We start from the raw sequence: 94,967 nt of genomic DNA on the forward strand, positions 1-94,967 counted from the left end.
AGTAGATGCCTGAAAAATTCCAGAGTGCTGCCAGTACGCCGCCTTCCCCTGCAAACTCCCAGGCTGTAACCGGACTGTTTTTTTCCGCTGTCGCCTGATCCAGCCAGCTTTTTACCGAATATTCCTCTTCTTTCAGTTCTCTTAAAAATGAGGGAGCAAATCGCCTGGAAATTATTTCCTTTTTTGCTTCCAGGATGCGTCTGGCTCCTGCCAGACCGGCAGAACCTGCAAAAATCAGCTCCTGTCCCGGATTTATATGGCCGTCCCGCTTTTCAAAACCGCCCGGCCCCTGCCCTGCTGTTCTCATTGAGCCACCTCCCCTGATGGGGCGGGAACTCCCAGGACGCTTCCCGGAGCTGCTGCGCTGCCTCCGGCCTCTGGCGATGCTCCGGGGCCTCCACCGGAAACTGCTCCGCTGCTTCCTCCTGCACCCTCCAGTGCCCCCGGACCGCCTCCTGCCGGTGCTCCCGGACCGCCTGAGGCCGCCCCGCTGCCGCTTGTGCCGCCTGCTGGTGCTCCCGGGCCGCCTCCCGGGACAGTTCCGCTTTCTCCCGGCATTCCGGGGCCGCCTGCCACATTTTCTGCACCGGGTGATTCAGGAGAAGTATTTTCCCCTGCTCCGGCAGTCTGTCCTCCTGCGGGATCGGTCTGCACAGGCGCATTGACCGGCGCTTCCGGACCCACACGGTAGACTGCCTTTGAAGCATTATAGGTATCTTTATTTAACAGCGTGCGCTCCGTCTCCACACCGTCTACCGTAACCACCTTCCACAACCGGGATCGCAGTCCGGTATGGGAAGACTGCACCCGAACCTTCGCTCCGGGAGCCAGAGTATTGTCAACGATCAGCTGAGGTTCACCGGGACTGGTAGTACCTATGGTTTCTGAGATATACTCCACCTTTCGTCCCTCCGGCCGCGTTTCCTTTCCATAGAGGGTAAAGGTCAGCTTTTTCCCGGAAGTATAGGCTTCTACGTAGATGGGAGTACTGTAGTTATTTTTAATTTTAATATCCTTATAGGTTCCCGCAATGGCTGCATCCATGGAAGGCTCCACATAGGTAACGATCATGGAATGGTTCTGCCTCTGAACAATTTCCACCTCTGCTTCCAGAGACGCGCCGTACAACGTGGTCGCGATCTGGCAGACGCCTCCTCCGATACTGTCTACCACCTTGCCGTTTTCATATGCGGCTGCAGTCTTGTATCCATTGGAAGTTGTAAAGGGCTGCAGGCACTCATAGCCAGAAAGCACTTCTCCGGGCATCATTACCCTGCCGTTGATCTTGGCCGCTCCCACGGAAAGATTGGTGGAACGGGCTGCTCCGCTGCTGGAAAAGTCTGTGGTACAGGTGCCAAGCACATCCTGGATGGACGCCAGTTCCTCCGATGTGATCTCCGGCTCCTGCTCCGTGATCACCGCGTCCGCCCGGACTGTTCCCTCCTGCTGTCTAGCCAGCGCCTCATTCAGCGCCTGAACCGTAGCTTCCGTATCAACCGCGCGGCCGGAAACTGCCTCTGTAATCACAAAAGCGCCGTTTTCCCGGCGTATGGAGGCATTCTGAGGCTGCGTCAGGATATCCTGGCTGTGGGTATCCACAAAAGCTGTTACCTTCTCAGGATCTACTGCTGTTTCAACCACAAGCTCTACCGGAGCCCGAGCAAGATCTTTCTTTACCATATACTGGCGGATCAGGCTGCCTCCGGCGTACTCCTTAAGCGTTTCCTCAATCTGGTTCTCATTGCTCCAGTAAAGTCCCAGCTCCTTTGCCGTGGTCTCCTTCTCCTGTCCGTCCAGGGTCAGGATAACCGGACAGTTTCCCAATTCCTCCTCATAAGTCTCTATTACATCACGGGCCTCCCCACAGGTTTTTCCTGCCAGATCCTGCCCCTGTACACGAATCCCATCGGGAAGTACAGGAGCCGCCATGGCTGTACCAGGGAAGGCCCACACTGCCCCGGCTGCCGCCAGGACAGTCAGGGCTGTTTTCCACATTTTATTTTTCATTCTCACATATCCTTTTCATTCCGGAAGCCATTTTTCCGGCATTTTGGCCCGTATCACAGATCCTTTAATACATCAGTGCACTTAAAGCCATCGGTACGATCATAGCCAGTACCAGGATCACAACAATAATGGTTGAAATGATCTTCTTTGTCTTATGGTCTCTCATGTTCAGCATTTTTTCACCTCTTTTAATCCTGCGGTCCCTTCCTCTTACCGGAACCGCCAGCAAAACCGTTATATCGGGAAGACAGAGAATGCTCCGTAAGTCTTCCCCGCTGCAGGATAATCTGGTCGATCAGCCTGGACGCCTCGCTTCTGCTTAAAGTATCCGTCTGCAGAGTTATGTCTATTCTATGACATTTTATCAAATCCTGCAAGTATTCTTTTTGCCTTTTTGTAGCGGGCTGCTCCCGTTTTGCCTTGTGGATCAGCGGACATGGAACAAAAAGCTCCTCCCGTTCCTTCCCATAAAGGGCCTTAAGCTTTTCATAAAGCAGGTGGGCTGATTCTGCATCCGCTTCTGCCCGATGAGCAGCAGACTGGGGAATCTGAAACCAGGTACAGGAAGCGGATAAATTCTTTTTCTCATCCGGCGGCATCAGATGACGGCACAGCGTCAGGGTATCGACCGCCTCAAACTCACATTCCAACCGGCTGTTTACTGCTGCCTGCTTTAAAAATCGGTAATCAAAGAGGATATTGTGGCCCAAAAGCGGAAGACCTTCACAAAAGGCCAAAAGCTCTCCAATCACATTTTCCATGAGAGGCGCTGTCCGTACCATCTCATCTGTAATTCCCGTAAGCTGCGTAATTTTCTCTGAAATAGGCCTTCCAGGATTGATCAGCGTCACAAACCGCTCCCGCACCGTTCCGTCAATCACCTTTAAGGCCGCTGCCTCTGTAATTTTTTCCGTCTTTGATTCCAGACCGGTCGTCTCCAGATCAAGGGCAATATAAGAAGTCATCATCATGCCTTACCTCCATCAAAAACCACCGGTTCTTCGCAGGACGGGCAGTATTCCTTTAAAAAGCATTCTCCGCATTTTGGCTTTCTGGCCGTACAGACAGTTCTTCCCAGTGTAATAATATGGATATTCCACAGAATCCAGTGATCCTTTGGCAGCACCTTCATCAGATCATACTCCACCTTTTCCGGCTCCTCCTCCAAGGTCAGGCCAAGCTTTCGGGAAATCCGCTTTACATGGGTATCCACCACAATGCTTGGCACATGATAAACATTTCCCCTGATCACATTAGCCGTCTTTCTCCCCACGCCCGCAAGGGAGGTCAGATCCTCCAGCGACTCCGGTACCTCACCTGAAAACCGTTTCAGCAAATCTCTGGCGCAGAGAATGATATTCTTTGCCTTATTATGGTAAAACCCGATGGAATGGATATCCTGCTCCATCTCCTTTACATCCGCCGCGGCAAAGTCCTCCAGAGAAGGGTACTTCTGAAACAGGCCGGCTGTTACGATATTTACCCTGGCATCCGTACACTGGGCGCTTAAAATCACGGCGATCAGCAGCTGCCACGGTGTTTCATGGTTCAGATAACAGATCAGCTCCGTGCCGTATTCCCGGTCTAAGGCTTCCAGTATATGAGCAACCCGCTGGCTGCGGGCCGTTTTTGTCTCCCTTTTTATCTTTGGCATATAAAACGCTCCTCATTCCTTATATTTCAGTCCATTTCAGTATACGGCATATGATGCCGGTTTTTCAAGAGACATTTTCTTTGAGTTTCCGCATGTTGCAGTGCGCTCTGGCATCTGGTGTTCAGGACGACTTTGAAGGCCATTAGAAAACCTTGGAGAATTAAATTTTTCGTTAAAAGTCATATCAAACCTGTCTGAGCGCATCGAGTTTTTGATATGGCTTTTGTTTTTAGAAAAATTTCAGACTCTTAGGTTTTCTTATGGCCGGAAACCGGAGTCCTGAACACCAGACGCCCGGACACAGTGCAACATGCGGAAATTCAAAATATTTTCCATAACAAAAATACGCCCTGAACGAGATAAGCATCTCTCAGGACGTACTCCCAATTTCTTTAAACCGTCTGGGAAAGCAGATATTCTCCCACATGGTACATCAGCCTGAGCGCCTCCGGCAGAAGGCATTCTGGGAAATATCTTCCATAATTATTAACCTCAAAGCTGAAATATCCCTCATATCCAATTTCCCTCAGGGTCTGTACCGCCTCTTTCCAGTCAACCGTTCCCATAAGAGGCAGAACGTGCATCAAATCCGGGTCTGTGGCGCTGTGGGTATCCGATACATGGGTCGCGTACAGATAGCTGCCGATCAGTCTTAATGCATCTCTCTGATTCTGCTGCATGATGTCCCCATGTTCAAAATCCCAGCAGATTCCAAACCGGCTGTCGCCCACGCGCTTTGCCAGATTTACCAGTTCCTCCGGATAAGCGCCGAATTTCCGCTTGGGGGCAATAGTAATGTCGCACATATTTTCAACTGCAAACGCCATGTCAAACCGGGCCGTTTTCTCCAAAAGTTCCCGGAAATATTCTGCATTCTTCTCCTCTGATACTGCCATTGGACGTGGGGAATCGTACACAGTATCCGGATGGGTCACACAGAGTCTGGAACCCAGTATATAACAGCATTCAATGGAGCGCAGGGTCAGCTCTTCATGGTGCTTTCTCTCTTCCGGCGTAAGAGCCGGAGAAAGGAAATTATAAGTATAAGCATGGCTCTGTCCAAACCGCATCCCCAGGCGCTCTTTTTCCTCTGCCACCTGATCAATCCATTTTTTCCATTCGTCGGTAAGAAACGGAGAACCGGGAAGAGCCCAGTCGTAAAAGCTGATATCCAGTGTATCAAAGCCCGCCTCCTTTGCATAGCGCATCATGCGGTCCATATGGAAAAATGGCCCCTCTGGCCGGTCAAATACAATATTGCTGGAGGTTGATAATTTCATGAAAATACCCTTTCTAGGAACAAGTCAATATAGATGTCAAAATCAAAGCAGTACGCTGCCCGTACATCGGAGTTCCATTGATCCGCATATCCTTTTACCCCAAACAGCGTCTGACCGCACATCAGACCGTCCTGATCTGATACAGCAGCCTTTCCATGGATATACTCTGCAATTTCCGGCCGCACAGCCGCTGCTACTGCCATGGCATCAACTAAAAGGCTGTAGGGCTCAAGCCCTCTTTTCAGGTTAAAGGCCACAGCCCGTTCAAGAAACTGAAAGGCCCATCCGTTTTTATTCCCCTCTGCCATCAGGCGCTCTGCCATGGCATTTTCCAGTCTCATCGTTACATCCAGTCCCAGCGCTGTAACTGGGATCCCGGATTCAATCACATATTTTGCCGCCTCCGGGTCTGTGCGCACATTCCAGCTGGGCCTGGGATTCCAGCTGCTCTTGTCCGGCGCTACGCCGTAAGAGCCGTTTATGGTATAGATTCCTGCAATCTGCTCCCTGCTCTCAGGGTATTTCATCAAAAGTTCTGCCAGATTCGTCATGGGAGCAATGGATATTATATAAATCTCTCCCGGATGCTCCTCCAGTTTCCTGTGGATCAGCTCCACGGCAGGCAGTCTTGACAAACAGGAAGAGGCGGGGACAAGCCCCGTCTCCGAAAGTCCGTCACAGCCGCAGTATTTTCCGTCAAATTCCAGCCTGCGCTTTAATGGCTGGCTGGCTCCGGCAGCCACTGATACATCGGACCTGCCGCACAGCTCCAGTATGTTTAAAGCATTCCGGGCGCTCTGGACGACCTCGCAGACGCCGGAAACAGCGGTCACCGCTTCCAGCGAAAGCTCTGCAGATGCTGCCGCAAGCATCAGCGCCAGCGCATCATCCGCACTGGGATCGCAGTCAATGATTACTCGTTTCACTTACAGCTTCCTTTCCTGTCTTCTTACTCATTTCCCTTACTCAATAGGGTTGGCTCTGTAATAATCCTCAAGCGCCTTCGCACAGCCGTCCTTGATGGCGTTGAAGGTTTCCTCTTTCGTTGCTGTTCCATCACCGAAGGAAAGCATTGCATCCTTAATCACCGTATCAATGGTGCTGTTATTGGGGATAAAGGCCGGAATCACAGAGATTCCAGACTGCATCAGCACATCATAGGGAACCTGAAGCCTGGACTCTGCCTCTACTGCTGTCTGATAGGATTCCAGCTCCTGAGACTTTACATTGACAGGCGTATAACCGGTTCCCTCAAGCCACATTGCCTGAGCCTCAGGGGATGCCATATACTGTACAAATTCCCATGCAGCCACTTTCTTTGCCTCGTCATCACGATCCATCATAAACAGGCCGGAGCCACTGGGATATGCACCACCGATATCGTCTTCAGATACGGCAGGAATTGCCGCAACTCCCCAGTTAAAGCTGTCTCCCACCAGCTCGCTGATGGTCGGGATACGGGAGCTGGTCATAATAACCATTGCGTGCATACCCGCTGCAAATTCCTCATTGATGGAATCCTTAGATGGCTTGTAGGCGCCGCTGTTTACAACCTTTTCCCACTCCGTTAAAAACTTGTCCAGCGTACCGTTGGATACGCAGGAAAGCTCTGTCATATAGCCTTCGTGTCCATTTTTGTTATTTCCGAATTCACTGCCGGACGCCCCCTGAGTCTCAATCCAGTTTTCCAGCTCATACTGGTTTACACGCACATTTAAGCCATACTCTGCGCCCGTTTTTTCCACCAGCACCGGAAGGGCATCCGCCATCTCTGCGATCGTTGCGGGCACAGCCACACCGGCCTGATCCAGATAATCCTGATTGTAATATAAAAGCAGGGCTGACACAGTCCACGGCATTCCGATCATCCTGCCTCCGATGGAGTATTCCTCAACCGCTCCCGGCATTAGATCCTCTTTTTTCATTGTTCCCTCTGTTGTAAGCATATCTTCTGTCCATACAGTACGCTTGTAATCCCGAATAAGGTTTACGCTCTCGCTGTAAAGCTGGATCACATCCGGCATATTTTCGATATCGTCCGCAGGCATGGCAGCCATAAGGGCATCTGTGCCGGGCCAGTTCTGGAATACAGGCGTTACATGGATATTTTTTTCTTTTCCGATGGTTTCATTGAACTGATCCACCTGCTTCTGGGTAATCTCTCCGAACACGCTGTCCATGGAGTGCCAGAATGTGATCTCTGTCATGCCGGAACCAGCTTCCTGTTCCTGTGAAGCAGCCCCGCTGTTCCCGCCGGAAGCACCCTGACAGGCAGTAAGCCCCATTGTAATCATTGCTGCTGCCGCAATCGGCATAAATGCTTTCATTTTCATTGTTTTATTCCCTTTCTTTCAATTATTCTTTTACCGCGCCGGACATCATGCCCGCCACGATCTGTTTCTGAAATACGATAAAGAGCAGCACAGTCGGAACCAGAGCCACTACAACTCCGGCCATCACCGGCCCAAATACAGCAGATTCCCTGTCCTTTAACATGGTAATTCCTACCTGTATGGTTCTCAGCTCATTTTTATTCGTTACGAGCATGGGCCACACATACTGGTTCCAGACATTTACAAAAGAGGACAGGAATACGGTAGTTACAACCGGACGGCTGGTAGGCATCAGGATACTGAAGAAAAACCGCAAATTCCCGCAGCCGTCAATAGCAGCTGCTTCCTTTAAGCTTTTGGAAAATCCCAGAAAATGCTGCCGCAGCATAAAGATATTAGCCGCAGACACAAGATAAACCACACAGATTCCCATATATGTGTTCACCAGCCGTAAACGGCTTACTGTGGTGAAATTGGCAACGATCAGTACATCCGGCGGGATCATCATGGTGCTGAGAGTCAAAAAGAACAGCAGCTTCTTTCCCTTAAATTCCATAAAAGAAAAGGCAAAGGCGGACATGCAGGCTACCAGTACGCGGCTCACACTGCAGATCACAGCAACCACAAAGGAATTTACCATATATCTTGGAAGGGTAGTCCTTGTAAATGCAGTCACATAATTGTCAAAAGTTACCTTAGGAGGAAGGAAATGAGGAGGAGAAGCCAGCACTGCCTTTTGCTCCATCAGTGAAACCGAAACTGCATAGAGAATGGGAAACAGCATGAAAAAGGCCAGTCCCAGACACAAAACCTGCATGAAAACACCCCATTTATCACGTTTTGCCATCATGAGTAATGCACTCCTTTCTTTTCCCATAAAAATCCTAAAAGCGTAGCTGCCAGAGTCATTATAAATGCAATGATCGCCGCCGGATTAGCATTGGTATAGTTGCCGGCTGCGCCGATCTGTTTAAAAATATAGTACATAATTGTGATCGTTGCGTTTTTAGGTCCCCCGTCTGTAAGAACGCTTACAAGACTCATCATCATCATACTGTAGGAAATGTCTGTTATAATAAGATAAAACATGGTAGGCGTTGTCAAAGGAAGATAAATCTGAAACAGCTGACGAAACGGGCCCGCACCGTCTATGGATGCGCTTTCAATCATATCCTTCGGCACGCTTCTCACTGCGGCCAGCATAAAGATAAACGCATAACCTGTAGACAGCCAGATCTGGATAACTGCAATGGCAATCATGGCGTACTTTGGATCTGTCAGCCAGTTGATCTTAAGCCCTGTTACGCCGTTGATAAAGCCCAGGGACGGAACATAAAGAAGCTGGAAAATCATGGCTGTCACGGATACCGCCATTGCCATAGGCAGGGCGAATGAGGTCTCATAAAGGAAGGATGTCTTTCTGCGCTTATTCGCCAGAAGTGCCAGAAGCATTCCCAGTATTTTTGAAACAGGCACCGTTAAAATAACATAAACCAGTGTATTGATCACTGCTTTCACAAAGGTTTCATCCTTCAATATATACAGATAATTCTCAAATCCCACAAAACGCTTCAGCGTTCCCATGGAATCTACAATAAAAAAGCTCTTGTAGACTGTCTGAAGAAACGGGAGAAACGTAAAAGGGATAAACAGCGCAAATGCCGGCAAAAGCCAGCAGTACGGTTCCAGTACCTTTTTTAATGATGTTCGCTTTCCTTTCATTGTCCCTTACCTCTTTCTGATCCTTTGCATTCTAAAGCCCCATGGCACCGCTGCGGTAGATTTAAAGCTTCCAGTGCTTCTATAACACCGTAGACCCATTTTTCATGGCTGACATAATCAGCTTCTTCTTTTAATGCAGAAACAGCGTTTCCTACGGCAGCTCCCAGTCCTGCTGCCCTAAACATATCGATGTCATTTTTATTATCTCCCAGCACCATGACCTCATCCATGGGGATCCCAAGACTCTGCGCCAGCCGTTTTACCCCCATTCCTTTTGTGCACTCTCCCGGCATGACCTCTATCCCCCGGTCATCATAGCGCAGGATCGACAGCTCCTCCTGCTTCCGGTTCCTGTTCAGCTCGCAGATTACCTCATCTACTTTACCCGGAGATGCAGGGTCAATGATCAGGAGCTTTTGTATCCTCCAGTTCTGCCAGTCCTCCTCACAGGCAGGACGCCAGGTTTTTGTCCATGAGCCGTTCCTGCTGCGGCTTCTGGTATAATCATTCTGCCGGTAGACCACCTCATCCGATCCATCTGTGGCAATAATCGCCATATTCAGATGATCGGCACATTCAATAGCGGTTCTTACCTGATCTGTATTCAGATGGTCACTCCAAAGAAGCCCTTTCTTCCCTCCTGCCGCAGCCCCGTTGCAGGCCACCATGGGAAGTGTAATCCCGAGGTGCTCTCCCAGAAGCTCCATCATGTCCAACGGACGGCCGCTTGCCAATGTAAACGGAAGCTCCAGCTTTTGGATCATGGTGCCAAGATGCCTAATCCCGTCTGAAACTCCGGGGCCGTCCGGCTCTGTTCCATCCTGTCTGCAGCCTGCCGGCAGGAGCGTTCCGTCAATATCGCTTACGATCAGACTGACTTTCATATCCATCTCCCAACTATACAGCGTTTTGTTTGTTCTACTCGTATTATATATAAGTGTCCCTGTTTCTGGCTTTCATTCTTGCGACACTTTTTATCATTTTTTCGACTTCATGTGTAAATCCATCGTAAAAAAAGTGCTGTTTTTTCCTTATAAGATAAAAAAACAGCACTTTTCCGTATATTAATATCATTTTTCCGAATATTCCATTTCCAGTTTCTGGTTACGTCTTTGTTCGCTTTCTCTGCGGAACTGTTTGGGCGTCACTCCGAAATACTGCCGGAATACACGGATAAAATAGGAAAAATTATCATATCCCGATTCCATTGCCACCTCGCTGACAGAAAGCCCCGTCGTCTGCAGCAGTGTTTTTGCCCGCTCCATTCTCTTTTTAATCAGGTATCCCCGAATCGTCATTCCTGTTATGTTTCGGAAAATTCTGGTGGTATAATCGGGATTTAAGTGAGTTAAATCCGCAATCTGCTCCATGGTAATGTCATTTTTAAGATTAGAACGGATATACTCCTTTACTTTTCTCACCACCTCTGCTCCATGGGTCCCTTCCTTCAGGCTGTTCTGTCCTGTAATATATTCCGTGCATTTGGACACCCACCGGCACATTCCGTCAATGGACAGGATTGCAATCTTATAGAGGCGGTATATCTCATGATTATCGTAAAGCTCATGGGCCCGCATTTCCTTTTTTTCCATATATGTAAAAAACAGCTGGAGCATATCCTGCTGGAAAATACGGAAATTCTGCTCGCTTAAATGCCCCAGTCTTGCCAGAGGTACCAGAAATTTTTCAACCTCTTTTACCAGCCGCTGGGGTTCTTTTGTATAAAGAAGCTCTCCCCAGGTATCCGGAACTGCAATTTCTTTCTTTTCTCCCAGACTCTGCCTGTTTACACAGGTTATGCGGTTCTGCTGAAGCACATCATCCTTGCTGTAGGTAAGAAGGCTGCTGTAGGTATCGGCCAGCTGTTCACAGAACACCGACTCACCAATATAGCACAAAAGCTCTGCCTGATACTCACTGCGGCAGCGGTCTGCCAGAATCCGGCATCGTTCCTGAGCCGTATCAAACTCTGCCTCCTCCAAAAGGATCACTACACGGGTATAAATCACAATCACCTTGCTGCTGTCTCCATCTGTTTTTACAAATGCCCGGGCAAGATTCTGAATCGCTGCCTGGCACAAATCATCCCCCCAGGCCATTTTCATCTCATCTTCATTTGCCAGTGTGATCAGCACCATCCGATAGCGGCTGTCCTTGTCCAGCTTTGCATCTACCTGGGCAGCGGCGGCCTCGATCTCCTCCGGCCCTCCGGGAATCCGGTTTAAACAGAGCTTTTTCCAGAACATCTCCTGAATCATGCGCTGATTATTTTTCCAGTAACGCCCGTACTGCTTTTCTTCGGTTTCCTCCTGTTGTCTGAAGCGCCGCTCTTTAAACCGCTCCACTGCCTTGAAAAATGCTTCCTCTGAAACAGGTTTTTTTAAATAATCGACTGCTTCAACATATAAAAGCCTGCGAAAAATTTCCTCTGAAAAGCGACTTCCAGTCAGGATAATCCCTGCATTCGGGACAGTGGAACGCAGTTCTGTCAGAAGTGCCTCTCCTCCATCCTCAGCGATTTCCGTACAGCAGACGATAAGGTCTGGTTTCTGATTTTTTGCCGTTTCCCTGGCCGTCCTTTCGCTGTAGGCCGTTGCCGCACTCTCCACGCCGCAGGCCTCCCAGTGAATCCTTTTTTTCAGTTCCCTTATATCCTCTATCTCCGAATCGATCAGCAATATCTTCATCCGGTTTCTCCGTTTCCTGTTTATGCGCAGTCTGGCTTTTTCTATTCAATCTCAACCCGAACCATCCTTGCATTATAGGTCAGCGGGTCGCGGTTTTTATAGTCAAACAGCAGAAAACTTCCGTCCCCCGCCGGCTCCAGATGGGCCATCTTTGCCAGCTGGCGGGAATCATATCCCGTATAATCCGGAAGCAGGCAGGGGCAGTCCTCCTCCTGCCTAAAAAAACGCCGGATCTGCTCCTTGAAATGTGAAAGATTCCTGGCAAAGGAAGGACGGCTTTTGATATTTTCCCGGAGGTACAGATCGGTCATCAGAGCATCTCTGTACTGCTCACGCTTTCTCTCTGCATCTGTTCTGCTGCCGTCAGAAAACATTTCCTCTGCCTGCTCCCACAGGATCTCATACCGTGCCAGACGGCTGTGATTTACGCCGCCATATCCCTTCTTCTGGTAAAATCCGGCCAAATCCAGAAACATTTCATAGGGCGTATCAAATTCCTGCCTCAGCTGCTCCAGTGTACAGGTAAACTGGCGGCTGTTATAGTAGACTTCCACCATCTCTTCCACAGCCTTTAACTCCAGGATATCTCCATAAGAAAGCCATCGGGTGGACAAGACCTCATAGGGCGGGGAAGATGAATATAACAGCTCACAGGCAGGAATCATTTCTTCCATATAGGAGCCTTTTAACACCTTCAAAAATCCCAGCTGCAGCTGTTCCGGCTCCATATCATATACCTCATTAAAGGATTTTCTAAAGCTGCTTAAATCCTCATGGGGAAGGCCTGCGATCAGATCCAGATGCTGGTGGATGTTGTGCCGGCTGTTGATATGATGGGTAATCTTTCTTATTTCTGCGATATCTGTTTTTCTCCGGATTGCCGAAAGCGTGTCCGGATTGGTGGACTGGACTCCTATTTCCAGCTGAATCAGTCCCGGACGCATGGAAGAAAGGAGGTTCAGCTCCTCCTGATCCAGAAGATCTGCTGCGATTTCAAAATGGAAGTTCGTAATGCCGTTGTCATTTTCCCGGATAAACTGCCAGATTGCCATGGCGTGGGATTTTTTACAGTTAAAGGTGCGGTCCACAAACTTTACCTGCGGTACTCTGGCATTTAAGAAAAAGGACAGCTCTTCCTTTACCCGTTCCAGACTGCGGAAACGGACGCTCTTATCAATGGACGACAGGCAGTAAGCACAGGAAAAAGGGCAGCCTCTGCTGCTCTCATAGTAAATAATCCTGTGTTCCAGTTGTTCCATCTCCAAAAATCCATAGGGAAAGGGGATCCGGTTCATATCCATGGGCGGACGGATACCGGTGTCATAAACGGGCCATCCTGCCTGTCCATCACTGCCCGTAAAAGTACCCCAGGCTGCGCCGTCTTTATTGCCCTGACTGTCCAAAAATACCAGTCCGGGAATCCACTTTTGTTTTATTTTTTCCAGATATCCACTGAAGGAAGCTCCTGATCCCTCCTTTTCCACCAGAACCTGTAAAAGCTGTGCAAAGGTTTCCTCGCCTTCCCCTTTCATCACCAGATCCGCCGCAGGCTGTTCTCTTAAAATCTCCTCACCGCAGTAGGATACCTCAGGACCTCCAAGCCATATCTTCACTTCCGGGAGCACCTTTTTTATATCTGCCAGAAGACATTTTATATAAGAAATATTCCATATATAGCAGGAAAAACCGATCACATCCGGCTTCCTGCAATACAGATCTTTAAGAATCTGTTCTAACTGGTGGTTGATGGTATACTCCGCCAGCTCGATCTGTATCTGTTCTCTTTTAAAGCCCTGCTCTGCCAGCATCTTCTCACCGTAAGCCTTCAGGCTGTAGATCCCCAGATTGGAATGGATATATTTGGCATTTACCGCTGCCAGAAGAACCTTCATTTTCCCTAAACCTCGATTTCAATTTTACGCCCTGTAGGCTGATACTGATAATACCTTACTCCGGCTGCATTGAGCATCCGCTTGGAAGCCCGCACGGCAGGCGTATCGGCATACTTGTCTTCCCCATAGACAATCGTTGTAATTCCCGCCTGAATAATGGCCTTGGCACATTCATTGCAGGGGAAAAGGGTCACATAAAGCTTGCTGCCCTCCAGGCTTCCGCCTCTGTAATTTAAAATGGCATTCAATTCGCTGTGGGTAGAATAAAAGTATTTTGCATGGTAGGGATCGTCCGCCTCATGCTCCTTCTCCCAGGGAAATTCGTCATCTGAACAGCCCTTGGGGAAACCATTGTAGCCCATAGAAAGGATCTTGTTGTCCTGGCTTACGATACAGGCTCCCACCTGGGTGCTGGGATCCTTAGAGCGTTTCCCCGACAGACAGGCCACTCCCATAAAATATTCATCCCATGTAATATAATCCTCGCGCTTTCCCGACATACGTTTCCTCCTGTTTCGTATATTTTCTCTCTGCATTCCACTATATAATAGATTGGGGGAAAATGCAAGGATGGAGAAGGTTTGTAGATGGGCTCTACACCTGTGAATGAATCAGCCTCACTGCCCACTCTGCATCCTTTTTATCCACATAAAAGGAATATGTAACCAGAAGCCTGTTATTTCCCAGGCTTCCAAGTCCGGCCTGATCAAACGGATTTCGTCTTGAATCATCCCGGGCCCGAATCTTGTATTCTATATGATTTTCATTCAGAATTTCCTGTACCCGTTCCTTCTGGAAGCTGTCTGAGGTGGAATATACCCGTTCTGTCTTTCCAATGAAAAGGCTCATGCATTTCTCCTCCTTCTGTAATCGTTCTTTCATTAAAAAATACCATATTTCATCCAGAATGTTAAGGACATTCATTTAAAAACCCTTCTTAAATACAGACAGCCGGACCCGTTTTCACCACTGGTCCGGCTGTCTGTATACATGATTTTATTTCTGTTTCTCCACCGTCTTCGTCACGATCACATCGGAATCGTATCCTAAAAGTCCTTCTATCACTACAGTCCCTGCTTTCACTGGTGCAGTGACGCGGCATCTGCGGATTTCTTCCATGGCGTCAAAGATCCTTGCCTTTGGTATGGGGGCCGTGAGGCGGACACTTGTAAGGGGCAGCTCTCCTCCCTCTACCGAAATGGAGGTTGCGATATTTCTTCTGGGATCGGTGAGCTCCTGCTCCACATAAGCTTTCCCTCTTGGACAGGCTGCTCCTTCTATGGAACGGATCCGGCAGGCTCCATCCTCCGTTTTCTCAAGTTCTGCTGTGATCTCACAGCCATTTGGACAGATAATACAGGTAAATTCTCTTACCATTCCACACTCACCTCCAGTTCTTTACAGCCTGACAGCTTCTCTGCCTTTAATGGAATCTGAATCATTTCTGCCGGAATGGCTTTTTTCATCTTTTTAAAAGCCACCTCCGTTCCATCCTGACGTACTACGATACGGCAGTCCTTAAATGGCCTGTTTACACGCAGTGACAATCTGCAGTCCTCTTTTCCGGAAATACGCTGCGGCACTGTGTGATTGATAAAACAATCGGTACGAATCACAACGGGACACTCCGGCAGACATCCCTTATCTACATATTCCGCTGCAGCATCCGCCAGCCGTTCCGCCTCCATGGACACAAAGTCTACCAGATCATGGACGTGGAGCACATTTCCTGCTGCAAAGATACCGGGCCTATCCGTCTGGAAATACTCATCTACTTCTGCGCCCTTTGTTCTCCCGTCCAAGGTTACGCCGGCATCCAGGGAAAGCTCATTTTCAGGAATCAGGCCTACCGACAGGATCAGCGTATCGCAATCATACTCTTTTTCCGTTCCCGGAATCGGTTTCATATGCTCATCTACCTGAGAAACCGTCACACCGGTCAGACGTTTATCCCCGTGGATGGCTGTAACCGTATGGCTCAGATAAAGGGGGATTCCATAGTCGTTTAAGCACTGCTCAATATTTCTGGGAAGGCCGCTTGGATATGGCTGGATCTCAAATACAGCCTTTACATGGGCTCCCTCTAACGTAAGGCGTCGTGCCATAATCATACCGATATCACCTGAACCCAGAATCACCACTTCCTTTGCAGGCATCCGGTTATACAGATTGATATATGCCTGAGCCACTCCTGCAGTAAATACGCCTGCGGGCCTTTCTCCCGGAATCCCCAGAGCCCCGCGGGTGCGCTCTCTGCAGCCCATAGTAAGGATCACTGCCTTTGCCTTCCACTGCTTTAAGCCCTGAGGCATAGCTGCAGTAACCACATGTTCCTTTGTCACCTCTAAAACCGTGGCGTCCGTCAGATAGGGGATCTTAAGTTCATGCACCCGGTCGATAAATTTCTGTGCATATTCCGGGCCGCTTAGGGTCAGGCCAAAGCGGGTCAGGCCAAACCCGTCATGGATACACTGGCGCAGGATACCGCCCAGATGTTTCTCCCGCTCCAGAATCAGAATATCCGTAATCCCTTTTTCATACAGCCGCACTGCTGCCGCCAGTCCTGCCGGACCGCCGCCCACTATGACTGCATCCACTGCTTCACAGACGATCTCATGCTCTAAATGTCCCATATCCTACACCTCCCGAACCTTTCCGAACAATACCTGTGAACCTTCCCGCTCATACTGCACCTGGGTTTCTTTTTTCCCCAGCTCCTGTTCGATGAGCTGCTCGATCCGCATCTGGCAGTAACCGCCCTGACAGCGCCCCATCATGGAACGTGTCCTGTATTTGATGCCTGTCATGGTATCCACTCCCAGAGGATTATGGATAGCCTTTAAAATTTCCGCCTTCGTAACCTTCTCACAGCGGCAGATCACCTCTCCATAATCTGGATCTTCTTCAATCAATCGGGCCTGTTCCTCCATGGAACATTCCTCAAAGCGGCGGATTCCCTTTCTTTCCGGATTAAAATCAGGATTCTCTTCCAGTTTTTCCCTTTCCTTCATCATTTCAATGGCATACCGCGCAATGGGTACTGCTGCTGTCAGTCCCGGAGACTCTATTCCTACCAGATTGATGGCCCTGGGCGCAAGATCATCCCGTATCTCAATCTTAAAATCCTGGATCACTCCCTGATCATCCACCCATTTTGGAAGGATACCGGAATAATTGCGGATATAATCCTGCTTACGGATACAGGGCCACAGATCCGAAGCGCTGTTAGCCAGATAATCCATATTTTCCTGCGGCACTCCATAGTAGGTGAAATCCGTCACCAGATCCGCATTTGGCCCGATAATAACATTTCCGTCTGTGGTATTCGTCACATGAATTCCCATATATGTATTGCTTGGAACCGGATAAACGGGCATAGGAAGCAGCGGGCCGGTACGCTTATCCAGAATAATGTAATCGCCCTTGGAGCCGATGATATGATATCCCGTAACTCCTAGGAGATCGGAAATTTTTCCACATCCAAGGCCTGCACTGTTTACCACCCAGCGGCTGTAAAAGGTTCCCCCGGAAGTGGAAATACAGTAATTTCCGTCTCCGTCCCTGGAAATATCCGTTACCTCACAGCCGAAATGATACTCAGCCCCGTTCGCATGGGCATTTTCTGCCAGGGCAATGGTATAGCCAAAGGGATCTACAATCCCGCTGTTCTTTGAATACATGGCAAATTTTCCCACTACCGCAGGTACCAGCTCGTGGAGACGTTTTTCGTCAATGAGCTCTAATCCTGAGGCCCCATTGTCCTCTCCCTGGCGGATCGTGCGCTTTAAGGTCTCCATGTCCTCATCCGTATTGCCGACCAGCACCTTTCCACAGCGGATAAAGCGAAAATCCAGTTCCTTAGCCAGGTCTCCCATCATCTGGTTTCCCTCTACGCAGAGCTTTGCCTTTAAACTTCCTCTGTCATAAGCAAAGCCTCCGTGAACCACGCCGGAATTGCGCCCGCTGGTCTCATTGCAGACATCCAGATTTTTCTCCAGAACGCCGATCCTTAAACGATATCGTGACAGCTCTCTGGCAACGGCGCTCCCCACTACACCTCCGCCGATGACGAGCACATCATATAGTTCTTTCATGTTCCAGCTCCTCCTTTTATTGGGTGAATATTCATCCTATAAATTATAGTTTATTTTTAGCATATTGGCGGGAATAAGTCAATATTTTTTGAGATATTATCAAATATTCATAGGACGAATATTTGTATTTTCTCTATCGACTCTTTCATTAAATTTACTCAAAAATTTTTGTGACTTTTTCATAACTCCCCATTTTTTTCTTTATAATTTTTTCACAAATATTTTATATTTTCTCTGTTACTTTTAACAGTGTACAAATAATTTTTCATTAGTTATACTTTTATCTGTATACAAATATTGGTAACGCGTCCAAAGTAACTCGAAAGGAATTCAGTTATGAAGATCCATTTTCCGTCCAATCTATACCGTTATGCATCCATAACTCTTGCTGGTACGTTAACAACGGGTGCAATTCTTTTTAGCCCCGATTTGCAAACGTTTGCAAGTTCTCAGAACAGCCTTACTGCTTCCCATTCTGATGCCAATCGCGATGATTTCACCCCCCCCCCATATATCAGCCTTTAGCTACTCCATCAGATGCTGAACACAGTTCCTCCGAAGACCGGGATGAGGACAATGAAATAATCGCTACTCCATCAGATGCAACCTCATCAGATGCGCATAAACGTCCCGCTTCCCCCTCTGACGCTGTTTCTACTCCGTCAAATGCGGCCCCAAAAATAGAACGCCGCAAAACGCCTCCCCTGACAGAACCCAAATATGACCGTACGGAAGGCAGCGAGGACGTAACCAATCTGCTGGTTCCCACTCTGGCCTATGACGACACCTCTGTGACGCTGGTATGGAATAAGCCTGAAAAATACGATACTGTCGCAGACTACGCCGTATATCAGGACGGTGAGTTCATCGGAACAGCCCGGGAAAATTTCGCCGAACATGCCGACTGGGCAAGTACATACATGGACGCATTCTACGAATACTATGAAAAAAAGAACATCGAAATGGTAAACGTAGATATTCACTCCTTTACGGCAGATAACCTGACGCCGGATACCTCCTACGAATTTTCCGTCGTGGCTCTGGATGATTCCGGAAATCCGATTGGAGACACGGCTTCTGTTTCCGCCTCCACAGCTCCTGCCCCGGAAATATTTAATATTACAGATTTTGGTGCCCGTACGATTGATACTCCCTATCGTTCCTATGATGACGGGATCAACCGGTTCATTGAAGAAAATACAAAAGCAATCCAGGCTGCCATCGATGCCTGCACGGAAGGCGGAAAGGTTGTCGTTCCTTCCGGTATATTCATGTCAGGCGCTCTGTACCTGAAGAGTAATATGACACTGGAGTTTGAAAAGGGCGCTGTTCTCTTTGGCTCCCCAAATGCAGACCACTATGACAGCAATTATCTCCTGTATCCCTACTCTACAGATACCAGATCCTGGGCTCTGATTAATGCTTACAGCAGCGATGAGGGCGGTATGCTGGAAAATATCCGCATAACAGGAGAGGGAACCATTGATGGAAACGGCTGGAAATATGGCGAAAAGGATGATATCAACGGAGACGGCTACTCTATGTTCTATCAGGATCGCCAGGCAGCTGATCCGGAGGATAAGGCTTACCGCCTCCCACGCTGGGTATCCGGAAACTCCAAAAAGCTATATACCACACCTTTTGAAACCTCCCTTGGTATTCTGGCCTCAGACGCTACCCTGAAGGCAAAAGAAAAAGGATTAAGCGAAAAGGTGGCCTACAATAACCGCCCTAACCTGATTGTAATCCGCGGAACTGAAAATGTTTATATTGGCGATATTACAGTCCGCAATCCTGCCTTCCACACGGTTGCTGTCCTTGACAGTAAAAATGTAACCTCCAATAATGTAAAATATACCACCTATGATTCCAACAATGCAGACGGTATTGAACTTGGAAATACACAGAATGCCATTGTATTTAATAATTTCTTTGATACGGGTGATGATTCTATCAACTTTGCTACCGGTATGGGAAAAGGCGTTCAGGACTGCGAACAGAAGCCTTCCCAGAACATCTGGACCTTTAACAATTTCTTGAGAGAAGGGCATGGCGGCGCTATTGCGGCCGGAAGCCATACAGGAGCCGGTATCTGTAATATGCTGGTAGAAGATAATGTTTTAAACCACAGCGATATGCCATTCCGATTCAAATCTGCTCCTGCCAACGGAGGAGGCGTATGGGATGTGCTGATCCGCGACTGTGCAGTGGGAGAATGCAGCCAGGCGTTTGTAATGAGCACAACCTACAGCGATGTAAATCAGGCTGTATCTGTGGAGCCTGCTGATACACCGGCTGAATTCCGCAATATCAACGCCTATAATCTTACGATTGATGACGTAAAGAAAAATGAGTTCAGCCTGGTAGCTGATGTGGATTACAGCCAGCTTGAAAAGCCCTGGCACACCCACCATGACCTTTATTTCCAGGATATTACATTTACCAACAGTAAAATGGCCCAGGAACTGAAGGGCGTGGAAGATTCCGTCTTTTATAATGTAAGGTTTAATGATAAAGATGAGGATTCCAAGGCTTGGAGCAAGATCTCCGCATCCGGCGGACTGAATTTTGCAGGCGATACCACAACCTCTGATAAAGCGGAGAATGCCATGGATATTCCGGAGTGGACAGAGGATGCCGTACTTACAGCCTCTCCATCTAACGCTTCCCGCGCTTCCGCAGACGAAGCAGCGGAGCTGACCTGGACAGACGCCGCTGACTATGATGAAATCTCCGGCTATATCATCGAAACACGGGCAGACGGACAGCTTGTAGATATTTCCACGCCTGTAACGAAACCTGAATATCAGGCAGAAGGCCTTTGTGCCAATGTCGATTACACCTTTACTGTCTATGCCGTTGATGCAACCGGAAATAAGACCGAAGGTCCCTCTGCAGGCCTGAGAATTGAATCTGCACAGAATGAAACATTAAACGTTCCCTCTGACCGTAAGGTACGCTATTCCGGCGAAGGATATACCTGGGCCTCTGCCACCTTTGCCAATGGCAGCAAAGCAGATCCGCGCATCCGCGGATATCATGCCTATGCAGACGGAGTACTTGTAAAGACAATCTACAATTATGAGCTCGGCAGCAAATCAAGCCAGGATGAACTTACCCTTACCATCGGGCGTCTTATGGAAACAGAAAACGAGGTTATAATTACAGCTTTTGCTGATAATGGCGATACCTTTGATTATGAATCTGAAACGGTAAAGCTCTCACATAAATATGATTTCAAGGCTCCCGAATGGGACAGCAGCCTGGACGTTCGCGAAGAAAATGGAGATCTCATTCTCAGCTGGGAGGAACCGTGGGATGAATCAGGAATCTACGGATACCGTATTTATATGGACGGAAAACCTGTCTACGCAGATGAGGACGACTACTTTAACCATGTAAACAGCAGTTGTACCACCACAAAAACCAGCTATCGAATTTCAGGAGCTGATCTTGAAACCTCTCATACCTTTAAAGTAGAGGCAGCCGATAACTGGTGGAAGGCGCTGAACGGCACAGGTCCCTTCCATTGGACCTACAGCGGACCTCAGGCTGTATGGAACAGGGAAGAAGTTACGGTATCCCTGTCTCCTCAGAATGCACGGATCGCCGTAGGCGGCAGCATCCAGCTACATGCAGAAATCACACCAGCAGGCCTCACTGCCAGCTGGACAAGCTCCGATCCCTCTACAGCCTCTGTAGATGAAAATGGTCTTGTAACCGGTCTGCGTCCCGGTCAGGCTGTAATTACGGTATCTGCCGGCGGCCAGTCTGCCTCTTCTGCAGTTACTGTAAACGATGAAAACGTACCGGAAATTCCTTCTATCCCGGATAATAGCGATTCTGACGGCTCTTCCGGTTCCGGAACCTCTGTAAGCGGCCCCGGCTCCTCTGTATCCAGCCACACAATCCTTGATTCTAAAAAAGGATATGTAAATACGGTATCTGGAATTATAACCGGAAACGGAACAAACAATAGTCATTGGATTCAGGAATCCGGCAATCCATCTCAGTGGAAGCTTCAGTATGCAGATGGAACATTTGCCGCAGGCTCCATAAAAACAGCTGAAAACGGCACTGTATATGAACAGCCCGCATGGGAAATGATCAACGGGGCCTGGTATGCCTTTGGCGCTGACGGATACACAAAATCCGGTTTTTTCTTTGACCATGAGCAGAACAGCTGGTTTTTCATTGATATCAATTCCGGCATGAAAACCGGATGGCAGCAAATCGAAAACAACTGGTATTATTTTAACCCCGTTTCTGACGGTACCATGGGAAAACTGTATACTTCTGCCACAACTCCTGACGGTTATCAGGTAGATGAAAACGGCAGATGGATTCAGTAAGGAAACGCTGGATCTGAAAAAAGCGTGTGCTTCTCCAACAAAAGAAAGCACACGCTTTTTCCTTACGGTTCGGTTTCCGCCCGATACCGATTACTGTTATACATCAAATGGAAATACATCTCCATCTTTGCATCCTCTCCTCTCCGATCCCGGATGGCCTCAAAGATCCTCCTGTGGGAAGAAAGTGTCTGCTCATATTCCGTTTCCTGAACCGAGACGGCAAACATCCGCACGCCCTCTGTGATCACAGGCACCAGATTGGTCATGATCTGGTTGTGGCTGCAGTTAGCGATCTGCTCATGAAACTGTGAATCCTTTAAGGAATAATCCTTTCTCTGACGGATCAGATCTTCCAGCTCCTCTTTGATCTGTTCCAGTTTCTGTAAATCCTCTTCGGCAGCATTCTGGGCTGCCAGTGCTGCCAGCTGAGGTTCCAGCATCAGACGTACCTGGATCAGATCCTCGGTCAGCCTGCGCCGGTCCTCCATCATGGAAAAACCCAGCGGATCATCCACAACGCCTTTTTTTTCAGAAATAAAGGTTCCGGATCCCTGACGGATGGTGACAATATTTCTGGACATCAGTATGCGCAGCGCCTCCCGGACAGTATTGCGTCCCACTCCCAGAGATTCCACCAGCTCTGCTTCCGTCGGAAGCTTATCCCCCGGGCCAAAGCCCTCCTTTTGTATCATTTCCAAAAGCATCTGGGCTGTCTTTTCACCCAGGGTCTGTTTTTCCATGTATTTTCCCCCTCTTATACACGCACAATCTTATATCCTGCCGCCTTGGACAAACGATTCATAATCGCCTGCCCCAGATGGTCTTCCCCAAAGCTTTCCGAAAAAATAACTTCTGCCTTCAGATCATCAAATTCCCGCAGTACTCCGTACAGGTTATGAGCGACCGATTCCTGGCTTTTTCTTGCTCCAATGCTGCGGACAATGCCCTCCGGGTAGGCAGCTCTGGACTCATCCGTACAGATAATTCCCACCCGCACTCCGGCGTCAATCTGCTCCTTTGCCAGTTTCCATACCATGGAAACCATGCGTTCTACCTGTTCCTGAGTCATGGAAGCCTTTTTGTCCTCCATCGCAGGCTCCACTAAAGTAAGCTCTGCCTTGGGAGCATAGTGTTTATACTTCATTCCAGGCGCCTTGGGACGCACGCCTTCTGCCATAGGGCCTAAAATAGCCGGATCAATCGTCACCTCTCCCAGAGTCTCTCTTAACATTTCCATCGTAATGGCTCCCGGCCGAAGCACCACAGGCACCTGTCCCGATACATCCACAATGGTAGACTCCACGCCGATCCCCACAGGGCCTCCGTCAATGATCATATCAATTCTTCCGTTCATATCCTGCCATACATGATCTGCTGTAGTGGGACTGGGACGACCGGAGGTATTGGCGCTGGGAGCGGCAATGGGAACTCCTGCCAGAGCAATCAATCGGTTCGCCACCGGATCGGAAGGCATCCGCACCGCAACTGTCTCCAAACCTCCTGTGGTTCCATAGGGAACCTGGCTGCTTTTGGGGAAAATCATGGTAAGCGGCCCCGGCCAGAAGGCTTCCATCAGCTTCTTACCAGCCTCAGGCATATATTCTACAAGAGGTTCTACTTCTTCCGGACAGGAAACATGGGCAATCAGAGGATTGTCAGAAGGCCGGCCCTTGGCTGCATAAATCTTTTTTGCAGCATCCTCATCCAGAGCATTTCCTCCCAATCCGTATACAGTTTCCGTAGGAAAGGCCACAAGACCGCCCCGGCGGATGATTTCTGCCGCCTCCAAAAGCTCCTCATCCCTTACATGTTCTGTATCCTTTATATAAATTCTCTTTGTCTCCATCACATCTGTACCTCTGTTTTCTTTCCTGTATTTCCCTCATTCTACCACGCAGCAAATGGAAAAACAATTAGTTTAAAGTATCAATCGCCGCCATAACAAAAAACAGCCGCCTTGCGGCGGCCATTTTTAATCAAACTATAATCTATTTTACTTTTCCACAGTTCCGATACGGACCAGAGCCCTGTGAAGCTTTGCCTCGATCATCTGACGCTCCACCTCAGACAGGCCGGACTTGTTCATCTTTTCCTCCGCCCGTGCCTTTGCACGCTTTGCACGCTCCAGATCGATCTCATCGCTCCATTCCCAGGTAGTAGGGATCAGACGGCACTCTCCGTTCATCACGGTCAGCATACCGCCGATACAGGCGGCTGTGCGCTCTGTACCATCCTCCATTATCACATGAGCGGTTCCCATGCCTACTGCCGTACAGTAGTTCATATGACGGGCCATGATCGCCAGATCTCCGTGGATCGTACGGCAGGAAACGCTCTGAACCTGTCCGTCAAAGACATTTCCGTCCATGGTTACGATCTGCAAATGGAAGGCTGCCATAAAGCCTCACCCTCCCTTCTACTGTGCCTTTTTCGCTTTCTCAAAGACATCGTCAATAGTTCCCGCAAACAGGAAGCAGCTCTCGGGAATCTCATCGCACTCGCCGTCCAGAATCTTCTTAAAGCCACGAATGGTTTCCTTTAACGGCACATACTGTCCTGCCATACCTGTAAACTGCTCTGCAACGGAGAAGCTCTGAGACAGGAAGCGCTGTACCTTTCTTGCTCTGGATACAGTCAGCTTATCATCCTCTGACAGCTCATCCATACCCATAATTGCGATAATGTCCTGCAGTTCTTTATATCTCTGAAGCACTCTCTGCACAGATCTTGCCACCTGATAGTGCTCCTCTCCTACTACCTCCGGTGAAAGGATACGGCTGGTAGACTCAAGGGGGTCCACAGCAGGATAGATACCCTGGCTGGCAATATCTCTGGAAAGAACCGTAGTTGCATCCAGATGGGTAAATGTGGTAGCCGGAGCCGGGTCAGTCAGGTCATCCGCAGGCACATATACAGCCTGAACAGAGGTAATAGACCCCTTCTTTGTAGAGGTGATACGCTCCTGCAGGGCGCCCATCTCCGTAGCCAGAGTAGGCTGATATCCTACCGCGGAAGGCATACGTCCCAGCAGAGCGGATACCTCGGAGCCTGCCTGGGTAAAACGGAAAATATTATCAATAAACAGAAGCACATCCTGATTCTTCACATCACGGAAATATTCTGCCATGGTCAGGCCGGAAAGGGCAACTCTCATACGGGCTCCCGGCGGCTCGTTCATCTGACCATATACCAAAGCGGTCTTGTCGATAACGCCGCTCTCCTTCATCTCGCCGTAAAGATCATTTCCCTCACGGGTACGCTCGCCAACGCCTGTAAATACAGACAGGCCGCCGTGAGCCGTAGCAACGTTGTGGATCAGCTCCATAATAAGAACCGTCTTTCCTACGCCGGCACCGCCGAACAGACCGATCTTACCGCCCTTTGCGTACGGACAGATCAGGTCTACTACCTTGATACCTGTCTCCAGGATTTCTGTAGCCGGCATCTGCTCTTCATAGGAAGGAGCCGGACGATGGATAGCCCAGCGCTCCACATCCTCAGGAGCAGGCTTCTCATCTACCGGATCACCTAACAGGTTAAATACACGTCCCAGACACTCATCGCCTACGGGAACGGTAATCGCACTTCCCGTATCTACTGCATCTGCACCGCGCACCAGTCCGTCCGTAGAACTCATGGCAATACAGCGCACTACATCGTCACCAACCTGCTGGGCAACCTCTGCCACCAGGCGATGACCATTTACATCAATCTCAATCGCATTCAGCAGCGCAGGCAGCTCTCCTTCCCTGAAACGGATATCCAGAACAGGACCCGTTACCTGCACTACCTTGCCTATATGTTTCTCAGTCATATACAAATCTCCTTGTTATCCACCCTTTGGCATGTTCTGCCAAAAAATGATGCATATCATCCCCGCACAGATACTCGCGGGGCCGTCTATCCCGCAGATCAGGGTTCCTCCGCTCCTGCCACAATCTCTGTGATCTCCTGAGTGATGCTTGCCTGACGGGCGCGGTTATAGTAGAGACTCAGCTGTTCGATCATCTCGCCGGCATTCTTGGTAGCGGCGTCCATGGCGGTTCTTCTGGCAGCCAGCTCACTGGCTACAGACTCGCACATAGCTCCGTAAAGAAGTCCTGCCAGATACTCCGGCACAATGGAGTCAAATACAGTTTCCGCATCCGGCTCGTACAGAATCAGAGAACGGATCTTTTTTACATCCTTCTCTTCCCCGGAGAAATCCTCCAGAGGCAGCATGCCGGATACGCCGGGACGCTGTGAGAGCATGGAAATAAAATTGGTATAGCCCAGTGCCGCATGGCCAAAGTCGCCTGATTTAAAGCCTTTGCAAAGAAGCTTTGCAATAGTAAAGCAGTCGGAAACAGACAGATCTCCCACCTCAGCAAACTCTTCTGTGAGAATCTCTACCTTACGGCGCTTATAATACTCTACCGCCTTTTTTCCGATGGGAAGCACAATACAGTCCTTTCCTGCCATCTGCGCTTCCATCTCTTTAAACAGGTTGGCATTGTAGCCGCCTGCCAGACCTCTGTCTCCGGCAACTACTACATAACACCAGCGGCCGCTTTTTCCGGACCTGGTATAAACCGATGAAAAGTCCGTATTGCCTGCCGCAATGTCAGCCAGCGTATCCCTTAAAGTATGAAAATAGGGACGGCTGGCATCTGCCCGTTCCTTGGCCCTGCGAAGCTTGGAGGATGCCACCAGTTCCATTGCTTTGGTGATCTGCATGGTGCTCTGTATGCTCTTCATACGGAGCTTCACGGCTTTCATATTTGCAGCCATGGTCTTCCTCCTTTTATCTGATTATCTGGCCTTTAAAAAACGGTCTGTGTAATCCTTAAGAGCCGTCTTTAACTTCTCTTCTGTCTCGCCCTCCAGCTTACCTGTAGAGCGGATTCCTTCCATAGCGGACACACCTGCAGCATCACTGTCTAAGAAGGTGTAAAGTCCCTCTTCATAGGACTGGATATCCTCTACCTCAACCTGAGTTAAGATACCGTTTACAACGGCATACAGGATTGCTACCTGCTTCTCAACCGGAACCGGCGTACTTCTGCCCTGCTTTAATACCTCTACGATACGGGCGCCCTGAGCCAGACGGGCTTTGGTATCCGCATCCAGGTCAGAACCGAACTGAGCAAAGCTCTGAAGCTCTCTGTACTGAGAGTAAACCAGCTTTAAGGTACCGGCTACTTTCTTCATAGCCTTGATCTGTGCATTTCCTCCTACTCGTGAAACAGAAATACCCGGGTTTACAGCAGGCATAATGCCGGAATGGAACAGCTCTGTCTCAAGGAAGATCTGTCCGTCTGTAATGGAAATAACATTGGTAGGAATATAGGCTGATACGTCACCTGCCTGGGTCTCAATAATAGGAAGGGCTGTCAGAGAACCGCCTCCCTTTTCATCAGAAAGCTTTGCTGCGCGCTCAAGCAGTCTGGAGTGCAGGTAGAATACGTCGCCCGGATAAGCTTCACGCCCCGGCGGACGGCGGATCAGAAGGGAAAGTGCTCTGTATGCAACTGCATGCTTACTCAAATCATCATAGATGATCAGAACATGTTTTCCCTTGTTCATAAAATATTCGCCCATCGCACAGCCGGAATAAGGCGCAATGTACTGTAAGGGGCTTGTTTCAGAAGCAGTAGCCGTAACTACGATGGTGTAATCCATCGCGCCGCCTGCCTGGAGCTCAGATACCAGGTTTGCAACGGTAGAACGCTTCTGTCCAATGGCTACATAGATACAGATAACGTCCTTGCCCTTCTGATTTAAAATCGTATCCGTAGCAATGGTTGTCTTACCGGTCTGACGGTCTCCGATGATCAGCTCACGCTGTCCTCTTCCAATCGGGATCATGGAGTCAATTGCCTTGATTCCTGTCTGGAGAGGCTCCTTTACGGGCTGTCTGTCGCAGATACCGGGAGCCGGAGACTCTACGGGTCTGTATTCACTTGTTTCAATAGGGCCTGCTCCGTCAATGGGCTGGCCGATGGCATTTACAACGCGGCCGATCATAGCCTCGCCTACAGGAACAGAGACGACCTTTCCGGTGCGCTTTACTGTCTGTCCCTCGCTGATCCCCTGGTCAGATCCGAATAATACAACAGAAACATTTGTTTCTTCCAGGTTCTGGGCCATTCCGAAGGTGCCGTCTTCAAATTCCAGAAGCTCGCCGGACATACAGTTTGTAAGCCCGCTGACTCTGGCAATACCATCGCCGACCATAAGGACGGTTCCCGTCTCGCTCTGCTCAATGGCATTCTGGTAATATTTGATCTGGCTGCGGATGACCTTGGATATCTCTTCAGGTTTTAATTGCATTCCATTCACATCCTTTATACGATGATTTCCGTAACTTTCTTTCGCAGTCCTGACAGACGTTCCTGCAGTGTGCCGTCAAGCTGCCTTCCCTCCAGCTCTGCCCTGATGCCGCCCACTACCTGCGGGTCAACCTTAAGGGTAAGCTGAATGGTTTTATTGCTAATCTTTTCCAGTCTGGCTTTGAGTGCCTCTTTCTGTTCCTCTGTCAGAGGCACCGCACTGGTGACCACTGCCTCAGCAATTCCCTGGTCTTCATTGTACCTGGTTCTGAATTCCCGGCAGCAGTCTGAAAACTCCCGGAGCATGCCGTTTTCACATAAAAGCTTCAGGAAATTCAGCAGATATACATGAATCTTACCTTCAAAAGCCGTATGGATCAGACCCACACGCTCTGTCTTTGGAATAGAAGGTTCTGCAAGGAGCCGCAGATAAGAGGGTTCTTCCTTAAAAAGCGCCCGAACCATGTCAAGCTGCTCTAACATTTCCTCTGTCAGCTTTTCTTCTGAAGCAAGGTCATAGAGGCTGCCTCCGTAGAGTCTGGCAGTTTTTGTCATGACGCCTCACCTACATTCTCAATAAACTCGTCTATCAGCTTCCTGTGATCGTCCTCGCTGATCTCGCGCTCGATCACCTTTCCTGCGATATCCATGGCAATGCCGCCGATCTCATTTTTGATCTCATTAACGGCTTTCTTCTTCTCCTGAAGGATATCGGCTTCTGCTTTTGCCTTAATACCGGCTGCCTGAGCCTTTGCCTCCTGCAGCATAGCCTCACTGCGGGCAGCTGCATCCTTCTGGGCATCCTGAAGGATTACACTGGCAGTTTCTTTTGCCTTTGCCATCTCTGCCTCGTATCCGGCCTTCATGGTCTCTGCCTCTTCTTTTGCCTTCTTTGCGTCCTGAATCTGAGAATCTGCCAGAGCCCTGCGCTTTTCAATCACTTCGCGGATAGGCTTGAACAGAAACTTTTTAATCAGCCAGCACTGAATGAACAGGTTGCAGATCGTAGCAATGAAGGTCCAGGGTACGATGGTTACAAGTTCCTGTGTCTCTCTCATCTTCCTACCTCCTGTCTGCGGAATACGGTGTTCCCTTTTCCATTAAGACAGGAAATTCATGAATGTGCCAGGAGCAACGAAGATCAAAAGCAGACCTGTAACGAAACCGTAAATACCAGTAGTCTCTGCAATCGCACATCCAAGAAGCATTGTGCTGGTTACGTCAGACTTGCACTCCGGCTGACGGCCGATCGCCTCCAGCGCCTTTGCAACCGCATTACCTTCACCGATACCAGGACCGATACCTGCGATCAGAGCGCAGCCGGCGCCGATGGCACATCCTGCTAAAGCGATACCTTTTGCTAATACCTGAAAATCTGTCATGATAATTTTCCTCCTCGAAAATAAATGTTCTGAGTAAAATAAGTCTGCTTAACCTTCTGCCGCATTGGCAATGTACATGATGGTCAGCATACTGAAAATAAACGCCTGCATGAGACCGGAGAACCAGTCAAAGTATACAGACAGAATGGCGGGAATACCCACATCCAGGATGGGAATGCTTCCCAGGATTTCTCCCAGCGCGCCCGGAAGCCAGCCAAGCAGTGCAGAGCTTGCCACGGCCAGAGCCGCATAAAGAAGGCCGTTGATAACAACGCCGGAAAGAATGTTTCCAAAGTGACGGCAGGCCATACTGATGGGCGTTGCGATTTCAGAAAGGATATTGAACGGCGTCATCACCGGAATCGGTGTGGTAAAGCCCTTCATGTATCCCAGAAGACCGCTTGCCTTAATCTTGTTGGCTGTGATCATAACAAAGACCACTACCGCCCAGGCTGCTTCGACGGAAAGATCGGCTGTCGGGCTTCTAAGACCCGTCAGGCTGATCAGGTTTGACACCGCACTTGTGGTAAAGAGGGCTGCCACAAAGGGGATCAGATAGTCGAACTTTGTACCGCCGGTATTGTTGCGGACCAGATTAGTGGCCTGCTCTACCAGCATCTCTGCTACCGCCTGACGTTTGGAAATATTTTCCACCCTCAGATCCCTGGTAAGCCAGATACAAAAGCCTGTGATCAGGATCATGACAAGCCAGCTGACAACCATGGTCTCAGTGATCACAAAATCACCCAGAACGGGAATTCCCGTGGGAATCCTTAAGTATATGGCCGCACCTGAAATATCAAAGTTCATACTTGCAGTTTCATCTCCTTTCTATGGATTTGGTTTTGCATTTATCATTCCAAACATACTCAGCACCTTGATGCCTGCGCTTGGAAAAAACAGGGGGATAAGCCCTGCTGCACCATTCAGAAACGGAAGGGCTACTGCAAGCACCACCCACAGAAGCTGGGTAACGGTGCGGAACCGGTAGCTGGCCTTCATATCTTTTCTGGCCTGTTCCTCATCCTCGCCGGAAACGATCTTCTGAATCGTAAGTCCCATAAAGAAAAAGTTGGCCACAGCCACTCCGCTGCCTAAAAGGCCGCTTATAATGACCTTCATATCAAAGGGAACTGATGCAGGTGAAATCTTATGAAGAACAAAAAAAGCTGCAAACATAATGACGCACCCTGTCAAAGTAATCCCCGTCACACGGGCTGTCTCCTTTTTGACAGCCGGCTGAATCTGTGCCATCCTCATTCCTCCTTAAAAATGTTCGTTAAATGCCCTCTCATTGGTTCTTTTTTTCTTTTTCTGATGCTTCATAATGTTCTGGTAGACCTTCCAGGCCGTAGCTCCAGAGCCTCCCAGCCCAAAGAAAAAACCGGGAATATAGATCCACGTCCCGATACCAAAACGTCCGGTCAGCCAGCTGCATATAAGAACACAGAGAAGAAGAGGGGCTGCCAGGGACAATCCCAGCTGGGAAAACATAGAAAGAGAACTCATGGTATGGGCCCATCCCTTCATATGTGTGATCCTCCTGTCATATCCTGCGTACCTAAATTTTTTTGGTTGCCTATAGGATTATTTTTGTGCACTCCCTGTCATATTGCACAAATTCCTTTGGCATATTTTTCCATATCAGACACAGTTTTTTTGGTCATGTCCTTACTTTCTTTGTACAATATGAGTGAATTATACTCCATACCCATGGATTTATCAATGGCATTTAGGGAGTTTCTAAATTTTTTATAATATTATCATGCAATTTTTTGTTTGTTTTGCCTTTACGTCTTTTCAACTTGACATTTTTTTAACACATTCTGTTTCAATTTTTATACAATTTTTTTTAGATTTTTTGCTCTTCCCGCGTATCTTCTGTTACATTTTTATTATGGACAGGGGATCAAAGGCATCTCTGAGGGCGTCTCCCACAAAATTTACCGCTGTAACCACGATAATTATCACAAGTCCCGGAGGAATCCAGAGCCAGGGCTGTTTTGTAAGAACGGTAACCGACTGCGCGCTGTTTAACATATTTCCCAGACTGGCGGCCGGAGGCTGCACCCCCATGCCAAGAAAGCTTAAAGCAGCCTCATCCAGCATGGTGAGGGCCATAACAGAGGTGGCATAAACCAGCACAGGAGCCATGGTATTGGGAAGGATTTCTGAAAACAGGATGTGGAAAGCAGGCATGCCTGCCGCCTCACTGCTCTTTACAAAATTCGTCTCTCTTAAGCTGAGCACGTTTCCCCGCACCAGTCTGGCAATTCCCGGCCAGTCTACAAACCCCAGTATCAGGATAATGCTCCACAAACCGGGCTTGAAAATAGCGGCTGCCACTAAAACCAGAAGAATATAGGGAAATGACATAACCATATCCGTAAAACGCATGATCAGGATATCCGCCAAGCCCCCGAAATATCCAGCCAGAAGGCCCAGAAACACGCCCAGAGCAGTAGCGATCAGAGTAGCCAGTACGCCTGCAAAAAGGGAGGTTCGGGCTGCATATAGAAGGCGGCTCAGCATATCGCGGCCAATCTGATCCGTCCCCAGCAGAAATTCATCTCCGGGAGGTGCTCCGAAGGGTCCCACGATTGCCTCCGGATCATAGGGAGCGATCACAGGCGCAAGGACGGCGCTGCCGCAGATCAGAACCAGCACAGCCAGACTTGCCAAAGCCAGACGGTGGCGGCAGAATCTGCGCCATACCGCCCCCGCATAGGTCTCATGATTTTTCATTTGCTTTTTCATTTCATTTTCCTTTGCTAATCGTACTGAATGGAAGGGTCAACCACAGCATAGAGGATATCTGTAACCAGATTCGCTGCCAAAACCACCACAGCGGCTAAGAGGCAGACGCCCATAATCACAGGATAATCTCTGGATAAAATAGCGCTCATGGTCATAAGTCCAAGTCCGGGCCAGGAAAACAGCTGCTCCACGATCACAGCGCCTCCAAACAGAAGGGGAATCTGCATCCCGATCACTGTCACCACCGGCACAAGGCCGTTCCGCAGGGCGTGGCGGCCTATTACCAGCCGTTCCCCTATGCCCTTTGCCCTGGCTGTCCTCAGATAATCCTTTTGAAGGATCTCCAGCATGGAGCTGCGGATATAGCGGATATTTGTTCCCGCCATGGAAAGGGCTAAAACGGTCACAGGCATCACCATGTGGGCTGCCAGATCTCCAATCCCTCCGGAGCCTCCCAGAGTAATCATCCCGCTGGACGGAAGGAGTTTAAGCTTAATATTAAAAATGTAAACCAGAAGAAGGGAGAGAAAAAATCCCGGGATGCTGCTGCTTAAAAAGGACGCTGTTACCACCGCATAATCTCCTTTGGAATACTGGCGCACTGCGCTGTATATTCCCGCAGGGATACTGATAAGAAGGCTCACTGCCAGTGAAACTCCCATCAGTAACAGGGTGGGCCCCAGACGTTCCATGATCATCTGGCTTACGGGCTGGTAGGTCTTGATGGAAACACCCAGATTTCCCTTAAGAACCTGTCCCAGCCATATAAAATACTGAACATAGAAGGGCTTATCAAGCCCCAGAGCCGCTTCCTTTGCAGCTACTGCCTCCTGAGAAATACGAGCGCCCTGAAGCATTTCCAGAGGACTTCCTGCAAAGCACATGATCGCATAATCAATCAGCGTGATCCCGATGAGGGTAGGAATAGCAATGAGAAGCCGTTTTATAATATATTTTTTCATTCGTTTCTTTTTACCTCCAAAACAGCAGGACTACAAGCCGCCAGATGGGTGCTGCCCGGACGGACGGGACGAAGCGGTACCTCTGCGCTGCTGCATTCCGGCCTTTTCCTGAAGCAGCGGTCTTTAAAGGGACAGCCCTTATCCTCTGCCCCTGTGATGGACGGCTCATACGCTGTTCCTTCACTGGTTTCGCCCCAGTTTTCCTCCCTTTTTCTGGGATCCGGGATGGGCACTGCCCCAAGAAGGGTTCTGGTATAGGGATGGACCGGATGCTCAAACAGCTCACTGCTCTCCCCCGTCTCTACCAGTTTCCCCAGATACATCACCGCAATACGCCGGCTTACATAATTTACAGCCCCTAATCCATGTCCGATAAAAATACAGGTCAGGTCTAACTCCTTTTGAAGGCTTTTAAGCAGATTCAGGATCTGGGCCTGAATGGATACGTCCAGAGCGCTTACCGGCTCATCGCAGATCAAAAGCTTCGGCTCCAGTGACAGCGCCTTTGCAATGCCGATTCTCTGCCGCTGCCCGCCTGAAAACTCATAAGGGTAACGGTCCAGAGCGCTGAGAGGAAGCCCAACCAGCTCCATCAGATGCTCTGCCTTCTTATGAACCGTATGCTTATCCGCCAGGCTGTGGTAAAGCATGGGTTCTGAAAGGATCTGAAAGATCTGTTTTCTGGGATTTAAAGAGGAATAGGAATCCTGAAATACCATCTGGATCTCTGTGCGCACTGCGCTATAGCCTCTGCCTCCCTTTGCAGTCAGTTCCTGTCCTTTATACCAGATGCACCCGGAGTCCGGGGCTTCCAGCCCGGCGATCATACGGCCCAGAGTAGATTTTCCGCAGCCGGATTCTCCCACCAGCCCCAGTGTTTCCCCCGGATAAAGCTCCAGAGAAACATCATCTGCCGCCCGGATCCATGAGGTGGGACGGCCGAAAATGGGCCGGTTCTGGGGATAATATTTTTTCAGATGCTCCACCTTAAGCAGGGGCTCTGTATTCTTATAAGGTTCTGCCACTTTGCTCTGCCTCCTTTGCCCGCCAGCACCGCACCCGGTGAAGCTCCTGTGCCTTCTGTGTTTCCTCTGCCTTTATTTCTTCCAGCTCCTGGGGCGCTTCGCAGCCCTGCTTCCGGTAAGGACACCGGTCTCTGAAACGGCAGCCGGTCATCTGCCCGTAATTTTCAGGAACCGTCCCCTCTATGGCCTGAAGCATTTTCTCCGGATTCTGCTCCATGGACGGAACTGCAGCCAGCAGCGCCTTTGTATAGGGATGGGACGGATGGTCAAAAATCTCAAATACCGTCCCTTCTTCTATGATCTGCCCCGCATACATCACCATAACCCGGTCTGCCATCTGAGCCACCAGTCCCATATCGTGGGTAATCAAAAGCAACGACATACGAAGCTCCCTTTTCAGGGAACGCAGCAGATTCATGATCTGGGCCTGGATGGTCACGTCCAGAGCCGTTGTGGGTTCGTCTGCAATAAGCAGAGAAGGCTGGCAGGATAAAGCCATAGCGATCATCACACGCTGACGCATTCCTCCGGAAAGCTGGTGGGGATATTTCTTCATCACAGCCTCTGCTTCCCGGATTCCTGCTCTGCCCAACAGATCAAGGGCCCGTTTCCTGCGCTCCTCTTTTCCCAGCTCTGTGTGGGCCTTTAAGCCCTCTTCCAGCTGTTTTCCAATGGTCAGAACCGGGTTTAAGGAACTTAATGGATCCTGAAAGATCATGGACAGCTCTTTTCCCCTGACCTGATCCAGCTCCTTCCGATCCATTTTCAAAAGATTTCTTCCATTAAAAAGGATTTCTCCCTGTGACACACGGCCGCCCCGGCCCAAAAGCCCCATAACAGCCAGAGATGTAATACTTTTTCCGCAGCCGGACTCCCCTACCAAACAGACCGTCTCTCCCTGATCCACAAAAAAATCAATCCGGTCTGTGCCAATGGTATTTCCGCGTTCCCCTGCAAATGCAACCTGCAGGCCGCGGACTTCCAAAATATGTGACATTCCTAACTCCTTTTTCAGATTTTGTAATGAACCGACATTCCCCGGCAAAAAGCTTTGCCGGGGAACGAGTAACAATGTATGGTCACGTACGGCAGACGGGATCACACTCAGCCTGTGATATCCCATTCTTCCACATGATTAAAGAAGCCGTATACCGAGGGGTTTACTCCGGTCAGGCGTTTATTTTTCGCTGCCATGGTGCGGATCACATACGCGGAAAACATGGGCACATCCTCCTGCATCCGGCGGTCAATGATACCGTACTGCTCTTTTAATTCTTCCTTATCGCTTAATACAGCGATTTTTGAAAGAGCCTCCTCTGCCTCAGCATGGCTGTAACCGGTCCAGCTTCCCTCGCCGCCTAAAAGCCATGCAATATCTACATAAGGATCTACAGGCGGATAGGTGTACTGCACCGCCATAATGTCAAAGTCTCCGCTTCCTGCAGTACTCATAAGCGTATTGATATCCATGGTACGGATCTCCGTCTGGATTCCCACAGCCGCCCACTGGGCTGCGATTACAGAGGCAGCATTTACAAAGGTACTGTCTCCGGAATCAATATAGAAACGCAGGGGAGAAGAAGGCATCCAGTTACTTTCTGCCAGAAGTTCCTTTGCCTTTGCAGGATCGTAAGAAACAGGCTCAATGGACGGATCGTAGTAAGGGCCTGCGGTGGAAAGGAAGCCGTCTACCACTTCTCCATTGCCCTTTAACAGCTGCTCTAAAATCTGATTTCTGTCAATGGCATATAAAAGAGCCTGGCGGAACTTCTGATCCGGCACATTTTTTGTATTGATAAATACAGACTGGTTGGTAATAGCGTCACCGAAGCTTGTCTCCACTGTTTCCAGCGCCTGAAGGCTCTCATAATCCTCCAGCGGAATGGCGCTCATGGTGTTCTGTGTGATATCGATTTCCCCGGACTGAAGTCCCGCATAAAGCTGGCTTCCCTCTACAATACGGATATTCAGCTTCGGAATTTTAGGCGCTCCCTTCCAGTATTTCTCATTCGCCTCATAGGATACATAGTGATCCTTGTCAAAGGCGGTGACACGGTAAGGGCCACTTACTACATCCGGCTTTGCAAACCACTCGTGGGAGGCCAGCTCTGCCTCAGGGATCTCTCCGATCACATGCTTTGGAAGAGGCATCAGATACCGGGCATAGGAATTCTGAAAGGTAACTAAGGACATGGGCTCCTTTGTGGCGAAGCGCACCGTCTTATCATCCACCTTTGTGATTCCCTCAATATGGTCTGCTCCCATTTCCACAAAACCGTCATCACCAACACCTTCAAAGACATAATACATCATGGCTGTGTTGGCAATGGCCGGACTGCACAGGCGCAGAGCTGTGTATACTACGTCATCAGCTGTTACCGGCTGGCCGTCAGACCAGACCGCCTCATCGTCAATGTGTACCAGAAAATGTTTCTCGTCCTCTGCGGTAATGGAGTCTGCCAGCATGGGCTCAAACTCCATATTAGTGTCCAGCTCCATCAGCGGAAGAAACATCAGTCCGGTGGCATATTTATTGATCTCCACGCCGTCCATCAGGAGGGGATTCAGGGTATTTACTGTTCCTGTTACTCCCACATTTACAATCTTTTCCCCTGTGGCCTGAGCAGGCTTTTCTGCAGCTGCCTCCTGTTTGGCAGATTGGCTCTGGCTTTCACTGCTTCCGGTACCTCCTGCACATGCTGCCAAGGACAGCGCCATGGCAGCAGAGAGAACTGCTGCAAGACATTTTCCTGCAATTTTCCTATATTTTTCCATAATGTCCTCCTGGGTGTTACGTTTGCACACTATTCATAGTAACTTAGTATGGTTTTATTTATAGCATCCAGAGGGAAAAATGTCAATACCAGCCCTCTCTGGGTTTCTATATAAAATCAAACAGGTTCATCTGCCGGATCACCGATCACAAACAGTTCCTTTCCATCACGGTTCCATTCACGGATCAGACGGTACTGAATGGGGCTGATATCCTGAAACTCATCTATCCGTCCGGATTTGCAATTTCATCCGGTTCAAAAAGCCGGATGATACCATATTCTCCGTCAAAGCCCGGAAGACGTTTTACCCGGCCTTCCCGCAGACGGCGGATCCCCTCAGAAATCAGATGACCAGAATGGCTTCTGATTTCTTCAATCGGAATCGTTCTTAAAATATCAAATTCCGTTCCCAGCTCATCCACCATTTTACAGTATTCTTCCTGAACCTTCTTTGACGCTGCAGACCGTCCGGTAGACGCAGCAATGACCTCCAAAAGAGGAACCAAGCTTTCAAACGTTTTTCTTCCCTCTGGTATAAAGCCTTCGGGCCGGTCTGCCAGCTGATCGATCCGATGAGAAACGCCCATAGTAAGCTTCTTTTTACATACCGGGCAGATCCCGCCATACCGTTTCGCCTCCGCCGGACTCAGACAGATGTGGCATTTCCGGTGTCCGTCGAAATGGTATTTCCCCTCCTCCGGGAAAAACTCAATCGTGCCTTCCAATCCCTCTCCTGTTTCAATGGCATTTTTCAGCCCCGCATAGGACATTTCACAGTTCAAAAGATTTGCCTCTCTTCCCAGCTTGGCAGGGGAATGGGCATCTGAATTGGAAATGAGCTGGAACCGGTCCAGGGCAGAAAGCCGCCAGTTCATCGGCGGATCGGAGGAAAGCCCTGTTTCCACTGCATGGATATAGGGCGTCAGCTCCCCAAAACAGTCCTCCACCCGGTCAAAACCAGAGCATGCACCAAACATGGAAAAATGAGGCGTCCAGATATGGGCTGGTATCAGCATTCCCCCTGGACAGATCTCCAGCATGACTTCCAGAAGATCATGGCAGGAAAGTCCAAGAATGGGACGGCCGTCTGAATGTATATTTCCAATCATTTCCAGTTTCGCCGACAGCCTCTGGGCATCCTCCAAATCAGGCAGAAGAATCAGACTGTGAACCTTTCGCACCTTTCCGTCCTGTTTGTAAATGGAGCTGATCTCTCCGGAAACAACAAAACGTGGCGTAGCTGTCTCTGACCGCCGTCCATTCTCTGACCTGTATTCGTCCTTCAAGCGGTACAGTCCGTCCTCTGCCCTGACCAGCTTCTCATACAGCTCTTCACGCCAGGCCGGATGGGTAAAATCCCCAGTTCCTAAAAGATGTATTCCCTTTTTTCCCGCCTCCAGATCCAACTGCTCCGGTGTCAGCTCACGGCTGGTGGCTCTGGAATATCTGGAATGAATGTGAAGGTCTGCAATGTACATATCTCTTTCTCCCTGTCACTGTTTAATCATCTAACAACGCCATTAAGGTATTGTACAGTATTTTCATATCTACGGGTTTAGCCACATGGCCATTCATTCCGGCACTTATGGATTTCTGCACATCTTCTGCAAATGCATTTGCAGTCATAGCCAATATCACCATTGTCTTCGCCTCCGGATGGGACGAACTGCGGATTTTGCGCGTTGCCTCATAGCCATTCATAACAGGCATCTGTATATCCATTAAAATCGCATCGTATGTTCCCGGAACACTGCTTTCAAACTCCTCTACTGCCTGCAGCCCATTCTCCCTCAAAACACAGGTTGCTCCCCACATCTGAAGAAGTTCTGCCAGAATTTCTGAATTGATCGCATTGTCTTCTACCAGAAGAAAATGTCTTCCTTCCAGCGATTCCTCCGGTATGCATTCATCCGCATTTGGGGAACGCTTCTGCTTTCCGTCTGCCACAGCAAATTCCAGTTCAATCTCAAACATCGTTCCCTGATGAAGCTGGCTTTCTACCCGGATTTTACCCCCCATAAGATCTACAAGCCCCTTTGTAATACTCAGTCCCAGACCGGTTCCCTCTACCCTGTTCACCCGTTCACTGCGGCAGAAGGGCTCAAATAAATGGCTGATAAACTCCTGTGTCATACCGATTCCCGTGTCGCTGATGATAAAACGATACCTTACTCTTCCGCTTTCAGATGACGGTATTTCCTCCGTCCTGAACCGAACGTTTCCGCCTTCCATGGTGAATTTAAATGCATTGCTGAGTATGTTGATTAAAATCTGTTTTATCCGTAAGGCATCCCCCTGAAAATACAGATGCTGTATCTCTCCCCGCTCAACCATAAATTTCAGTCCCGCGTCCTTTGATGGGGAAGCCATAATAGAGGAAATCTGATTCAGAAGTTCATCAATATGAATAACCTGCACATTCATATGTAATTTGGACTGCTCAATCTGGCTCATATCCAGAATATCGTTAATCAAACTCAGCAGATGCTGAGAAGATACAGAAATCTTTTTCAGGTAATCCTCCACCTTCCGTGAATTCGAAAGATTGGCCTGCGCAAGGGTTGTCATTCCCACAATAGCATTCATAGGGGTACGGATATCATGGCTCATGTAAGACAGAAAATCACTCTTAACCCTGCTTGCCTTTTCTGCCTCTGATAATGCCTTTTCCAGATCATACTTCACTTTTCTTTCCGCGGCAAGCATATCGGTTACGTCTGTCCGCACCAGGCAGATTCTGCCAAGACTCAAATCAATGGCGGAAATAATCATATTTTTAGTCTGGATTTCATTGCTTCCATTATTTACAGAATACCGGAACGAATAGAATTCTCCGTCCTTCAGCCGGCTGACCATCTTCCCCGGATCCAGCATATCCCTTACATATGCTTTCTCCGAGTCCACCACAAGCTCCTCAACCACACGTCTCACCCGTTCCATCAGGCTTCCCTGAGCTTCTGTTATATTATGGTCCCCACCGCTTACGACTTTATACTGATCATTTATCAAATCCACGTCTGCAACCAGGTCATAATTTAAAGATGACAGCATTCGGATGATCCTGTCCTGTATTGTCTTTTCCGTAATATCTGTAACCGTTAAAATACCCGTTATATCTCCCGTATCCGGGGTTTCCACAAGATTCACCTTAAACTGTACATATCTTCCCTGCGGATAATTCGGAAGCTTCACAAAACATGGCATCAGAACTTCCTTTATCCCATTTTCAAAAGCCCTGATAGACGGTTCATTTAAATATTTTTCATAAAACAGGCTCCGCTCCGCTTCTGACGCTACCAGAATTCCAATTCCTGTAAAAAAATCCTCCCGTTTATCACCAAACCGTTCAAGAAGTCCGGAATTGGTACGGTCTTCAATCTCAATAATCTTATTTTTTGTGATATTACAATGCCCTAAAATCAGTGTGTTGGGATCTGTTATCAAATAATGCTGGAAAATCTGCTCCCTGTACTGAAGCCTTAATCTCTCCTGCATTTTTCTCTCTTCTGTAATGTCATGATAATCCGCATAAACCATGGCGTCCCCAGCTTCACACTGAATAACGGAAAATTTTGTATTGACCCAGATATAACCGCCGCTCCCCTTCTTCAGCCGGTATTGAAGGGCTTCTCTGTCGCAGTTTTCACGAATACAGCGGTCTAATGTCTGTTTTACATATTCCTGATCATCCGGATGGACACCTGAAAGCGCGTTTGTCTTATACATATCCCAGGCTTCTTCCATAGACATATCAACCATCTCGGCAAATCCATCGGACAAATACTCCGGAGTCAATCTCCCATTCAGTCCATGGTGAACAACAGCAACTCCGCCCGGAAGGTACTTCAAAACTGTCTCGAAATATTTTTCCAGACGCTCCTTTTCTCTTTTCACCGTTGCTTCTTCGGTAATATCCCTCACATATTTTATATATGCAGGCGTCCCGTTCCACTCTGTTTCTTTAAAATGTGTAGCATAGCAGCGCCCTCCCTCTTCATAGCTCGTCTCACAGGGCATTTCCTCTGACCCGCCCATCTTCATCATACAATGGAAACAGGGCTCTTTTTTATTATAAATATGCTCATAACATTTAGGTGTATTCTGCCCTTCCTCATTCCAGAATGCACGTTTAAAACCATTTACATAAAGAAGATCATAATTTTCTTTATCAATCACATAAATATTGTCTGCATTTTCACTGGCTATGCTCTGGAACAGCTGGGTTTCCTGGGACATTCCCCCAAAAAGGAGACAGTATGTTGTTCCATCCTCCCATCCCTCTATTTTATACCACTTTAAACAGCTTGTTTTCTCTTTGACCGGAGAGTAAACTTTGATTCCTATATGCCTGGACTTTGCGGACATAATTGCATGCTCCACTTCCATTCTGTCCTCGTCACACAAAAGCCCCAGGGCATCTTTACTGAAATGCAGATCAAAATACGGCATATCATACCCTAAGAGCTGCACTACTTTTTCCGGACAATATTGAAAACAAAACGTTTTACATTCTTCATCATAAACGGCGACTGCGCCGCAAAATGCATTCAAAATTCTTTCTCCTATGCAATCCATTCTGTTGTTCCCTTCCTTGAAATCAACTTTTGTACTGTGTTTCTCTCTGTTTTAATAATACCATATTTTTTTATTATGTGTGTAGTCTGATCCGCTGAAGAATACAGAATATTTTCCTGTTGTTCCTCTCCGACAATTTTATCGACACATCCGGATGTCAAAAATAAAAAGCGCTTTTACAGCGCATTTATTAAGGAGGGAGATTTGTATGGAAATTGTGAAACTGATCGGCGTCCTCATCGTAATTGCAGGATTTATACTTAAGCTGGACACTCTAGCCATGGTGGTAACAGCAGGTCTTGCTACCGGTCTGGTGGCAGGCATGAGTCCGCTGGAGATTCTGGATACTCTTGGAACCGCCTTTATCACTAACCGGACAGCTACTCTTTTTATCCTGACCCTGCCCGTTATCGGACTGTGCGAGTGCAATGGCTTAAAGGATAAGGCTGTCGATTTTATCAAATCGTTGAAAAATGTTACAACCGGCCGTCTGATTGCGATCTGGCAGGCTATTCGTACGGTTGCATCGGCATTTTCTCTTCGCATCGGAGGCCATGTCCAGTTTATCCGTCCTCTGATCAATCCTATGGCTCAGGCAGCCGCTGTTGTCCAGTATGACAAACTGGACGAAAAGACTGAAGATCAAATTAAGGGTATGTGCTCAGGAAGCGAAAATTACGGTAACTTTTTTGCTCAGAACTGCTTTATGGGTTCTTCCGGCACACTTCTGATTGTGTCCACCCTAAGTGAACAGGGCTATCCCGTAGACGCCCTTCAGATTGCCGGACAGTCAATCCCCATCGCCGTACTTTCTCTGGTGGCAGGCGTGGTCTATGCCCTGCTTTTGACCGGATTTTGAAACGCAGATTCGGAGATAAACGCAGAAAAAAGGAGGCAAACTAATATGACCTGGACTCTCAGTACTGCAGTTGCTGAATTCTTTTACTGTATTATAGGCCTTATTTTTATTGGCACAGGCTTTAAGGCTTTAAAGGATCCGACCTGTGAAAAACGGATTACAACCGCGGCCTTCTGGTTTATTCTGGCCGCTACATTTATTGCGGGTCCCTATTTCCCCAGATGGATCACCGGACTATGTGTCGTCCTTATGGCGATCCTCACTGCATTTAAAAGGGTTGCCCCCAGCAGCAGCGACGTTCCCGCGGCAGCCAAAACACGTGCAGCGGCAGACCGGTTAGGATATTCTGTATTTATTCCGCCTCTTCTTCTGGCCTTCAGCGCCGTACTGGTCGCTACCTTTTTTAAATCTTTGGGAGCCAATAACGCCATCGGCGTATCAGGAGTAATTGCACTTATTGCGGCTTTCCTGCTCTTTCGCCCAAAACCTGTATATGCGGCAAAGGACTGTACTCGTCTTACAGACAATGTCGGCGTCACCGGTATTCTCCCGCAGGTTCTGGCCGCTCTTGGAGCCGTGTTTACCGCTGCGGGAGTCGGCGATGTAATTGCCGCAGGCGTAAGCGCTGTGATTCCTTCCGGAAATCTGTTTGCAGCTACCGCAGTCTATTGTATTGCCATGGCGGTTTTTACCATGATCATGGGAAATGGTTTTGCTGCCTTTTCAGTAATTACCGTCGGGATCGGTATACCTTTCCTGATCGCACAGGGAGCCGATCCGGCGGTTGTAGGCGCCCTTGGACTGACAGCTGGCTACTGCGGTACTCTGATGACGCCCATGGCTGCTAATTTTAACATTCTCCCAGCGGCAGTACTGGAAACGAAAAACAAATACACCGTAATCTTATCCCAGCTCCCCATGGCTCTTTTCATGCTGGCCATCCATATTGTACTGATGTATTTTCTGGCATTCTGATACATTTGAAGCTGTTTTCACACCATCTGCGGAAAGGATATTTTATTATGAAGCTTTTACTTACAGCATTTGATCCCTTTGGAGGCGAACCGGTTAACCCGGCTCTGGAAGCCGTAAAAAAAGTACAGAACCAGATCGGCTCTGTTTCTATCGTTAAGCTGGAGGTTCCCACTGTATTCGGAACATCCATTCAAACAGTGGCAAAGGCCATAGAACAGGAAATGCCAGACGCCGTCCTGTGTATCGGACAGGCCGGCGGACGCTATGGACTGACGCCCGAACGGGTGGCGATCAATCTGGATGACGCCCGTATTAAAGATAATGAAGGTAATCAGCCCATCGATCTCCCCATCTTTAAGGACGGAGCTCCGGCTTACTTCTCTACCCTGCCCATCAAAGCTATGGTGCAGTCTATCCGTCAGGCAGGACTTCCCGCCAGCGTATCGAATACTGCCGGAACCTTTGTATGCAATCATCTGATGTATGGCGTCCTTTATACTCTGGAACGGAAATACCCCGGAGTAAGAGGCGGTTTTATGCACGTTCCCTTTATCCACAGCCAGACCGTCAACCGTCCGGCTCCCGCCCCTTCCATGAGCATCGAAGATATTGCTGCCGGGATCGAAGCCGCAATCAGAGCTATCGGCGAACATGAATCTGATATAAAGGCTGCCGAGGGCGCTACACACTGATCTTATTTTATAAAAATCAAACTGGCTGCTTACGAAAGATTTCACGGATCGTTGATGACATCAAAAAGGGAATTTCCTGTTTTAATAAGGAAATTCCCTGGGTAATTGAGCCAGCTGCCTTCATTCCTTTATATCGCGGCAAATCCCTTTTCAAGATCAGCGATAATATCGTCAATATGTTCTGTTCCAATCGAGAGTCTGATCGTACTCTGTTTGATGCCCTGATCTGCAAGTTCTTCATCTGTAAGCTGACTATGGGTTGTGCTGGCCGGATGAATGACAAGGCTTTTCACATCCGCTACATTTGCAAGGAGTGAGAAAATCTCAAGGTTATCAATAAACTTCCATGCCTCTTCTTTTCCACCCCTGATCTCAAACGTAAAGATGCTCGCTCCGCCATTGGGGAAATACTTTTCATAGAGCTCATGATCCGGATGTTCCTCCAGAGACGGATGATTCACCCGGGCAACCTTTGGATGGTTCCTTAGGAACTCTACAACCTTTCTGGTGTTCTCTGCATGTCTGTCCAGACGAAGGGATAAAGTCTCTGTCCCCTGAAGCAAAAGAAATGCGTTAAAGGGTGAAATGGCTGCCCCCGTATCACGGAGAAGAATGGCCCGGATGTAAGTTACAAATGCTGCGGGGCCTGCCGCATCATAGAAGCTTACTCCATGGTAGCTTGGATTTGGATCAGCGATATTGCCGTACTTTCCGCTTGTCTTCCAGTCGAATCTTCCGGACTCAACAATAATTCCACCAAGTGTAGTTCCGTGTCCGCCAATAAACTTAGTTGCCGAATGAACGACGATATCGGCGCCATGCTCAAAGGGCCTGAAGAGATAAGGTGTGCCAAATGTATTATCTATTACGACAGGAATTCCTGCTGCATGTGCAAGTTCTGCAATGGCGTCAATATCCGGAATATCTGCATTCGGATTTCCTAAAGTTTCAAGATAGACAGCCCTGGTATCATCCTGGATCGCTGCCTTTACTTCCTCAAGATTATGGGCATCCACAAAAGTTGTGGTAATTCCATACTGGGTAAGGGTATGGGCAAGCAGATTATAGCTCCCCCCATAAATCGTCTTCTGTGCGACAATATGCCCACCGTTTGCCGCCAGAGCCTCAATGGTATAAGTAATAGCCGCCGCTCCACTTGCTAATGCCAGGGCAGCGGAGCCGCCCTCAAGCGCCGCTATTCTCTTCTCAAACACATCCTGTGTGGAATTCGTAAGTCTTCCATAGATGTTACCGGCATCTGCAAGGCCAAATCGGTCTGCCGCATGCTGAGAGTTTCGGAAAACATAAGATGTTGTCTGATAAATCGGTACCGCTCTTGAATCAGTTGCCGGATCTGGATGTTCCTGTCCTACGTGTAACTGCAGCGTCTCAAATCTGTATTTGCTCATATCATTCTCCTCCGATTCGCCTCTGTTTCCTATATGTTAACTAGGTTTTATGGGCCTATTATAACCGGCTTCTCATTTCCTGTAAAATACATAGAAGTTAGAACTGGCTATAAGTTTCCATTATAACAATGAATAACCCGCTGAAATACCGAACTCATTTATAGGATTTAAGAATATCAATATACTTTCTGCCCAGAAGGCTGAGGGGTATATTTTTCCGCTTGATATAACCGATTGTCATGGTATCTGTTGTATCAAGAGGAACCGACACGTAGAAATCCCCATTCAGATCCTGACATATGATCCCGCTGCACAGAGTATAACCATTTAATCCTGTCATAAGATTCAGCATCGTCGCTCTGTCATCTGCTTTGATGATCTGTTTGTATGCATGGGTACTGAATACCTCTTCTGCAAAGTAAAAGGAATTCCTTTCCCCCTGCTCAAAAGACAGGCATGGATACTCGGACAGCTCGTCCATTGTAATCTTCGTCTTCTCTGCGAGGGGGTGGTTCTTACTAAGGTAAACAGATATGCCACAGTCATATAAAGGCATGAATTCCAGATCATTATCCTCCAGTATTCTGGTCATTGCTTTTTCATTAAAGGAATTTAAGTAGAGCACACCAAGTTCACTTCTATAATCCTTTACATTATCAATCACTTCGTGGGTCTTTGTTTCATGAACCGCCAGTTCATACTCCCCAATAGAGAATTTTTTTGCCAGTTTAATAAATGCCTCCACTGCAAAAGAATAATGCTGCATGGACACACTAAACTTCTTTTTTGCTATTGTTTTATTCACAAACCGCTCTTCCACCAGATTTCCAAGCTCAACCATCTGCCTTGCGTAGCTTAAAAATTCCTGGCCTTCTGTTGTGATCACGATTCCCTTATTGGTTCTGATAAACAGTTCCGTTTGAAGCTCCTCTTCTAAATCCTTAATTGCACCTGACAATGCAGGCTGTGATACAAATAAAGCGGCCGCCGCTTTATTCATGGACTTTGTTTCCGCAATTGCCACTACATATTGTAACTGTGTTAATGTCATTGTATCACCTGCAGTTTTAATTTGTGCTGAACAAGGCTGTTGACAAATACCGGTCTCCAGAGTCGGGAAGCAATGCAACAATCACTTTACCTACATTCTCTGGTCTGCCCGCAAGGATAACTGCAGCCTTTAATGCTGCTCCGGAAGAAATGCCGACCAGGATGCCTTCTGATGTTGCAAAAGCTCTCCCTTCTTTAAATGCGTCTTCATTCTCAATCGTAATGACCTCATCATAAATCTCTGTATTAAGTGTCTGGGGCACAAATCCGGCTCCGATTCCCTGAATCTTATGGGCTCCCGGGGTTCCCTTGGAAAGAACCGGACTTCCTGCCGGTTCCACTGCTACAATCTGGATATCCGAATTCTGTTCCTTTAAGTATTCTCCCACACCAGTAATGGTTCCTCCTGTTCCGACGCCGGCAACGAAGATATCCACCTTTCCATCTGTCTGTTTCCAGATCTCCGGCCCTGTCGTCTCTTTATGTATCTTTGGATTTGCGGGATTAATGAACTGCCCCAGAATAACCGAGCCCTCAATTTCCCTGTTTAATTCCTCTGCTTTCGCAATGGCTCCCTTCATCCCCTTGGAACCTTCCGTCAGTACCAGCTCGGCTCCATAAGCCTTCAGGAGATTCCGGCGCTCAATGCTCATGGTATCTGGCAGTGTAAGAATAGCCCTATATCCTTTTGCCGCAGCCACAGCCGCAAGCCCGATTCCAGTATTCCCGCTGGTCGGTTCAATAATCGTCGCTCCAGGCTTTAAAATGCCGCGTTTCTCTGCATCTTCGATCATAGCAAGCGCAATTCTGTCTTTGACAGATCCTGCCGGGTTCAAATACTCCAGCTTTGCCAAAATAACCGCCTTATTTACCCCTGCTTTTTTACTGTATCTTCCCGCCTCCAGAAGCGGTGTTCCTCCAATTAATTCTAATGAGCTTTTCCTGATATCTGCCATGATTTTTTCCTCCATTCTTTTATTACCTATTATTTATATAGGTTATATATGTTTATGTAAGTATAGTGCCACAAATTCCATTTGTCAATCTATTTTTAAGCGTTGAAAGCCTATCTTTTCTGTAGTATAATAGGCAGCGAGGAGGTGATCCTATGAAAATATCAACCAGAGGACGCTATGCCCTGCGCATGATGATAGATCTGGCGCAGCATTATGATCAGGGATTTATCGCATTAAAAGACATTTCAAAAAGACAGGATATTTCAAAGAAATATCTGGAGCAGATTATCCCGTTCCTGAACAGAGGTAATTTACTTAGCGCAACAAAGGGACATATGGGCGGTTACAGGCTGGCAAAAGCGCCTTCCGAAATCACAGTCCGTGAAATCTTAGAAAGCGCTGAGGGAAGTCTTGTTCCTGTAAGCTGTATGGACAACACCCCAAACCTGTGTAAAAAATGTGAAGACTGTATTACTTTACCAATTTATGAAGGCCTGTACGATGTTGTCACAAAATATTTCGACAGTATTACCTTAGAAGATATTATCAACCGTCAGGTTTCTGAATTCATCTATACCATTTAAAAATATCCATGCACTCCTTATTGAATGTTTAACAGTTCTTTCTGACTGATGGTGTATAAATCACTTTTTTTGTCAGAGCAAGAATGTAAGTTTTTTTGTTAGTTGTGAAGAAAGTGTTTAACGGAAGAGAGATGACAGCATCAATTTCACACTGCTCCAATATAAAGTCACGGAGCTTTTTGTTGGTTAGTCAGAGCAATCACTTTGCAATTTGACATAGATGCGTCCTCCTTTCGCATAGATTTAGCCACTTTGTCAAGGTGGCTATGTAAACAGTACCAGAGAACGCAAAAAAGCCGCTTACTCTTAAAATCAATAAGAATAAGCGGCTTTGTAAAATGCCTTAGACATATTCAATTTTCATTCTCTTGGTCGGTGCATTTATGACCTTAAAAATAAGCTCGTCAATACAATCCGTATATCTGCCTTGCTGTATGAGTTGGTTCTTTAACTCCACAAGGCTATGTAATAGGAGTATTCTTTCGTGGCTATCCAAATACAGATGATTAAGTTTCTCTCTCATAAGCACACCTCCACTTCTTTAGCTTCATTATATTTGAAAGCAGGGGAAAAGACAAATCTGCAAAAAGGGACAAAAAAATAAGCGTACCACTATTTCTAATAATACGCTTATCGTATTTAATTGCTAATCAAGGTCTATGAATATACCCTTACAGTGGTATCTCTCCACTGATTTTTCCTTACATACTGTCCGTTAGCCTTTCGATAGGCTACTGCCTGCTCGAAACTAAGCGGCAATTCAAAGGAAAGAGAACTCCTACCTATTTGCGATAGCTGCCTGTGCTGCTGTTAAGTTAATAGCACTTTTCCAAATTTATATTCCATTAACATCAAACCCTATTGCTGTCATTCTTTTTATAAATTCTTTTCTAAACGGAGCTATTTTGTTCTCATCTATTACAATAACTAAATTTTCTTTTGCACGAGAGCATCCTACATAAAATAATTTATATGCCCATAAAATGCCTTGAATTTTTGTTGATTTAAAGCAGTCTTTTGCATTAGTTGAATTAGGATTGCCCAAATACTTATCATAATATTTTTGTTGACAAAACAAAAAATATTTATTGTCCTTATACTTGTTTTTTATATACTGAGCATATTGTAAATATTCTCCCTCATGAGCTTTATACGTTTTAGCTGGTTTTAAATATGTTAAATTAATTGATTTTATTTCGGATACATAATCATAATAAAAATTCTGAAAATCCGTTAAATTAATATCCTCAGCACATAACAACTGAAAAAATTCATACATATAAACTATTGGATTTCGGGTTGAATCTTCGGCAATAAAGCAAACATTATTATGTCCTTCACCTTTTACTCCATGCTGTGTAGAAACGCTAGGAGCACCTAAATATGCATATAATGCATGCAGTTGTGACAACGACACTTTCAACACTTTTTCATATTCCGTATCTTCTATAAACGGAAGAAAAATATCCTTATTACAATATTCATTGTCAGTCAGAAATTCACAAAACCCTTGTATGGTCATCGTCGACAAATCATATGCTTCCTCTAATTTTTGAACTTTATCATAGAAAATGATTTTATCATTATGAAACTCAATATTAGTAAATCCACTGTTAAATATTTGCTTTTTTTCTCTAGCAAATTGAATGCTTTTGCCGTAGGCAGCCATACTTACCATTTTAATAAAATCACAAACACAAAATAATATCCGAAATAATTTATCAGGATTATCATTTGTCGTATCTGTCAACACATCGACAGGCGTATATTGAGAAGGAAATTTATACGCTTTCATATCTGATAATGCACTATATAAATCACTTGCTCCAATCTTTTCAAAACGTTCACGATTAAACAGATATAACTGCATATAATCTTTAAATTGCTCCATAAAAGACTCCGAAAAATCATTTGTTATCACAATAGTAGGATTGACTTTTCCACTAGATTTATTTGGTTGCTGAAAAAATTTCTCATCATTATACAAGTTGTTGAGAATTCCAACAATATTTGAAGAACAACGATAATTAATACGCAAGTCATCATCTTGATTAAACTTATTAAGTATAGTATTAAAAGAACCGTCGTAATTATTGTATATCTCTTGCATTTTGTCTCCAAGCAAGTATAAGGTACTGCTCGTATTCAGCACAGATTGATAAAAAATATATAACACATCCGCAGATGTATCTTGGTACTCATCGATAAAAATATACCTATATTTATTAGATAAACGTTTTTTTAACATCTCAAACTTTTCAAACATCTTGCGACAAAATAATAACATATCATCATGAGAAAGCCCTCCATAATAATAGCTACTATAGGATTGCTCATTGTAAAAAACTTTATGTAGATTATTTTTAATAGTTTCAAAATCCAGTTTTCCAAACTTATCAATATATCTTGCATTTTTGGAATCATCTTCTCCATTGTCAATCAGTGCCTTTATCTTCTTTTCAAACACTTGAAGGTATAAATCAATCACCTCTGGTTTTGAAAAGTAAAGACCAACAAAGTCAGAAAGAAATGAATGAATTGTATCTACTGTAACATTTTTACTATTAATTCTAGAATTTAATTCTTCCTTTGCTCTATTTGTATAAGTAATGCTTAGTATTCTACGATTAGGATATTGGGCAAGTAGATTAATAATCGTATTTTCAATGTATGTCGTTTTTCCGCTACCTGCCGGTGCGTTAACTAAAAACATATTATTCAATTTCTTTACATCAGCCAAATTAATCCCTCCCGTATATAATTCGGTAAAGCTTTTAAATGTAATTCCGATAAAATTATTGAATACATGAAATCTGTTTTGTTATTTTTATTCTCATTTAAAATATCTCTTACCGTTATATTCTTTTTTCTAGTTGGAATATCCAATTTAATTTTATTAATCGATATCTGTTTTTCCCACCAATCCGAACTTTTTTTGCTCTCTACTGTAATTCCTAAGAGTTTGCATAGCATCGCCTCTTCCAATGTACGAGTATACGCATCAGCTTCTCCTTGTGATACAACTTTAATCAATTCACAATCAGGATTTTTTATCCACGAATCAATATCTACTACAGTAGGTTTTTTCTTCATAATAGAATAATCTGGTTTTTTTATTTTAGGGCATGGCTTTTTCCGAAAATCTGACTGTATTAAAGATATCCTTTCCATTTCCGTTTTTTCATAAAGGCAATCTTTTAATTGTTTCCTACACTTATGTTCACAATATGGCAAAATATCTCTCTTTATTATGTTAACAGTAACGTAGTCCTTATAATACTGAATTAAGCCTGCATTTGTAATTCCATCATCATCTTTGATTTCATCGATTGATGTTAATTTTTTGCAATAGTCAATATCTGTAATTATCAGCGTCTTTATTTTCAGGAAATACACCAACTTTCTGTACCAATGAGTATACGCACCACCCACCTGTACAAAAGAAACATATTGATTTGACAATCCTTCAAATTCTTTTTCTGCTAAGAGTTTTTCAATATATAATTTTTCAGTATCTCCTTCATACATAATGACTTTATTCGCAAATATCAAATCTGAATAGTTTATAGAGAATAAAAATGAGAAAAATTGTCTTTCTTCTTCTGTTTCCAAATTCTGTTTAAATAAATTCATATCATAAACAGCACTTTTTAATAGTTTATCAATTCTTAATACTCTAATATTTTTTAAATCGGAACACTTAATTATCTCACTAGAATGTGTCGTAATAATTCCCTGCACACGGTTATTATCCTCGTTTAGCAATATTTCATTTAAAAATTTGATTAACATTCTTTCCATTTGTGGGTGCATATGGGCTTCTGGTTCTTCAATGACAAAGATATCCACTACATCAGATTGATATTGTTGGACAAATGCTTCTACCTTTAGGCACATAAATATTAGATTACTTATTCCTAATCCCTGAGAAAACTCTTTAAGTTTGGTTCCATTTTCGAATTCAAAAAATGTCTGTAATGAAGACGATAAAAAGCCTAAGAGTAATTCATCAGAGATATCTGTTTGTAATGAAAATTCTCCTTTATTATACTCAAAACATTTTTCAATACTATCCAAGGCGTTTTGTGCTTTTATTAAAGAATGTTCTTTAACTTTCTCGTTGAGCTTTTGTTCTTTTAGACCTTCTTTAATATCTTTTATTATTTGCTTTTTAAATTCTTCCCAATCATTACTTTTTTTAAAATGACTAAGTAGTTCTTTACTTATCGAAAAATAATTATCTGTTTTTTCATCATTTAATAAACGCGTAGCATTTAAATAATTATAATTGAAAAGTGATTGAAATTCTCTTACACTAATCTGCCCTGCATTCTCATAATTTTGGTCAGCAAAATATACTCTATTTTCTAATGCTCCATCAAATATTTCTTTTAAAAATTCTTCATATTCTGCTTGTAATTCAGTTAACTTTATTCTAGTTTTATTGGTCTTTCTTCCTGCTTCCAGTTTTTGTATTTCGTGTTTTTTATCCAATAAATTTGTAGCATTCAAACTAAGGAGTTTATTTAATTCAGTTATATTAACTTCATAATTAAATAAAAAGAAGAAGCTTGTACATGTGTCACTTAATTCCATCAAGTAGTCTGAAAACAAAGAAATACTCTCATTCTTGTCATATTGAACTTCTATCTTGATTTTTATAGCTGTCCATTTGTTATTATTTTCTGTAGAAAACTCTTTCTTAACATTTTCTCTAAACTCTGTCTCTTTATCGGTAATATTATATATTTTATTTATACAAGATATAAAGTCATACTGTAACTTTGAGTAGTACTCTGCTGAAATATCCTCTTTTGAAAAATTCTTATCTTTAAAAATTCTTTTGAACAATTCAATAATAGACGTTTTTCCACTATTGTTAGCACCAGCTAAAATCGTCAATTCATCATCAAAATTAATAACTGCATTTTGAAACTGTCTATAATTTGTAATTGCTATCTTCTTTAGTTTCACCTCAACCCCTCCTTATCTAAATCTATTTAAATCAAATCAAAATGCTTCAATGCATCCTTTATCGCTTCCACTTTCTCCGCTGTCGGATGCTTCCTCGGCTGTTTCAATTCTTCTACCGCATTAGGAGCATCATACATTGGCAAGCCTAAATCTCTCTTTACCTCTGCGATATATGCGGTATGTACCTTGAAGCCGTATTTCGCTTCTATGTACTCCTTAATCATTTTGTAGGTCACTTTTTCTTTGGGCTTGTACGCTTCGGCTCTTTTAGCGATATTATCAAGCGGAACTTTTCCCTCACCCTCGCCAAACTCAACTTTTACGTTGATATGTCCGTCTGGCTTTTTGTGGGAAAGCAGTACTACCGTCTCCACGTGATAAGTCTCCGCAAACATATCCACCCCAACCGCATTTCCATCCACGCGATACCCAAGCTTCTTCATATACCTCAAATCCCTTGCCAATGTCTCAGGATTACATGAAATATACACCACCTTATCTGCCCCCATTTTCTTAATGGAGTCCATAAATTCCTCTGTGCTTCCGCTTCTGGGCGGATCCATGATGACTACATCGGCCCGGTCTCCCCGCTCCGCCATATTTACCATAAACTGGCCGGCATCATTGCAGTAAAAACGGATATTGGAAATCTGGTTAAGCTTTGCGTTATTTACAGCATCCCGGACTGCATCCTGATTTAACTCCACTCCGATCACCTGACCGGCTTTGCGGCTGGCTATGATGCCAATGGTACCGATCCCGCAGTAGGCATCCAGCACTGTTTCCTTTCCCGTAAGCCCAGCCAACTCAATGGCCAGATTATAGAGCTTCTCTGTCTGTACCGGATTCACCTGATAAAAGGATTTTGAAGAAATACGGAAGGTACAGCCACAGAGCTGGTCCGTGATATATCCCTTTCCATAAAGAACCTGCTCCCGGTCTCCCAATACCATACTGGTTCCCCGGCCATTGATATTCTGTACAATGGTTGTGATCTCCGGATGCTTTTCCCGAAGTGCCTTTATAAAATTGTTCTTTGAAGGAAATACCGGTGATGCAGTAACCAGTACCACCATGATCTCCCCTGACTGAAATCCTTTCCGGATCAGCACATGGCGCAGAAGGCCGTATCCCGTATCCTCATCATAGGTCCGGATCTTAAAGGATTTAAGCATTCCCCGGATAGTCCCGATAATTTCATCCGCCTTTTCATCCTCGATCAGGCATTTTTCCACAGGCACTACGATATGGGTATTTTCCTGATAAATCCCGGAAATAATATTTCCTCTGCGGTCGCGGTCAAACACCGCATGAACCTTATTTCTGTAATGAAATGGCTGTTCCATTCCAATCACAGTCTGAACCTTGCAGATTCCCTTTAATGTCTCTTCCAGCTGCTTTTTCTTTAATGTCAGCTGCTGGCTGTAGGGCATATCAAGCAGCTGACAGCCACCACATTTTTTGCTTACAGGACAGAGACTTTTCTGTTTTCTTTCCGGTACGCCGGCTCTTCCTGCATCCTTCTTTTTTCCATCTGGCCTTACATCTTTTTTATTCTTTCCTGCATCTGTTCTCTTAATTCGTCCATTCGCCTCTCTCTTTTCCATATATTTACAAACTCTCCTTTTTCATAAATCTATTATATTCTTTCTTATCTGCTATCGACATTTTATCACAGATTCCTTATAATGTGTAACAAAACCGCTGTATATCCGACAGCTGCCCCAACCGCACGGTTATTCCTTCACTGCATTTAATTCTGCCGCACAGACACTGCAAAAATACGAGGTATTCCTATGACAAACCAATTACAACCACCGTTATCTTACCATATTGATCCCACCATCTATGCCGGACGCCCCGCCGATTCCTCCGGACGCCTTCCCAAGGAACTGAGAACCTATGACCTTCTGGATTCCCTGCATATTTCCTACGAGCGTGTAGATCACGACGCCCTTCCCACCATTGAAGCCTGCAGACAGGTGGATGAAATTCTGGGAACCCCCATGTGCAAAAACCTGTTTCTGCGCAATGCCCAGAAAACTGCCTTTTATCTTCTTCTCCTTCCCGGTGAGAAAAAGTTTAAGACAGCCGCCCTGTCCAAGCAGATTGGAAGCGCCCGCCTGTCCTTTGGAGAACCGGAATTTATGGAACAGCTGATGGATCTGACTCCCGGTTCGGTTACGGTTCTGGGGCTTATGAATGATGCCGAAAATAAGATCCGCCTTCTCATTGACCGGGACGTAATAGAAAATCATGCTTTTATCGGCTGTCACCCCTGTATTAACACCTCCAGCCTTAAACTAAAAACACAAGATCTGATTACAAAAATTCTGCCTGCCATCCATCACGACTATACTCTGGTAGACCTTCCGGATGTAAAATAAGTCTGTTATCCATAAAAAAGAGACGCATTCCTCGCCTAAACAGCGTGAAACGACGTCTCTTTCTATTTACACAGTTACATTACAAAATGCTCCGAAAATATGGAAGATGCTTCCAAATCTCTATTCCTCCTGTATTAAATCGCAGCCGTTACCTTCTTAAGCCACTCCTTCTCGTCCCCTTCCAGATACGGACTGATCTTCTCATAAACCTCTTTATGATATGCATTAAACAGCTCCACATCCCGCTCTGTCATCAGGTTCTTGTCCACTGCGTCCACATCAATAGGGACAAAGGTCAGGAATTCAAATTTCATAAACTGACCGTATTCATTCTTCTCATCCTTTTTGCAGAGAATCAGATTTTCCGTACGGATTCCATGCTTTCCTTCGATATACAGTCCCGGCTCGTCCGAGGTAATCATTCCCTCCTCCAATATTCCGTTGTCACAGCGCTCCGGAACCATTTTGAAACGGATTCCGTTGGGGCGCTCATGGACACTTGAAAGATATCCCACACCATGTCCGGTTCCGTGGTCAAAATTCAGTCCCCTGCTCCAGAATGGCTCTCTTGCCACATAATCCAGGCTTAAGCCTCTGCAGCCGTATAAAAACCGTACTGCCTGAAGGCGGAGCATACTGATGAGAACCAGGGTAAAATGCTCCTTTTCTTCTGCTGTCAGTTCTCCCAGTGCAATGGTTCTTGTGATGTCTGTGGTTCCCTCATAGTACTGGCCGCCGGAATCCACCAGATAAAAGCTTTTTGCATCTAAAACTGCATTGCTTTCCTCTGTAGCGGAATAATGGCACATGGCCGCATTGGGGCCGTAGGCAGAAATGGTATTGAAGCTGGGCTCAATATATCCCTCCTGCTCCTTTCTGAAGCCCTCCAGCTTTTCAGACGCACTCATCTCTGTAATGGTTTCTTTTCCAATCTGATGCTTTAGCCAGTACATAAACCTGGTTACTGCAATGCCGTCCTTAATATGGGCCTTCTTCTCATTCTCCACTTCCACCGGATTCTTTTTGGCCTTTGCCTCTGACGTAGGGTTCATCCGGTCAATGATCTCATTCTGCGCTGCCATAGCCTGATACAGGGCATAATTTCCCTTCTCCCGCTCAAACAGCACCTTTTCTCCCTGAAGCGCTCCTGCTTCCTTATAGATATCATTATATGGAAGAATCACAACACCCATAGACTCCAAGTATCCACAAATCTCATCATTAAGAACAGCTTCATTGATGAAAAGACGCACCTCATCCATAGTAATCATCACATAGGAAAGAACCACCGGATTGTAGGAAATATCATTTCCCCTGATATTTAACAGCCAGGCAATATCATCCAGAGCCGTAAGTACATGAACTGTGGCATGAACCTTTTTCATAGCGGCTCTTACATCTGCAATCTTATCTGCCGCAGGCTTTCCAGCATACTTTTCCTCCAGAATCCAGGCCGGTTCACTTGAAAGCTCCGGGCGCTCCTGCCAGATCATTCCCACCAAATCCTCTGTGCAGGCAATACGGGCACTCTTTTCCCTTAAATTTTTCTCCAGGCTTAAACCGGTAAGTGAATTTACTACCCTTCCGTCAAAGCCCAGACAGCCGCCCTCCGGTACATTTTCCTCCAGATATTCCTGTACAGACGGAACGCCCTCCTGCCCCATTTTCATCATTTTTACACAGCTGCCTTTTAATTCTGCGGCAGCCTGAACAAAGTATCTTCCGTCCACCCACAGACATGCCTCGTTCATGGTAATTACCGCTGTACCTGCTGATCCGGTAAATCCGGTAAGATATTTTCTGCATTTGAAATATTCTCCCACATACTCGGATTCATGGAAATCAGCCGTAGGCACCAGATAGGCATCCATCCGGTATTCCTTCATTTTCTCTCTTAAGCTCTGGATTCTTTCATCTGTTATATGCATCCTTTTTCCTCCTGTCTCTTTCCTTAAGCCTTTCTCAGCGCATCCTCAATGGCTGCACCTATGCCTTCATTATACGTCGGTTGGGCCCGCATTGCAAATGACATCTGCTCTGCTGTCAGTCCATTTGCGATTGCAGTGGCAATTTCCCCGATCATATCCGTCGCCCTGGGGCACATCATCTGTGCTCCTACAATGGTATTGCTGTAGGCTTCAAACACCAGCCGGATAAAGCCGTCCTGTTCCCCTGAGATAATGGAACGTCCATTTTCCTCCATGGAAAAATGACCACATCGCACCTTAAGCCCCCGCAGGCCCGCTTCCTCCTCCGTAAGGCCAACGGTAGCAATCTCCGGATCCGTATAAATACAGTTAGGCACAATGGGAAGGGAAACATACATACCGCTGGGTACTGACTGAAGCCGTATAGTATGAGGACGGCCGGCAATTTTTTCCACCACATATGTACCCTGGGCTGCCGCTACATGGGCCAGCTGAATATCTGCACACACATCTCCGATGGCATAAACACCGGGTTCACTTGTCTCAAACCCCGGTGAAACCGCAATTTTCCCATTTTTCATCTCAAGGCTCACATCCGGTCCGCAAAGCCCCTGTACATTCGGTTTACGGCCAATGGCCATCAAAACCTGACCTGCTCTGGTCCGGATGGGTTCACCTCCTTTGTTGGGGGTAATGACGCAGTTTAAGCCATTTTCCCCCTGTGACAGCTCCGTAACAGTAGAATCGCAGTAAACCTGGATTCCCTTTCTGCGAAGCACACGCTCAAGAGCCGTTGACATCACATCATCCATAGGGGCCATGAGATGCTTTTTCTTCTCCACAATGGTTACATTGGAACAGAGATTGTTAAACAGGGTGGCAAATTCCACAGCGATCACTCCGCCTCCCATGATGGTCAGCCGATCGAAATTCCAGCTTTTAGCCGCCAGAAGCCGGTCGCTGTTCCACACTCCAGGAAGATCTGCTCCGGGAATCTCATTCATCATCGGAACTGCTCCCGCTGCCAGGATCACCGTCTTACCCTCAAAAAATTCCCGGCCTCCCTCTGCCAGCTCTACCTCCACCGTACGTCCCCGGCGCAGTGTGCCTTTTCCGTATATTACCTCCACATGATTCTTCTCAAACAGTCCCTCTACACTTCCTCTGTACCGGTCCACTGCCTTCTTTTTGTAAGACTGCATTTTTTGAAAATCAAAGGAAATAAAATCGGTAGACACGCCAAATTCATCACAGTTCTGCATCATCCGGAACATACCGGAAGCATACAAAAGCGCTTTGGTTGGAATACATCCCCTGTTTACACAGGTACCGCCTATTTTCTTCGTCTCAATCACAGCCACCTTAAGTCCAAACTCCGTTGCCTTAAGGGCGGCTGTATAGCCTCCCGGCCCGGCGCCGATTACTATTACGTCAAACTGTTTTGCCATCTCATTCCTCCTCATATCCATCCAAAATGCCGGCAGGCATTCCATACCCCGTCCCGGTCAATGGGATCTGTCACATAATCGGCAGCCGCCTTCAGTTCCTCCACGGAATTACCCATGGCAATCCCGATTCCCGCCCTGGAAACAATCTCAAAATCATTCATACTATCCCCAAAAGCCACTGTTTGTGACAGATCCATTCCGTAATACTCACAGAGGCGCTTTAACCCCTCTGCCTTGGACGCCTCATTTTCCACTACATCTGCCCCGGTTTTTCCTGCAAACATGAAAAACTTACATTCCGGAAAATGCTCCTCAAGCTCTCTCACGCGATCCGGGCCTCCTATATAGGCCAATGTCCGCACCGGAAGCTCCAAAAGCTTCATAGGATCCTCAAAATGGCGGCTGGTCTCTCCCCAGCGCAGCACATCGATCCGCTCTACCTCCTCGGGCGCAGTATAATAATCCCCATTCTCCATCGTTACGCCAAGAGCAATCCCTCGCTCCTTCCCAAATGCCAGCAGACGTTTCAAAAGCTTCTTGTCCATAGTATGCTCATACAATGTCTTCCCTTCCGCAACTACACGGGTGCCGTTCATATGGATTACCGCATCCGGCTGGAGCTGATCCCTGTACCCAACACTCAGGGGCAGATCCATATTTCGTCCGCTGGCAATCACGATCACATTATCTTTTCTCAAAATTTCCAGCGCCTTAAGAGCGCTTTCTGTAATTTTCCATGTCTTATGATCCAAAAGGGTCATATCCAGATCAAAACTGACGATCCGTTTTCTCATTCTGTCCATTTTCTCTGTCCTTTCCTGTCCTTTCCTGTCCTAAGCCAGTTTTATCCAGCAATGTATTTCATAAAAAACATATTTTTTCGTAAAAATACTTTTCAAAATGAAAAATATATGCTATACTACAATAGTTCGTTCGACACGGAGTATGGCGTAGCTTGGTAGCGCGCTCGGCTGGGGGCCGAGAGGTCGCAGGTTCAAATCCTGTTACTCCGATTTTTCCTTTAAAATCAAGGGTTTTCGATGATTTTTGTCATCGAAAGCTCTTATTTTTTTGATTACCCTTTCGCTAATTTTCATTTGCCTGCATCTATTTTAAATATATCTTACCATTCCCTATAAAAGATTGCAATATTTCAATATTCTGGTTTTTCATATTGGTTTAAATCCCTGTTTTCATAAATACAACGCTTACCATTTCTCAGCCAGACTCTGCATCAAAGAAAATGCTGCAAAAAAACATGAGTACTACAAAATACTAAAAAACTGCAGCTTCGGTTATAACGTTGTTCCTGATAAGGTAACATTATAACCGAAGCTGCTCAAATAAAACCAATCAATGAAAACCGCCGCAAAACACAGCAAACTTTCAGTTTCCAGTTTTTGAAATTCATATATCAGACAATCGTCACATACTCATAATCACAATATCCCTCTGAGTTCTTATTTTCTTTGGAACAGGACCACAGGCAAAGCTTTGCCCCCGTCCAGGTAGCCCGGCTCAGCGGAAATTTCTCTTGAATCTGTGTAAAATGCACACCATCCGTGGAATACGAAAATTTGTAGGTTTTATCGTCTGATAAACTCATGGAAAGCCATAATACATTTCCTTCCAGTTTACTGGAGAACACAAGCCTCTCTTCTGCCTCTCCATGGAACATTTTTTCTGTAACAATTCCCCTATAACAGCGAATCTCCATCTTCTCTCCTGTGCTGTAGAGTCCGGCATATCCATAGATATGTCCTTCCACTCCTATCCCACCGAAGTCTCCCGCTTCTTTCCCTGTAAGCTCCATCTTAACTGTCATGGTCAGCTCTTTTTTCTGTGGGATCTGAGTCAACACATTGGGCGCGTACCACAAATAATTCTCCCGCTCCGGATTTTTCCAGCAAAAAAGCCTTAAATAACCTGGTCGGTCCGTCAGTGAATAGTAAGCACTGTTTGGATTAGCCTGCCACTGCCATTGAAGTCCCAGATGTTTTTCCTCAAAATCATCCGACTGGGCAATGGCATATGACGGCATATCCTCTTCTGGCATATACCAGCTTTCCACTGGTTCCCCAATTCCATCCCCATTTTGATCCTGACCAATGAACGGCCATCCATCTGCAAAACACATAGGCTGAAGATGAACGATGCGTCCCAGTTCGATCACATCCTGAAAATGAATAAACCAGTCTCGTCCATCTGAGGAAGTAACCCATCCGCCCTGATGAGGGCCATTAACTGCTGAATTTCCCTGATGCATTACAATTTTGTACTCATACGGTCCATAAACGGAACGAGAACGAAGGCAAGACTGCCATCCATCTTCCACTCCGCCGGAAGGCATAAGAATATAATAATATCCATTTTTTTTATACATCTTCGGCCCCTCTGTGGTAGGAGCTATCTGTTCTCCGTCGAAAATCAGTTTTGGTTCAGAAAGCAAACCACGGCAGTTGGGATCTATTTCCACCATAGAGAGGCGGTGTTTCATTCCACAACGGCTTTTAGCATAGGCAAAAACCATATATGCCTTCCCATCTTCATCCCAGAACGGACATGGATCGATCCATCCCTTAGACTTACACAGAAGATTCAGTTCAAATTCCCCATAGGGATCTCTGGAACGGGCTACCAGAATGCCCTCATCTACTAAAGGAATGAATACGAAGAAAGTTCCCTCATGGTACCGGATCGAAGATGCCCATGTACCTGATCCATGAGAAGGAAAATCATATTTTTCAAAAGGAAGTGAGGAAACACAATGGTTAATCAGCTCCCAATGTACCAGATCCTTTGAATGCAGCAAAGGAACTCCTGGAAGGTAGGTAAATGAAGATGACACCATATAATAGTCTTCTCCGACCCGAATTACATCCGGATCAGAATAATCAGCATATAAAATTGGATTCTGATATTGCTGCATATTCAATTTCCTCCTTTACCCTTTCAGACCAGAAGTAGCAATTCCCTCTACAAAATACTTCTGGGCTGCAAAAAACAGAATGATCAACGGAATTACAGATACCAGCGCCATGGCCATAACCTGGTTCCACTGAATATTGGATGTTACGTCAATGCTGACTCTAAGAGCCAGAGACAGTGGAAACTTGGATACAGTATTAATATAAATATTGGTATTGAAGAAATCATTCCATGTCCAAAGGAACTGGAACAGTCCTGCTGAAAACAGGGCCGGCTTTAACAATGGAAGAAGAATCTTCATAAAACACTGGAAAGGACCACAGCCGTCAATATAAGCAGATTCATCCAGATCTCTGGGAAGTCCTCTTAAAAACTGCACCATCATAAACACAAAAAACGGATAGCATGCTACTGCTGCGGGAGCATAAAAGGTCATATAGGAATCCAGCCAGCCCAGCTTGTTAAACAAGGCATAGCGCGGAATGATAATAACAGCATTTGGCAGCATCAGAGTTGCTATCAGCACCATAAACAGCGCCTTGTTTCCTGGAAAATCGAAACGTGCAAAACCATAAGCCACAATAGAACAGGATACCAAAGTCAAAAAGGTTGTAGGAACCACCAAAGCAAACGTATTGATAAAATACTGAGCATAGGTATAAGTTCCCGTTGTCTTCCATCCTTTCACAAATGCTTCAATCACCCAGCTCTCTGGCAGAAGGCGCAGACTTCCAAAAATTTCATTGTTTGTCTTAAAACAGGCAAAAAACATCCATATAACCGGAAAGAGCATAGCTACACCGCCGATAGCCAGAAAGGTGTAGGTAAACCCATTTTTTATTCTTTTCTCTCTCATGGCTTCCTCCTAATTATCATAATAAACCCACTTCTTTGAAGTAGCAAACAGCACTGCAGTCATGATCAGGATCACAATGAACAGAATCCAGGAAGTGGCACATGCATACCCCATCTTGAAATATTTAAAAGCATCTGTATACAACTTCATACCCAGAACGTATGTACCTTTGTTTGGTCCTCCGTTCGTAACTACAAAAGCAGAGGTGAAATTCTGCAGGGCAGTAATCAGCTGCATAATAATATTGAAAAATGCGATGGAGGTAATCATAGGGAGGGTGATCTTGAAAAACATTCTCGGTTTGGATGCCCCATCAATTCTGGCAGCCTCGTAAAGTGACTGCGGAACCTGTTTTAAGGCTGAAAGAAACAATACCATGGAGGAACCGAACTGCCAGATCTCCAGCATACATATGGTAACTAACGCCATATCTGGTGTCCCCAGCCATTTCACTGGTTCAATATTAAAACAGCCCAGAAGACTATTTACAAAACCATCGTTCATAAACAGCACCTTCCACAAAATTGCCACAGCTACGGAACCGCTGAGCAGAGACGGAATATAATATACTGTACGAATAAAATTAATCCCCTTTAAATTTTTATTTAAGATTACTGCAATGATCAGAGCAAGTACAACCTTTCCAGGTACTGTAATGAACGTATATTTCAAAGTAACAATTAGTGAATTCCAAAATTCCTTATCTTTCGTAAAAAGCTTTATATAATTAGCAAATCCCACAAATTCCGGCTTGCTGAAAATATCATAATCTGTAAATGAATACACCAGGGAGCAAATAAATGGATACAGCTGGAATAACAGAAATCCGAATATCCAGATACTCACATACATGAATCCAATCTTATTCCGTTTGGTCCAGCCTCCGTGCATGGATCCTGACTTTGCGCCTTTTTTTGCCATCTTGTCCTCCTTATCCCTGAAACGGCCCGGGAATGATACCCGAGCCGCCTGCAGATCCTTTTTATCTCATATTTCCGTTGCTGCTTTTTACTGTTAATCCAAAGCACTCAGATAATCATTTAAGAGTTCAATGGCATTATCAGCTGCCTCTTCAGGAGTGCTCTGTCCGTAAGCAATGCTTTCTACTATTTCCTCCTGAATCGCGTAAACCTCGGCACTTGTGGTATACCCCTTGTCACTCTTTCCATTTAATCCTGCAGACAAATCAACAGCCTTTACCACAGTCTCATCTAACAGCCCCTTATCTGCACATAAGCTTCTGCCAGTTGTAGTTGGCGGAATACTTCTTACATCCTTTAATGTCTCCTGGGCAGTTTCATTATTATAGAAGTAGTTTAAGAATTCCACGGCCTCTTTTGCATGGGGCGAATTCTTATTTACGGTCATATACTGTGGCGTATCTGCAAAGAAACCATCATTAATGCGGTCATCTGCCATTGGCATCTGCACAACCGTACACTCCGCTTCAGAAATAGCATCCATCAGCAAATTAATGTTAGAGGATGCACCATAACCGAATACAAACTTTCCATTCATCCATTTTGGATTCGTATGAATCTGTCCTTTAAATGTAGCACTGTCCTCAGCAGGCTCAAATACACCCCAATCATAGCAATCCTTAATGTATGTAAGAGCCTCTACGAGTTCATCCCTTGTAAATCCAAGCTTCTTTTCACTGTCGATAATAAAGGAATTTCCTGTTTTCTGACGAAGATAAGGCCGCAGTACATACTCACATAAAATATGGGTATCTACGTTCATATAGTAGTACTCTGGATTTTCTGCATGAAGCTTCTTGCCGTCCTCTAACATACTCTCCCATGTGATCTGTTTTGACAGATCCACACCACAAACATCCGCAGCCTCTGTGTTAGCCACAGTTGCCAGACAGGACATACCGGTTGGAAGTGCTAACAGCTTTCCATCAAATGTACCAAACTGATCAATAAAGTTTTTATCAAAACCGGATGTATCAAAAATATCCTTGTACTCATAAAAATCCACAAAGAAATCACCTCTTGACACAAAATCCGGCAAAGAATCCACATTCTGCTGCATAATATCCGGTGCAGTACCGTTTGCCAGCATGGTAGAAACCTTATCAATGTAACCCTGATCTGAGTTCATCTCAGCCTCAATTCTGATCTCGGGATGAAGCTTCTGGTACTGGTCAATTACTGCCAGCGTTGCCTCATTTCTCTCATCGCCGCCCCACCACATAAAACGCAGTGTAATCTGCTCTTGAGAAGCAGTCTCACTCTTCGCACTCTGATCTTCCGTTTTGGTATCAGAAGCAGTGTTTGCCGACGGTTCATTGGTACAACCTGTAAGAACACCAGCCGTCATTATCCCCGCCATCACAAGACCTGTAAGCTTTTTTCCATGTTTCATGTTGCCATACCTCCCATATTTGCTTTCACGCTTTGTTTACATTTTGTCTCTTCCTCATTTGACTGCCTTTATTGTACATAAAAAAAACACTTCTGTTAAGAAACTAAGCTTAACAAAAGGTATCTCTGTTTAACCAAACATCCTAATCGGTATCATTTTCTATGATTTTTCTTCCTGAACCACGATCTATGGTTCAAAAAATGTTTTACAGATGATTTTTCTGTGAAGATTTTATATAATATAATTACACAATACCTCGGCTATACAGCTCCTTCAAAAGCTTGTTTTCAAAACACACATTTTGTTTAAGAAAGGACACGATCTATGTACCAAGTAATCATTGCAGACGACGAAGCGAAAATACGAAGCGGACTGGCCAATCTCTTCCCATGGAATCAGCTGGGATTTGAAATCGCTGCAGTTTGTTCTAATGGAAAAGAGGCCTTGGATTTCGCCATGGAAAATCCAGTAGATCTGGTTCTCTCCGATATACGGATGCCCATTATGGATGGTCTGGAGCTGTCCCGGTTGCTTCTGCCAAAAAAGCCCGTAAAAATGGTATTTTTCAGCGGTTATCAGGATTTTAACTATGCCCGTCAAGCCATGAAAAACGGGGTTTCCGATTATCTTTTAAAGCCTGTGAAATATGAGGATCTCTCTGACTGCCTCACCAGAATCCGGGAAACTCTGGACATGGAAAAAGGACTGGCACAACCTGAAGAGGAAAATTTAAGTTACTACGAAAAAATTATCAACACTGTTACCAGCTATCTGGATCAGGAATACCAAACTGCCAGCTTAGAGCAGGCGGCCCGTCTGGTATCTCTAAGCCCCAATTATCTTTCTCGGTTGATGAAAGATCACTCGGCTCTTAGCTTCTCCGATTATCTTCTCAAAAGCCGTATGGAACATGCTGCCAATATGTTAAAGGACATCCATTTCAAGCAGTATGAAATTGCTTACAGAGTAGGATATGATAATCCAAAGAATTTCTCCAGAGCCTTCCACCAGTATTTCAAAATGACTCCTACACAATATCGTAACTGCAGCGGAGTTACAGAAAAACGCAACGAAAAATAAAGGACATTGATTCCCATGAGAAAACGCAATTTTATTAACTGTTTTTTTTACTATTTTGCCATTATTACGCTCCCTCTTTTAATGGTTTTTCTTTTCTTTTTATTTTTTGTCATTCAGGAAAAGAAACAGGAGATTCAATCCAATGCAAAGCGCTCCGCTCAGGCGGCCAAGGACAATTATTCTCTGGTTATGGATACTGCCGCTACCCAGTATGATATTCTGGCGCGCAATCCAAGGCTCTCTATTTCCCTGAGAAATTTCCTTTCTCATGAGAAAGCGAATTATCTGGATGTAGTTCTTACCAACAGCATCCTTTCCAATTTTACCTCGCTCACCAACAATGCCCCTTATATTGCCTCCGTATATTATTATCTGGACGATTATGATTCTATTCTTACCTCAGACACAGGAGGAATTGTAAAATTATCCCGGTTTTCCGACTTAAGCTGGAAGGATTCCTATGACTCTTCGGATAAAGACCAATGGCTGGAACGCAGACAGATGCACCAATACTCCTATGCAGAACCGATTCCTGTACTTACCTACTTCAAGAAATTAAATATGTTTCGCGGCGTAGTAATGGTCAATATTTATGAGGAACAGCTCAAACAACTGATAACCACCAGTTCCCAGTTAGATTCTTTCTTTATCCTGGATCAGAATGGAAATTTTCTCCTAGAAGCAGGGAAAACAAAACAGTTTACCCATGAAGATCGCGGCCTTCTTGCAAATAAGCTCTCCTCTGTTTCTCTGTCCCCCTTTGAAGGCTGGTTTCCTTTCAGCAATGGTTCCTGCTATACTCGAATGATACCAGCAGACTGTGATACCTATATTGCCGCCTGTATCAGCTACTCCAATTATTATCGCGATTTTTATCCGCTCTTGCTGCAGTTGCTCATGGTGCTGGCTGCAATGGTTTTTGTATCCCTATGGATTGCCTTTACCATCACACGAAAAAATTTTCAGCAAATCGACTACTTTGTAAATCTATTCTCTGATGCAGAGCGCGGTGTATTCCGCCAGGAAAAACCTGACTTTCTCAGAGATGAGTATGATCTGGTACTCAACAACATTGTCCAGCTGTTCTTAAACCAGACCTTCCTAAAAAATCAGCTGGCCCTAAAGGATCAGAAACAGAAATTGGCGGAGATGAAGGCACTTCAGCTGCAGATCAATCCCCATTTTCTCTTTAACACCCTGCAAACTCTGGATTTCAAGGCGTTAGAATATACCGGGCAACCCACAGCCATGAATCAGATGATCCAAGCCCTGTCAGATATTCTCAAATATTCCCTCCAGAATCCACATTCTATGGTGACTTTAAAAGATGAGATTGACTATCTGAAAAAATATGACAGTATTCAACGCTGCCGCTATGAAGACAAATATATTTTGTACTATGAATACGAAGAAACCCTTGAAAATCTTCCCATAATGCGGCTGATTTTACAGCCCCTGATTGAAAACAGCCTGTACCACGGCATCAAGCCCTTAGATGATTCAGGTTTTATCAAGCTTCGTATTGTAAGACGAAAAAATCATCTGATCGTTTCCGTCATTGACACAGGTGTGGGAATGGACCGCCAGGCAATCACAGCACTCTATAAAAGAATAGACAATCCCGACAGCGACAACATTGGTCTTACTAATGTAAACAGCCGTCTGGTTATGAAATACGGCCCGGAAGCACATTTAAAAATCAACAGTAAAAAAGGAATGGGGACTTGCATATCTTTCCGAATACCAATTTAAAACTGCAGTTTTTCTAACCTGAATTCATATAGCTTCTTAGTATAAAAAGGAGTGAGCATCCCCCTTCCTATGCTCACTCCCTGATATTCCACGCCCTCTTTACGGAACGCGGGCCTTTTTACATCCCCAACTGAAACAATCCCTTCATTGCAGGATAAATCTGCTTAAATACCTGATACCGCTTTTCGTATTTTTCCACCAACCCAGTCTCCGGCTCAACGGTATCAACAATCTTCACCAGCTTCTCTGCCGCTTCTTCCACCGTTTCAAATTCCCCGCAGCCGACTGCTGCCAGCATAGCGCCCCCATATCCGGGGCCTTCTTCGCTTTCAATCACATCGACCTTCAGATTCATTACATTCGCGATAATTTTCTTCCACAGCAGACTCTTTGCCCCGCCGCCGCAGATTTTGGTACGCTCAATCTGAATCCCCAGACTTCTGGCCACTTCCAGAGAATCTCTGAGTCCAAATGCCACACCTTCCAAAACAGCCTGCGTCATGTCCTCTCTTGCTGTATCCATGGTCATTCCGATAAAAGCGGCTCTTGCTTTGGGATCATTGTGAGGCGAACGTTCTCCCATCAAATAGGGCAGATAGTAAACATGATTTTCACCCAGTTTTGTAATACTGTCCTGCTCTCTTTCATACTCTGTTGTCTTTAAAATTTCATCCATCCACCACTTATTGCAGGAAGCAGCGCTGAGCATACATCCCATCAGATGGAAGCTTCCATCTGCATGAGCAAAGGAATGCAGTGCATTGTGTTCATCCACTCCGAATTTTTTACTGGAAATAAAAATAGTTCCGGACGTTCCAAGTGAAATATTGCATTTTCCCTCTCCGACGGTTCCAGTCCCCACAGCAGCCGCTGCATTGTCTCCGGCTCCTGCTACGACCCTCACCGCTTCCGTAAGCCCCAGCCTGTCTGCAATTTCTTTCTTCAATAAACCAACCACTTCATAGCTTTCAAACAATTGCGGAAGCTGTTCTTCTTTCACTCCGCAAATATCCATCATTTCTCTGGACCAGCATTTATGCTCCACATCCAAAAGCAGCATCCCTGAAGCGTCAGAATAATCCGTACAATGGATTCCCGTAAGCATATATGCCAGATAATCCTTGGGCAGCATAATTTTGCTGATACGGGAAAAATTTTCCGGCTCATTTGCTTTCATCCAGAGAAGCTTCGGTGCGGTAAAGCCTGCAAATGCGATATTTGCTGTATATTTAGATAATGCTTCTTTTCCGATTACTTCATTGAGATGCTCTGTTTCCTTCGCTGTTCTTCCGTCATTCCAGAGAATCGCAGGGCGGATCACCTGATCCATCTCGTCCAGAACCACCAGTCCGTGCATCTGGCCGCCAAATCCGATTCCTGCAATCTGTGTTCTGTCACACTCTGCTGTCAGCTCTTTCATTCCCTCCATAGTTTTTTCAAACCAGTCCTGAGGATTCTGCTCGGACCAGCCGGGATGAGGAAAATACAGGGGATATTCCTTTGATACAATTTTATGAATGGTTCCGCCCTGATCCATCAGCAGCAGTTTCACTGCTGATGTACCAAGGTCAATGCCTATATATAACATGTTTCTCTCCCTTTATTTCCACGGATTCTCTGTAGGATATCTTACTCCCGCAGGCTGGTTATAACCGATTTCCTCAACAGGAACCCCAATATACTTAAATACCTCAAACAAAGCCTTTCCATGGTTTCCAAATGCAACTGCACCATGATGTGGGAAATTCTTTTCAATCAGCACATGGCGGTAAAATCTTCCCATTTCAGGAATTGCAAATACACCAATGGAGCCGAAGGAACGTGTTGCAACAGGAAGAACCTCTCCCTGTGCAATGTAGGCTCTGAGCTTACAGTCAGCCGTGCTCTGCAGACGGAAGAACGTAATATTTCCCGGTGCGATATCTCCCTCTAAGGTTCCCTGTGTCACCTCTTCCGGAAGAGAACGTGCCATGATCAGCTGATATTTCATTTCACAGAAGGACAGTTTTTCAGACGGCGTATTTCCACAGTGGAATCCCATAAAGGTGTCTTTATGAGTATATGGGAATTTGCCTTCTATTTCTTCTTTATACATATCTGCCGGCACATTATTATTGATATCAAGGAGGGTTACCGCATCTTCGCTGACAACGGTTCCGATCAATTCACTCAAAGCACCGTAGATATCTACCTCACATGATACCGGAATCCCCTGAGCGGTCAGACGGCTGTTTACATAGCAGGGCACAAATCCAAACTGTGTCTGGAACGCCGGCCAGCACTTTCCTGCAATTGCCACATATTTGCGGTACCCTCTGTGCTCCTCAATCCAGTCCTTTAAGGTAAGCTCATACTGTGCCAGCTTTTCAAGGATCTCCGGCTTCTTATTTCCGGCGCCAAGCTCCTCTTCCATTTCCTTCACAACCGCCGGGATCCGCTCATCTCCAGCATGCTTGTTAAATGCCTCAAACAGATCCAGCTCTGAATTTTCTTCAATTTCAACTCCTAAATTGTAAAGCTGCTGAATGGGCGCATTGCATGCAAGGAAATTTAATGGACGCGGCCCGAAGCTGATAATTTTCAAATCATTCAATGCGATCACTGCTTTTGCAACCGGACGGAACTCTGCAATCATATCTGCACATTCTTCAGCTGTTCCAATGGGATACTCCGGAATATAGGCTTTGATATTTCTCAGCTTCAGGTTATAGCTTGCATTGAGCATTCCGCAGTAAGCATCGCCGCGGCCCTGAATCAGGTTGTCCCCACGCTCCTCTGCCGCAGCCACAAACATCTTCGGTCCGTCGAAATGCTTTGCAAGCAGTGTTTCAGAAATTTCAGGTCCAAAATTTCCAAGATATACAACCAGCGCATTGCAGCCGGCAGCCTTGATATCTTCCAGCGCCTGCTCCATATGAATCTCACTTTCCACAATACAAATGGGACATTCATAAATATCCCTATCCCCATATTTTTCCCTGTATGCTTTTATCAAAGCCTCTCTTCTGCTGACAGATAGACTCTCCGGAAAACAATCTCTGCTTACTGCTACTACTCCGATTTTCAATTCTGGCATATTTTTCATTGTATGTACCCACCTTCTTATTATTTTAAACTGTTACATTTTCACCCTTTAAGCCGCAGAATGCACCTACAATCCCAGCTTCCTCATGTGCGATCAGCCATTTGTTTTTGGCAGCAAGCAGTCTGTCCTCTCCCTCTGCCCCTGCTGCAAAATCCAGCTCCGTATTCGTTCCTTTCGGCAGCACAACCACACATCGGAAACCATTTTCACCCTCTGCCGTACATGGCGCATAGTGAAGTGTTGTTGCATAAACCTCAATCACCGTACCTGCAGGTACAAAAAAAGCCTCCACGCGAGAAGTGTCATATGTACCGTCTGCTTCAATATCCTGCTCCCGTCCAAGGAGCAGAACAAGGTTGTTTACTGCAATATTAATTTCAGAAGAACGATGATATTCCAGCCCGTTCAGCTTTCTGTTATCACCATTGCAATATCCGATTTGAATTGGAAGGCCGCCAAATCCGCGGTTTTTCATCTCCTCTGCATCAGGCAGAGCCTCCATTTCTTCCACAGACGGAACATATATGACTTCTCTTGTCAGAGGCGTATGCTCCATTTCTGCCAGGATTCCGTCCACATGATATCCCGTCAGAATTTTACCGTACTTTTTAAATGATTTCTCATTTATATTCTGAATCTGCATCATTGTCTCCTTTCTTATTAGAATGTTTTCTGTTAAGACCATGATAACAGCTTCCTTTTATCTTATCGACCTTTTATTTATCCATACAACTGCACTTTTTTGTCTTTTTTATATCTGTTCCGATGAATGGGACGATTCTGTTTTTCTCCGCAGATACTCGCTTGGAAGCATCCCGTATTTCTTTTGAAATGCCTTTGCAAAAGCCCTGCTGCTTGGAAATCCATGGTGAAAGGCCACTTCACTGACCGTATGCTCCGTCCGGCTCAGTTCCGTAAACGCATATTCTACACGTACTCCCTGCAGATAATCCTTATAATTGATGCCTGCATATTTTTGAAACATTCTTGAAATATATGCAGGAGTATATCCAAACACCTCAGCCAGCGCTTCCAATGACAGCTCCTCCTGATAATGTTCTTTCATATAATTCGTAATGGGAGTAAGTTTATTTAATTTTCTGTTTTGTTTCAGCAATTCATCTTTTACGTCCAATTCACGGTAAACAGAAACAAGCATATATAACAGCATATAATATCCGCTTTTTACCCGCATATCATATCCCGTCTCTTTTTTCCCGTATGCAGCAAACATTTCCCGGATCAGATCCACGACCTGGACATCCTGCTTTTTTGCTTCATGTGTAAATCGAATGTACTGCTCCCCGGTAAAGTAATCAGAAAATGTTTTTAATGGAATCTGTATCACTACTGTTTTGTTTGGCTCCGGTGAATCAATGGCATGTATCTCATTTGAATTCACCAGAACAAACTCACCTGGATTCAGCTCCTGTTCCAAATCATTCAAATAGAATTTTAAATGACCCTCAAACACCATAAAAATTTCAATGGAGCGATGCCAGTGTTTATCCCGGAAATAATTTCCCTTCTCCCCTTCAAATAAAAACATCTTAAAGGGTAAATCTTCATTTGGCACTACAATTTCGTGGTTTGACTGCATCTTTCAAAACTCCTGATCGTTTCATTCTTTTTACTGTCTTTGTCTTAAATGTATTGTATCAGTACACTGATGTGACGGCTAGTCCCAAATGTATGAAAAATCATAACAAAAAGGAGTGAGCATATCCATTTATATACTCACTCCTAAACCTTTCAAAATAGATCTATTGAATCTGATCCAGCATTGATTCTCCAATGGTTCCATCCGGCATCCTTACATTGAAATTTTCTGCAATCGTAGCCCCTATTGCCGCAAAAGAATCTGCCTCATTTAATGTTCCTGCACCCTTCAGACCTTTTGCATAAAGAAGCAGCGGTACCTGTTCTCTGGTATGATCAGTTCCCTGATAAGTCGGGTCATTTCCATGATCTGCCGTAATCATCAGCAGATCCTCATCTCCCATCAGTTCCAGCAATTCTCCCAGCTTTTCATCAAACTGCTCCACTTCTTTTGCATATCCTTCCGGGTTTCTGCGATGCCCCCATACTGCATCAAAATCTACCAGATTCACAAAACATAATCCTTCAAATTCACTATGTTCCATAATATCCGCTGTCTGCTGCATTCCATGAACAGAGCTGTCTGAATGATACGTTTGTGTGATTCCTTCTCCATCAAAAATATCATGGATCTTTCCCACAGCAATCACTGACAGACCATTCTCCTTCAATGCGTCCAAAGCTGTTTTTCCGGAAGGCTTTAAAGCATAATCCTTTCGATTACTGGTACGCTTAAATTCTCCGCGTTTCTTTCCCACATAAGGCCTGGCTATCACACGGCCCACCTTCCACTCATCTTTAAGTGTAATTTCTCTGGCAATTTCACAGCAGCGGTAAAGTTCTTCCAGATCAAATGTTTCTTCATTTCCGCAAATCTGAAGCACAGAATCAGCTGAAGTATATACGATCATATGACCGGTAGCAATCTCTTCTTCTGCCAGTTCATCCAGAATCTCTGTTCCACTGGAATTCTTATTTCCAATCACTTTATGACCGGTACGCTGTTCTAATTCTTTAACCAGTTCCTCTGGAAACCCTGTCTCTGAAAATGTGACAAACGGTTTTGCAGTCTGAATTCCCATCATCTCCCAATGTCCGGTCATGGTGTCCTTTCCACGGCTTTTTTCATTCAGCAAGGCGTAGTAGCCTAACGGTTTTACAGCCGGCTCTACTCCTTTCAGCGGATGGAGATTAGCAAGTCCCAGCTTCTGAAGGTTTGGAATGTTCCACTGGCCCACATATTCTGCAATATGTCCCATTGTATCGGCGCCTTCATCTCCATATGCTTTTGCGTCATGAGCATTTCCCGCACCAAAAGAATCCATAACGATCAAGAATATTCGCTTGAATTTCCTCATTCCATTTTTCTCCTTTTTCCTTCACTTATCGCTCTGTGGGTACCATCTGAATCGCACCTGTAGGACACACGATTTGGCAAAGTCCGCATCCCGTACATTTCTCCGTGCAGACCAAAGCTTTTCTTAGACTGGTCTCCAGCTGAATTGCCTGCTTTCCGCCGTCACTGCAGGAGACAGCACATTTCCCGCACCCAATACATTTATCTGGATCCACTAAAGCTGCCAGCTGCTGCTTTAAAGACAGATTTCTTGCCGCAGAAGCCATGTGATTCAAAGAATATCCACGGAACTCATCCAGAGACTGATATCCTTTTTCCATCATAAATTTTTCCAGATAAGAAATCATCTGCCTGATTATGCCATAGCCTTTATACATAACTGCTGTTGCGCTCTGCAGTGTGTCAGCGCCCAGACACAGATACTCTAATGCATCCTTTCCATCTGTGATTCCTCCAACTGCTGAAATACCAAACGGCTTTTCTTTTGCAGCAAGAGCCATTTTATAAATACAATGCTGAGCCATAGGTTTAATGAACGCTCCAGACAATCCCATGGGCGCACTTTGTCCCATTATATCTGGAATATGTACCATACGTTCCGGATTCAGAGGACCGATTCCATGAATAGAATTGATTCCGGTCACTGCATCTGCTCCGGCTTCAGCCGCATACAGAGCCATTTTTCCAATATCATTGACATGAATTGACAGTTTGGCTATCACCGGGATCTGAACTTCTTCTTTTACCCAGCGAATTACCTGCTGCATCAGCTCTTTCTCCTGGCAGATCATCACGCCTGCTTCGCTGTCAATACAGGACAGACAAAGCTCCAACGCATCTGCTCCGGCATTCTGGGCCTTTCTGGCCAGCGTTTTCCAATCCGCTTCTACATATTGAGCCTTTACACTGATAATCAGCATCTTTTCCGGATACCGTTCCTTCACTTTCGCAAAGTCTGCAAATGCTGCGTCTACACACTTGTCCATAACAAAGTCGATATTCCCCATGCCGGTAACGCCTTTTGCTCCGGAAGCAGAAATAGGAAGCATTCTGGGAGACAAGCTTAAATTCAGCTCATCCTGAAGAAAAGAGATGCTTTTTGTAACTGCTCCAGCCCATCCTTCTTCAAATGCTCTGCAGATCATCTCTCCTGTCGCACTAACGGGAGAAGAAGCCAGAATGAATGGATTTTCACAGCGGAATCCACAATAATTTGTTTCCATATTTAATGCCATAGTTGTTTCCTCCATCTTAGCTTATACGTCCAGCAGCTTTCCCCATCCCTGGAAGGACAATTTTTCTAACCCACACAACTTCAATGCCTCCCGAACAGCTGCGGTTACGGAATCAAACACAACCGCTCCTGACCGTTTTTCGATCAAGTCCGCTCTCCAGGCAGCAGCCAGGTTCGTACAGACAACTGCAATCCCCTCGCCATGGCCTGCGCCTGTGCTGCAGCACAGGGTCTCCAGCTGTTCCTTCGTGACACTGCCTATCTCTGTATTTTCCGTGATTCCAAGGCCGGTCACTCCTGCTGCTGTAAGCCCCAGCTTCTCATACTCCCGAATAATTGCGTCATTCATTTCTTTAATATAAGGTGTCACAAGATGCAGACGCTTTATATCAAAATCCTGATAACTTCCTACCAGCCCCAAAGACGCTGTGCTCATGGGAATCTTGGTTTTTTCTTCAATCTTCTGGCACATCTCTCTGTCACGCTCAATTCCCAGCCAGCTTCCTGCCGTTCCGTTCCAGATAATCGCATCTACCTTGGCCTGAGCAAGCTGATCGGCTGCCCGAAGCATCGTATCCACAGCAAATTGTCTGGTAGAGTTATCATCCAGAGAAACATTTACGACCTCCAGTCTGGAATAATGAACGGTAACTACATCCTCCATACCGAAAAAAATACGGCTGCATATTGGTTCTACTACAGTATTAGAGGAAGGAACGATCATACCAATCCGCTTAGGAAACCGCACTGTCTCTGTTCTGTTTCTGCCTGTCTCCATGATGCCTACGCCTCCATACGATAGTCAATGCCTGTCTTATCCTTCACAAGCTTTAATATCCTTGCTGTTGAACGATTGGCATCCTCTACAATCTGATTTAAATCTCCTGCCAGGAATATGCCATTCTCGATTAACACATTTCCATTCACGATGGTTGTGTCTGCCAGATGATTATTTCCACAGTACAGCAGTGCTCCCCTTGGATCTGTCAATGCTCCGGCATACCCCGGCTGTATCATGGAAAACAGTACAAGATCGGCTGCCATTCCCTCTTTCAGCATACCAATGTCATCCCTGTTCAGACATTTTGCACCGTTTACCGTTGCCATCTCAAATACTTCTTTTGCATTGATCCACCGCTCCGGTCCATAGCCTGGATGTCCGCCGTCAATCCGGTGAACATAAAGCATGGTTCTCAGCTCTCCCAGCATATCTCCGCTGTCGTTGCTGGCTCCGCCGTCTACACCGATACTTACGGGAATCCCCCGGTCTCTCGCTTCCAGTGCCGGAGCAATCGGGTATCCCAGTCTCATATGACAGGACGGCGACTGGGTCACAGACGCGCCGTTTCTCGCTACAATATCCAGTTCTTCTGCATTATGACGGCTGATATGGGCAAAAGATACATTTTTATCGATCCAGCCGATTTCCTCCAACCACTGATGAGGTCTGCAATTATACAGCTCTCCACACTTTTTGATCTCATCTGGTCTTGGATGAAGATGAGTATGACACAAACCGCCGCGATTATCTGCCATCTTCTTCAATTCTTTCATAAATTCCGGATTCTCAAATACCACAGTAGTAGGGCCTACGCCTACGCGGCTCATGGAAAAACGGCTGTCATCATGGTATTTTTGAAATGTTCTGTCACATGAATCCAGAATATCATCATAGGACTCCACCAGACTCCCGGCATCAATCCCCAGCCGTTCCTTCATTTCTGCAGGCAGGTTTCCCTCCATTACAGGCATACAGCCACGGAATCCGTGAAACCGCAGTCCCAGCTCTTTTACGGCCTCAAATTCTGCATCCATTAAATCATGTTTTCCATGGGGGAAGAAATACATAAAGTCCATAGATGTGGTACATCCTGTCATCAGGAGCTCTGCTGTAGCCAGACGTGCTGCCGCCTTTACGTCCTCTTCTTCCATATTTTCCCATGCGCCGTATGAGTAAAGAAGCCAGCCCAAAAGATTTCCCTTCTGCATGATCGGAATATTTCTGGTAATATTCTGATAAAAATGATGATGGGTATTGATAAATCCAGGAAGTGCCAGCTTCCCAGTTCCGTCTATCACTTTTACCCCATCAGCAGGCACATCCAGCTTCGTCCCGATTTTTTTGATCACATTTCCTTCTATATAAATGTCTGCATTCTCCAGAAATGTATCCTCTTCATCCATACAATAAAGGTACCGAATATTTTTAATCAGCAACCGTTCCATCGTTACCTCCCCAGCTTCTTGTCTTCTTCAATTAAAATCCGCAGACCCTCAATTGCTGTTTCCATCGCAGCCTGGAGGTTTACTTTCTTGTACGCCATAACGGCAGATGCACGGCAGTTTCTGATGGAAGAAACGATGAAAATCGCAGCAGCCTCCATCTCAGAACACATTACATTCGAGCGTTCCCACGCCTGCCAGCGGGATTTTACATAGTCGCTGTTGGGCATATTATCCGGCTCAATCTCCGCATAAAATGCATCTTTCGAATGGGTAATACCCTCTGCAAAATTATAACCCAGCTTTTTAGCTGCTCTGGCCAGTGCATCTACTACATGACGGTCAGCCACTGCCGGATAAGCCAGAGGAACGTAAGAAATCGTTGTCCCTTCATCCCGTACTGCTGCAGTGTTGATCACACCATTTAAAGACATATCCTGGGAGGCCGGACACACACGCCCGGAAGTTCCCACACGAATAAACGTATCTGCACCGCAACGAATCAGTTCTTCTACTACGATTGCTGTAGACGGGCTGCCCATACCAGTAGAAGTAACAGATACCTTTTCTCCGTTCAATGTTCCAGTCCAGGTTTTACACTCCCTGTTGTGAGCCACCAGTTTTGCATCATCAAACATAGATGCGATCACATCTGTACGGAATGGATCTCCAGGAAGCAGCACATAACGACCCACATCCCCTTCCTTACAATTTATATGATACTGTTTTCCTTCCTCATTTAAAAACGGCATATTATTATCCTCCTGTTCATATAAATACAGTCTGTGTTATCTCGCACCTTTATCATAAGGAACACCGGATGCCTTTGGCGCCTGGGATCCCTTCGTATTGAGTGCCAGAACAATCAGGGTTGCCAAATATGGAATCATTTTATAAATACTGCTTGGAATGCCAAAATCTGCAAGAATCGGAATTCCTGAGTATGCAGAAGATATGGTCTTCATGATACCAAAAAACAGAGCTGCTAAAAGGATCTTTCCAGGTTTCCACTGACCGAAGATCAAAACAGCCAGGGCCAGGAATCCATATCCTGATACAGATGCATTGAAACTGGTAGAAGTAGGAATGATGTATACCAGTCCGCCAATACCAGCTAACGCGCCTGAAATCAGTACACCCATATAACGCATTTTATAAACGCTGATTCCCACAGATGCTGCTGCCTGCGGATGTTCACCACAGGAACGCAGACGAAGTCCAAATCTTGTTTTATACAGAACTACACAGGAAACCACCAGAATCAGAATTCCCAGATAAGTAGTAATATAGGCATTCTGGAAAAACATTCCTCCTATCACCGGAATATCTCCCAAAACCGGTATTTTTTCAATTCGGAACTGATTCTCAAACGGAATCTGCTGCACATTGCGGATTACTCTGGCAACAAAAATAGCAAATGCCGGAGCGAACATATTGATTGCTGTACCGCTGATACTCTGATTTGCCTTCATATTTACAGAGGCATATGCATGAACCAGAGATACCACCATTCCGGTCACCATAGAAATCAGCAGTGCAATCAGCAAAATCGGCTGTCCGGGAAGTACACCTTGAAACAGATTGATAAACAGAATCCCGGCAAATCCGCCCAGCACCATGATGCCCTCCAGAGCAATGTTGATAACACCGCTTCGCTCACAGAACATTCCTCCCAGTGCAACGATCAGCAGCGGGATGGAAAAAAGCATCATTTGTTGAACCAAAAAATATAATAAACTCATGTCACTTCTCCTTTCACGCCGTCTTATCTGCCGTATCCGTCTTTTTCCCCGAGAATACCTTGCTGACTACACCCCTGAATACCAACGCAAATGCACTGAAATAGATAATTACAGAAATAATAATATCGATAACCTCAGGAACGAAATTATACAGCTGCATCTGATCTCCGCCCACCTTTAAGTATGCGATAAAAATACCGGAGAAGATAATACCGATTGGATTATTCATAGCAAGCAGCGCTACCGGAATACCGTTAAAGCCTTCTGCTGCCAGCGTATCTACTACCTGAATTCCGTTTCCGGAACCTGCAAGGTAAAGCAAACCGCCGCCCAGACCAGCCAGAGCACCTGCAATTGCCATAGAAGAAATCACATTTTTCTTTTCATTCATACCTGCATAACGGCCTGCTTCACTGTTATAGCCGCAGGCTTTCAATTCATAACCAAACACAGTCTTTTGGAGGATGACCCAAATTGCAACACCTGACAGAATTGCAATCAGAATTCCCGCATTAGCACTGGATGGACGGTTATTATAGCGGAAGATCATATCCATTCCCATCTTTGGAAGAATTGCATCTGCGTCTACCGGAAGAGACTGACTCTGCAGCGGATCATAAATGAACGCACTCACCAGAGCATTCACAGAATACATTCCAATATAATTCATCATGATACATCCAATTACCACATTTACGTTTCTTGTTGCTTTTAAAATACCAGGAACCATTCCCCATAAAGCACCAGCCAGAATCGCTGCTAAAAGAGCTACGATCCAGTGAAGAGCACCCGGTAAAAATGTAAAACGTACACCTACAAACACTGCTGCGAATGCCCCGACGATAAACTGACCGGATGCTCCGATATTGAAAAGTCCGGTCTTACTGGCAAATCCCACAGATAAACCTGTCATGATCAAAGGTGTTGCATAGTACAGTACCTGCCCCATGTTCTTTAAGTTTGACAGACCGCCCAGAAGAATTGCTGTAAAGCCCTGACCTGCCTGTGCCGGATTACTTGCTACTAAAATAATCAATCCGACAAGCATTCCCAGAAGAATTGCCATAACAGACGCCAGAAAACTGGAAACGCCGGATGGAAGAGATTTTCTTTTCACGTTCTATGCCCTCCTTTTGGACCCTGCCATATAGAGTCCCAGTTCCTGTACCGTTACATCCTCCGGTTTTAAATCGGCAACGATCTCACCTTCATACATTACCAGAATACGGTCACTGATACTCATAACCTCATCCAGTTCCAGGGATACCAGAAGAACCCCTTTTCCCGCCTTCTTCTGCGCGACTAACTGCTTATGGATGTATTCGATCGCACCTACATCCAGACCTCTTGTAGGCTGCACAGCGATTAAAAGATCCGGATTACGGTCAATCTCTCTTGCAATAATGATCTTCTGCTGATTGCCTCCGGACATACTTCTGGAGATGGTCTTACCTCCCTGTCCGCAGCGGATATCAAACGACTGAATCAGTCCGTCTGCATAGCTGTAAATCTCCCGCTCTTTTAAGAAACCATGATTTTGGAACTTTTTTTCAAAATAACTCTGGAGTACTGTATTATATGCCAGATCATAGTCCAGAACCAATCCGTGTTTATGACGGTCTTCCGGGATATGTCCAAGTCCATGAGTATTGCGCTCTCTGATACTCATGTGAGTAAAATCCTGACCTTTCAAGTGAATCGATCCGCTCTCAGTCGGTGTCAGTCCTGTAAGAGCATATACAAGTTCACTTTGTCCGTTTCCGTCAATTCCTGCAATACAGACAATTTCTCCTGCCTTTACATCAAACGATACATGATTGACAGACAGCTTTCCTGTAAAATGATTCTTTACGCTTAAGTCTTCTACAGCCAGCACACATTCACCCGGATTATAGTCTCCCTTATCAATCTGTAAATTTACTTTTCTTCCCACCATCATTTCAGACATTTCTTCTTTGGTGGTGGAAGCAACGTCAATCGTACCTACATATCTTCCTTTTCGCAGTACTGTACAGCGGTTAGCGGCCTCTTTTATCTCATTGAGTTTATGGGTAATAAACAGGATCGACTTGCCTTCTGCTGCCAGATTCTTCATAACCTTGATCAGTTCATCAATCTCCTGAGGAGTCAGAACAGCGGTTGGTTCATCAAAAATCAATATTTCATTATCACGATACAGCATCTTTAAAATCTCTACTCTCTGCTGCATACCTACTGTAATATCAGAAATCAATGCGTCTGGATCAATCTTCAGCCCATATTTTTCCGACAGGCTTACTACCTTTTTGCGGGCCTCATCCATTTTCAGAAGCCCCTTCTGGGTGGTTTCCACACCCAGAATTACATTCTCCAGAACCGTAAAGTTATGAACCAGCTTAAAATGCTGATGAACCATACCAATTCCCAGCTTATTTGCGTCGTTGGGATTCTTTATATGTACAACCTGTCCATTCTTGCGTATCTCACCGGCTTCTGGCTGATACATACCAAACAGTACGCTCATCAATGTTGATTTTCCTGCACCGTTCTCTCCCAGTAATGCATGAATTTCACCACGTTTTAGCTGAAGTGTTACATTATCATTTGCAACAATTCCTGGGAATTCCTTTCGGATTCCCAACATTTCAATTACATATTCCATATTCATTCTCCCGGCATCCCACTAGCTGAATACTCTTTATTTTACTTCGGTTACCTCGATTGTTCCGTCAGAAATCTGATCCAGTGTATAGGAAGTTCCCTCTTCATTTACATCGCGGAGCGGCTTAAATGTGCCGTCTGCCAGTTTTCCATAAACCTCATCATACTTAGCCTGATCAAACGTTTCAAATCTGGAGGTTTCCATCGGAAGTTCCACACCCTTGTTGGATGCGTCCATCATAATGTTCTCTCCGCCCGGGAAACTGTCGCTGTAGAACTTCTCCAGCATCTGATATACTGTACCGCTTAAAGATTTCATAGCAGAAGTAACAACTGTCTCAGATTCTCCTGCCCAGTCAATATCTACGCCAATGGACTTGCCTGATGCAGAAGCATCAGCTGCTGCCATAACAGACTGACCAACACCGGATCCGCATGCAAAAATAATCTCTGTTCCATTCTGATACCAGGTTGCTGCCAGTGTCTGAGTTTCTGGAGTAGCATCAAATGTACCTGTATAATAGTAATTCATCTGTACATCACTCACACCCATTTCCTTTGCAGCAGCCTCAGCTCCCTGGATAAAACCGTATCCGTAACGTACAACTGCCGGAGTTGCAACGCCTCCCATAAAGCCAAGTTTTTTGTACCCTTCTACAACCGCTGCATAGCCGGCCAGAAAACCGGCCTGTTCCTCTGCATACTGAATACCTACTGTATTTTCACCAATCTTTGTATCTCCATTGCTGGAAGGAACTCCATCCAGAAGAACAAATTTAAGATCCGGCCATGTATCCTGCGCTACATACATTGCCTCCGTAAACCGAAAGCCGGGTGCTACAATAATTTTTGCTCCGCCTTCGATTGCCAATTCCATGGCTGACAAATATGCATCTGTTGTCTTTTCTACCGGTTTATAATATTTGTAGGAAATTCCTTTTTCCTCACCATACTGTTTTACGCCTTCATATGTTCCCTGGTTAAATCCCTGGTCATCAATGCTTCCGCCATCTGCAATCATCGCAATCTCAGCACCCGCACCGGAAGCACCTTCTCCTGCAGCTGAAGTACCTGCTGTATTACCGCCCTGAGAACATCCTGTTACTGACATAACCATCATCGCTGCTAATAATGCTGCACCTATTTTTTTCATCGTTTTTTTCATGATCCTTCTCCTTTCTCAATCTGAACTCTAATTAGTAAGCCCCGTTATTATTTTCGCCGTCTTCCAGTATCTTAATTGCAGAACTGGTTCCAATCCGCTCGCATCCCTCTTCTAAAAACAGTTCCAGATCTTCTCTGGTTCTCACGCCTCCGGCTGCCTTCATCTTTACATCCTCATCTTTTGGAAGATTCTCTTTAAAAAGACGGATATCTTCAATCTTTGCTCCTGCAGTACCAAATCCGGTAGATGTCTTGATATAATCTGCTCCTCCGTCTGCCACACACCTGCAAAGACGAATCTTTTCTTCTTCTGTCAGATAACAGGTTTCAATAATTACCTTTAAGATCTTGTCTCCTGCTGCACGTTTCAGAGTAGCAATTTCTTCTGTTACACGGTCAAAATCTCCATTTTTTACATCTCCCAGATTTACAACCATGTCTACTTCTTTGGCTCCCTCTGCAATTGCCTGCTCCACTTCTGACCGTTTCACTTCTGTGGTATTGTATCCCAGGGGGAAACCAATTACTGTACAGATATTCAGCTTATCACCATATACCTCATGTACTCTCTTGATATAGGATGGCGGAATACAGACAGATGCCATTCCATGCGCAACTGCCTCTTCACATAATTTATGAATATCTTCCCATGAAGAAACCGCCTTCAATAATGTGTGATCAATATGCTGGTAAATAAGCTCTTTTTTCATAAGTTCATTTCCTCTTTCCTCTGCATCTGCAGAATCTACATTTTTCTGGTTGCGCTTTGTTTTCGAAAACATTTTATTCAAAAAAGTGATTTGCCGGCAGACACTTTTCTGAATCTGATAAATTCTACACTCAACGCTTTGTGCACAAAAAACAAAAAAGCCAACCGAAACGGCTGGCTTTTTGAGCTCATCAACGTTAAATGTTTTATTTATTAAGTTGCTACGATTGTAACACCCATTATCATTCATGTCAATATCCATTCATTATTTCATTATTTTTTGTATATTATCACAATTTTTTTAATGTTCTAAAATTTCCAATCGAGCATATAATTTATATTTTATATGGTTTTTTCCATCTTCCCCCCTCACATTACATTTTCACTTTTTTGTTTAAAATGCACAATAAAAAAATAACTTTCTCTCTGCAACTTTCTCACCCCGCCTCCCGTCTAAGCATATGTACTGAAAAATATATTGCATATACTTATGGAGGTTTATTATGAAAAAAAGAAATTTATTCGCAGCAGCAGCCGTTTCCCTTATTTTGGCAACCGGATGCGGGGCCCAGCCCTCTTCTCAGCCGGTTTCTTCCGCAGAAGAAACCGTTTCCACACAAGTTTCCGAGTCCGCAGACACTCCTTCTGCTGAAGCCTCCTCCGCTGATACGGATGTCAAGACCTCATCCATTACAGGCACCATTGATGAAATCAAGGATTTTATGTTTAACATAACCGACAGCGAGGGCACATCCTTTGTCCTGTCCTTTGACGCAACGCCTGAAGGGCTCTCTGATGTAAAAAACGGTGACACGGTTACTGTTACCTACACCGGAGAATTAAGTGAGGTTGATGCGTTTACTGGAACTGTTATCTCTGTTAAAAAGGCCGAAAAATAAATCTATAAACTGAAAACTGCCGCAGCCAGAACGCGCATCCAGGACATATGCCTGAAGAATCGCCTTCTGACTGCGGCAGTTTATTATCTTATGTTTCTATTTGTATAAAGCCAGCCCATTAAACAGAATCACAGGATCATCATACCCGTTATCTTTTGACAGGGAAACCTCTACTCTGATCTGGTTCTGTCCGGAGACATCTACTCCAAAGTAGGTTACCTTCTCATTGTGATGAATATCCGAAGAGGTATAAAGTACCTGATCGTTATCCCCATAAACAGTCACTCTGGCCATAAGGCCGCTGTCAAACTGAGAAGACGATGGGCCGAAGGAACCGTATAAAAGCCGATATTCGCCGTTGGTATTGCAGATTACATGGCTTCCTTTTCCCTTCAGCCGGACCGCATTATCCCAGCGCTCCCCGCCTCCGGTTCTGGCCGATGTGAGGATCGAATATCCCTTTGTGGAAATTCCTTCCATATTTTGAACCAACTGCTGGGTAGACAGATCAACGCTGTCCGACGGCTCTACCGCCCCTTCCTCCGGTACCCACACTCCGTCTGTTCCAATGGTTCTTCCATCAATTACTGTATTAACCGCCATTACACCGCTTGGATACAGATAGTACCATTTTCCGCTGTCACTGTCTTTAAACCAGCCGGTTTCCATGGCTCCTGTGCTGTCCATATGATACCACTGGCCCTCTATCTGCTGCCAGCCCGTTGTCACATAACCGTCATTGTCCAGATAATAATACTTTCCCTTATCCTGAATCCATTCATTGTAGGCAAACTTATTCGCACTCCGCTGATACTTCCACTGGTCATTTACATATTTCCATGTACCCGCATAAGCCGGAACTGCCAAAGCTGCGCTCAATACAGCGGCCATTGCCATTACTCCAAAACGTCTCTTCATACTGCTTCTCCTTTCCAGAAAGACAGCACCGATTACAATACAGGGGCGCCGCCAGGTTGATTTTCATTATAATTCAATTTGATGAATTATGCAAGAAAGCCTTGGCTGCCCCCCTGTTATTTCATAAAAATTTCATACTTACGGCCAGTTTCCGCAGGCAATTCCGTCTTTCAGCTTCAGAAGCCTCTGATTGCTGCTCCCCCGAAATACCAGGGTCAGATCCTTCTCTGCTTCCACAAATTCACCGTCCACCAGCACATCCAGACATTTTAAAATCTCCTGCGTATGTTCTGTGTATACCCTGCCTCCCGGCTGCATATCTGAATCATAAAGATAACCGCTGTAGCACCAGATATCCTTCTGCGGATATACCATTCGGATCTGCTTTAAAAGCTCTGCCACAGCCGGCTGGTTCTCCGGCTCAAAAGGTTCTCCGCCCAAAACGGTGAAACCCTGGATATAGGACGGTTCCAGCAGCCTGAGAATCTCTCTGCCGGTTTCCTCTGTAAACGGTTTTCCGTATCCAAAATCCCAGGTTTCTGCATTAAAGCAGCCTTTACAGTGATGCCTGCAGCCGGATACAAAGAGGCTGACCCGGACCCCTGGACCGTTTGCAATATCACATTCCTTAATATTTCCGTAATTCATCCTGCTCTCCTTTCGGACCGGCCCAAAAACGCTTACAGATGAAGCACCCTGTCTCTGATCTCCTGAGTCCGTCCCTGGTTCCAGAACTGGGTTCCAATATAACCACAGGTTCTGCGGGCTACAAACATATGGTTCTGATCCTGATTTCCGCAGTTGGGGCACTCCCAGATAAGCTTTCCGGATTCATCCTCCTTGATTGCCATTTCTCCGTCATAGCCGCAGCATTCGCAGTAATCGCTCTTCGTATTCAGCTCCGCATACATGATGTTATTATAAATAAACTTCATCACAGATAAAACAGCCGGAATGTTGTTCTGCATATTTGGGACTTCCACATAGCTTACCGCACCGCCCGGCGACAGCTTTTGGAACTCTGCCTCAAATTTCAGCTTGCTGAAGGCATCAATCTGCTCCGACACATGGACATGATAGCTGTTTGTAATATAATTTTTATCCGTTACGCCCGGAATGATTCCGAAACGCTTCTGGAGGCACTTAGAAAACTTATAGGTCGTGGATTCCATAGGCGTACCGTATACGGAATAGCTGATATGCTCTGCCTCCTTCCACTCCCTGCACTTGTCATTGAGACGCTTCATTACCTTCAGTGCAAAGGGTCTGGCCTCCGGATCGGTATGGGACTTGCCCAGCATCCTCATACACATTTCATACAGGCCCGCATAGCCCAGAGAAATGGTAGAATAGCCGTCAAAGAGCAGACGGTCAATCTTTTCTCCCTTTTTCAGGCGGGCCAGAGCGCCGTTCTGCCAGAGAATCGGCGCCACATCGGAAATCGTGCCCAGCAGGCGCTCATGACGGCATCTGAGGGCTCTGTGGCACAGCTCCAGACGTTCATCCAGAATCTTCCAGAATTCATCCATATCGCCCTCGCTGGAACAGGCCACATCTACCAGATTGATCGTCACTACGCCCTGATTAAAACGGCCGTAGTATTTGTGGCTTCCGTCTGCATTTCTCTGGGAATCCTCAACGGTCAAAAAGGAACGGCAGCCCATGCAGGGGTATACATCCCCCTGTTTTAATTCCTTCATGATTTTTGCAGAAATATAGTCCGGAACCATCCGCTTGGCCGTACATTTTGCAGCCAGCTCTGTGAGTCCCCAGTATTTGGATTCCTCTGAAATGTTATCCTCATCCAGCACATAGATCAGCTTAGGGAATGCAGGCGTAATCCAGACGCCCTTTTCATTTTTCACACCCTGCATCCTCTGTACCAGAACCTCTTCGATGATCATGGCGAGGTCATCCCTTGTCTGTCCCTCAGGCACCTCATCCAGATACATAAATACGGTTACAAAGGGAGCCTGTCCATTACAGGTCATCAGGGTAATGAGCTGGTACTGAATGGTCTGGATTCCGCTGCGTACCTCATCTCTCAGCCTGCGCTCCGTTACCTTTGAGATAATTGCCTCATCTAAGGATTCTCCGCACTCTTTGCGCTCCTCAATCACATTTTTACGGATCTTCTGACGGCTGATATCCACAAAGGGAGCCAGATGGGCCAGCGTAAAGGACTGGCCGCCGTACTGGTTGCTGGCAACCTGGGCAACGATCTGTGTGGTTACATTGCAGGCCGTAAAAAAGCTGTGAGGCTTTTCGATCAGCGTTTCACTGATAACCGTGCCGTTCTGAAGCATATCCTCCAGATTGATAAGGTCACAGTTGTGCTCCCTCTGTGCAAAATAATCCGTATCATGGAAATGGATAATGCCCTCCTCATGGGCTCTCACGATCTCCTCCGGCAGCAGCACACGGCGGGATAAATCCTTGCTCACCTCTCCTGCCATATAATCTCTCTGAGTGGAATTGATAACCGGATTCTTATTGGAGTTCTCCTGATTGACCTCTTCATTGATATTGTCTAACAGGGACAGGATCCCGTTATCTGTAGTGTTGGACTTACGGGTCAGCTCTCTCTTATAGCGGTAGCGTACATACTTCTGTGCCACCTCATAGCCTCTCATGGCCATGATCCCGGTTTCCACCATATCCTGAATATCCTCTACATTCACTGCATGAGTGGATTCATTCACCTTATTTGCAATATTATCTGCAATGGCGATAATCTGATAGTCATTCATCTGATGAAGCCGGTCTACCTCTTCGTTTGCTTTGTGAACCGCATTTATGATCTTCTGGGAATTAAAGTCTACCTCTTCCCCATTTCTCTTAATCACATTTGTCTTAACGTCAACACTCATCCCGATCCCTCGCTTATATCTGTCATTTTATCTCATAATAATAAGCACCCCCGGTTTATTCCTTTCTCATCTGGAAAAACCACTAGATATAGTGCCGTGTACTATACTACTACAAAATCATGTGAAATGAAAGAGGAATATTGGAAAATATTAAATTCAGACAACAGCCGTTTTTCTCCCTAATAAATTGCCAAAAGCGCTACCAGACCATCCTTTCATGGCGGCAGCGCCCGATTTTTCCTTATTCACACAGCGAAAGCGGTTTTCTGAAAATAAAATGGCCGTCTCCCTGTTTTCCCAAAAAATGGTTATCTTTTACAATTATATTTCCCCTCTGCATTACCAATTCAATGGAACCTCTTATCTTCATTCCTTCATAGGCAGTATAGTCCACTGCACTGTGCATATGGCTGTGAGTCAGCACCCATTCCTTTGAAGGGTCTAAAATCAGCAGGTCACCATCCGCTCCGGGCTGCAGGCAGCCTTTTTTCGGATACAGGCCGTAGATTCTTGAAGGCTGTGTACAGGCAATTTCCACCAGCTTTTCCAGACTGATCTTTCCCGTCATAACACCCTCGGAAAACAGAAGGATCATGCGTTCTTCCACTCCCGGCGCTCCATTGGGGCATTTGGTAAAGTCATCCTTTCCAAGCTGCTTTTCCTTTCTGTAATTAAACGGACAGTGATCCGTAGCCACTGCTTGGATCTCACCCTCTGCAATGCCCTTCCACAGTGCTTCACAGTCCTCCTTTGTGCGCAGAGGCGGTGACATTATATATTTTAATCCATCCTCATCCAGATACCGCTCCTCTGTCAGAACCAGGTACTGTGTACAGGTCTCCACAAAAATGTTTTTCTGTCCCTCTGCTCTGGCCTCTTTTACTGCCTCCAGACTTTCCTTACAGGATAAGTGGACAATATACACCGGCGCATCTCCAGCCAGCTTTGCCAGGTAAAGCACCCGGCGCACTGCCTCTGCCTCTGCCAGATTGGGGCGGCTCTTGGCGTGGTAAATGGGTGCCGTATTGCCCTCTGATACCAGCTTTCCTCTTAAGAACTGCACAACCGCATGGTTTTCACAGTGAAATGCAGTCACGCCCCCCAGCTGCTTCATTTTCTTTAATACCTGAAGCACTCCGTCGTCATCAATCTTAAAATCATAGGTCAGATATACCTTTACGCTGGGAACACCGTCCTTCATCATGTCCTCTAACTCGTTCAGGATCTCTTCGTTCACATGCTGGCAGGTACCGTGAAACCCATAGTCGATCACTGCCTTATGATCTGCCAGCCCGTGATATTCATTCAGCTGATGATGAAGAGGGCAGCCGGCCGGCCCAAAGGCCATATGATCCACAATAGAGGTGGTGCCTCCGCAGGCTGCAGCTACGGTGCCATCGTAAAAATCATCCACAGCCCGGCTGGATCCGGCTAAAAGGTCCATATGGGTATGAACATCTACGCCTCCGGGAAGCACATATTTTCCCGCCGCGTCAATCACCTGGGCTTCTTCTTCCGACGCCGGCTCTAAATGGGTGCCAATCTGTGAAATAACTCCGTTTTCTATGCAGAGATCGCCCTGATACTGCCCCGTTTCTGATACAATCGTTCCATTTTTAACAAAAACCTTCATCTGTAACTCCTCCGTGTTTTCATTCATAGGAATATTATACCAAACCACAGGCCCGTGGGCTAGTCCCAAGTACTTTGAGTTTTTACATTTCACACTAAGCTTCTTCTGATGTTCTTCAGAAATCCACCGGTTCATAATCCTGAAGCTTTGCCAGAAACCCCCGTTTTTCCAGCTCCTCCTGTATCATATCCAGAATCTCCTCACGCTCGGCAGAAATGGTGTGATAATGGTAATTCGATGTGAGCTTCATCAGCTGAGTGGATTTTCCCTCAGAAATATCCTGCAGATACCGCTTTACATCCATTCTGGATTTGATATTCATATCTGCCCGGATGACACCGTAAACCTTGTGGTATACGAATACATCCTCCACCTTCCCGCCAAAGTCCACATACAGATTCAGTTCCTCTTCAACCTGCTTCTCCGTATGGATCACCTTAAATACGCGGCTGCAGCTGTGCTCCTCTGCCATCACATATCCGCGGTTCGTAGAGAGGATTTCCACTCCATTGGCACGCAGAAGCGCCATATCCTGCACAATTACCTGACGGCTCACATGAAGGATTCTGGCCAGCTCCACCCCCGGAACCGGTTTTTCGCTGTTTTTCAGTATACTCAGAATCTGTTCCCGTCTTTCTGTACCGTTCATTCCTGTCCCTCTCTTCTTTAGACTGCGTGAAGATTTTTCAGTGAAATATCCAGAATCGGTGCAGAATGCGTCAATGCTCCGCTGGAAATATAATCCACACCAAGATCGGTCAGGCGTGAAATGTTCTCTTTTGTCACATTTCCGGACACCTCCACCTCAGCTCGCCCGTCAATATATTCTATGGCCTCTTTCATCTGTTCATGGCTCATATTATCCAGCATAATAATATCTGCGCCTGCCTCAACGGCCTCCTTTACCATGTCCAGAGTCTCTACCTCTACCTCAATTTTCCGCACAAAAGGAGCGTACTCCTTTGCCATTTTCACAGCCTCTGCCACGCCTCCGGCGGCTCCAATATGGTTGTCCTTCAGCAGTACGCCGTCGGAGAGATTATATCTGTGGTTATTTCCGCCGCCTACACGAACCGAATATTTCTCAAAAATACGGTTATTCGGTGTTGTCTTTCTTGTATCAAGAAGCTTTGTCTTAGTCCCCTTTAATAATGCTGCTACTGAATGGGTATATGTGGCAATGCCGCTCATTCTCTGAAGATAATTGAGAGCCGTGCGCTCTCCGCACAGAAGCACGCGGATATCGCCGTAAACCTTTGCAAGCAGCTGTCCGCTCTTTACTTCCTCTCCATCCTCTGCAAAAAACTCAACTCTTGTGCTTTCATCTAAAAGGGCAAATACACGTTCAAAGACCTGCAGGCCGCAGATAATGCCATCCTGCTTGCAGATCAGATCCACCTCTCCGGCCTGAGCCTTTTTCATAATGCTGTTTGCCGACACATCCTCGCTTGTAATATCCTCGCGCAGTGCGCTTAAAATCAGTGGATCCACATTTAATTTTAAAGTTACCTGATCGTACATCTTTCTTCTCCTTTAATCTCATTTTTCACCAATTCGTGATACGTTTTATATAATCCGGATAAATCCTTATACTGGCTCATATCCAATGTTTCAAACAGATGGCTGTTTCTTTTTACCTCTCCCAAATGCTCCGCCATATCAAGAGCCGCCCGCTTTGCAAATACAAGGCTTTCCAAAAGAGAATTGCTGGCCAGACGATTTTTTCCATGGACACCGTTGCAGGCAGTCTCGCCTACCGCATAAAGCTGTTCCATGGACGTTCGGCTTTCATGGCTGACTTTAATTCCTCCCATAAAATAGTGCTGAGCCGGAACTACTGGTATACATTCCTTTGTTACATCATAGCCTATTTTCCTGCAATGTTCAACAATATTGGGGAAATGGCGGTTCAGCTCATTTTCGGGTATGGTGCGCAGATCCTCCCAGACAAACTCTGTTCCATCTTTTTCCATCTGTTCTAAAATGGCTTTTGTCAGCAGATCCCTTGGAAGAAGTTCATTGACAAAGCGCTCTCCGTTTTTATCCCGCAGCACCGCCCCCTCTCCCCGCACAGACTCAGAGATCAGGAAACTCCTCTCCTCATCCGCGTACAGTGTGGTCGGGTGAATCTGTACATAGGAAATATCCTTCAGTGCAATCTTATGGCGGACTGCGACTGCAAGTGCGTCTCCTGTCAGATGGCGGAAATTGGTAGAATGACGGTACAATCCGCCGATCCCTCCTGTTGCCATAACCGTGTAATCCGCCTCGATGGCTTCCAGACTTCCATCCTGTCTCTGAACCACAGCCCCATAGCATACATTATTTTCCTCAATAATATCGATCATAGACGTATGCTCCAGCAGCATAATGTTGGATCGTCTCTTTGCCTGGGCTAAAAGTGTGCTGGTAATCTCTTTTCCTGTCACATCCTTGTGAAATATGATCCGTTTCTCTGAATGGGCTCCCTCTCTAGTAAACACCAGCTCCCCATTCTCATCCTTTTGGAAATCTGCCCCAAACTGCAGCAGATCCTCCACTACAGACCTGGAGGAACGAATCATAATCTCTACGGAGGCTTCATCATTCTCATAATGTCCTGCCTTCATTGTATCATCAAAAAATCCCTGATAATCGGATTCATCCTTCAGCATACACATTCCACCCTGAGCCAGATAGGAATCATTTTCCTCTGCTCCTGCCTTTGTGATCACCGTAATCTGTCTGCTTTCCGGAAAGTTCAGTGCACAGTAAAGACCTGAACAGCCGCTTCCTACGATTAAAATATCTGTCTTCATTTCACATTATCGGGCCAGCATCAGCATTTTTTTCAGCGGTGCTCCTGCCTGAATCCTCACTTTCTCCGGAACCTTAACCTCATTGATTTCTTCCTTTAAAACCTGTAGAACCTTTTCAGGCGTAATCAGCTTCATATCTGTGCAGATCTGATTTTCTGTAAGCGTATAAAACGTTTTATCCGGATTCTGTTTTTTCAGTTCATACAATACCCCTGATTCTGTACCGATAATGTATTCCTTTCCATCATCCTCTGCTGCAAAATCAATGATCCCCGATGTGCTTCCTATGTAATCTGCCAGCTTCAGCAAATCCCCGGTACACTCAGGATGAACCAGAAATTTGGCTTCCGGATGTTTTTCCTTTTCCCTTTTTACGGCCTCAGCAGACATAGCCGCATGGATGGGACAATAACCGTCATTGAAAATGATATGCTTCTCCGGAACCTGTTCTGCCACATACCTTCCCAGATTTCCATCCGGAATAAAGAAAATATTCTGATTCGGCAGATTCCTTACAATTTTCACCGCATTGGCCGAGGTTACACACACATCCGAATATGTCTTAATTTCTGCCGTGGAATTGATATAACAGACCACCGCCAGATCCTCATATGTTTCTCTCATCTCGTGGATTTTTTCCAGCTGTACCATATGGGCCATGGCACAGTCTGCCGTCAGATCCGGCATCAGAACCTTCTTTTCCGGGTTCAAAATCGCAGCGCTTTCTCCCATAAATTTCACTCCGCAAAATACAATGATATCTGCAGCAGTCTTCTGAGCTGCCTTGCTCAAATAGTAAGAATCTCCAATATAATCCGCAATCTCCTGCACCTCATCTGCAACATAATAATGGGCCAGGATTACTGCATTCTTTTCCTTTTTTACATGATTGATTTCTTCTGTTATTGACATGAGTTCCTCCATAATGCTCATTCCTCTGAAATATTCCACACAACATCAGGCATTATAGCACTCTTTTTGTCATATGACAAGACAGTAGTCATTTCAGCTGTGCCGTATAAACCTATATTCACAAAACTGATGGTAAATTCGGTCAAAACAATCGGAAATCCAGCGCATGAAAAAAACGCTGCATCGCCATGAATCATGACAATACAACGTTTCTTAATGCGGGCAACAGGACTTGAACCTGCACGTCTTGGACACCAGAACCTAAATCTGGCGCGTCTGCCAATTCCGCCATGCCCGCGGATATAAAAACAGCCGCACAAGATACCTTCTCCTGTGTGACCGAATAAAAATGCGGGTGGCCGGACTTGAACCGGCACGGATGTTAAGTCCGAGGGATTTTAAGTCCCTTGTGTCTGCCTATTCCACCACACCCGCAAAACACAAATGGGGCCTATAGGGCTCGAACCTATGACCCTCTGCTTGTAAGGCAGATGCTCTCCCAGCTGAGCTAAGACCCCAAATTGCATTAAATTGTAATGCATCTTATCAGATGCAAACGACCCGGAACGGGTTCGAACCGTCGACCTCCGCCGTGACAGGGCGGCGCTCTAACCAGCTGAGCCACCGGGCCATATGTTTTAATATAGTTCTTACAACTTTAGCTAGGAAGAATGGACCTTCGGGGACTTGAACCCAGGACCGACCGGTTATGAGCCGGTTGCTCTAACCAACTGAGCTAAAGGTCCGGAACTATACCTTTTAAATTATCTACTGCTTGAGCAGTAAAGCCGATGATCGGACTCGAACCGATAACCTGCTGATTACAAATCAGCTGCTCTGCCAATTGAGCCACATCGGCATATCTTGAACATGATGTTCAAATGACCCCAACGAGATTCGAACTCGTGTTACCGCCGTGAAAGGGCGATGTCTTAACCGCTTGACCATGGGGCCATATTCAGTAGTAGTCGCCATGACTTCCACTAAGCTCCCCGAGTAGGACTCGAACCTACGACCCAACGGTTAACAGCCGTTTGCTCTACCGACTGAGCTATCGAGGAATACAAATTACGCTGACTGGATTATTATACTACATCTTTCCAGTTTTTGCAAGCATAATTTTTAA

General features: G+C 45.8%; 81 protein-coding genes, 9 tRNA genes and 2 pseudogenes (1 of these 92 cut by a window edge). 10 read left to right on the plus strand and 82 right to left on the minus strand.

The window, feature by feature from the left end:
• The 17 genes from WKT10_RS07935 to WKT10_RS08015 form a co-directional block, all read right to left on the minus strand.
• Positions 1–307 carry the 5' portion of an AIR synthase-related protein gene (locus tag WKT10_RS07935; protein WP_066545762.1) on the minus strand. The gene continues 287 nt to the left of window position 1, outside the view, so 307 of the gene's 594 nt are visible here — the first part of the coding sequence; it begins with the start codon at positions 305–307; its stop codon lies beyond the left edge, outside the window.
• A complete protein-coding gene (locus tag WKT10_RS07940; protein ID WP_340276549.1) occupies positions 304–2,007 on the minus strand; it encodes a VanW family protein in 1,704 nt (567 codons plus the stop codon). The genes WKT10_RS07935 and WKT10_RS07940 overlap by 4 nt, the downstream gene beginning before the upstream one ends.
• Positions 2,008–2,195: 188 nt before the next feature.
• Positions 2,196–2,975 (minus strand): 3'-5' exonuclease, encoded by a 780-nt coding sequence (locus tag WKT10_RS07945; protein ID WP_340276645.1) that lies wholly within the window; start codon positions 2,973–2,975, stop codon positions 2,196–2,198.
• The gene (gene nth / locus WKT10_RS07950; protein WP_340276552.1) at positions 2,975–3,661 is read right to left on the minus strand and encodes an endonuclease III; all 687 of its coding nucleotides are present in this window, start codon (positions 3,659–3,661) and stop codon (positions 2,975–2,977) included. Before nth ends, WKT10_RS07945 begins: the two co-directional genes overlap by 1 nt.
• Positions 3,662–4,053: 392 nt before the next feature.
• Positions 4,054–4,941: a sugar phosphate isomerase/epimerase family protein gene (locus WKT10_RS07955; RefSeq protein ID WP_337433371.1), complete on the minus strand. Its 888-nt coding sequence runs from the start codon at positions 4,939–4,941 to the stop codon at positions 4,054–4,056.
• Positions 4,938–5,867, minus strand: coding sequence for a nucleoside hydrolase (locus WKT10_RS07960; protein ID WP_340276555.1), 930 nt, complete (start codon positions 5,865–5,867; stop codon positions 4,938–4,940). Before WKT10_RS07960 ends, WKT10_RS07955 begins: the two co-directional genes overlap by 4 nt.
• Before the next feature lie 36 nt (positions 5,868–5,903).
• Positions 5,904–7,274: an extracellular solute-binding protein gene (locus tag WKT10_RS07965; RefSeq protein WP_340276557.1), complete on the minus strand. Its 1,371-nt coding sequence runs from the start codon at positions 7,272–7,274 to the stop codon at positions 5,904–5,906.
• A 22-nt stretch (positions 7,275–7,296) separates the two neighbouring features.
• A complete protein-coding gene (locus WKT10_RS07970) occupies positions 7,297–8,124 on the minus strand; it encodes a carbohydrate ABC transporter permease (protein WP_317439474.1) in 828 nt (275 codons plus the stop codon).
• Positions 8,121–8,996 carry a carbohydrate ABC transporter permease gene (locus WKT10_RS07975; RefSeq protein WP_337433368.1) on the minus strand — a complete coding sequence of 292 codons (876 nt, stop codon included), beginning with the start codon at positions 8,994–8,996 and terminating at the stop codon, positions 8,121–8,123. The genes WKT10_RS07970 and WKT10_RS07975 overlap by 4 nt, the downstream gene beginning before the upstream one ends.
• Positions 8,993–9,880, minus strand: coding sequence for an HAD-IIB family hydrolase (locus tag WKT10_RS07980; RefSeq protein WP_066545743.1), 888 nt, complete (start codon positions 9,878–9,880; stop codon positions 8,993–8,995). The genes WKT10_RS07975 and WKT10_RS07980 overlap by 4 nt, the downstream gene beginning before the upstream one ends.
• 186 nt (positions 9,881–10,066) lie before the next feature.
• Positions 10,067–11,683: a helix-turn-helix domain-containing protein gene (locus tag WKT10_RS07985; protein WP_296035559.1), complete on the minus strand. Its 1,617-nt coding sequence runs from the start codon at positions 11,681–11,683 to the stop codon at positions 10,067–10,069.
• A 41-nt stretch (positions 11,684–11,724) separates the two neighbouring features.
• Positions 11,725–13,575: a B12-binding domain-containing radical SAM protein gene (locus tag WKT10_RS07990; RefSeq protein ID WP_340276561.1), complete on the minus strand. Its 1,851-nt coding sequence runs from the start codon at positions 13,573–13,575 to the stop codon at positions 11,725–11,727.
• Positions 13,576–13,580: 5 nt separating this feature from the next.
• On the minus strand, positions 13,581–14,075 hold the full coding sequence (locus tag WKT10_RS07995) for a deoxycytidylate deaminase (protein ID WP_066545737.1): 495 nt from the start codon (positions 14,073–14,075) through the stop codon (positions 13,581–13,583).
• A gap of 94 nt (positions 14,076–14,169) precedes the next feature.
• On the minus strand, positions 14,170–14,424 hold the full coding sequence (locus WKT10_RS08000; RefSeq protein ID WP_143331336.1) for a DUF2007 domain-containing protein: 255 nt from the start codon (positions 14,422–14,424) through the stop codon (positions 14,170–14,172).
• 147 nt (positions 14,425–14,571) lie between these two features.
• Complete coding sequence (locus tag WKT10_RS08005) at positions 14,572–14,952, minus strand: DUF1667 domain-containing protein (protein ID WP_296035547.1); 381 nt, start codon at positions 14,950–14,952, stop codon at positions 14,572–14,574.
• A complete protein-coding gene (locus WKT10_RS08010) occupies positions 14,946–16,208 on the minus strand; it encodes an NAD(P)/FAD-dependent oxidoreductase (RefSeq protein ID WP_340276564.1) in 1,263 nt (420 codons plus the stop codon). Before WKT10_RS08010 ends, WKT10_RS08005 begins: the two co-directional genes overlap by 7 nt.
• 3 nt (positions 16,209–16,211) lie before the next feature.
• Positions 16,212–17,669, minus strand: coding sequence for an NAD(P)/FAD-dependent oxidoreductase (locus WKT10_RS08015; RefSeq protein ID WP_340276566.1), 1,458 nt, complete (start codon positions 17,667–17,669; stop codon positions 16,212–16,214).
• 791 nt (positions 17,670–18,460) lie between these two features.
• On the opposite strand from WKT10_RS08015, the gene WKT10_RS08020 reads away from it, so the two are divergent.
• Positions 18,461–22,021: a glycosyl hydrolase family 28 protein gene (locus WKT10_RS08020; protein ID WP_340276568.1), complete on the plus strand. Its 3,561-nt coding sequence runs from the start codon at positions 18,461–18,463 to the stop codon at positions 22,019–22,021.
• Between the two features lie 62 nt (positions 22,022–22,083).
• Here WKT10_RS08020 and WKT10_RS08025 read toward each other — a convergent pair whose 3' ends face one another.
• From WKT10_RS08025 to WKT10_RS08115, 20 genes and pseudogenes are all read right to left on the minus strand, one after another.
• Entirely contained in the window at positions 22,084–22,761 is a 678-nt protein-coding gene (locus WKT10_RS08025) for a FadR/GntR family transcriptional regulator (RefSeq protein WP_296035535.1), read from the minus strand.
• A gap of 14 nt (positions 22,762–22,775) precedes the next feature.
• Complete coding sequence (locus tag WKT10_RS08030; RefSeq protein WP_337433361.1) at positions 22,776–23,867, minus strand: L-threonylcarbamoyladenylate synthase; 1,092 nt, start codon at positions 23,865–23,867, stop codon at positions 22,776–22,778.
• Between the two features lie 147 nt (positions 23,868–24,014).
• Complete coding sequence (atpC, locus tag WKT10_RS08035; RefSeq protein ID WP_066545684.1) at positions 24,015–24,419, minus strand: ATP synthase F1 subunit epsilon; 405 nt, start codon at positions 24,417–24,419, stop codon at positions 24,015–24,017.
• Between the two features lie 18 nt (positions 24,420–24,437).
• On the minus strand, positions 24,438–25,835 hold the full coding sequence (gene atpD / locus WKT10_RS08040) for a F0F1 ATP synthase subunit beta (RefSeq protein WP_066545682.1): 1,398 nt from the start codon (positions 25,833–25,835) through the stop codon (positions 24,438–24,440).
• Between the two features lie 98 nt (positions 25,836–25,933).
• Complete coding sequence (gene atpG / locus WKT10_RS08045; RefSeq protein WP_066545680.1) at positions 25,934–26,791, minus strand: ATP synthase F1 subunit gamma; 858 nt, start codon at positions 26,789–26,791, stop codon at positions 25,934–25,936.
• Positions 26,792–26,812: 21 nt separating this feature from the next.
• Positions 26,813–28,333 carry a F0F1 ATP synthase subunit alpha gene (gene atpA, locus WKT10_RS08050; protein WP_066545675.1) on the minus strand — a complete coding sequence of 507 codons (1,521 nt, stop codon included), beginning with the start codon at positions 28,331–28,333 and terminating at the stop codon, positions 26,813–26,815.
• A 14-nt stretch (positions 28,334–28,347) separates the two neighbouring features.
• A complete protein-coding gene (atpH, locus tag WKT10_RS08055) occupies positions 28,348–28,887 on the minus strand; it encodes an ATP synthase F1 subunit delta (protein ID WP_066545672.1) in 540 nt (179 codons plus the stop codon).
• The gene (gene atpF, locus WKT10_RS08060; protein ID WP_066545671.1) at positions 28,884–29,390 is read right to left on the minus strand and encodes a F0F1 ATP synthase subunit B; all 507 of its coding nucleotides are present in this window, start codon (positions 29,388–29,390) and stop codon (positions 28,884–28,886) included. The genes atpH and atpF overlap by 4 nt, the downstream gene beginning before the upstream one ends.
• A 42-nt stretch (positions 29,391–29,432) precedes the next feature.
• Complete coding sequence (gene atpE, locus WKT10_RS08065; protein WP_066545669.1) at positions 29,433–29,714, minus strand: ATP synthase F0 subunit C; 282 nt, start codon at positions 29,712–29,714, stop codon at positions 29,433–29,435.
• Positions 29,715–29,762: 48 nt separating this feature from the next.
• Positions 29,763–30,524, minus strand: a complete 762-nt coding sequence (locus tag WKT10_RS08070) for a F0F1 ATP synthase subunit A (protein ID WP_066545666.1) — start codon at positions 30,522–30,524, stop codon at positions 29,763–29,765.
• Positions 30,525–30,545: 21 nt separating this feature from the next.
• On the minus strand, positions 30,546–30,968 hold the full coding sequence (locus WKT10_RS08075) for a hypothetical protein (protein ID WP_066545663.1): 423 nt from the start codon (positions 30,966–30,968) through the stop codon (positions 30,546–30,548).
• A 12-nt stretch (positions 30,969–30,980) separates the two neighbouring features.
• Complete coding sequence (locus tag WKT10_RS08080) at positions 30,981–31,244, minus strand: AtpZ/AtpI family protein (protein WP_066545660.1); 264 nt, start codon at positions 31,242–31,244, stop codon at positions 30,981–30,983.
• Positions 31,245–31,598: 354 nt separating this feature from the next.
• Positions 31,599–32,471 (minus strand): ABC transporter permease, encoded by an 873-nt coding sequence (locus WKT10_RS08085; protein ID WP_066545657.1) that lies wholly within the window; start codon positions 32,469–32,471, stop codon positions 31,599–31,601.
• A 14-nt stretch (positions 32,472–32,485) separates the two neighbouring features.
• Positions 32,486–33,433: an ABC transporter permease gene (locus tag WKT10_RS08090; protein ID WP_066545646.1), complete on the minus strand. Its 948-nt coding sequence runs from the start codon at positions 33,431–33,433 to the stop codon at positions 32,486–32,488.
• On the minus strand, positions 33,430–34,458 hold the full coding sequence (locus WKT10_RS08095; protein WP_340276576.1) for an ABC transporter ATP-binding protein: 1,029 nt from the start codon (positions 34,456–34,458) through the stop codon (positions 33,430–33,432). The genes WKT10_RS08090 and WKT10_RS08095 overlap by 4 nt, the downstream gene beginning before the upstream one ends.
• Complete coding sequence (locus WKT10_RS08100) at positions 34,442–35,455, minus strand: ABC transporter ATP-binding protein (protein ID WP_337433358.1); 1,014 nt, start codon at positions 35,453–35,455, stop codon at positions 34,442–34,444. The genes WKT10_RS08095 and WKT10_RS08100 overlap by 17 nt, the downstream gene beginning before the upstream one ends.
• A gap of 107 nt (positions 35,456–35,562) precedes the next feature.
• Complete coding sequence (locus WKT10_RS08105) at positions 35,563–37,233, minus strand: ABC transporter substrate-binding protein (protein ID WP_296035494.1); 1,671 nt, start codon at positions 37,231–37,233, stop codon at positions 35,563–35,565.
• 116 nt (positions 37,234–37,349) lie between these two features.
• Complete coding sequence (locus WKT10_RS16025; RefSeq protein ID WP_418493860.1) at positions 37,350–37,460, minus strand: UvrD-helicase domain-containing protein; 111 nt, start codon at positions 37,458–37,460, stop codon at positions 37,350–37,352.
• Positions 37,460–38,710 (minus strand): annotated as a pseudogene (locus WKT10_RS08110) (endonuclease Q family protein); the annotation flags it as partial. The gene WKT10_RS16025 and the pseudogene WKT10_RS08110, both read right to left, overlap by 1 nt.
• A gap of 22 nt (positions 38,711–38,732) precedes the next feature.
• Positions 38,733–41,783 (minus strand): PAS domain-containing hybrid sensor histidine kinase/response regulator, encoded by a 3,051-nt coding sequence (locus tag WKT10_RS08115; protein ID WP_340276579.1) that lies wholly within the window; start codon positions 41,781–41,783, stop codon positions 38,733–38,735.
• A 232-nt stretch (positions 41,784–42,015) separates the two neighbouring features.
• Here WKT10_RS08115 and WKT10_RS08120 point away from each other — a divergent pair, with 232 nt between their 5' ends.
• The 3 genes from WKT10_RS08120 to pcp are packed head-to-tail and all read left to right on the plus strand — an operon-like array spanning position 42,016 to position 44,333.
• Positions 42,016–42,666, plus strand: a complete 651-nt coding sequence (locus tag WKT10_RS08120; protein WP_340276581.1) for a DUF969 domain-containing protein — start codon at positions 42,016–42,018, stop codon at positions 42,664–42,666.
• 45 nt (positions 42,667–42,711) lie between these two features.
• Entirely contained in the window at positions 42,712–43,641 is a 930-nt protein-coding gene (locus tag WKT10_RS08125; RefSeq protein WP_340276583.1) for a DUF979 domain-containing protein, read from the plus strand.
• A 47-nt stretch (positions 43,642–43,688) separates the two neighbouring features.
• Positions 43,689–44,333 (plus strand): pyroglutamyl-peptidase I, encoded by a 645-nt coding sequence (gene pcp, locus WKT10_RS08130; RefSeq protein ID WP_066545634.1) that lies wholly within the window; start codon positions 43,689–43,691, stop codon positions 44,331–44,333.
• Between the two features lie 128 nt (positions 44,334–44,461).
• Here the strand turns inward: pcp and WKT10_RS08135 are convergent, their stop codons facing one another.
• The 3 genes from WKT10_RS08135 to cysK all read right to left on the minus strand — a co-directional run bounded on the left by WKT10_RS08135 (position 44,462) and on the right by cysK (position 47,748).
• Positions 44,462–45,742: an O-acetylhomoserine aminocarboxypropyltransferase/cysteine synthase family protein gene (locus WKT10_RS08135; RefSeq protein WP_340276585.1), complete on the minus strand. Its 1,281-nt coding sequence runs from the start codon at positions 45,740–45,742 to the stop codon at positions 44,462–44,464.
• Between the two features lie 154 nt (positions 45,743–45,896).
• On the minus strand, positions 45,897–46,793 hold the full coding sequence (locus tag WKT10_RS08140) for a LysR family transcriptional regulator (RefSeq protein WP_317439104.1): 897 nt from the start codon (positions 46,791–46,793) through the stop codon (positions 45,897–45,899).
• 16 nt (positions 46,794–46,809) lie between these two features.
• Positions 46,810–47,748, minus strand: a complete 939-nt coding sequence (gene cysK / locus WKT10_RS08145) for a cysteine synthase A (RefSeq protein ID WP_340276587.1) — start codon at positions 47,746–47,748, stop codon at positions 46,810–46,812.
• A 152-nt stretch (positions 47,749–47,900) separates the two neighbouring features.
• Between cysK and WKT10_RS08150 the strand changes: the two genes are divergently transcribed.
• On the plus strand, positions 47,901–48,332 hold the full coding sequence (locus tag WKT10_RS08150; RefSeq protein WP_296035477.1) for an RrF2 family transcriptional regulator: 432 nt from the start codon (positions 47,901–47,903) through the stop codon (positions 48,330–48,332).
• Between the two features lie 28 nt (positions 48,333–48,360).
• Here WKT10_RS08150 and WKT10_RS16030 read toward each other — a convergent pair.
• From WKT10_RS16030 to rlmD, 5 genes and pseudogenes are all read right to left on the minus strand, one after another.
• Positions 48,361–48,504 (minus strand): annotated as a pseudogene (locus tag WKT10_RS16030) (N-6 DNA methylase); the annotation flags it as partial.
• A 171-nt stretch (positions 48,505–48,675) separates the two neighbouring features.
• Positions 48,676–48,855, minus strand: coding sequence for a hypothetical protein (locus WKT10_RS08155; RefSeq protein WP_340276589.1), 180 nt, complete (start codon positions 48,853–48,855; stop codon positions 48,676–48,678).
• Between the two features lie 312 nt (positions 48,856–49,167).
• On the minus strand, positions 49,168–51,072 hold the full coding sequence (locus WKT10_RS08160) for a UvrD-helicase domain-containing protein (RefSeq protein ID WP_177505438.1): 1,905 nt from the start codon (positions 51,070–51,072) through the stop codon (positions 49,168–49,170).
• Positions 51,060–53,306, minus strand: a complete 2,247-nt coding sequence (locus WKT10_RS08165; protein WP_178839056.1) for an AAA family ATPase — start codon at positions 53,304–53,306, stop codon at positions 51,060–51,062. The genes WKT10_RS08160 and WKT10_RS08165 overlap by 13 nt, the downstream gene beginning before the upstream one ends.
• A 26-nt stretch (positions 53,307–53,332) precedes the next feature.
• Positions 53,333–54,913: a 23S rRNA (uracil(1939)-C(5))-methyltransferase RlmD gene (gene rlmD, locus WKT10_RS08170; RefSeq protein WP_445293001.1), complete on the minus strand. Its 1,581-nt coding sequence runs from the start codon at positions 54,911–54,913 to the stop codon at positions 53,333–53,335.
• A 189-nt stretch (positions 54,914–55,102) separates the two neighbouring features.
• On the opposite strand from rlmD, the gene WKT10_RS08175 reads away from it, so the two are divergent.
• Positions 55,103–55,693 carry a prolyl-tRNA synthetase associated domain-containing protein gene (locus WKT10_RS08175; protein ID WP_066545383.1) on the plus strand — a complete coding sequence of 197 codons (591 nt, stop codon included), beginning with the start codon at positions 55,103–55,105 and terminating at the stop codon, positions 55,691–55,693.
• Positions 55,694–55,827: 134 nt separating this feature from the next.
• Here the strand turns inward: WKT10_RS08175 and WKT10_RS08180 are convergent, their stop codons facing one another.
• From WKT10_RS08180 to WKT10_RS08190, 3 genes are read right to left on the minus strand one after another with little or no spacing between them, the layout of a single operon-like run.
• Positions 55,828–57,621 (minus strand): aminopeptidase P family protein, encoded by a 1,794-nt coding sequence (locus tag WKT10_RS08180; RefSeq protein WP_340276594.1) that lies wholly within the window; start codon positions 57,619–57,621, stop codon positions 55,828–55,830.
• Positions 57,622–57,644: 23 nt separating this feature from the next.
• A complete protein-coding gene (gene lpdA / locus WKT10_RS08185) occupies positions 57,645–59,069 on the minus strand; it encodes a dihydrolipoyl dehydrogenase (RefSeq protein ID WP_178274448.1) in 1,425 nt (474 codons plus the stop codon).
• A gap of 11 nt (positions 59,070–59,080) precedes the next feature.
• Positions 59,081–59,872 carry a Cof-type HAD-IIB family hydrolase gene (locus WKT10_RS08190; protein ID WP_320966726.1) on the minus strand — a complete coding sequence of 264 codons (792 nt, stop codon included), beginning with the start codon at positions 59,870–59,872 and terminating at the stop codon, positions 59,081–59,083.
• A 136-nt stretch (positions 59,873–60,008) separates the two neighbouring features.
• On the opposite strand from WKT10_RS08190, the gene WKT10_RS08195 reads away from it, so the two are divergent.
• Positions 60,009–60,082: transfer RNA gene (locus WKT10_RS08195), tRNA-Pro, on the plus strand.
• Between the two features lie 401 nt (positions 60,083–60,483).
• On the opposite strand, the gene WKT10_RS08200 is transcribed toward WKT10_RS08195, so the two are convergent.
• From WKT10_RS08200 to WKT10_RS08215, 4 genes are all read right to left on the minus strand, one after another.
• The gene (locus WKT10_RS08200) at positions 60,484–61,998 is read right to left on the minus strand and encodes a glycoside hydrolase family 43 protein (protein WP_066545377.1); all 1,515 of its coding nucleotides are present in this window, start codon (positions 61,996–61,998) and stop codon (positions 60,484–60,486) included.
• 15 nt (positions 61,999–62,013) lie between these two features.
• Positions 62,014–62,853, minus strand: coding sequence for a carbohydrate ABC transporter permease (locus WKT10_RS08205; protein ID WP_337434137.1), 840 nt, complete (start codon positions 62,851–62,853; stop codon positions 62,014–62,016).
• A 9-nt stretch (positions 62,854–62,862) separates the two neighbouring features.
• Positions 62,863–63,774 carry a carbohydrate ABC transporter permease gene (locus WKT10_RS08210; RefSeq protein WP_066545375.1) on the minus strand — a complete coding sequence of 304 codons (912 nt, stop codon included), beginning with the start codon at positions 63,772–63,774 and terminating at the stop codon, positions 62,863–62,865.
• Between the two features lie 93 nt (positions 63,775–63,867).
• Positions 63,868–65,226 carry an ABC transporter substrate-binding protein gene (locus WKT10_RS08215; protein ID WP_066545373.1) on the minus strand — a complete coding sequence of 453 codons (1,359 nt, stop codon included), beginning with the start codon at positions 65,224–65,226 and terminating at the stop codon, positions 63,868–63,870.
• Positions 65,227–65,550: 324 nt separating this feature from the next.
• On the opposite strand from WKT10_RS08215, the gene WKT10_RS08220 reads away from it, so the two are divergent.
• Positions 65,551–66,306 (plus strand): response regulator, encoded by a 756-nt coding sequence (locus WKT10_RS08220; protein WP_178274525.1) that lies wholly within the window; start codon positions 65,551–65,553, stop codon positions 66,304–66,306.
• Between the two features lie 15 nt (positions 66,307–66,321).
• A complete protein-coding gene (locus WKT10_RS08225; RefSeq protein WP_066545369.1) occupies positions 66,322–68,058 on the plus strand; it encodes a sensor histidine kinase in 1,737 nt (578 codons plus the stop codon).
• A 118-nt stretch (positions 68,059–68,176) separates the two neighbouring features.
• Here the strand turns inward: WKT10_RS08225 and xylB are convergent, their stop codons facing one another.
• The 14 genes from xylB to deoC form a co-directional block, all read right to left on the minus strand.
• Positions 68,177–69,646, minus strand: a complete 1,470-nt coding sequence (gene xylB, locus WKT10_RS08230) for a xylulokinase (protein WP_178274527.1) — start codon at positions 69,644–69,646, stop codon at positions 68,177–68,179.
• 12 nt (positions 69,647–69,658) lie between these two features.
• Complete coding sequence (locus tag WKT10_RS08235; RefSeq protein WP_340276604.1) at positions 69,659–71,143, minus strand: L-fucose/L-arabinose isomerase family protein; 1,485 nt, start codon at positions 71,141–71,143, stop codon at positions 69,659–69,661.
• A 25-nt stretch (positions 71,144–71,168) separates the two neighbouring features.
• The gene (locus WKT10_RS08240) at positions 71,169–71,786 is read right to left on the minus strand and encodes a DUF4867 family protein (protein ID WP_340276607.1); all 618 of its coding nucleotides are present in this window, start codon (positions 71,784–71,786) and stop codon (positions 71,169–71,171) included.
• 108 nt (positions 71,787–71,894) lie between these two features.
• A complete protein-coding gene (locus WKT10_RS08245) occupies positions 71,895–72,743 on the minus strand; it encodes an AraC family transcriptional regulator (protein ID WP_337434140.1) in 849 nt (282 codons plus the stop codon).
• Positions 72,744–72,906: 163 nt separating this feature from the next.
• Complete coding sequence (locus WKT10_RS08250; protein WP_340276609.1) at positions 72,907–74,100, minus strand: phosphopentomutase; 1,194 nt, start codon at positions 74,098–74,100, stop codon at positions 72,907–72,909.
• 25 nt (positions 74,101–74,125) lie between these two features.
• On the minus strand, positions 74,126–75,334 hold the full coding sequence (gene preA, locus WKT10_RS08255; protein WP_340276611.1) for an NAD-dependent dihydropyrimidine dehydrogenase subunit PreA: 1,209 nt from the start codon (positions 75,332–75,334) through the stop codon (positions 74,126–74,128).
• A 21-nt stretch (positions 75,335–75,355) separates the two neighbouring features.
• The gene (locus WKT10_RS08260) at positions 75,356–76,111 is read right to left on the minus strand and encodes a maleate cis-trans isomerase family protein (RefSeq protein WP_066545359.1); all 756 of its coding nucleotides are present in this window, start codon (positions 76,109–76,111) and stop codon (positions 75,356–75,358) included.
• A 5-nt stretch (positions 76,112–76,116) separates the two neighbouring features.
• On the minus strand, positions 76,117–77,559 hold the full coding sequence (locus tag WKT10_RS08265; RefSeq protein WP_340276614.1) for an amidohydrolase family protein: 1,443 nt from the start codon (positions 77,557–77,559) through the stop codon (positions 76,117–76,119).
• Positions 77,560–77,561: 2 nt separating this feature from the next.
• Complete coding sequence (locus WKT10_RS08270) at positions 77,562–78,308, minus strand: nucleoside phosphorylase (RefSeq protein WP_066545351.1); 747 nt, start codon at positions 78,306–78,308, stop codon at positions 77,562–77,564.
• Positions 78,309–78,344: 36 nt separating this feature from the next.
• Entirely contained in the window at positions 78,345–79,298 is a 954-nt protein-coding gene (locus tag WKT10_RS08275) for an ABC transporter permease (protein WP_337434143.1), read from the minus strand.
• Between the two features lie 13 nt (positions 79,299–79,311).
• Positions 79,312–80,364 (minus strand): ABC transporter permease, encoded by a 1,053-nt coding sequence (locus WKT10_RS08280; RefSeq protein ID WP_081422894.1) that lies wholly within the window; start codon positions 80,362–80,364, stop codon positions 79,312–79,314.
• A gap of 54 nt (positions 80,365–80,418) precedes the next feature.
• Positions 80,419–81,939, minus strand: coding sequence for an ABC transporter ATP-binding protein (locus WKT10_RS08285; RefSeq protein ID WP_066545346.1), 1,521 nt, complete (start codon positions 81,937–81,939; stop codon positions 80,419–80,421).
• Positions 81,940–81,975: 36 nt separating this feature from the next.
• A complete protein-coding gene (locus WKT10_RS08290; RefSeq protein WP_242962954.1) occupies positions 81,976–83,103 on the minus strand; it encodes a BMP family lipoprotein in 1,128 nt (375 codons plus the stop codon).
• A gap of 31 nt (positions 83,104–83,134) precedes the next feature.
• Positions 83,135–83,812 carry a deoxyribose-phosphate aldolase gene (gene deoC, locus WKT10_RS08295; RefSeq protein ID WP_066546128.1) on the minus strand — a complete coding sequence of 226 codons (678 nt, stop codon included), beginning with the start codon at positions 83,810–83,812 and terminating at the stop codon, positions 83,135–83,137.
• 502 nt (positions 83,813–84,314) lie between these two features.
• On the opposite strand from deoC, the gene WKT10_RS08300 reads away from it, so the two are divergent.
• Positions 84,315–84,710 (plus strand): hypothetical protein, encoded by a 396-nt coding sequence (locus WKT10_RS08300; protein WP_066545344.1) that lies wholly within the window; start codon positions 84,315–84,317, stop codon positions 84,708–84,710.
• A 96-nt stretch (positions 84,711–84,806) separates the two neighbouring features.
• Here WKT10_RS08300 and WKT10_RS08305 read toward each other — a convergent pair whose 3' ends face one another.
• The 16 genes from WKT10_RS08305 to WKT10_RS08380 form a co-directional block, all read right to left on the minus strand.
• The gene (locus tag WKT10_RS08305) at positions 84,807–85,628 is read right to left on the minus strand and encodes an NPCBM/NEW2 domain-containing protein (RefSeq protein WP_066545342.1); all 822 of its coding nucleotides are present in this window, start codon (positions 85,626–85,628) and stop codon (positions 84,807–84,809) included.
• 138 nt (positions 85,629–85,766) lie between these two features.
• The gene (gene nrdG, locus WKT10_RS08310; protein ID WP_066545339.1) at positions 85,767–86,276 is read right to left on the minus strand and encodes an anaerobic ribonucleoside-triphosphate reductase activating protein; all 510 of its coding nucleotides are present in this window, start codon (positions 86,274–86,276) and stop codon (positions 85,767–85,769) included.
• A gap of 32 nt (positions 86,277–86,308) precedes the next feature.
• Positions 86,309–88,498, minus strand: coding sequence for an anaerobic ribonucleoside-triphosphate reductase (gene nrdD / locus WKT10_RS08315; RefSeq protein WP_066545337.1), 2,190 nt, complete (start codon positions 88,496–88,498; stop codon positions 86,309–86,311).
• Between the two features lie 241 nt (positions 88,499–88,739).
• Positions 88,740–90,131, minus strand: coding sequence for a dihydropyrimidinase (hydA, locus tag WKT10_RS08320; RefSeq protein ID WP_066545335.1), 1,392 nt, complete (start codon positions 90,129–90,131; stop codon positions 88,740–88,742).
• A 115-nt stretch (positions 90,132–90,246) separates the two neighbouring features.
• The gene (locus WKT10_RS08325) at positions 90,247–90,780 is read right to left on the minus strand and encodes a transcription repressor NadR (RefSeq protein ID WP_066545333.1); all 534 of its coding nucleotides are present in this window, start codon (positions 90,778–90,780) and stop codon (positions 90,247–90,249) included.
• Positions 90,781–90,797: 17 nt separating this feature from the next.
• Entirely contained in the window at positions 90,798–91,652 is an 855-nt protein-coding gene (gene nadC, locus WKT10_RS08330; protein ID WP_066545331.1) for a carboxylating nicotinate-nucleotide diphosphorylase, read from the minus strand.
• Positions 91,637–92,929 (minus strand): L-aspartate oxidase, encoded by a 1,293-nt coding sequence (locus WKT10_RS08335; protein WP_340276626.1) that lies wholly within the window; start codon positions 92,927–92,929, stop codon positions 91,637–91,639. The genes nadC and WKT10_RS08335 overlap by 16 nt, the downstream gene beginning before the upstream one ends.
• A 6-nt stretch (positions 92,930–92,935) precedes the next feature.
• On the minus strand, positions 92,936–93,841 hold the full coding sequence (gene nadA / locus WKT10_RS08340; RefSeq protein WP_066546122.1) for a quinolinate synthase NadA: 906 nt from the start codon (positions 93,839–93,841) through the stop codon (positions 92,936–92,938).
• A gap of 217 nt (positions 93,842–94,058) precedes the next feature.
• Positions 94,059–94,139 (minus strand) — tRNA-Leu (locus WKT10_RS08345).
• A gap of 52 nt (positions 94,140–94,191) precedes the next feature.
• Positions 94,192–94,276, minus strand: a tRNA-Leu gene (locus tag WKT10_RS08350).
• Positions 94,277–94,286: 10 nt separating this feature from the next.
• Positions 94,287–94,359 (minus strand) — tRNA-Val (locus WKT10_RS08355).
• A gap of 39 nt (positions 94,360–94,398) precedes the next feature.
• Positions 94,399–94,472: transfer RNA gene (locus tag WKT10_RS08360), tRNA-Asp, on the minus strand.
• A 41-nt stretch (positions 94,473–94,513) separates the two neighbouring features.
• A tRNA-Ile gene (locus WKT10_RS08365) sits at positions 94,514–94,587 on the minus strand.
• A gap of 40 nt (positions 94,588–94,627) precedes the next feature.
• Positions 94,628–94,700, minus strand: a tRNA-Thr gene (locus tag WKT10_RS08370).
• Between the two features lie 23 nt (positions 94,701–94,723).
• Positions 94,724–94,795 (minus strand) — tRNA-Glu (locus WKT10_RS08375).
• A 34-nt stretch (positions 94,796–94,829) separates the two neighbouring features.
• A tRNA-Asn gene (locus WKT10_RS08380) sits at positions 94,830–94,902 on the minus strand.
• Positions 94,903–94,967 lie beyond the last annotated feature (65 nt).

This window comes from Enterocloster sp. HCN-30185, from assembly GCF_037890305.1.
Classification (GTDB): domain Bacteria; phylum Bacillota; class Clostridia; order Lachnospirales; family Lachnospiraceae; genus Enterocloster.

What these genes read in the sequence shown, in the direction of transcription:
- WKT10_RS07970 (WP_317439474.1), bottom strand. Translation starts at nt 8,124, where the DNA reads ATGATGGCAAAACGTGATAAATGGGGTGTTTTCATGCAGGTTTTGTGT.
- WKT10_RS08325 (WP_066545333.1), bottom strand. Translation starts at nt 90,780, where the DNA reads ATGAACGGTACAGAAAGACGGGAACAGATTCTGAGTATACTGAAAAAC.
- cysK (WP_340276587.1), bottom strand. Translation starts at nt 47,748, where the DNA reads ATGGCAGATATCAGGAAAAGCTCATTAGAATTAATTGGAGGAACACCG.
- WKT10_RS08215 (WP_066545373.1), bottom strand. Translation starts at nt 65,226, where the DNA reads ATGAAACATGGAAAAAAGCTTACAGGTCTTGTGATGGCGGGGATAATG.
- lpdA (WP_178274448.1), bottom strand. Translation starts at nt 59,069, where the DNA reads ATGGCAAAACAGTTTGACGTAATAGTAATCGGCGCCGGGCCGGGAGGC.
- WKT10_RS08120 (WP_340276581.1), top strand. Translation starts at nt 42,016, where the DNA reads ATGGAAATTGTGAAACTGATCGGCGTCCTCATCGTAATTGCAGGATTT.
- WKT10_RS07990 (WP_340276561.1), bottom strand. Translation starts at nt 13,575, where the DNA reads ATGAAGGTTCTTCTGGCAGCGGTAAATGCCAAATATATCCATTCCAAT.
- WKT10_RS08030 (WP_337433361.1), bottom strand. Translation starts at nt 23,867, where the DNA reads ATGGAGACAAAGAGAATTTATATAAAGGATACAGAACATGTAAGGGAT.
- WKT10_RS07955 (WP_337433371.1), bottom strand. Translation starts at nt 4,941, where the DNA reads ATGAAATTATCAACCTCCAGCAATATTGTATTTGACCGGCCAGAGGGG.
- xylB (WP_178274527.1), bottom strand. Translation starts at nt 69,646, where the DNA reads ATGTTATATATAGGCATTGACCTTGGTACATCAGCAGTGAAACTGCTG.
- atpF (WP_066545671.1), bottom strand. Translation starts at nt 29,390, where the DNA reads ATGAGAGAGACACAGGAACTTGTAACCATCGTACCCTGGACCTTCATT.
- WKT10_RS08285 (WP_066545346.1), bottom strand. Translation starts at nt 81,939, where the DNA reads ATGGAATATGTAATTGAAATGTTGGGAATCCGAAAGGAATTCCCAGGA.
- WKT10_RS07985 (WP_296035559.1), bottom strand. Translation starts at nt 11,683, where the DNA reads ATGAAGATATTGCTGATCGATTCGGAGATAGAGGATATAAGGGAACTG.
- WKT10_RS07965 (WP_340276557.1), bottom strand. Translation starts at nt 7,274, where the DNA reads ATGAAAATGAAAGCATTTATGCCGATTGCGGCAGCAGCAATGATTACA.
- WKT10_RS08135 (WP_340276585.1), bottom strand. Translation starts at nt 45,742, where the DNA reads ATGAGCAAATACAGATTTGAGACGCTGCAGTTACACGTAGGACAGGAA.
- WKT10_RS08080 (WP_066545660.1), bottom strand. Translation starts at nt 31,244, where the DNA reads ATGAAGGGATGGGCCCATACCATGAGTTCTCTTTCTATGTTTTCCCAG.
- atpG (WP_066545680.1), bottom strand. Translation starts at nt 26,791, where the DNA reads ATGGCTGCAAATATGAAAGCCGTGAAGCTCCGTATGAAGAGCATACAG.
- WKT10_RS08245 (WP_337434140.1), bottom strand. Translation starts at nt 72,743, where the DNA reads ATGCAGTCAAACCACGAAATTGTAGTGCCAAATGAAGATTTACCCTTT.
- WKT10_RS08290 (WP_242962954.1), bottom strand. Translation starts at nt 83,103, where the DNA reads ATGAAAAAAACGATGAAAAAAATAGGTGCAGCATTATTAGCAGCGATG.
- WKT10_RS08250 (WP_340276609.1), bottom strand. Translation starts at nt 74,100, where the DNA reads ATGAGGAAATTCAAGCGAATATTCTTGATCGTTATGGATTCTTTTGGT.
- WKT10_RS07995 (WP_066545737.1), bottom strand. Translation starts at nt 14,075, where the DNA reads ATGTCGGGAAAGCGCGAGGATTATATTACATGGGATGAATATTTTATG.
- WKT10_RS08175 (WP_066545383.1), top strand. Translation starts at nt 55,103, where the DNA reads ATGACAAACCAATTACAACCACCGTTATCTTACCATATTGATCCCACC.
- nth (WP_340276552.1), bottom strand. Translation starts at nt 3,661, where the DNA reads ATGCCAAAGATAAAAAGGGAGACAAAAACGGCCCGCAGCCAGCGGGTT.
- WKT10_RS08005 (WP_296035547.1), bottom strand. Translation starts at nt 14,952, where the DNA reads ATGGTAAGAGAATTTACCTGTATTATCTGTCCAAATGGCTGTGAGATC.
- WKT10_RS08190 (WP_320966726.1), bottom strand. Translation starts at nt 59,872, where the DNA reads ATGGACAGAATGAGAAAACGGATCGTCAGTTTTGATCTGGATATGACC.
- rlmD (WP_445293001.1), bottom strand. Translation starts at nt 54,913, where the DNA reads ATGGAAAAGAGAGAGGCGAATGGACGAATTAAGAGAACAGATGCAGGA.
- WKT10_RS07975 (WP_337433368.1), bottom strand. Translation starts at nt 8,996, where the DNA reads ATGAAAGGAAAGCGAACATCATTAAAAAAGGTACTGGAACCGTACTGC.
- WKT10_RS08270 (WP_066545351.1), bottom strand. Translation starts at nt 78,308, where the DNA reads ATGCCGTTTTTAAATGAGGAAGGAAAACAGTATCATATAAATTGTAAG.
- nrdD (WP_066545337.1), bottom strand. Translation starts at nt 88,498, where the DNA reads ATGAGTGTTGACGTTAAGACAAATGTGATTAAGAGAAATGGGGAAGAG.
- WKT10_RS08075 (WP_066545663.1), bottom strand. Translation starts at nt 30,968, where the DNA reads ATGGCACAGATTCAGCCGGCTGTCAAAAAGGAGACAGCCCGTGTGACG.
- nadC (WP_066545331.1), bottom strand. Translation starts at nt 91,652, where the DNA reads ATGTACGATCAGGTAACTTTAAAATTAAATGTGGATCCACTGATTTTA.
- WKT10_RS08220 (WP_178274525.1), top strand. Translation starts at nt 65,551, where the DNA reads ATGTACCAAGTAATCATTGCAGACGACGAAGCGAAAATACGAAGCGGA.
- WKT10_RS08275 (WP_337434143.1), bottom strand. Translation starts at nt 79,298, where the DNA reads ATGAGTTTATTATATTTTTTGGTTCAACAAATGATGCTTTTTTCCATC.
- WKT10_RS08150 (WP_296035477.1), top strand. Translation starts at nt 47,901, where the DNA reads ATGAAAATATCAACCAGAGGACGCTATGCCCTGCGCATGATGATAGAT.
- WKT10_RS08140 (WP_317439104.1), bottom strand. Translation starts at nt 46,793, where the DNA reads ATGACATTAACACAGTTACAATATGTAGTGGCAATTGCGGAAACAAAG.
- WKT10_RS08085 (WP_066545657.1), bottom strand. Translation starts at nt 32,471, where the DNA reads ATGAAAAAGCAAATGAAAAATCATGAGACCTATGCGGGGGCGGTATGG.
- nrdG (WP_066545339.1), bottom strand. Translation starts at nt 86,276, where the DNA reads ATGAATTACGGAAATATTAAGGAATGTGATATTGCAAACGGTCCAGGG.
- preA (WP_340276611.1), bottom strand. Translation starts at nt 75,334, where the DNA reads ATGGCATTAAATATGGAAACAAATTATTGTGGATTCCGCTGTGAAAAT.
- WKT10_RS07945 (WP_340276645.1), bottom strand. Translation starts at nt 2,975, where the DNA reads ATGATGACTTCTTATATTGCCCTTGATCTGGAGACGACCGGTCTGGAA.
- atpE (WP_066545669.1), bottom strand. Translation starts at nt 29,714, where the DNA reads ATGACAGATTTTCAGGTATTAGCAAAAGGTATCGCTTTAGCAGGATGT.
- deoC (WP_066546128.1), bottom strand. Translation starts at nt 83,812, where the DNA reads ATGAAAAAAGAGCTTATTTACCAGCATATTGATCACACATTATTGAAG.
- WKT10_RS08100 (WP_337433358.1), bottom strand. Translation starts at nt 35,455, where the DNA reads ATGTCACATATTTTGGAAGTCCGCGGCCTGCAGGTTGCATTTGCAGGG.
- atpD (WP_066545682.1), bottom strand. Translation starts at nt 25,835, where the DNA reads ATGACTGAGAAACATATAGGCAAGGTAGTGCAGGTAACGGGTCCTGTT.
- WKT10_RS08070 (WP_066545666.1), bottom strand. Translation starts at nt 30,524, where the DNA reads ATGAACTTTGATATTTCAGGTGCGGCCATATACTTAAGGATTCCCACG.
- pcp (WP_066545634.1), top strand. Translation starts at nt 43,689, where the DNA reads ATGAAGCTTTTACTTACAGCATTTGATCCCTTTGGAGGCGAACCGGTT.
- WKT10_RS08125 (WP_340276583.1), top strand. Translation starts at nt 42,712, where the DNA reads ATGACCTGGACTCTCAGTACTGCAGTTGCTGAATTCTTTTACTGTATT.
- WKT10_RS07980 (WP_066545743.1), bottom strand. Translation starts at nt 9,880, where the DNA reads ATGAAAGTCAGTCTGATCGTAAGCGATATTGACGGAACGCTCCTGCCG.
- WKT10_RS08000 (WP_143331336.1), bottom strand. Translation starts at nt 14,424, where the DNA reads ATGAGCCTTTTCATTGGAAAGACAGAACGGGTATATTCCACCTCAGAC.
- WKT10_RS08300 (WP_066545344.1), top strand. Translation starts at nt 84,315, where the DNA reads ATGAAAAAAAGAAATTTATTCGCAGCAGCAGCCGTTTCCCTTATTTTG.
- WKT10_RS08335 (WP_340276626.1), bottom strand. Translation starts at nt 92,929, where the DNA reads ATGAAGACAGATATTTTAATCGTAGGAAGCGGCTGTTCAGGTCTTTAC.
- WKT10_RS08280 (WP_081422894.1), bottom strand. Translation starts at nt 80,364, where the DNA reads ATGGCAATTCTTCTGGGAATGCTTGTCGGATTGATTATTTTAGTAGCA.
- WKT10_RS08235 (WP_340276604.1), bottom strand. Translation starts at nt 71,143, where the DNA reads ATGAAAAATATGCCAGAATTGAAAATCGGAGTAGTAGCAGTAAGCAGA.
- atpH (WP_066545672.1), bottom strand. Translation starts at nt 28,887, where the DNA reads ATGACAAAAACTGCCAGACTCTACGGAGGCAGCCTCTATGACCTTGCT.
- WKT10_RS08015 (WP_340276566.1), bottom strand. Translation starts at nt 17,669, where the DNA reads ATGAAAGAACTATATGATGTGCTCGTCATCGGCGGAGGTGTAGTGGGG.
- WKT10_RS08305 (WP_066545342.1), bottom strand. Translation starts at nt 85,628, where the DNA reads ATGAAGAGACGTTTTGGAGTAATGGCAATGGCCGCTGTATTGAGCGCA.
- WKT10_RS08105 (WP_296035494.1), bottom strand. Translation starts at nt 37,233, where the DNA reads ATGGAAAAATATAGGAAAATTGCAGGAAAATGTCTTGCAGCAGTTCTC.
- WKT10_RS08010 (WP_340276564.1), bottom strand. Translation starts at nt 16,208, where the DNA reads ATGGGACATTTAGAGCATGAGATCGTCTGTGAAGCAGTGGATGCAGTC.
- atpC (WP_066545684.1), bottom strand. Translation starts at nt 24,419, where the DNA reads ATGGCAGCCTTCCATTTGCAGATCGTAACCATGGACGGAAATGTCTTT.
- WKT10_RS08265 (WP_340276614.1), bottom strand. Translation starts at nt 77,559, where the DNA reads ATGGAACGGTTGCTGATTAAAAATATTCGGTACCTTTATTGTATGGAT.
- WKT10_RS08090 (WP_066545646.1), bottom strand. Translation starts at nt 33,433, where the DNA reads ATGAAAAAATATATTATAAAACGGCTTCTCATTGCTATTCCTACCCTC.
- WKT10_RS08025 (WP_296035535.1), bottom strand. Translation starts at nt 22,761, where the DNA reads ATGGAAAAACAGACCCTGGGTGAAAAGACAGCCCAGATGCTTTTGGAA.
- nadA (WP_066546122.1), bottom strand. Translation starts at nt 93,841, where the DNA reads ATGTCAATAACAGAAGAAATCAATCATGTAAAAAAGGAAAAGAATGCA.
- WKT10_RS07940 (WP_340276549.1), bottom strand. Translation starts at nt 2,007, where the DNA reads ATGAAAAATAAAATGTGGAAAACAGCCCTGACTGTCCTGGCGGCAGCC.
- WKT10_RS08260 (WP_066545359.1), bottom strand. Translation starts at nt 76,111, where the DNA reads ATGGAGACAGGCAGAAACAGAACAGAGACAGTGCGGTTTCCTAAGCGG.
- WKT10_RS08210 (WP_066545375.1), bottom strand. Translation starts at nt 63,774, where the DNA reads ATGGCAAAAAAAGGCGCAAAGTCAGGATCCATGCACGGAGGCTGGACC.
- WKT10_RS08205 (WP_337434137.1), bottom strand. Translation starts at nt 62,853, where the DNA reads ATGAGAGAGAAAAGAATAAAAAATGGGTTTACCTACACCTTTCTGGCT.
- atpA (WP_066545675.1), bottom strand. Translation starts at nt 28,333, where the DNA reads ATGCAATTAAAACCTGAAGAGATATCCAAGGTCATCCGCAGCCAGATC.
- hydA (WP_066545335.1), bottom strand. Translation starts at nt 90,131, where the DNA reads ATGAAGGTTTTTGTTAAAAATGGAACGATTGTATCAGAAACGGGGCAG.
- WKT10_RS08180 (WP_340276594.1), bottom strand. Translation starts at nt 57,621, where the DNA reads ATGCATATAACAGATGAAAGAATCCAGAGCTTAAGAGAGAAAATGAAG.
- WKT10_RS08155 (WP_340276589.1), bottom strand. Translation starts at nt 48,855, where the DNA reads ATGAGAGAGAAACTTAATCATCTGTATTTGGATAGCCACGAAAGAATA.
- WKT10_RS08225 (WP_066545369.1), top strand. Translation starts at nt 66,322, where the DNA reads ATGAGAAAACGCAATTTTATTAACTGTTTTTTTTACTATTTTGCCATT.
- WKT10_RS08200 (WP_066545377.1), bottom strand. Translation starts at nt 61,998, where the DNA reads ATGCAGCAATATCAGAATCCAATTTTATATGCTGATTATTCTGATCCG.
- WKT10_RS08240 (WP_340276607.1), bottom strand. Translation starts at nt 71,786, where the DNA reads ATGCAGATTCAGAATATAAATGAGAAATCATTTAAAAAGTACGGTAAA.